Below are 115,343 nucleotides of genomic sequence, written 5' to 3' on the forward strand. Positions count from 1 at the left end.
GAACGTATGAAATTAGTTGTCATTAAACAAACTGGAAAACAGTTTAATGCTGTAAAAGCACAATTAAGTCGCAGTGATGTGAATGAAATAATTGTGGCTACTGATGCGGGAAGGGAAGGAGAATTAGTTGCACGTTGGATTATTGATAAAGCAAAAGTCAATAAGCCAATCAAGCGCCTATGGATATCTTCTGTAACAGATAAAGCGATAAAAGACGGATTTAATAACTTAAAACCTGGTAAATCGTATGAAAATTTATATGCTTCCGCAGTAGCACGCTCAGAAGCAGACTGGTATATCGGTTTAAATGCAAGTCGTGCATTAACAACTAAATTTAATGCACAATTAAATTGTGGTCGCGTCCAAACACCAACAGTTGCTATGGTAGCGGCACGTGAAGATGAAATCAAAAACTTTAAACCGCAAACTTATTATGGTATTGAAGCGCAAGCTGATGGGCTTAAATTAACATGGCAAGATGTGAATGGTAATAGCCGCAGCTTTAATAAAGAAAAAATAGATGCAATTGTTAAATCGCTTGGATATAAAGATGCGAATGTAGTTTCTATTGAACGCAAAGCAAAGAAAAACTTTTCACCTGCCTTATATGATTTAACAGAACTTCAACGTGATGCTAATAAGATCTTTGGCTATTCAGCTAAAGAAACACTGAATATTATGCAGAAACTATATGAACAACATAAAGTACTAACATATCCACGTACTGATTCACGCTATATATCATCTGATATTGTCAGCACCATTCCAGAGCGCTTAAAGGCAATCGGCGGTAATGAGTATCGTAAGTTAGTAACTAAGATTATAAATAAGCCTATTAAGGCGACGAAGGCCTTTGTTGACGACAGTAAAGTCAGCGACCACCATGCCATCATTCCAACGGAAGGCTTCGTTAATTATGCTGCCTTTAATGATAAGGAACGTAAAATTTATGATTTGGTCGTGAAGCGGTTTCTCGCTGTTCTATTTCCGGCCCATGAATTCGAGCAATTAACAGTCCATGCGAAGATTGGCCCAGAGTCCTTTATCGCCCGTGGTAAAACAGTGATTCAGCCAGGCTGGAAGGAAGTCTATAACAATCGTTTTGAGGAAGAGGAATCTGGCGATGAGGTGAAGGAACAGTTACTTCCGAAAATCAATAAGGGTGACAAATTAGCAATTACGATAATATCGCAAACTTCAGGTCAAACTAAGCCACCTGCGCGTTTTACAGAGGCTACTTTACTGTCAGCGATGGAAAACCCTACGAAGTACATGGAAACAAAAGATAAAAAGCTTGTAGATACGATAAAGATAACTGGCGGGCTTGGTACAGTTGCAACCCGTGCAGATATTATAGATAAATTATTCAATTCATTCTTAATCGAAAAACGTGGTGGAAAAGATATATATATTACTTCTAAAGGACGCCAGTTACTTAATTTAGTACCGGAAGAATTGAAGTCGCCAACTACAACAGCAGAGTGGGAACAAAAACTTGAGCTAATCGCTAAAGGGAAAATGAAAAAGGCTGTGTTCATTAATGAGATGAAAGAGCATACAAAAGAAATTGTGGCAGAAATTAAAGCCAGCAATAAAAAGTATAAGCACGACAATATCTCCACAAAATCCTGCCCAGAATGCGGGAAACCAATGTTAGAAGTAAACGGAAAGAAAGGCAAAATGCTTGTCTGCCAAGATCGCGAATGTGGTCATAGAAAGAACGTGTCACGTGTCACTAATGCACGATGCCCTCAATGCAAAAAGAAAATGGAACTCCGTGGCGAAGGTCAGGGACAAATATTTACCTGTAAATGTGGATACCGTGAAAAATTATCTGCTTTTGAAGAGAGACGTAAAAAAGAGTCTGGCGGAAAAGTGGATAAACGAACTGTACAAAAGTACCTGAAACAGCAAGAAAAGGAAACGGAGCCTATCAACAATCCATTTGCTGATTTATTAAAAGGAATGAAATTTGACTAGAGAATTAAGTTAATTTTTCAAAAACAAAAATGCCTATCCTAATTTTAGAGGATAGGCGTTTTTGTTAAAAATCAGGAGACTGATGAAGATCAAGTGGTACCAGATGAATTAACGAGCCTTTACGAAGAAGACAGTTCAAAAGTTTCATTTTGTATTGATAAAGAAGATACAAATTATATTTTTACCCTATATTGGAATAACCATCACATTTTGGATTAGTTTGATTTGTTTAAATTGTTTGTTAATTAGTAAGCTGTATGTTACAATAAAACAGCAAAAAGGTTTGAAGATCAAAAAAATTTTTACAGTCTTTAAGTACATGCTTAGACAGAAAAGGTTTTTCTGGTTTTCTACTTTTAAAATTTTCACTAAAAGTTAGGGGGCCAAAAAAATGGTCGGAAAAGTAAAATGGTTTAATGCAGAAAAAGGTTTTGGTTTTATCGAGCGTGAAGATGGTGACGATGTATTCGTACACTTCTCTGCTATTCAAGGTGAAGGATTCAAAACTCTTGAAGAAGGTCAAGAAGTTGAATTCGAAATCGTTGATGGAAATCGCGGACCACAAGCTGCTAATGTAGAGCGTATCTAATTAAATTTAAAACCATCGGGTACAATCCTTTTCGGATTGTACCCTTTTTATATTGGCAAGCAAATAAAGCATAAGTTTCGCCTGGATGGAGCAGATTAATTGAGGATACAGTCTGATATAAATCAAAGGGCGGAATAGGATATGAAAAAAGCAGCAGCGACAAAAAATCAAGAAAAGAAAAAACTGCAATGGTGGCAGCTTTCCCTTATAGGGATAGGCTGTACAATTGGAACCGGCTTTTTCTTAGGTTCCGGATTAGGAATCAGGCTTGCCGGCCCATCAATATTAATTGCGTTTATACTTGCCGCTTGTACGACATATATCGTATATGAAGCTTTAGCAAAGATGACGGAAAAAGATCCTCAAAAAGGGTCTTTTCGTACATACTCCCGTAAGGCGTTTGGACGTTCTTTTGGGTTCTTAAATGGGTGGGTTTACTGGTTTTCAGAAATGCTTATAATGGGAAGCCAATTAACAGCCCTGTCTCTATTTTCTAGGTTTTGGTTTCCTGAATTTCCTTTATGGATATTTGCAGCCATCTACGGAGCACTTGGACTGATTGTTATTATTATTGGGGCAAAGCTGTTTGAACCGATGGAGAATGTCAGTGCAATCGTTAAAGTATCCGCAATTTTAATGTTTGTCATTATCGTGATCCTTGGCTTGTGTGGTGTGATTGATGGAAAAGAAACACTTGATTTTCCTTCAACGGTTAAGGAGGTTTTTCCTACAGATTGGAAGAAAACTTGGTCATCTCTCGTTTTTGCTTTTTTTGCCTTTGGAGGTATTGAAGTTCTGGGTATTATGTCTATGCGATTAGAGAAAAAAGAGGATGCTCCAAAAGCAGGGAGAGTCATGATTCTAGCATTAACCGTCATTTACATCATATCCCTAGGCTTAGTCGTAATGCTGTTGCCATGGGATAAGGTTAATCTAAAAGAAAGCCCGTTTTTAACGGTCTTGAGTTATTATCCATTTAGGTTCATTATGCATCTTTTTAATGGAGCTTTGATAATTGCCGGTTTTTCAACAATGTCGGCTTCACTTTTTTCTGTTGCAAATATGCTGACGACCTTAGCTGAGGATCGAGATGCCCCGAAAATATTGGGAAAAAAAGGGAAGTTCGCAATCCCTCTGCCTGCTTTTGCTGTAACAGTGACTGGTTTGCTAATCTCTATCGTTCTGTCGAGAGTGATGCCGGATAAGGTCTATGAATACTTTACGACTGGTGCGAGTTTACTCATCCTTTACAATTGGATATTAATCCTGTTGACGTATTCCAAGCTTGCTGACCTAAAAACAAAGGATAAAATAAAACGAACTATAGGGCTTGGGCTTATTTTGCTGGCTATTGTTGGGACGGTCATTGAAAAGGACACGAGAATGGGCTTTTTCGTAAGTCTAGCTTTTGTTTCTTTTGTAAGCCTGATTACAATTATTATGGCTATTATTCGAAAACGAAAACGGCCTTTAACAAGGCGAAGAATCCATAACTAACGATTAAATTAGGGATTGAACCCCCATAACTCCAAAATAGATCCCAAAGCCAACTAAGGAAATTCCGGATATGATTGAAATTCCCGCTAAGAGTTTATTGGTTAAATAGCGCCTAAATATGGATGCCATCATCGCCATCGAGTAGTCCCAAATTAATATCCCCAAAAGGATGGCCAAGCTGTTAATGATGATTTGCTGAGGAGATAAGTGACTCACGGTTTTGGCGAGTACAGAGCCATAGATGCCCAACCAAAAAAGAATGGATAATGGATTCAATAACGACATAAAAAAGCCAGAGCGAAAGGAACGAGTGATATCCTTGTTCCGTATATTGCTTTGGTTTTTTTTATGATAAACAGCAACCAGACTCTCTACTCCGGAATAAGTAAGCACGAAAGCCCCGAATAACCAGAGAAAGGTTTGGATTAGAGGAACTTGCATATATTGAGCCAACCCGGTATAAACAACAAGCATATAGCAGATATCGGCTAGTATAGCGCCCAGACCGAATACCCAGGCATTTAAGAATCCATGCCTTAAACCAATTTCCATTTGTGCAGCATTAATTGGTCCGATAGGAGCCGATAAGGAAATTCCTAGATAGACATATCCCAATAATCCATACATACAATTTATACCTCCATTTTAATTGCTCAAATTATCATATGCATGTATACAGGCTTGTACGACAAAAAAGAATAGTTTAAGGAAAACATAAAAAAGAGGCATAAGCCTCAAATGGCTCATGCCCAAAAATATGTCAGAATTGATAAAAGAACGGATGTAATAACCATTGTAAGCAAGGGAAGGCTGGCTCGTTTCTTAAGCTCTTTTAAATCAATCGTTAAGCCTAGCCCAGCCATAGCCATCGAAAGTAGAAAAGTGGTCAGCATGGCAATGTAATCATATAGGTATTCAGGAAACCAGGATCCAGCAAGATAAGTTCTAAAAATACTTAAGGCCAGAAATCCTAGAAGAAACCATGGAAATGGAATGGAGGATTGGCTGCCAGCGCCTTGTTTACGTTTCATCCAGAACACTAATACAAAACAGAAAGGAATCAATAAGAAAACACGACATAATTTAGCTAATAAAGCCATTGTAACAGAAGCTTCCCCAGCAGGCTCAGACGCTAAAGCTACATGAGCCAATTCATGTAAGCTAAGTCCGGACCAAATTCCATATTCAGTAGGTGTTAGGGGGAGAATCGGAATAAGCATCGTATAGGCGACTGAAAAAATAGTACCAATCAATGCAATCATCCCGACGCTCATCGCCGTGTCCTCTTCTTTTGAATCCACTATAGGTGAAACCGCTGCTATAGCCGCTGCGCCGCATATTCCTGTCCCTGCACCAAGCAGGAAAGAAATCATTGGATCAATTTTCAGCCATTTGCCAAGCAATACCATGAGGGCTACAGAGAATACGATACAAATCAGAGCTTTACCCAAAAGGCCAAGACCTTCACTAAAAATAATCTGCATATCTAATTTCAACCCATATAAAATAATGGCAGCACGTAAGAGAATTCTTGCTGAAAAATGAACGCCCGTCCGTAAATTTGTTGGATAGCTGCGAATATTACGATACAGGATGGCGAGCAAAATACTGCATGCTAATGGTCCTATGTATTCGAAAAAGGGCAATTCAGCAAGGACAAATCCAAGCAGCGCCAATAAGGCCGTAAAGCCCAGACCTCCCCAAAATGATAAAGGAGATTGAGTTTGTTTAGTCATAGTAGTCACTCCTAATTCTTTCATCACTATATTTGAAAACAGTCATTATGTATGCGTAGAATATATGTATATACATAGCCAGGTTATTATGAGTTCTGGCAATAGCTTCCATGAAGCCACTTCCCTAGTTTAATATTCTTAGACTTAATAAAAAAGAGGTAACACTCAATTAATTAATTGTATGTTTATCCAATACAGGTTCTTTTATACAAAAAGCTGAGGCGACTGCCCAGCTCCGACAAGCATAAGGAGAGGCTCGAAGGGGTGTTCTACCCCGTAGAGGCTATCCTTATGACCTCGAGGAGCTAGGAGCCGAAGCTAGATTATACAAAAAGCTGAGGCGACTGCCCAGCTCCGACAAGCATAAGGAGAGGCTCGAAGGGGTGTTCTACCCCGTAGAGGCTATCCTTATGACCTCGAGGAGCTAGGAGCCGAAGCTAGATTATACAAAAAGCTGAGGCGACTGCCCAGCTCCGACAAGCATAAGGAGAGGCTCGAAGGGGTGTTCTACCCCGTAGAGGCTATCCTTATGACCTCGAGGAGCTAGGAGCCGAAGCTAGATTATACAAAAAGCTGAGGCGACTGCCCAGCTCCGACAAGCATAAGGAGAGGCTCGAAGGCAGGCGAATTAAGGAACAAAGACTAAGAACGCCACATCGTGTGGCAACGTCTTTGTGATCAACGTCCTGTTGACCTCCGTAGAGGCTATCCTTATGACCTCGAGGAGCTAGGAGTCGAAGCTAGATTAATCAAAAAGCTGAGGCGACTGCCCAACTCCGACAAGCACGGAGGGAGAGCGCTTTTCCTCTACTGCAGCAGCTACACTTATGACTCGAGCGGTTAGGCCCTGAAGCTGGCTTATAAGGGAAGAATAGGTGAGGTGGAAATGTGGATTATATTAATCGTTTAAAACAGTTATTTGAGAATGAAAAGAATGAAGAACAAGCAGTAGCAATGGCGCGATATATGAAGAATCAATTTCCTTTTTACGGGATTAAAACCCCGGAAAGAAGAAAATGTATGTCTGTATTCTTTAAGGAAACAGGTATTCTTGCTATGCCGCTTTCACATGAATTTTGTTTAAAGCTTTGGAATATGCCGGAGAGAGAATGGCAAAATGCTGCGCTTGATTACCTTGCTAACTATATCGACAAACTGGAAGTAAAGGATTTACCGCTACTAAAAACATTAATTACGACAAAATCTTGGTGGGATACCGTAGATATGATTGCCTCTAAGCAGGTTGGCAATTTGGTATTAAGAAATCCTGATTTAATAGATACTATCATGAATGATTGGGTAATAGATAATAATATGTGGCTACGTAGAACAGCAATCCTCTTTCAACTTTCCTATAAAGGTCAAACAAATGAGAGAATCTTATATGACTACATATTGAAAAATGCGGATAGTAAAGAATTCTTTATTCAAAAAGCGATTGGGTGGGCACTGAGAGAATATTCAAAAACGGATCCGGAGTCTGTGAAGAACTTTATAAAAAAAACAGAGCTTGCACCTCTCAGCAGAAGAGAAGGTAGTAAGCATTTTCTAAAGGGGGAGACTGTATGAAGTGTATAGCAACCGATATGGATGGAACATTACTGAATGAGCAGCAAATGGTAAGTGACGAGAACCGAAAGGCGATGGAGGCAGTAAGGGATAGCGGGGGACAAGTAATTGTTGCTACGGGCCGATCTTATAAAGAAGCAAGGTTTGCACTTGATGAGATTAACTTTCACTGTCCTATTATCAGTTTAAATGGAGCAGCTGTTTATAATCAGGAAGGCAGTTTGGTGGATTCCAATCCGATGAAGCAAGAAAGCTTAGTGGAGACAGTCAAGCTTTTGGAAGAAATGGATCTTTATTTTGAAATGTATACAAACAGGGGGACATTTTCCAAAAACCCCGAAAAGGCTATTGATTCACTTGTCGATATCTTCTTGAGTGCCAATCCTGATCAGGAAGAAGATAAAGTTCGTGAATTTGCTGAAGGCAGAATTAAATTTGGATTCTTATTTGCGACAGACGATTACTTCCAGCTAATTAATGAAGAGGATATCGAAATATACAAAATACTAGTCTTTTCCTCTGATATGAATAAACTAAAAAATACTGGCACTATTCTTGGAGAGATGGAAGGACTAACTGTCACTTCATCCGGTAAGGGGAATATTGAAATTAACCAGAGTGGTGTTTCTAAGGGAATAGCTTTGGAGAAATTGCTAGAAAAATTACGAATCCCACTTGAAGAAACAATTGCTGTGGGAGATAACTTTAATGATTTATCTATGTTCGAAAAAGCGGGGATGTCCGTTGCTATGGGTAATGCATCCGATGAGATTAAAGGGCTGTGCAAGGATCTTACCTTAACAAATGAAGAGGATGGTGTCGCCCATATCATTTATAAGTACATCGTTCAAAAATAAATTTAAAAATTAGGTATAGGTGGTCCAGAATATGGCTATCATAGTACTACAATGAAGTTTTCCAAAGTATCCCCCCCTTTTTTTGAACCGCCTTTAGTAATGAAGGCGGTTTTTTTATGAAATAAAGATGCCCGCAAAAAAAGCCGTCATTAGTATGACAGCTTTTATAAATCTAATTCTTATATTTTTTCAGGCCATTTATATGAATAAAATCTTTCAAAGCAAAGGCGGCTTTCAAGCTCTTTATTCTTTTGGGCGAGTAATTCAGGCCAACCAGCCATCATCGCCTCAGTTTGAGAGCGGTGGGCAGAGATTGCCTTTAGTTTAGTCTCGATTACATCCTGAATATTATTTATGATATCAGGCTCTCCAAGGACATCCTGATGGTTGTTGGAAAAGGCTACACAATGAAGCTTTGGCCTTTTTTCAGGATTGATTTCAGAGACTGCCTGTACGACAGCTCTTCCGCAAGCCTCATGATCCGGATGGACACTGAATCCCGGATAGAAAGTGATAATGAGGGAAGGATCAAGCTCATCAATAAGCTTAGTCATTTGATTAGCTAGCCACTCTTCATTTTCGAATTCAACAGTTTTATCGCGCAGTCCCATCATACGTAAATCCTTAATACCCATTATTTGTGCTGCGTCTATTAATTCTTTCTTGCGAATCTTCGGGAGACTCTCCCGTGTTGCAAAAGGAGGATTTCCAAGATTACGTCCCATTTCACCAAGCGTTAAGCATGCATAGGTAACGGGGATACCAGCTCTTGTATAAGAGGCGATTGTTCCGGAAACCCCAAATGCCTCATCATCAGGATGAGGGAATATGACTAATACATGTTTCTCTTTATCCATTTATCCCAACTCCTTGTTATTTATCAAATGGGGCGGTACTGATTTCAAAAGCGACAGCCAGTCTTCCGCTCTGGTCAAGTCCAGCCATTAAAAGGCGGCCGAATTCATCGATTTCGTAATGGGTAATCCCTTCAGCGTATACCCAGCCTTCCTTCATTCTTAATCCTACCCGATAAGGGCCATCTCCGATAATTTTACCTTCTTCAAAACAAATAGAAACATTACGGATAAACGCACCTGCTGAGAAGAATGATTCATCATTATGAGTGGCATAAGCGCCGTTTGTTGTCTCTAAATGCAAATAAACCTGTAAACCGGCATATGATTGCAGCGCTTTTTGTGAATCAAGCAGGTCAATTGGCTTCATTAAGATTACCTCCTATATAAAAAGGAACACATTAGTTTCCTATTAAATTAGTGTTGTATTAATTATGATACTAAAGTATCTGAAAAATTGCTAAAAATGGAGATGGAAAAAAGCTGTCCTAAATTTCGGACAGCCTGTAATAAAGAAGAAATTATTTATATGTACGGTAAGCACCATGCATAACTGGTCCAACAAATTCATTTAGCTTCCAGCTATGTTCAATAGCGGCTGAGATAAATTCCTTTGCAGTAGCCAAGGCTTCTTCAACTGTTTTTCCTTTAGCCAGCTCAGCAGTAATGGCTGCAGCAGTTGTACAACCGGCACCATGGGTATAAGTAGTCGCAAACTTTTCGGATTCAAGGATGGTATAGTCTGTTCCATCATAAATTAGGTCAATTGCTTTATCTTGCCCATCAAGTTTAGTGCCACCCTTGATAAGGACATATTTTGCCCCTTGATCATGGATAATCTTTGCAGCTTGTTTCATTTCATCAATAGTAGTGATGGGGCCAATCCCGGATAATTGCCAAGCCTCAAAAAGATTTGGTGTTACAACCGTAGCAAGAGGGAGAAGCAATTCTCTCATTGCCACTGTATTCTCAGGCATTAACACTTCATCTGTCCCTTTGCAAACCATTACAGGGTCTATGACGACTTTATCAAGGCCATACTCTTTAATTTTTCGTGCAGCCAATTCAATAATATCAACGGTCCCAAGCATCCCTGTTTTCATGGCATCAATTCCTGTAGAAAGGATTGTATCCAGTTGTGCCTCCACAGTTGAAACATCAATAGAAAATACATTATGAGACCAGTTATTTTTAGGGTCCATTGCAACAATTGAAGTAACAGCAGTCATTCCATAAACGCCAAGCTCCTGGAATGTTTTTAAATCTGCTTGAAGTCCTGCTCCGCCGCTGCTGTCTGATCCAGCTATAGTCAATGCTTTTTTTAGACTCATTGGCCTATCCTCCCTCATTATAAAACTTAATTTAGTTATACTTTATAATACATACCAAAACAATATGTATGGAAAAAAACTGATGCTGTTAATTGTATACATAATCCGTGAACAATAAATTCTGAATTACCATTTTGCGGTATTTTATCATAGGTATAAACCGGAAGTATACAGTAAGAGTTTATAAAGGTAAAAGCTCATATAGTAATGATACTATAAGTGAAAAATAGTGGATAACAATAACGCTTATATGATTTAAGACATAGTAAGCAGATGCTCATGATCATGGAGACGAGAATGAACAATGATTGATTCTAATAACATCAGATTGATATATGCAAAAAAGTTTTTTCTTATGCATTGTAACTTGATCAGAGTAGTAAAAAAGCCAGTAAAAAAAAGGGCGTTAAGGAAGGGAGAACCCATCCTTAAGCCCTTTTTATGCTGTATCGGTTACATTATTTTTGTATTATCAATATCACTTGCCTGGTTCGAAGTAACAATAACAATTTTGTGGTCATCAAGATCTTTTTCATATTGTTGTGCTTCTAACTCAGATAATCCAAGTGATTGGAGCTTGCTGCGCAATTCGTCGCCACGTTTTTTGAACAGATTTCCTACACTTTCAAAGAAACCTTGCTCACCAATACCAATGTTGCCTGTATCCGTAGCATCAGTTAAATCCTTCGAAAACTCTTTATTATGGGAAAACAGATAAACATTCTCTTTTGTAAATCCCTCAGCTGCAAGTTGTTCAACTTTCTCTTTAGCTTGAACTGAATTTTCTACTACAAAAACTTGATACATCTTGCATCCTCCTCGATTTTTGGATTTTAATTTAAAATGTAGTTACAGTGTTTATATAACCTATTAAAAAATCTATAAACATAAGTTGAGCAGGGTAAAGAGAGTGTAAGCGGAAAATATTGTTCGACAAATATAATAATTTCTGAAGTATATAGAGGAGTGGATTGGATGAGTCACCAAATTTTACAGAATGACTGGCTGGAGTATTTAGTGGATGAATTTAAACAACCATATTATGCAGCCCTGTGTGATTTTATAAAAAAGGAGTATGAAAACGAGATTGTCTATCCAAAGGCTGAAGATATCTACAACGCTTTGAACTATACTGATTTTAAATCCGTAAAAGTGGTATTGCTCGGGCAGGATCCCTACCATGGCCCCAATCAGGCTCATGGATTAAGTTTCTCTGTACAGCCTGAAGTTGCTCTCCCGCCCTCGCTACGGAATATTTTCAAGGAACTAAATGATGACTTAGGAATTCCAGTCCCTAACAATGGATACTTGAAAAGTTGGGCGGATCAGGGGGTACTTTTGTTAAATACCGTTTTGACTGTCAGACAGGGAGAAGCCCATTCACATAAGGGGAGAGGATGGGAGCGATTAACAGATAAAATAATAGAGACATTGAATGAAAAATCAGAACCGGTTGTTTTCCTATTATGGGGAAAACCAGCACAATCCAAAATTCACTTAATTGATCAGAAGAAGCATCACATCATTACCTCGGTTCACCCGAGCCCGCTATCTGCTCGGCGAGGTTTCTTTGGAAGTAAGCCATTTTCTAAAACGAATGAACTTCTCCGACAAAATGGGCTGAAGGAAATCGATTGGGCCATTCCTGATTTGTGAGGTTGTGAAAAATAGATTCCTTGGCGAAGTTAGGATAGAATTGAATAAGAAGAGATGAAGGTAAGAGGTGTGAATCTGTGGAAATAACATCAGAAAAGGTATTGGACAAAATGGATGAACTGATTCAGAAGGCTAAAATGGCGCCTGCTGAAAAAAGGAATGGATACCTAATTGCCGTTCAAAGCTTAATCGACTTGGTCATAAGTGATCATACGAAGGCGGAAGGACAAACTGTGAAGAAAACTGTTCCATATAATCCAATTCAGCAAACGAATCCGACTGTCTCTCTTCCTCAGGAGGAACCAGTTAAGATGGAGGACGCAAACGGGGATTCACTGCTTGATTTTTAAACGCAAAGGAGAGAATGGGGATGAAAACATTTATTATTATTGCAGCCATTAATGCGGCGATGTCCGTGGCATGCGGTGCATTCGGAGCTCATGGGCTGGAGGGGAAGATTTCTGAAAAGTCTCTGGCGGTCTGGAAAACAGCCGTTCAGTATCAGATGTTCCATGCAGGTGGATTATTGGCAATAGGATTGTTGTGGGATCGATTATCCTCACATCAATTGTTAAATTGGTCAGGTTGGCTCATGTTAGTTGGAATTATTCTCTTTTCTGGAAGCTTATATGTACTCAGTGTAGCAAGTATTGGTAAGCTTGGTATTATAACGCCGTTTGGCGGAGTTGCATTTATTGCTTCCTGGGTATTAATGATTGTGGCTGTTTATAAATATTCATAAGTTTGATATGTTCATAGAAGAACCGCTTATGTCTGACATAAGCGGTTCTTCTATGTACTATAGGGATTAGTTCGTCAAATATTTTTTATTCTCGGTATGCTAACCATTCTCGATTAACGAGATGGAGAACCAAAAGGATAGGAGTATTCGATTTCTTCATCAAAAGTTACATAATCGAGGTAAATCAGTGGCAATAAATAGCGCATGCCTGTTTGCGGATCACTTAAGATAAGATGATCTCGGCCGGCTGCTTCAATAATTCCTTTGAATAGTCTTGTATTACCATCCTTACTTCCCTCAAAGGTCATATATACCGAAGCGAGTTTACCGCGATTTAAACGCAGAATATTTTCGATATAGGATTGTTCTACGAATTGACCCGGAGCAGGCGACGGAGAAGTTTGGAACGGTGATCCACCACCGCCTAGAGTATACGACTGCGCCGGAAAGGGCAGTTGTTGTTGCTGTTGTTGTGGCTGAAACTGTTGCTGCTGCCCCATGCCTGTTTGTCCTGCCATATAGGGATTATAAGGGACTTGATATCCGCCTCCATACGTTTGCCCCCCGCCGTATGATTGTGAACCCGGTTGTTTCATAAAATGACTCCTCCTCTATAAACAATAGTATTCTAAAAAACAGTTGGACAATCAGATTGTGTCGGTGCAAAGAAGCAGTGTGATTTGTAACGCCCAGAATTGTATTGTCCAAACCATTGTGCCGGGCAGTCCCCTTCCGGTCTGAAGAACCAAAGAGCGTTCGTGGCCGGATTAAAACGTTCCCCGTTGACGACTCTTCTTGCCAGCCTGATTTCACTCTCTCTGGCACGTTGATAAAAGTATCCTTTCTGTGTCGCTTCGAATCCACCGGGGTTTTGGAAAACCATTTGAGGAATCGATCGGATATTTACGAAATCCAAACATTCACCACGTACCCTGTTGACACCTACATTGCCAACCATTAACATGCCCAAATTTCCTTCACCCTCAGCTTCTGCTCTCATTAATCGGGCAAGAACTTTTATATCCTCCTCAGTAGCTTTTATAACTGCCATGCTTGAAGCACCTCTTTTCGATAGGTCATTTCATGATGTGTTGTAGATACGTAAAAGGTATGCTCACTATAGAAAATTATGCAGGGGGAGACCGGCTTATGATAAAAAAGGATATTACTTCATCCATTTCAAGAAGAGCAGAAGAGATTGCTTTGTTTTTGCAGGTCGCACTATTCACATAATTTTCCTGTGTGGTGGAATTTAAAAAGGTTAACAACACAGGGGAAGTCGATACTGAAGCAAATGAAGAGACAGGCCGTTATTGGGGAAATGCTTCAACCTTTATCTGAGGGGAACAGAGTATTTTGAAATAAAGGGGATCTTGGTGCTTGGACAACAAAAAAGTGCCCTATCCACCATGTATAATGGCTTTTAAAGGCACTTCCTTTTATCCTATTTAAACATGTAAAAATTCGCTGACACAGTCCGGTGTAAGGATATTTCCAACAAAGAAGGAACCGAATTCACCGTAACGGGCACTCACTTCATCGAAACGCATTTCATAAACCAATTTTTTAAATTGGAGAACATCATCTGCGAAAAGGGTAACACCCCACTCATAGTCATCGAATCCAACGGATCCAGAAATAATTTGTTTAACCTTGCCAGCATATTGTCGGCCAATCATTCCGTGAGAATACATAAGTTTTTTACGATCCTCCATCGGAAGCATATACCAGTTATCATTGCCTTGACGACGCTTGTCCATCGGATAGAAGCAAACATGCTTAGATGTCGGCAAGATCGGGTATAGTCTGGAACGAACATGAGGATTCTGATATGGATCTTCATCTGAATCAGAAGGCAGATAATTACTTAGCTCAACAACAGATACATAAGAATGTGCCGGAATTGTGAACTCTGCTAATTTAGTTTTATTAAACTCTAATTCAAGTGCATTTAATTCTTCCATTGTTGGGCGTAAAAGCATCATCATAAAGTCTGCTTTTTGTCCGACAATTGTATAAAGAGCATGACTGCCTTGGTTATCATTCTGAGTTTTATTCCATTTTTCAACCAATCCCAGGAATTCATTGATGGCAGTGGCACGTTCGTCTTCAGGTAACATTTTCCAGGATAACCAGTCAATTGTACGGAAGTCATGTAAACAATACCAACCGTCTAATGTTTTAGCTGCTTCACTCATACTTATCATCTCCCACATAACATTTCGTTCATGCCATTTACTATATCACAATCAATGGCATATTTTCTTGAATCAAGGCTTCGATAAACTTGTCGATATTTTGACATACCGCTATAATTTTAAAAAATAAGGCAAACCTATTAAATAATTCATCATAAAGGTGTATTCTAGGTAGAGTGACATTTTGAGGAGGACATAAAAAATGAGTAATTTATTTACAACTTTAAAAGAAAAAGTTTCTGGCAATCAATTGCGAATTGTATTCCCAGAAGGAATGGATGAAAGAATTCTTGAAGCAGCAGGAAGATTGGCAGCTGAGAAAACAATCATTCCAATCTTAGTTGGAAATATTGATGAAATCACAAAAAAAGCGAAGGATATGAATATTTCTGTAGATAATATGGAAATTTACGATCCTGCTACATATATTATGATGGACGAGCTTGTGACAGCTTTCGTTGAACGTCGTAAAGGTAAAGCGACTGAAGAACAAGCACGTAAAATCTTGCTTGACGAAAACTATTTCGGAACAATGCTTGTATATCTAAATAAAGCAGATGGTTTGGTCAGCGGTGCTGCGCATTCTACAGCAGATACAGTACGTCCGGCATTGCAAATCATTAAAACAAAAGCAGGCGTTAAAAAGACGTCTGGCGTATTCATCATGGTTAAAGGTGATGAAAAATACGTATTTGCAGACTGCGCAATCAATATTGCTCCTGACAGCCAGGATCTTGCTGAAATTGCAATTGAAAGTGCTAGAACAGCGCGTATGTTTGATCTAGATCCACGTGTTGCAATGCTTAGCTTCTCCACAGTTGGTTCTGCTGTATCTGAAGAAACAACAAAAGTGGCGGATGCTGTTAAGCTTGTAACGGAGGTGGACCCACAATTAATCGTAGACGGAGAAATTCAATTCGACGCAGCGATTGTTCCATCTGTTGCTGCATCTAAAGCTCCTAACTCTCCACTTCAAGGTTCTGCAAATGTATTTGTATTCCCTAGCCTTGAAGCAGGTAATATTGGATATAAAATTGCACAACGCCTAGGCGGATTTGAAGCAGTTGGACCAATCCTGCAAGGTCTAAATGCTCCTGTGAACGACCTATCCAGAGGATGTAACGCAGAGGATGTATACAACCTTGCACTGATCACAGCTTCTCAAGCTTTGGTAAAATAAGTTTATAAGTGACCTATGGCGCCCTTTGGCGCCTATTTTTTTATAGATGGAGAGAGGTAAGATGAATTTATTACAGCAGGATCGCTGGAGAATCATTGACCATAGTCAATCAGGTATGCATACACGTGCCATTCAATCATTTGCGATTGACGATACATTATGCGCTTCGGTTGGAGCTGGGAACTCACCAGTTACCGCACGGGCTTGGGTTCATCAAAAAACAGTTGTGTTGGGTATCCAGGACGGAAGGCTCCCGATGCTGAAGCAAGCTGCTGATTTCCTGCATGAGAAGGGCTATGACTGTATTGTCCGAAATTCAGGCGGATTGGCCGTTGTATTGGATGAAGGAATTTTGAACCTGACGCTTGTTTTTCCGGAAAAAGACCGGAAAATTGAGATTAATCGCGGATATGACGCTATGTGGGAACTGATCAAGTACATGTTTCGAGACTTTGATAATGAGATTAAAGCGGGTGAAATCGTAGGCTCTTATTGTCCGGGAAGCTATGATTTAAGCATTGATGGCAAAAAATTTGCCGGTATCTCTCAAAGGAGAATCCGTCATGGTGTAGCAGTACAAATCTACTTGGATATCAATGGGGATGCTGAACAAAGAGCTGCATTAGTGAGAGATTTTTATAAAATTGCTCTAAATGGGACTGAGACGAAATTTGTTTACCCTACTGTGAATCCAAAAGTTATGGCTTCCTTATCTGATTTGCTCGGTGTCGAGCTGACTGTAAATGATGTAATGCTTCGCTTAATGAAGGCATTACAGGATCATGCCGGGCAGATTGAGATGAATTCTTTGGCGGAAGCAGAAATGCCACTGTTCGAATCCTATTTAGAAAGAATGCAAGACCGCAATGCGAAATTGGAAATCGATTAATTCTTTCCATCGTTTTAGGAGGGGCTGTTAAAAGTAGTCTCTTACATGCTCGAATGAAAGTGAGCATGGTTTGATATTACAGATGAAAGCCGGCTCCTCTGAAAAGAGCCGGCTTTTTATATTTATTCTGCGATTTTTTCTAGATTTCCATTACGATCCATCTTAAATTTAGTAGCTTGTCGGTCATCTTCATCCAATAAAGCTAATTTACGGGCACGATTCATAATATTCATGAGTGTTTCGTAGTCTTCCTGAATCGTAACGGTATTTTCTTCAACATTATCAAGCTTGTGCTGCAATTCTTTATTTGTATTTTTCAGTTCCCTGATTTCAAGGCGCAATCTTTCATTTTCAGATTGTAATGCTTGCAGTTTCAGGCTGTTTGTATCATAAGATTGTAAGAATACAATAACATCGTCCATCGTCAAAGCCGGAGTCTTGTATTCTTCCAGCACTGGAAATAGGCTTGTTTGCTCAAATGTTTCAGTATCTTTTTGTTCGGTGGAAATATCCATGTCCATCAATTCATCTTCCATTGCGGTAGTCACTGTTTCAAAGTCTCGTAAAGATGGAGTCGGTGGCTGGTACAGAATTTTCTTTTTGCCGCCCTGATCCTTTCCAAGCAATCTTTGGCGTTGTTTACGCTGTTTACGGGCAAGCTGCAATGCTTTCTCATAAGTATGTCTTACAACCGCATTCCATCTAAATCCGCAAGCAGCTGCGGTACGGTTCAATTTATCTCCAACTTCGTCAAATGCATTCAATTGGGTACTGCCTTCGCGGACGTGTCTTAAAACAGTTTCTGCTAGTAATAAATCATTTTCTTCAGTCCATGCATCTTGTCTGATTTTCATGATCTGCAACTCCCTTTTCTATAAGATTTAAAATAAATTTGCAAATTATGGTTCTAGCATGGACAAAAAGAACAAAGTTTATACAGGTTACTAGATTTTTTCATTAACCTAATAGATATTTAGCCGATTCTTGCAAATAAGGGAGCCGGAGTGATACAATACGCTTTAGTCCCAAGAGGCTCACAACTAACAAAGAGTCAAATTTTTTGGCAAGAAAGGATAGGCGGTCATGTCGAACGAATTTAGAGTATGTGACGACTGTCAGGCTACAAACCTAAAGACATTGCTACCAAAATTAAACAAGCTCGATCCCGATGCAAAAATTGAGATTGGATGCCAGTCCTACTGTGGACCTGGACGCAAAAAATCATTTGCGTTCGTCAATAATCGTCCAGTAGCTGCACCAACAGAAGATGAATTAATTGAAAAAGTAAAAGCTAAGATAAAATAAATAAAAAGTCGCTCCTCTAAAAGATCAAATTTTAGAAGAGCGACTTTTTTTCATAAAATCCTATCTAATAATCCATACTAAGGTATCAATCTTTGAATGGGGAATTGAGGATTATATATGAAAAAAATAGGTGTACTGATTCTAACTGTAGTTTGTTGTATATGGCTTAATCCCGAAATTAGCATAGCGCTTTCGAATGATCCACCAGATTTACTGATTACAGAGATTTCTCCGCAGGGGAAAACGTATGAATATATCGAAATCTATAATAATACAGACGTACCAATCGATTTACGTGATTACAATCTGCGATACCTCTCTATGAATAAATCGATGCAAGTATGGGATATAAAAGAATCAACTTTTATAGAGCCAAAATCTACGAAAATCATTTGGATTAAAAATGCTGCCAGCAAAGATGAGTTTGATTTTGAGGATTTCAAACACAACTTTCATGCCTCGGTGGATCATAAGCAACTGATTCGCCTGGAAGGTAACTTACACAATAGCAGCAAAAATACGGTCGTTCTGGCAACTGATACAGGAGCGGTTATTTCATATGTAACCTACGATAAGGGACTCATCCATTATAAGCAGGATATGGGAGCAAAAAAATTAAAACAGGATAAACAAATCAAAGAAAGTACACCAGGTCAAGTGAGTAATGAACAGGTGCCGTTAAATGCCAATAAGCAGACGGATACCACTAAGCCGATTGTTAGACCTGTGACCATGCCAAAAGAAGTACCAGAACGCTCGGATGTCTCTATCGAGATTCAAATTGAGGATGAACATCTAATTAAGCGGGCAGAAATATTTTATAAAAGAGGTCAGGATTCTGCCTTTACACAAGCAAATATGCTTATGAAAACCACGACTTCTTATCAATCAATTATATCTCGATACGATGTTTATGGTTCTGTTCCAACCTTTGAGTATTATATAGAAATATCGGATGGACAGCATGTCATTAGATACCCCGAAAAAGGGACAAAGACGATAAAAATAGGAAATCCAGATATGTACAAACCCCTAAAGCCGGGGCTTTCTGTCCAAAAAAATACGATTTTAAAAGGTACAAAAAAGATACAAGTTCAAAAGGCAACAGCTGAGGAACAGATTAAGCTTACGGTTGATGGACAAAAACTGAAGACACAGAGGATCTTGAGCCGTCCTGCTGCAATTGTATTTGAAGGCCTTGGCATTGATGAAAGAAAGAAAAGTGCAGTTTACATGGGAGACCGTTTAATATCCAAATTAAAACCTACAGCAGGGTTATATCTTCCATATGAATTGTCAATTCCAATTGATGAACTCAAACCGGGTAAAAATACGATTTCCATCCACACAGGCACGAAGAAGGAAACATTTATGCCCGGAAGTACAGTTGAAGAAAAAGATGTCGATCGCTTTTCTATCAAGAATATAAAGCTGCTGATGGGTGATGGTACGATGATTCGCCCAATCAGTGTAAATTCAATCACGGGAGATGGTGATGAGAATCGAGAAAGCACTCGGGAAGCCCAGGAATGGAAGGTGGGTAATCAGGGAGTGTTCATCCTATCCTACGAATTTATCATCCCGGCAGCTATGTTCACAGCAGAAGAGGCAGAGATTGATACGATGGCTTATCAGGATGGAGTCCATAGTATTCAATCTAAAGGCACATCCATTCACCAAGCAGATGTTGTTTTTGATAATACAGCACCAAAGCTCCATGTAAAAACACCGCTGAATGGCAGAACCTATAAGGGAACATTCACCATTGATGCAAACCCCGAGGATGAGGTGACTTCAATAGCCTCCATTAAAGGCTATCTGGATGGTCGGGAAATCACTCTGCCATATACGACCTCCTCCGGCAGACTGTCTAAAGGGAAACACAAGGTAACCTTCATGTCAGTAGATGCAGCTGGGAATCGCAAAAAGGAAACGATTCATTTTAAGATTGTGGATGAAGCACCTATTATTATGAATCAAGCCATACCGCTTGATAATGATACAAAAGTATCTGTTCATCCGAAGCTAAGCGTGAAGGTAGAAGATCCAACTAATGATCAAATAGTGGCTAAGTTTTTCTCAGGCAATCGCTATGATTTTACCTCCAAAGGGAGGAATCAATTAAAAGCATTTTCCAATATTGCAGATGAGGAACCGCCGCCCAATCAGACTTATCCGCGTGAAACAGGTATCTTAGCCAAGCAAATAAAGCAGATAGCCAAAGCGGATAAGACTTATTGGGTGACTGCCTCAAATAAAGGATTTCCGTATCAGCGATTCGAAATTTCACTGGATGAAACACCCGCGGAAATGAAAGAGGTTGAAGTAAAGTGGATCGGGCATTCCTTACAGGGAAGAAAGGTCACTCTATATGCCTGGAACATACAAAAATCTAGATGGGATGCATTAGCGTATGGCTACGGCAATAAGGATTTTTTGTTGAAAGCAAAGGTTGAGACAGAGGCCTATTTGAAAAATCAAAAGCTGCAGGTCCTTGTGCAGGACCAGGTTATTGGAGAAGTGAATCGTCCATTTAATTTGATCTGGATGTCAGATACCCAATATTATTCTGAATCATTCCCACATATTTTCCCAGTGATGACGAACTGGATTAGAATCCAAAATCAGCTTGGAAATGCGGAATATGTTATTCATACAGGGGATATTATTAATGTCAGATGGGATTTGGAGCAATGGGATACCGCAGATAAGAGTATGGGCATTTTGGACGAACATCATGTTCCTTATGGGGTAGTGTCCGGAAATCATGATGTGGGAAACTTGGTACTGGATTATCGCAATTATGGTAAATACTTTGGAGAAAAAAGATTTAAGCATACATCTCATTACGGAGGTGGGATGGAAAATAACACAAATCACTATGATTTAGCATCCTTTGGCGGGCACGATTTCCTCTTCCTGTATCTGGGCTGGGGTAAAGAAACCACGACTGCAACCCTGGATTGGGTTAATAAGGTATTAAACCAATACTCAGAGAGAAATGTGGTGCTTGCGGTCCATAATTATCTCGACCATCAAGGAAAACGGACGTATAACGGTAATCAGGTCTTTAAAGAAATTGTCCGGAAATACGAGAATATTAAATTGGTTCTTGCAGGGCATATTTCAGGGGCAAGCCGTAATGTAGCGACCATTCCTCTGAAGGGAAAACCGTCGAAATTCCGTAAAGTGTATGAAATGCTGGCCGATTATCAGAGTGGTCCGGAAGGCGGGGAGGGGTATATGCGGATGCTCCATTTCAATCCGGAGGCAAAGCAGTTATCAGTCAAAACGTACTCGCCTTACTTGGATGATTATAATTATTTTGAGCCGGAAGTCGATGAATTTACAATTGACCAACTGGAGCTGAACCCGATTCAGAAACAGGTGGCAACAGACTATATTGGCGTAAATGTGTACTCGAATACCTTATTGGGTGAAGATAAGGACGGAAAGAATCGGGAAAAAGTACAAATCCGCCTAAAGGATCTAAAAAACAAGCAGGATTATTTCTGGTATGTAGAAGTGAGCGACAGCTATGGAGGGCGATCACGTTCTCCGGTCTGGAAATTTACGACTAAATAAAGATAAAGTGCCCTTTGAACAGAATCGATTTCTATTCAAAGGGTTTTTGTTGTGTATTATTGTGGAAGAAGATGATTATGTTTTTTTAGATTAAACAAGCTATAATAAAACCATGACCGATTAGGAAGAGGGAATAGAATGATAGAATATTCTCTGGAAAAATTAAACGAAGAAAAAGTATTTAAGGATCCGGTGCATCGCTATGTGCATGTGAATGACCGGGTCATTTGGGATTTAATTGATACAAAGGAATTCCAGCGTTTAAGGCGAATTAAACAGCTTGGAACGACCTATTTAACATTTCATGGGGCTGAACACAGCCGTTTTAATCACTCTCTTGGAGTATATGAGATTGTGAGAAGAATTGTGGATGGGGTATTTGCTAATAGGCCGGAATGGAACCCGAAAGATCGTCTTCTTTCTTTATGTGCAGCTTTGCTCCATGACCTCGGGCATGGTCCTTTTTCACATGCCTTCGAAAAAGTCTTTGATTTGGACCATGAGGAATTCACAAGGAAGATTATTTTAGGGGATACTGAGGTTAATGCAATTTTAAAAAAGGTAGATGCCAGCTTTCCGAAAGAGGTAGCTGAAGTCATTGCCAAAACACATGCCAATAAATTGGTTGTCAGCTTAATCTCGAGTCAGCTTGATGCAGACCGGATGGACTACTTGTTACGGGATGCTTATTTTACTGGGGTGAGCTACGGCCAGTTTGATATGGAGCGGATTCTCCGAGTGATGAGACCGACGGAGGATCAGGTAGTTTTCAAGCAAAGCGGTATGCATGCTGTAGAAGATTACATTATGAGCCGCTATCAAATGTACTGGCAGGTTTATTTCCATCCAGTATCTCGAAGCGCAGAAGTGATTTTGACAAAAATCTTGCACCGCGCTAAAGATTTATATAAGAAGAATTATCAATTTAAACAGGAACCTCATCATTTTTCGTCTTTATTTACCCAGTCTGTTACCCTATATGATTATTTGAAATTAGACGATAGTATAATGCTGTACTATTTTCAGTTATGGGGAGAAGAAGAGGATAGCATACTGAGTGATTTATGCACGAGGTTCATGAACCGGAATTTGTTCCAGTATGTAGAATTCCTTCCGTCATCCAGTGCGGAAATGAAAAAAGTGATGGAGCTCACTCAATTGTTCGCAGCAGCCGGTCTCGATCCGGAGTATTATTTGGTGCTAGATTCTTCATCGGATTTACCGTATGATTTTTATCGGCCTGGAGAAGAAGGAGAAAGGGTACCGATTTATCTGTTATCCAAAACGAGAGAACTTAAAGAGCTTTCCAGACAATCGGATATCGTAGACGCGATTTCCGGTAAACGACGCACGGATCATAAACTGTACTTTCCTGCTGATATTTTAGAAGATGAAGCGAATCATAAAGAAATAAAGGAAAAAATAAAAGAATTGCTTGATTGGGATTAATTGATATTGAAGGAGTGAAGAATGGTGTTGAAGGAGCATGCCAGAATTCTTTCAGCCATAGATGCGGCCGGGCATATTGGGGGAAGAAAAAAGCTTCAAAAGATGGTGTTTATCTCAAAAAAACTCGAATATCCTTTTCAGGAGAGATTTGAATTTCATTTTTATGGACCCTATTCAGAGGAATTAACGTTAAAGATAGAAGAGCTTTGCAATTTAGGGCTTTTATCTGAAATAAAGGATAAGGAAAATGGCTATGTTCATTATGACTACTCTTTAACAGAGGCAGGCAAAGAATTTCTTTCTTTATACAGCAAAGACAATGAAAACGACGAGCTGTCTGCATGTGTGAAGGGATTGAACAATCATAATGCACGTTTTCTTGAATTGGTTTCTACGGTTTTTTATTTCGACCATTTATCCAAGGATGAGATTATTAAGAAAATCCAGGAACTAAAGGCGGAGCAACAGTATTTGCCTGAGGAAATAGAGGAAGCCTTCAATTATGCAGCACAGCTTATTAAGGAAAATAAACCAATGTACGCGAATTAGTTCTTTTTAATACTGGAGAAATAAAAAGAATGGAGCATATTTGCTCCATTCGGCTCCCACTTAAAAACGAAAGTCGGGTCCAATAATATGTAATTGGATCAATAATGTTCGGTGTGGATGAAAGACACGCAATCCGAACAAAGTTTATTGATCGCTGGCGCGTACACCGCCAACCGCATAATGAGATTTAGTCATTTCTTCAATGAACACCGTAATTCTTTCTTTTGGTGCTCCTGTTGTTTCAGAAACTGCTTCAGTGACTTTTTCACATAAGGCCTTTTTTTGTTCTTCAGTGCGGCCCTCCAACATTTTAACGGTTACATACGGCATATAATGTCCTCCTCATTTGTAAAACAAGTGATTATGTTGATAGTTTTTCATAATCGCCGGCGGAAAGCAAGTGGTGAAAAGCAGAATGGAAAGTTGAACCTAACTGAAAGGTTTTATATTAAGGAAAAAGGGGATGTTTTGATGTTTGATTTTCAAAGCATATTGGTCAATTTACCATATACACTTGTAACTCTCGCCATTGCGTTTACTGTTCATGAATATGCACATGCCTATGCGGCCTATAAATTTGGAGATATGACTGCAAAAAATCAGGGACGGCTGACATTAAATCCGCTTCGGCACATTGATCCATTAGGTGCGATATTTATTATATTGGTCGGGTTTGGCTGGGCGAAACCTGTACCGGTCAATCGCTTCTTCTTTAAAAATCCACGGATGAACAGTATTGTTGTTTCAGTGGTAGGCCCTTTGAGTAATCTTGTGCTGGCTTTTATTGGTGTCCTATTGATATATATTATAAGCATCGCAGGATTTAATTTACCTGAGTTTATCTACACGTTTTTTAATATTTTTATCCGCTTGAATGTTGTACTGTTTGTATTTAATTTATTGCCATTTCCTCCACTTGATGGGTATCGTATTATTGAGGACCTCGTTCCGGCTGATATACGTCCAAAAATGACACAGTATGAACAATATGGAGCGTTGATTTTCCTTATCCTGGTGATTACACCGCTTGGTAATTACACAATCGATCCAATCATTTATAAGTTAGTACCAGCGATTGAGCGATTCTTAGTTTCAATATTTATTTAAAGGGAGGCTTGTACATATCCATGAGTCAAGAGAAGAAAAAACCAACTTTTAATATCATCAAAAACGACCCTACTGATGGCCATAAAGGCTTTGGAATGGGGGCGTTGAGCCTGGAAAATGTTTCACCTGTCATTATTGATGTGGAAGCAGGTGAAGCGTTTGTCGATATTGGTGCTATGCATGCAAGAAGTGCTATCGAAAGACGAATTAAATTTTTACCGAATAAAGATGAAGTACCAAACGGAAAGCCATACTGGCTTGTTTGGGTTACAATTGAACAGACGAAACAGGGAGCCTATTATGCTGGTGTGACGGCATGCGAAATGACGGTTGATGAAGAGATTCGCCGCGGCTATAAATCATTGCCAGAGCATGTGAATCGCATGGATAAATCATTGAAAAGACATATTATCGTTGAGCATATGGATGAACCTTCAAAAATCATCTTAGCTAACTTCCTGAAAAAACATAATGAAGAGCTTTGGAAAAACTCCCCTGATGAATTGAAGGAAAAGCTAAACGCTAACTAATATTGACAAAAACGTGAAAATTATGGATTTTTTTGTAAAGTAATTCAGCATATTACTTGTCGGTTTTCAGTAAAAAAAGTACACTAAAAACAGTGTGCAAGCACGTAGAGCTAGGACGCAAAAATCCCCAAACCGTTAATGGTTTGGGGATTTTTGTTTTCTTATGCTCATGGGTCGGATTGTTTAAAGCTTTCCAAATGGCCATACTCTCTTGTACCACGGATCATGTGACTTTTCTTTATTCTTTTCATCAGAAGGGCTTAGATCGTTTCCCTTGTTTATATGATTATGGCAATACTGTTTCGGCTCGGTTCCTTTTTTATAGTAAGTAAGGCGTTTAACCGGGCAGGCTCCGTGTGCAAGCAAGCCGCTTTCGGGGTCAATTTCTACCGCAACAATATTTTTCGGCTGTTTAAACTCTTTAACAGGCTCATCCTCTAGGGATTGCTCCATAAAGCTCGCCCAAATTTCTTTGGCTGCAATTTTATCTTGTTTAGTTTCGATTTTCTGAGAGCGATCATATCCGGTCCAAACACCTGTCGTAAGCTGAGGAGTATAGCCAATCATCCAGCTATCATACTCAGTTGAGCCTGACTTTCCAGCATAGGGCCTTGAAAGCTTAGGTGCGATTGAGGCGCCTGTCACAGATGCGTAACCATTTAGCTTTTTATCGAACACACCTGTCAGCATTTGTGTCATGACATAGGCATCCGCTTGCTTCAGTACGGCTGTCCGTTCTAATTTTTTCTGATATAAAACCTCTCCGTCACGCCCTGTAACCTTAGTGATAAAGTAAGGTTTAACCTTTTTTCCTCCGTTGGCAAATAAGTTATAGGCATTTGTCATTTCCAAAGGCTTAACTCCGGACGTTCCAAGCGCCAGTGAGGGAACCTTGGTCATAGGAGTGGTTAATCCAAATCGCTTTACAGCCTTAACCAGTTCATCCTCTCCAAGGAACAGATGTGTTTTGACGGCAAATATATTGTCTGATACAGCCAGGGCCTGAGCCAGTGTAATCGATTCATTGGCATATCGGTTATTAAAATTATGGGGTGTATATTTTTCTTTTCCTCCTTCAAATGAAAAGGTGGTCACTTCACTTCGCAAGGTCGTCGATGGTGTGAACCCTTTTTCTAAAGCTGTGTAATATAGCAGCGGCTTAATCGTGGAACCGGGCTGTCTAAGTGCCTGGGTCGCACGATTGAATGAGCTATGCTCATAATTGGTTCCGCCAATCAATGCTTTAACCATACCGTTATGGGGATTCATCGCAATTAAAGCAGCCTGAAAATCACCTTCCGGCTGCACATGCTTGGCAATAGCCTCTTCAGCAATGGCCTGCTGCTTGGAACTGAAGGTTGTATACACCTTTAATCCCCCTTGCCTGATCAGCTCCTCATTCCCCTTTAAGACCTGACGTAACTCATGATTGACTGCATCCAGAAAATAGGGTGCCTCCTGTTTTTTCTCTGTAATCAGGGAACCGTATATGGGCAAGCGGTCGGCTAATGCCAATGTTTCTTTTGCCTGTTCTGCACTCAGCTGACTGGTTTCCTTTAAAGAGTTGAGGACAATAGCCTGCCGTTCCTTTGCGTTCTTTTTCGAAACAAGTGGTGAATAAATGCCTGGTCCCTTTGGAATGCCAGCAAGCAGGCTTGCTTCAGCCAAGGATAGATCTTTGGCATCCTTATGAAAATAATAGTGGCTCGCAGCCTGTATACCATACATTCCATGCCCGTAATAAATCGTATTTAAATAACCTTCGAGAATCTCATCCTTACTGAAATGGTCTTCAATCCGAAGAGTGTAGAGAGCTTCCTTAGCCTTTCGTGACCAGGTTTTTTCTGAATCAAGGAAGAGGTTCTTGGCATACTGCTGAGTGATTGTACTGGCTCCCTGCACCTTGGCCATGGCAATCGTGTCAGATACAATTGCTCCTATAATTCTCTTTGTATCAAACCCGTTATGATGATAAAAATTTCGATCCTCAACTGCAAGAGTAGATTGTATTAAATAAGGCGATATCTCACTGAGAGGTACCCAATACCGCCTCTCGGCCCCGTGGCTTTCCGTAAATGTACTTAAATCATCAGCTAAATATTGAGTGGTTTGCGGGACGGATATGGCTGGAGGTCCGGCAAGCTTTACAATAAGTAGGACGGTAACAAATCCAATCACTCCAAATGTAGCAATCAGTGATCCGAAAAGTATAAGGGATCTCTTATAGGCAAGTAATTTCCTTCTTCTAAGTCTGCTTGGAGACACATGTCTTCCCCCTGATCTGTTGTGAAATTATTCATATTAGTAGTATGAAAATAAACCAACATTTTTAAACGTAAAACAGACATAGAAACGATAATATTGGAAATATCGGAAAATCTTTACTTTTTTATAAGAATGCACTATACTCTTCTAAGTTTAATAGATAGTGAATGATAATTGGGCCGCTGAAACTGAAACAAGAAAAGAGGTTCATCATGGGTATTTGGTTCACGGAGAAGCAAACAAATCATTTTGGAATCACCATGAAGATAAGTCGTACCTTGCATACGGAACAAACAGACTTTCAAAAGCTGGATATTGTAGAGACAGTAGAGTGGGGTAAGATGCTGCTGCTGGATGATATGGTGATGACATCTGTGAAAGATGAATTTGTCTATCATGAGATGGTAGCCCACGTTCCCCTACATACGCACCCTTGTCCAGAGCATGTCCTCGTTGTAGGAGGCGGGGATGGTGGCGTAATCCGTGAAGTGCTTAAGCATGAGAATGTAAAAAAAGCTACTTTGGTAGAGATTGATGGCAGAGTCATTGAGTACTCAAAACAGTTTTTACCAGAAGTTGCAGGAAGCCTGACCGACCATCGGGTTGAAGTACTGGTTGATGACGGATTTATGCATATTGCCAAAAGCGAAAATAAATATGATGTAATTATCGTAGATTCTACAGAGCCGGTTGGACCGGCCGTAAATTTGTTTACGAAGGGCTTCTATGCAGGAATCTATCAGGCATTAAAGGAAGAGGGCATCTTTGTTGCACAAACGGATAACCCTTGGTTTAAAGCGGACTTAATTCAATCGGTCTTTAAAGATGTAAAAGAGATTTTTCCGATTACCGGCCTATATACGGCTAATATCCCAACCTATCCGAGCGGTTTATGGACCTTTACAATTGGTTCAAAAAAACACCATCCTTTAGAGATTTGTGATGATAGATTCATTGAAATGGAAACAAAGTATTATACAAAGGAGCTTCATAAGGCTGCCTTTGTGCTGCCTAAATTTGTAGCTGATCTTTTAAAATAAACAGAAATGAACAATATAGACGAGGATTAAAGGAGTGCAGATTATGAGATTTGATGAAGCCTATTCCGGTAATGTTTTTATAGGAAGTCATCCCAATTTTAAAGATTCAGAGGCGGTTCTCTACGGAATGCCAATGGATTGGACAGTTAGCTTCCGTCCTGGATCCAGGTTTGGTCCAGCGCGTATACGAGAAGTATCCCTTGGTTTGGAAGAATACAGCCCTTATATCGAACGACATTTAGAGGCTGTTAAATTTTTTGATGCGGGTGATATTCCGCTCCCTTTTGGAAATCCGCAAAAAAGCATTGATATGATAGAGGCGTACATTGAAACCCTTTTGGCAGAAGGGAAATTCCCGCTTGGTATAGGCGGCGAGCATCTCGTTACATGGCCGATTATAAAAGCAATTCATAAGAAGTATGAGGATTTGGCTATTATCCATTTTGATGCTCATGCAGATTTGAGAGAAGAATATGAAGGCGAGCCGCTTTCCCATTCAACTCCGATTCGGAAGATTTGTAATTTGATTGGTGCAGAGAATGTCTATTCTTTCGGCATTCGTTCAGGTATGAGGGAAGAGTTTCAATTTGCCAAGGATTCCGGAATGCATATGTATAAATTTGATGTGGCGGAGCCATTAAAAAAAGTACTGCCCACCCTTGCCGGCCGAAATGTGTATGTCACCATTGATATTGATGTACTTGACCCAGCACATGCACCGGGTACGGGAACTGCTGAAGCAGGCGGTATTACATCTAAAGAAATGCTTGAGGCTATAACTGCTATATCAAACTCTGGCGTAAATGTGGTGGGAGCAGATCTTGTAGAAGTTGCTCCTGCTTATGATTCCTCTGAACAAACACAAATTGCTGCAGCTAAATTTATTCGCGAAATTCTTTTAGGTTGGGTAAATAAACGCCTGTAATTGAATAAGACTAGCAATCCCCTGTCTATGATAGTAGAGCAAGGGGATTTTTTTTAGAAAAAAAGATTCGGACAAGTTGCCAGAGAGTTTTTCTTTACCTTATACTTGTATGATTGAGTAAAATAATCAATTCCAGGGGGAATTCATTAAATGACCGAGGAAAAAAGCAACGCACCCATAGAGGTCATGGTACGGCTAAAGACGCATATCCAATATGTTGACGATGAAGAGAACATCGAGCTAATTACATTTGGCACGTTGCATCACATGCCAAATGCCACATATATCCGCTATATTGAGCACGTTGAAAACAATGGGAAAATCAATACAACTGTTAAATATGACGGGGATGAAATGCTAATTATTAGAAGCGGCGCGGTTAAAATGAGACAGCTTTACAAAATTGGCACAGAAACCAGCGGCTCTTATGAAAGCATTCATGGTACACTGGATTTAACGACACGTACAAATAAGCTGGAGCATACCGTCCATCCGGAAACGAAGGAAGAGATTTTCCATGTTTCCTACAACCTATTTTTACAACAAGAGAATGTGGGCAACTACTCACTTACATTGACGGTCAAGGAGGAAAAGACAAGATGAACATCGTAACAGAGATTCAGGATCAGATTAAAGAAGAGATTAAGCAGGCAGTAATTAAGGCTGGATTAGCGGAAGAAGCGGTGATTCCAGGTGTAATTCTTGAATTGCCAAAGGATAAAACACATGGAGATTATTCTACTAATATGGCTATGCAGCTTGCCCGTATTGCTAAGAAGGCACCTCGGACAATAGCAGAGGAAATCATTAATCATTTTGATACTTCAAAGGCATCAATTGAAAAAATTGAAATTGCCGGACCGGGATTTATCAATTTTTATTTAAACAATGGATACCTAACAAATCTGATTCCTGCTATTTTGGAGTCAGGTGAAGCTTATGGGGAATCAAATGTAGGCGGAGGAGAAAAAATTCAGGTTGAGTTTGTTTCTGCGAATCCAACAGGAGATCTTCACTTGGGTCATGCCCGCGGTGCGGCAGTTGGGGATTCTTTATCCAATATCCTGGCTAAAGCTGGCTGGGATGTATCTCGTGAATACTATATTAATGATGCGGGTAACCAAATCAATAATCTGGCATATTCCGTTGAAGCTCGCTATTTACAGGCGCTTGGAATGGAGAAAGAAATGCCTGCAGATGGCTATCATGGAGAAGACATTATCAATATCGGTAAACGTATGGCTGAAGAATTTGGCGATAAATATGTAAATGCCGATGAAGAAGAGCGCTTTAAATTTTTCCGTGAGTACGGGTTAAAATATGAAATGGAAAAATTGAAAAAAGACCTTGAGAGCTTCCGTGTCCCATTTGATGTATGGTTCTCTGAAACATCTCTTTATGAGGATGGCAAAATTATGCCTGCATTGGAGCTGTTAAGAGAAAAAGGATATATCTATGAGATGGATGGAGCTACCTGGTTCAAATCTACTGATTTTGGCGATGATAAAGACCGTGTATTAATTAAGAATGATGGTTCATACACTTATCTCCTACCAGACATCGCATACCATAAAAATAAGCTGGAACGCGGATTTGAAAAATTAATCAACATTTGGGGAGCAGACCATCATGGGTATATTCCTCGTATGCAAGCTGCGATTCAGGCGATGGGTTACGGAAAAGACACGTTGGAGGTAGAAATCATTCAGCTTGTTCACCTGTTTAAAAATGGTGAGAAAATGAAAATGTCCAAGCGTACAGGAAAAGCTGTCACAATGAGAGACTTGATGGAGGAAGTTGGTTTAGATGCCGTGCGTTATTTCTTTGCGATGAGAAGTGCGGACACGCATATGGACTTTGACCTTGATCTTGCTGTATCCGAATCCAATGATAATCCAGTGTACTACGCTCAATATGCACATGCTCGTATTTGCAGTATCCTTCGTCAGGGAGCTGAAGTGGGTATTATATTGGAAGGGGACGCAGAGCTTAGCCGATTAGGTTCTGAAAAAGAAATTGACCTTCTGAAGAAACTTGGTGAATTCCCACAAGCGGTTGCAGAAGCGGCTCAAAAACGTATGCCGCACAGAATCACGAATTATATCTTTGATCTGGCTTCCACATTCCATAGCTTCTATAATGCTGATAAAGTATTAGATCAGGAAGAGCCTGAAAGAAGTAAAGCTAGACTTGCTCTTGTTCAGGCAACAAAAATTACACTGGCAAATGCATTAAAACTAATTGGTGTATCTGCTCCAGAAAAAATGTAATCTCATATTAATAAAATGCCCACACCTTAAGAGAGGTGTGGGTTGTTTTTTTAAGCTAGTAACAGAATGTTATCAAATATTATCTAATCCTGATGCTTCCGCCGCTTATTCGATTGATTCCTCTTAATGAAGCCAAATCCTCAATCAGCTTCATCATCGCAATATCCTTATTTTTTGCCTCGATTATGAAATCAATTTCAGGAATCCCTATTTGTTTCAGCATTTGGATAAATGGCATGATAAAGTCAACGTCGACGTTGGCTGCGTGTGCGCGAATTTCATTTTCCGAACGGGGAGAAGATATATGGATTTTAGGCTTCCAGCCTCTCAATTCCCATGTCAGAAGAATACGGGGCAACAATTTTTCCAATGGAGTCATAGAAGGATTTGCCACGTGATGATGGTAATCAAATAAAAGCGGGATATCCTCATGCTCACAAACCTGCAGAGTCTCTTCAGTTGTATAAGTCTTATCATCATTTTCGAGTGTCATGAGCTGCTTAATGGATTCAGGGATTTTTTGGCTATTGGCATAAAACCGTTGAATAGCCGTTTGTTTATTTCCATATGATCCGCCGACATGGATATTAATGAGTGCTTGGTCTGGCATTCCCATAGCCTCCAGCATTTTATAATGGTAAACCATATCTTCAACCGCTTTATCTGTCACATCATGATTAGGAGAGGTAAAAAGTGTAAAGGCATTCGGGTGGAAGCTGACACGAAGCTTGTGTTTCCGTACCAGTTTGCCAATTTCAGCCCAATCTTTTTTGAAAGGTGTAATAAAATCCCACTTAACATCAGGGTGAGTTGCAAGCGGTACAATCGAGCTTGAGAAACGATAGATCGGTATTTCATGTGCAATATTATAATGGAGAATTCGTTTGGTGGTTTCGATATTTTGTTTAGTAATTGCGAGTAATCGTTCGATTTGCTCTTCTTGAGATAGTCCGCTCCATCGTGTATAGGTGATGGTTTTGGAGGGGGTTGAATTCCAAAGATTTAAAGCAGTGGATACATATCCAAATCGAATATCCATAAATAAAGGCCTCTCCTTTCCATGTTTTTAAGTAGTAGCCGTTTATTAAGCTATGCGGCAGGGTATTGGTATTAAACTGTAAAATACTTCCTGTATATGGATTGAAACTGAACAATGTATACCTCAAAGTAGTTCCTCTAACCAATATCTACTCATCTTAGTATGACTAAAAATATAAAAATAAATCTCAAATGATCTATTCGACAAACTAGATTATATTTACCATGTTTTAATAATTAATCTAAAATATGTAAGTTATTGATTGACTGAATGCTCATTCATTATATAAAATATAGTTATACTATATTGGGTTTAGTGTCGTTTTATGTTGTAGGTAACTTTTAAATCATGCTTTCGGTAGCAAAAGGGGGAAGACGGGGATGGAGATGAATGGTCTTCTATGGATCAACTTAGTTGCAGCTGTTCTTGTAACCGCTTACGCAGTTTGGCTGTTCACGTATCTGATCAGAACAAGGATTGCCTATATTAAACTTGGCAAGAAAACTGAGTTTGATAATGACGTAAAGATGAGGCTGGAAAAGATTTGGGTATTTGTATTTGGGCAGAAAAAGTTACTGAAGGATAAGAAAAGCGGAACGATGCATGTGCTCTTCTTTTACGGGTTTATCCTTGTCCAATTTGGAGCGATTGATCTAATTTGGAAAGGGATTAAACCGGGATCTCATTTGCCATTGGGACCTATATATCCGATTTTTACTTTTTTCCAGGAGATAGTTGTACTCCTGGTACTGGTGGCTGTTGTTTGGGCATTCTATCGCCGTTATATTGAGAAGCTTGTTCGGCTAAAGAGGGGATTTAAAGCCGGTCTAGTTCTGATCTTTATCGGAGGATTAATGCTAGCAACGCTTGTAGCGAACGGGGCTGCTATTGTATGGCATGGCGGTGAGCTTCATTGGTCAGAGCCTGTTGCTTCTACGATTGCGATGGCGCTTGGCTGGATGAATGAGACAGCTGCCATAGCTGTATTCTATGTGGCCTGGTGGATACATTTACTATTCATTTTGACGTTCTTGGTATATATTCCGCAATCGAAGCACGCACATTTAATTGCCGGACCAGCCAATGTTTATTTGCACAGATTAACTCCGCCAAAATTAAAGAAAATTGATTTTGAGGATGAAACACAGGAAACGTATGGAGCAGGTAAGATTCAGGACTTTACGGATCTGCAGCTCGTCGATTTATACGCATGCGTGGAGTGCGGCCGTTGCACCAATATGTGTCCGGCAACCGGGACAGGAAAAATGCTGTCACCAATGGACGTTCTAATTAAAATGCGTGACCATTTAACGTTTACGGGAGCTGCAGTTACAAGGAAAGAGCCATGGGTTCCGGGATTTGTATTCAGTAATACGAAAGGCAATCAAATCGCGGTGGCTGCACAGGGTGCGGGTGCTGCGGAGTCTGCGGCAGCAGCTGAATTGTACAATCCAGCTTTGGTGGGTGAGGTTATTACAGAGGAAGAGCTTTGGGCATGTACTACATGCCGCAACTGTGAGGATCAGTGTCCGGTTATGAATGAGCATGTTGGAACCATTATTGATATGCGTCGCTTTCTTGTATTAACGGAAGGTAAAGTACCTGCTGATGCTCAGCGTGCGATGCAAAATATCGAACGTCAGGGAAACCCTTGGGGATTAAACCGTAAAGAGCGTGAAGATTGGCGTGAAGCTCGTGAGGATGTAGTTGTACCGACTGTGAAGGAAATGAAGAAGTCTGGTGAAGAGTTTGAATACTTATTCTGGGTCGGCTCAATGGGATCCTATGACAACCGTTCACAAAAAATTGCTTTATCATTTGCGAAACTTTTAAATGAAGCCGGCGTTAAATTTGCGATTCTCGGTAATAAGGAGAAAAACTCCGGAGATACACCGCGACGTCTTGGGAACGAATTCCTGTTCCAGGAGCTGGCTACAAAGAATATTGAAGAGTTCGAAAAAAATGAGGTCAAAAAGATTGTTACAATCGATCCGCATGCTTTCAATATCTTCAAAAATGAATATCCGGACTTCGGCTTACAGGCAGAGGTTTATCACCATACACAGGTGCTGGCTGATCTAGTGAAGGAAGGCAGATTAAAACCAACTTATGCCGTTAATGAAAAAATTACGTTCCATGATTCTTGTTACTTGGGAAGGTACAACGATGTCTATGATGCACCGAGGGATATTTTAGAAGCAATTCCGGGAGCCTCATTTGTAGAAATAGAAAGAAATCGCGAAAATGGAATGTGCTGTGGAGCGGGTGGGGGCTTGATGTGGATGGAAGAGGAAACAGGCCACCGTATCAATGTTGCCCGTACGGAACAAGCTCTTGAGGTCAATCCGACAGTTATCAGCTCAGGCTGTCCATATTGCTTAACTATGTTAAGTGACGGCACAAAGGCGAAGGAAGTTGAAGAAGAAGTTAAAACATACGATGTGGCAGAACTGCTTGAAAAAGCGGTATTTGGGGAACATAGGGAGCTTGCATCTTAATTTTCACCGATATATGAAGGGGTTCATATAGTAATAGATGAGACAGAAACGGAAATTTACACAACTATTTGTTTTCGAAATATTGTGTAAATATTTCCGTTTCTTTCTTATTTACAGTAAAATACAAATATACCAAATTAAAGCGCTTACATATTTTCTGCCAACGACGAGCGAGCGTTCAGTCAATTAACCAAAGTATGAAATTTGAAAGCGGAGGGATAACGATGGGGAAAACCGTAATTATTGATGGAGCTAGGACGCCTTTTGGAAAATTTGGAGGAGCATTAAGCAGTTTAACAGCTTCGGAGTTAGGCGGAATAGCAATCAAAGAGGCTATAGAACGTGCAGGTGTAAATGCGGCAGATGTGAATGAAGTCATTATGGGATGTGTATTACAGGGTGGCCAAGGGCAAATCGTTTCTCGTCAGGCCTCAAGACATGCAGGGCTTCCATGGTCAGTAAAGACAGAGACGATTAATAAAGTATGTGCATCGGGTTTACGAAGCGTCACGCTCGGAGACCAGATCATTCGGCTTGGTGAAGAAGAAGTTATCGTGGCCGGCGGGATGGAATCAATGAGCAATGCTCCATATATTCTTCCGAAAGCAAGGTGGGGAGCTCGTATGGGAGATACGCCGCTGGTCGATATGATGGTCCATGATGGTTTGACATGCAGCTTTACCGGTGTACATATGGGGTCTTACGGTAACAGCACATCTGAGGACCTGGAATTATCAAGAAGTGATCAGGATAACTGGGCTTATCAGAGCCATCAAAAGGCAATTCGAGCCATTGAATCCGGCCTTCTGCAGGAAGAAATCGTTCCAGTATCGGTCAAACAGCGTAAAGGTGAGCCGGTTGTTGTGGAAATCGATGAAGCGCCGCGAAAAGATACGACAGTGGAGAAGCTGAGTTCCTTGAAACCGGCATTTGACCGGGATGGAACAATAACGGCTGGAAACGCACCGGGGATTAATGACGGGGCTGGAGCACTTGTTTTAATGAGTGAGGATAAAGCAATTGATGAAGGATACAAGATTGGTGCAAGAATTATCGGCCATGCCGAAATTGCTGTGGAAGCAAAGGATTTCCCAAAAACTCCCGGCTTAGTCATTAATGAGCTGCTTAAGAAAACAGAAAAATCACTGGATGATATTGATTTATTTGAAGTGAATGAGGCATTTGCAGCGGTTGCCCTTGCGAGTGGCAAGCTTGCCAATCTTGATGCTGAAAAAGTGAATGTAAATGGTGGAGCGGTTGCCCTTGGCCATCCAATCGGAGCTAGTGGGGCGCGAATCATTCTCACCCTCATGTATGAACTGAAGAGACGTGGCGGCGGTATAGGGATCGCGTCTATCTGCAGCGGCGGCGGACAGGGAGATGCCATTATGATCGAAGTGCCAAAGGCAAAAGAATAAAAAAACGGGGTGAAGTGGGATGGAGATTAAAAAAATAATGGTCATCGGTGCAGGGCAAATGGGGTCTGGAATTGCACAGGTTTGTGCGGTATCAGGGTTCGAGGTGTTTCTGCACGATTTAACTGAAGAGTTTGTAAAAAAGGGTCTGGTTACCATCGAAAATAATTTGTTAAGGCAAGTGGAGAAGGGGCGTTTAAGTGAACAGGAAAAAGTAGAGATCCTGGAAAGATTAACACCCTCAACTGAAATGAAAAATGCAGGTCATGTCGACCTCATAATTGAAGCAGCTACAGAAAATATGGATATCAAAAAGAAACTATTTAAAGAGCTTGATGAGGTTGCGTCGGTTCACACAATTCTCGCTACGAATACCTCTTCCTTACCAATTACGGAAATTGCAGCAGCAACAAAACGTCCGGAGCAGGTAATCGGTATGCATTTTATGAATCCTGTGCCTGTCATGAAGCTTGTGGAGATCATTCGCGGTCTCGCAACTTCTGAAGAAGTATATAAAAAAATTGAAGAGACCGCTAAAGAGCTCGGAAAGATTCCGGTAGAAGTAAATGATTTTCCTGGCTTTGTTTCAAACCGCATACTCATGCCGATGATCAACGAAGCCATATTCACCCTATATGAAGGGGTTGCTTCCAAGGAAGCCATTGATGAAGTGATGAAGCTGGGGATGAATCATCCAATGGGTCCGCTGCAGCTCGCTGATTTTATTGGGCTTGATACATGTTTGTACATTATGGAAACCTTGCATGAAGGTCTTGGAGATGACAAATATCGGCCATGTCCGCTGCTACGTAAATATGTAAGTGCCGGTTGGCTCGGCAAGAAATCCGGCAGAGGATTTTACCAATACAACTAAGTTTGTCAAAAAGGAGGCTGGCTGCAATGGAATTCACGTTTACGGATGAGCAGCAAATGATGAGAAAAATGGTTCGTGAATTTGCCGTCAAGGAAATCGAGCCATTTGTACCAAAGATGGAAGCTGGATTGTTTCCGAGGGAGATTGTATCCAAAATGGCGGAGCTTGGACTGATGGGGATTCCGATACCGGAGTCATATGGCGGGGCCGGAATGGATTATATCTCCTACATTACAGCGATACATGAAATATCGAAAATAAGTCCGACAGTCGGCGTGATTTTATCCGTCCATACATCTGTTGGAACCTACCCGATTTTGAATTTTGGTAATGAAGAACAAAAAAAGGCGTATATACCGAAGCTTGCAAGTGGCGAATATCTGGGTGCTTTCTGTCTAACTGAACCAAGTGCCGGATCAGATGCAGGCTCCCTGAAATCAAGAGCTGTAAGAAAAAATGGGGAGTATATCGTCAATGGTTCAAAAATATTTATCACGAATGGCGGTGAGGCAGATGTCTATATTGTTTTTGCCTCTACGGATCCTTCTAAGAGAAATAAGGGAATCAGCGCTTTTATTGTAGACAAAGACACGCCCGGACTTATCATCGGCAAGGATGAAAATAAAATGGGCTTGCATGGATCAAGAACAGTTCAGCTCATCTTTGAGGATATGAGAGTACCGGCCGAGAATCTGCTAGGGGAAGAAGGACAGGGAATGTCCATCGCGCTGAATAACCTGAATACAGGGCGGATTGGGATTGCAGCACAGGCACTTGGAATAGCGGAAGGGGCTTTTCAGCATGCTGTCCAATATGCAAAGAATCGCAGCCAATTTGGGAAACCAATCTCTGCTCAGCAGGGAATAGGCTTTAAGCTCGCCGATATGGGGACAATGGTTGAGGCTTCAAAATTACTGGTTTATCAGGCAGCTGCTTTAAAAAGTTCGAATCAGCCTTGTACAAAGGAGGCATCCATGGCAAAGCTGTTTGCCTCGCGTACGGCAGTTGAAGTGGCGACCGAAGCAATCCAGGTTTTTGGAGGCTATGGCTATACCGAGGAATACCCAGTAGAACGTTATTTCAGGGATGCAAAGGTGACAGAAATATACGAAGGTACAAGCGAAATCCAACGAATAGTAATCAGTAAGCATTTGATGGGCTAATAGAACAGGGGGAAATAGGAATGAATTTTAAATTATCAGAGGAACATGAAATGATTCGCAAAATGGTTAGGGACTTTGCCCGGAATGAAGTCGCACCGACTGCGGCCGAACGGGATGAGGAAGAGCGTTTTGACAGGGAAATCTTTAACAAAATGGCGGAGCTCGGGCTTACAGGTATTCCTTGGCCAGAGGAGTATGGTGGAATCGGCAGTGATTATGTAGCCTATTGCATTGCCATTGAAGAACTTTCGCGTGTCTGTGCTTCAACAGGTGTTACGCTATCTGCTCATACATCATTGGCTGGCTGGCCAATTTATAAATTTGGCAATGAAGAACAAAAGCAAAAATATTTAAGACCTATGGCGCAGGGAGAGAAAATTGGAGCGTATGGGCTGACGGAGCCGGGATCGGGCTCGGATTCGGGAGCTATGAAAACAACTGCCCGTCTGGAAGAAGATCATTATGTTTTAAATGGCTCTAAAATATTCATTACAAATGGGGGCGTGGCGGATACATATGTGGTCTTTGCATTGACAGATCCGTCCTCTAAACATAAAGGTACAAGCGCATTCATTGTGGAGAAAGATTTCCCTGGCTTTAGTGTTGGAAAAAAGGAAAAGAAACTCGGGATTCGTTCATCTCCAACAACAGAGATTATTTTTGAAGAGTGTAAAGTACCGAAGGAGAATCTATTAGGTACAGAGGGAGAAGGATTTAAAATCGCCATGATGACCCTTGATGGAGGAAGAAATGGCATTGCTGCGCAGGCAGTTGGAATCGCTCAGGGAGCGCTCGACGCTGCAGTGGATTATGCGAAGGAGCGAGTTCAGTTCGGTAAACCAATTTCTGCCCAGCAGGGAGTTGGCTTTAAGCTTGCAGATATGGCAACCAGTATAGAGGCTTCAAGACTTTTAACCTATCAGGCTGCTTGGCTGGAATCCGAGGGACTTCCATATGGAAAAGAGTCGGCTATGTCCAAATTATTTGCCGGCGATACAGCAATGAAGGTCACAACAGAAGCGGTACAGGTATTTGGCGGGTATGGATATACAAAGGATTATCCGGTTGAGCGCTATATGCGCGATGCGAAAATAACACAGATTTATGAAGGAACACAGGAAATCCAAAGACTTGTTATCTCAAGAATGCTCACCAAAAACTAATTTCAAATTTTTATAGGGTTCTTCCCGGCTATCTTTATCCGGGGAGAATTGATTTTTAAAAGAAATACTTGTAGGTAGGTGGGTGAAAGGGTGAAGAGAATCGTAGTCCATGCCTCGGTAAAGGATGAGAGGCTTGTGAAAAAACGCCGGGACGAGATGATTAAAGGGGCGGTCTCTTTATTCATAGAGAAGGGCTACCACCGAACAACAACAAGGGAAATAGCAAAGGCAGCAGGATTCAGTATTGGAACGCTCTATGAATATATCAGATCAAAGGATGATATTTTATATCTGGTTTGTGACAATATTTACGATGAGGTGAAGGACCGGCTTCAAAAGGCGCTTGAAGAAAGCGAGGGAACATTTGCCGGGCTGCGCTTAGGTATCGCCTATTATTTTAAAATTTGTGATGAAATGCAGGATGAAGTATTGGTGATGTACCAGGAAGCAAAATCATTGAGCAGGGCAGCATTGCCATATGTATTAAATAAAGAAAATGAAATGACGAAAATGTTTGAGGAACTTATTCAGACATGTGTACAGCATGAGGAAATTGATTTAAGCCCGATACAAATTCACCTGCTTGCACATAACATTATTGTTCATGGACAAATGTGGGCATTCAGGAGATGGGGACTTAGAAAAAGCTATACAATCGATCAATATATTGAAATGCAATCGCATCTTCTTTTAAGCGGTTTAGCCAATGGGGAAAACAGATAAGCAAAGGGGAATGAAAAAAGATGAATAAAGGATATAAACCGAAACACCCTATTCGTTTTGTGACGGCTTCGAGTTTATTTGATGGGCACGATGTCAGTGTCAATATTATGAGAAGAATTCTTCAGGCAAAAGGAGCGGAGGTGATTCACCTCGGTCATAATCGTTCTGTTGAGGAAATTGTTAATGCAGCTATTCAGGAGGATGTTCAGGGGATTGCTGTTTCTTCCTATCAGGGTGGTCACGTAGAATTTTTTAAGTATATGTACGATTTGCTCAAGGAAAGAGGAGCCGGCCATATTCGTATTTATGGGGGCGGCGGAGGAGTCATCATACCAAGGGAGATTAAAGAGCTACATGAATATGGGATTGCAAAGATTTTTTCACCGGATGATGGAAGAGAAATGGGCCTTGAGGGCATGATGGAATTGCTAATACGTGAATGTGATTATCCACTGCCCCCGCTTGAAGAGTTGAATGAGGGGAATCTATCCGTATCGGCCCCATTAACTGTAGCACGCGCGATTACGATGGTGGAAAATCGCTTGCTGGCTGGGCAGGAAGCCGTTGCTTTGTCAGATGAACTGCAAAAAATAGATGATAAACAGGTTAACCATATTCCGGTAATTGGGATAACCGGTACTGGGGGAGCGGGAAAGAGCTCGCTTACAGATGAATTAATAAGGCGATTCATTAATGAAATCCCTGAACAAAACATAGCAATTCTTTCGATTGACCCAACGAAGCAAAAAACAGGCGGAGCGTTGCTTGGAGACAGAATACGAATGAATGCCATTTTTCATCCGCGTGTGTATATGAGGAGCTTGGCGACGCGGAACTCACACTCTGAGCTTTCCAATTCGATAAAAGATGCAATAGCTGTCGTAAAAGCAGCCGGATTTGATGCTGTAATTATTGAAACAAGCGGAATTGGCCAGGGAGATGCGGCAATAACGGAAGTATGTGATATATCCATGTATGTCATGACAAGTGAGTTTGGAGCCCCTTCACAGCTTGAGAAAATAGATATGATTGATTTTGCTGATTTAATTGTTATTAATAAATTTGAAAGAAAAGGATCAGAGGATGCATTGCGCCAGGTTCAAAAACAATACCAGCGCAGCCGCAATCTATTTGATAAGGATCTGGCTGAAATGCCGGTGTACGGAACGATTGCGAGCCAGTTTAATGATGTGGGTACAAACGCACTTTTTGCTGCGTTGCTTGAAGTCATTGAGAAGAAAACAGGTCAGGAATACAAAAGCCGTTTTAATACATCTATGCGTTCAGAAAAGCAAAATGTCATCATCCCTCCCGACCGTCAATATTACTTACGGGAAATCGCTGAAACAGTAAAGCAATATCATACCGCCTCACTTGAGCAACAACAGATTGCCAGGCGAGTATTTCAAATAGAAGGTACCATACAGGCGTTAGAGGAAGAGGGATATTCAGCGGATGGAACAGAGCCGCTGAGCGAGCTTCAAAAGGGATACAGGCAAAATCTAACCAATGAGTCAAAAGCCATTCTTGATGGCTGGAATAATCAGAAGGAATTATATTCAAAAACAGAACTGATTACGAAAGTACGAAATAAGGAAATTAAGACAGAATTGAGGACTAGTACATTAAGTGGTCTGACCATACCGAAAGTAGCTTTACCTAAGTTTCAGGATTATGGAGAAATCCTGCGCTGGGTACAGAAAGAGAATGTTCCCGGGAAATTTCCGTTCACTGCAGGTGTGTTTCCGTTTAAAAGACAGGAAGAGGATCCGAAGCGGCAATTTGCCGGAGAAGGATCACCGGAGAGAACGAACCGCCGTTTTCATTATTTATCAAAGGATGATACGGCCAAACGGCTGAGCACGGCTTTTGATTCGGTCACACTATATGGCGAGGATCCGCATATACGCCCAGATATTTATGGGAAGGTTGGGGAAAGCGGTGTAAGTGTCTGTACCCTTGAGGATATGAAAAAACTCTATGATGGGTTTGATTTATGTTCACCAAGTACTTCCGTTTCTATGACAATCAATGGCCCTGCTCCCATCATTCTTGCTATGTTTATGAATACCGCCATTGATCAACAAATAGAGAAAAAGCAAGCAGAGCTTAAAAGAACTCTTACTTCTGAGGAAAAGGAAACTGTAAAAAAAGAGACCCTGGAGATTGTCAGAGGAACCGTTCAGGCAGATATTTTAAAGGAAGATCAGGGACAGAATACATGTATCTTTTCTACTGAGTTCGCATTAAAACTGATGGGCGATATCCAGGAGTACTTCGTAAAAAATCGGGTGAGAAATTATTATTCTGTCTCCATATCCGGTTATCACATCGCTGAGGCAGGAGCAAATCCCATTTCACAATTAGCATTTACACTGTCGAATGGCTTTACGTATGTAGAATATTATTTAAGCCGAGGTATGGACATTGATTCGTTTGCACCGAATCTCTCGTTCTTTTTCTCAAATGGACTGGACCCAGAATATACTGTTCTCGGACGTGTGGCAAGGCGAATATGGGCAATTGTTATGAGAGATAAATACGGTGCGAATGAACGAAGCCAAAAGCTGAAATATCATATCCAAACCTCGGGACGTTCCCTGCATGCTCAGGAAATTGATTTTAATGATATCCGTACGACTCTGCAGGCTTTGCTTGCTTTGCAGGATAATTGTAACTCCCTGCATACCAATGCCTATGACGAAGCAATCACTACACCAACGGAGGAATCCGTACGAAGGGCCATGGCCATTCAGATGATTGTTACGAAAGAATTTGGCTGGATGAAGAATGAAAATTCTCTTCAGGGTTCCTTCATTGTTGAGGAATTAACGGATTTAGTAGAAGAAGCGGTTCTCCGCGAATTTGAACGAATCAACGACAGAGGTGGAGTCCTTGGAGCAATGGAAATGCAGTATCAACGTGGCAAAATTCAGGATGAATCTCTTGTTTATGAAATGAAAAAGCATTCGGGTGAGCTTCCGATTATTGGTGTGAACACCTATTTAAATCCTAATCCGCCGAGTGAAGATGAAGTAAACAATATGGAATTGGCCCGTGCCACAAAGGATGAAAAGGATTTACAAATTGCTAATCTAGATAAATTTAAGGAGATTCATGGAATGGCTGCAGAAAATGCTCTAACTCAACTCAAAGAGGCTGCCATTAATGGAGAGAACATATTTGAACAGCTGATGGAAACTGTTAAAACAGCCAGTCTTGGCCAAATCACCCATGCATTATATGAAGTTGGAGGGCAATATCGCAGAAATATGTAAGTTTCTGTGCTACCAGAGTACAGACTAATTAATGTCTGTACTCTGATTTTTTAGGATGACATTCAAAGGATTGATCATTTGCTCAATATTTGTGTATGGGATTGAACATTAATAGCTGGTTGTATGGTAGGATAAAAAAGTAGAAGCTTTTTATTATAAGATACATAAAAGCAGGTTATAATGGAGAAACGAGAGGATACTGGAAACGGGTTGAACAAAGACCGATCAGTGCCCCTTTAAGTCCTTGTGATGGCTTTTTATTTATATTCTTATAAAGCCGCAAGAGGAAAAAGGATAGAACGGATAAAATAAAGTGGCAAAAAGATGAATCGTTTGGTTATAATGGGATATGCATAATTGGGCATTCATGTTGATTTGATAGAAAGGAAGTGCGAACAATGAAACTAGCCAACCTGTCTAAGGAAGAAGTAAGTGAAATGGCTTACATTGAAATTGCGAACGTGTTACTTATAGAAAAGAAAGAAGCAATAGATTTTAAGGTAATGATGGATAAAATCCAAAAATTACTTGGTTTGACAGATGAAGAAGTTAGTGCAAAAATGGGCCAATTCTATACAGATCTAAATGTAGACGGCCGTTTTATCAGTATTGGAGACAATCGCTGGGGACTAAAAGGATGGTACCCTGTTGAACAAGTTGAAGAAGAAACAGTTCCAGCTTCTAAAGTGAAGAAGAAGAAAAAAGGCAAAAAAGCACTCGTTGATGACTTTGATGATGAGGATGAAGTTCTTGATTTTGATGATCTTGATGACTTCGATGACGACGATGATGAGGATGATTCTTTAATTGATGATTTCGACGATATCGATGACATCGATGATGATGAGGATGATGATGACGAGGATCTAATCGAGGACGAAGTTATCGTTGAGGATGATTATGATCTTGACGAAGAAGAAGAGGAAGAAGATCTTGTGATTGACGAAGAAGAAGAGGACGACAATCGCTAATCCTTTAACCTTGACTTAAAGTGTCAATCTTTGTAGAATATTCATTGGGCTCCTTTAAAATAAAGGAAACACTATTAAGCGATTTTAAGCTCCCTTGCTTGCAAGGGGGCTTTTTTATTTTTTTTAGGGGATAGGCCCGATGAAAAAACAAAAACTAATCACTATTAATAGATTTGTGCTTACCAAATGAAATCAATACGATCTTTTAGGAGGTTTTTATAGATGACAAAATATATTTTTGTTACAGGCGGAGTTGTATCTTCTTTAGGAAAAGGGATTACAGCTGCTTCACTTGGCCGCTTATTGAAAAACAGAGGCTTGAAAGTGACAATCCAAAAATTTGACCCATACATCAATGTGGACCCGGGAACGATGAGTCCTTATCAACATGGTGAAGTTTTCGTAACAGATGATGGTGCAGAAACAGATTTAGACTTAGGCCATTATGAGCGTTTTATTGATATCAATTTATCTAAGCTTTCCAATGTAACAACAGGTAAAGTTTACTCTCACGTGTTAAAGAAAGAGCGCCGCGGAGACTATTTAGGCGGAACGGTGCAAGTAATCCCGCATATTACGAATGAGATTAAAGAGCGGATTTTGAAAGCTGGCCATGATACAAATGCGGATGTCGTTATTACCGAAATTGGCGGAACAGTAGGGGATATTGAATCCTTGCCATTCCTGGAAGCGATTCGTCAAATTAAGAGTGATATTGGCAGCGATAACGTTCTATACATTCACTGTACATTGATTCCTTACCTTAAAGCTGCTGGTGAAATGAAAACAAAGCCTACACAGCACAGTGTTAAAGAATTGCGCAGCTTAGGTATTCAGCCAAATATTATCGTCGTGCGTACAGAATTACCAATCTCTCAGGATATGAAAGACAAACTTGCTCTGTTCTGTGACATTGATAAAAATTCTGTCATCGAGTGCCGTGATGCAGAAACTTTATATTCCATTCCATTGGATCTTCAGGCACAAGGAATGGACGAAATTGTTTGTAACCATTTGAAATTGCAAACAAACGATGCAGATATGACAGAATGGAAAGAGTTGCTACATAAAGTAACGAATCTGACCAAAGAAGTGAAAATCGGTCTTGTTGGAAAATATGTAGAGCTTCAAGATGCCTATATTTCTGTAGTAGAAGCATTAAAACATGCCGGCTATGCATTTGATGCAGATGTGAAGATTAAATGGATTAACGCAGAGCATGTAAATAAAGAGAATGTAAATGAAATGCTTGATGATGTGGATGGTATTTTGGTGCCGGGCGGATTTGGAGACCGTGGTGTTGAAGGAAAAATCCTGGCAACCGAATATGCCCGCACTAACAAAAAGCCGTTCTTTGGAATCTGTCTTGGTATGCAGTTAGCATCCATTGAATTTGCACGTAACGTTCTTGGGTTAAAAGATGCTCATTCTTCTGAGCTTAATCCGGAAACGACAAACCCAATCATTGACTTACTTCCTGAACAAATTGATATCGAGGACCTTGGCGGGACTCTTAGACTTGGTTTATATCCATGTAAAATTGTTCCTGGAACGAAAACATTTGAAGCTTATCAAGATGAAGTGGTATATGAGCGCCACCGCCATCGTTATGAGTTCAACAACCATTACCGCGAAGATATGGAGAAACAAGGCTTTATCTTCTCAGGTACCAGCCCGGATGGACGTCTGGTAGAAATTATTGAATTGAAGGATCATCCTTGGTTCATTGCTTCTCAATTCCATCCAGAATTCAAATCAAGACCACAGCGTCCGCAGCCATTGTTCCGTGAATTCATTCATGCATCACTAGGCGAAAAATAATAAAAATAAAGGTGTACAGAAAATCAGTTACTACTGATAGCTCTGTACACCTTTTTTATTTTCGAGTGATTTTTTACTCAAAAGTGATATTTGTACTCATAAGGGCGATTAAATATACAATTCGTCCTATAAAGGTTCAATAAATTGGAAAACGCTCATCTGAAAAGGCTATTCAATTAGTTGAAATTATAAAATTTCAACTAACCTCAATCGTCCAAACTTACAACTTTATATAGTAAACGAAATCATTATCAGAAAACTTTTATCAAACAAAAACAGACAAGAAACTTGCTGGTATGCGCTTACGTAATGTAAAGTTATTTTTTGGCCAAGCAGGATAATTATTCTTCTTCATATTCCTTAATGATTTCATCGATTGACAGAGTGATTCCCTGATAAACGAAGAGGGCGGCTGCAAGGGTGGGAATCCCGCTTCTTGTTCCATCCTCATTTGGAATAAGACCTCGTGTTGCTTTTAAATCAATATGGATATCTGCCAGATTGGCAAGGTTCGGCGTATTGATATCATCTGCAGCAGGAGCCAGGGAAACGGCAACAAAAGGGATACGCTGTCCGTTTAAGGATTCAGCTAAAGCAACTGCTTCCGGTTCGGTTGCAGTTCGTGCAAAAATGATGGCGCGGTCTCGTTGCTCGATTTGAGCCATATATTGGCCGTTATACAATCGCTTCACGCCTTTGATCGGTTCAGGTCCATCGATTGCCTGGCTGATAATCCCATCCATTTCTTTAAAACCATGAAGATAAACAATACCATGGCTGACTAAAGCCTGAGCTAATAATCTCGCTGCGTCCTCCATATTTTCCTGTTCATCTTGTTCAATTTTTTTATAAATACCAGTTAATTGAGTTAAATATATTTTCAGCATTTGGGTCAACTCCTGATTTTAATAGTAATAGATGCTTTCATTTTTACTGTTTTTACAGCATTAAAATGATAAGTTCCTGTCAAAGTATAAATGCTTGAACGTAAATTGTCGAAAGACAATTTCGTTTGAATAAAGGTATTATTTACCTATTAGTAGAACTTATAGATTTAAGTGTCTTATTTATACAGGCTAACGGAAAGAAGGAGCTGTGTAAAATGAATGAAAAAATTTTAATTGTTGATGATCAATTTGGCATCCGTATTTTGCTGAATGAAGTACTGCAGCAGGAAGGATATCAAACATTTCTGGCGGCAAATGGAGAGCAGGCATTGGCGCTCCAGAAAAGTGAATCACCAGATTTAGTGTTGCTGGATATGAAAATTCCCGGTATGGACGGAATTGAGATTTTAAAAAGAATGAAAGAAGAAGATCAGGGCATTCGTGTATTAATTATGACAGCGTATGGAGAATTAGATATGATTCAGGAAGCGATGAACCTGGGAGCCTTGACTCATTTTGCAAAACCATTTGATATTGATGATATTAGGAAAGCGGTAAAGGATCATTTACCGGTTGCTAAAATTGACAGTTAAATGTACATTTTGCACACTTGTTGATAGTTTGAGGACAAGTTGATATGCTAGAGATAACTTCCCTCTGACGCTTTTTGCAGAAGGGGGAATACATATCGATCCATTAGGGAAAATGATAAGGGAAGCCGTTTGGCTCGAGCTTATTATTAACAAGGAGGAAGAAAAATGCCTTTAGTATCAATGACTGAAATGCTGAACAAAGCAAAAGAAGAAGGATATGCAGTTGGACAATTTAATATCAATAATCTAGAGTATACCCAAGCTATTCTTCAAGCTGCTGAGGAAGAAAAATCTCCAGTAATCTTAGGGGTTTCTGAAGGGGCAGCTCGTTACATGGGCGGTTTTAAAGTGTGTGTAGCAATGACAAAAGCCTTAATGGAAGAATACAAGACAACAGTTCCAGTTGCTATTCACTTAGACCACGGTTCCAGCTTTGAAAAATGTAAAGAAGCTGTTGATGCAGGATTCACTTCCGTTATGATTGATGCTTCTCATCACCCATACGAAGAGAATATTGAAATTACTTCTAAAGTGGTTGAATATGCTCATGCAAATGGTGTTTCTGTTGAAGCAGAACTTGGAACAGTTGGCGGACAAGAAGATGACGTAGTAGCTGATGGCGTTATCTATGCTGACGTTGAAGAGTGTAAAGATCTTGTAAAACGTACAAATATCGACTGTCTTGCTCCAGCGTTAGGCTCTGTTCACGGACCTTACAAAGGTGAACCGAAATTAGGTTTCAAAGAGATGGAAGAAATCGGAAAAGAAACTGGTATGCCATTAGTACTTCACGGTGGATCCGGTATTCCTTTACACGATATCCAAAAAGCTATTTCTCTTGGAACAGCTAAAATTAATGTAAATACTGAAAACCAAATCACTTCTGCTAAAGCGGTACGTGAAGTATTGGCTGCGGACAAAGAAGTATACGATCCACGTAAATACCTTGGACCAGCTCGTGAAGCAATTAAAGAAACGGTTATCGGTAAAATTCGTGAATTCGGTTCTAATAACAAAGCATAAAAGATATCTTTACGAGAGGATGCCACTCATCATGGGATCCTCTTTTTTACTATACATAATTTTGGTTAAATCATACGTTTTTAAAGGTGAAATTATTTGCTCAAAATGGAGAACAATGACACAATATAAAAGACATAGAAATTCATTCAAGGAGGAATTTAAATGAAGTTTTTTATAGATACAGCAAACTTAAATGAAATTAAAGAGGCCCATGCACTTGGTATTTTGGCAGGTGTAACAACGAACCCATCATTAGTTGCGAAGGAAAAAGATGTTTCTTTCCATGATCGTCTGCGTGAAATAACAGCGTTGGTACCTGGTTCTGTAAGTGCAGAGGTTATTGCACTGGATGCGGAAGGTATGATTCGTGAGGGTAAAGAATTAGCTGAGATTGCTCCGAACATCACAGTAAAAGTACCAATGACTCCAGACGGATTAAAAGCAGTTCATGCATTGACTGAAGCAGGAATCAAAACAAACGTAACTTTAATTTTTAATGCCAATCAGGCTTTATTAGCTGCTAGAGCAGGTGCAACATATGTTTCTCCTTTTATCGGAAGATTAGATGATATTGGACAAAATGGACTTGATTTAATAGCTGAAATTGCAGAAATCTTTGCAATCCATGATATCGATTCAGAGATTATTGCAGCAAGTATCCGTCATCCACAGCATGTGACGCAAGCAGCACTTCGCGGCGCACATATTGCAACGGTTCCTTATAACGTAATTCTTCAAATTTGTAAGCATCCGCTAACAGACAAAGGAATTGAAGCATTCCTTAAGGATTGGGAAACAAGAACAGAAAAATAATCGTGGTAAAATATGTATGAATGATCCGAGCTTGTGAAACAATTTGACAGACTAGCTTTAATTCAGGTGATTTTTGTGGTAATATTTACCTTATTCTCGCCGGACGGATAAAATCACATCAAGGGCGCAGAAGGGAGTTATTATGGAAAAGCTTAAAATAGCGGGTGGGTATCCGCTAAAAGGGGAAGTTCGCATAAGTGGTGCAAAGAATAGTGCAGTTGCTTTAATACCAGCAACTATTCTTGCTGACTCATCTGTAACAATTGAGGGGCTTCCAAATATCTCTGACGTAGAAATGCTTAAAGGATTACTTGAAGAAATCGGCGGTCAGGTAACACTTGACTCAACTGAAATGACTGTTGATCCGAGTAAGATGATATCAATGCCTCTTCCAAACGGAAGGGTCAAACAATTACGTGCCTCCTATTATTTAATGGGAGCGATGCTCGGTAAATTTAAGAAAGCAGTTATTGGCTTGCCGGGGGGATGCTATTTGGGACCTCGCCCAATTGATCAGCATATCAAAGGATTTGAAGCTCTCGGTGCTCAGGTAACAAATGAGCAGGGGGCAATCTATTTGCGTGCTGAAGAATTACGTGGAGCCCGAATCTACCTGGATGTTGTCAGCGTAGGAGCAACGATTAATATCATGCTCGCAGCTGTATTAGCTAAAGGCAAAACCATTATTGAAAATGCTGCGAAAGAGCCGGAAATTATCGATGTTGCAACATTGTTAACGAATATGGGAGCCCGTATCAAAGGTGCAGGTACGGATGTCATTCGTATCGAGGGTGTCGAAAAACTTCATGGTTGCAGACATACCATTATTCCTGACCGTATCGAGGCAGGAACCTATATGATTGTTGCCGCAGCAGTTGGAGAAGGTATATTGATTGATAATGTAATACCGCAGCATCTTGAATCCCTGATTGCAAAGCTAAGAGAAATGGGAATTGATATTGAAGAGCGGGACGACCAGATTTATATACCGAAGGCTGAAAAATTAAAAGCAGTAGATATAAAAACCCTTGTATATCCTGGTTTCCCTACGGATTTACAGCAGCCCTTAACAGCATTATTGACGAAGGCTACTGGATCTTCCGTTGTTACGGATACCATATATGGATCTCGATTTAAACATATAGATGAATTAAGCAGGATGAACGCCGATATTAAGGTAGAAGGCCGTTCTGCAATTATTAATGGACCTGTTCAGCTTAATGGAGCAAAAGTGAAGGCAAGTGATTTGCGCGCCGGAGCTGCTTTAATTATTGCTGGTCTATTAGCAGAGGGAGTTACCGAAATAACCGGTGTCGAGCATATCGATCGGGGATACAGCTTTATAGTGGACAAGCTTTCAGGACTGGGAGCGACCATATGGAGAGAACAATTATCGCCGAGAGAGATTGAGCAGCTTAAGAATTCTTAATGTAACAATCTAAATAAGAAACCAAATTTGGTTATGAAAACGTAATTTAGATAAAAATAGTAGTTCCTCCAGGTGAAAATCTGGAGGACTTTATTATAAAAATTATGAAATTGTGATATATTGAGAATGTTGCAATAGTTTTAAAAACCTCTATGTGATGTTAATAGTTGAAGTCTGAATCAAAAGCGAGTAAAATGGATTTGTTTTTGAGAAAAAAATAGAATAGAATATAATTGCTAATGAAAGCAACAAATGGTTTACGTGGATTTAAACCGCAACTCATCCTTTTACCTTCCTAAATATTTTCTTCTTGATAACCCTATCCATGTAGTAATAAACAAATCACTAAAATCAATCTAATTAATTTACTGAAGTGTGGTGTCATAATGGAATTAACAATTTCCGATTTAGAGAATTTAAAGCTAAAAGAGCTTTATGAACAAGCTAAAAAGTATAAAGTGTCCTATTATAGTAAGCTGACAAAGAAAGAATTGATCTTTGCCATCTTAAAAGCTCAGGCGGAGCGAGATGGGTACCTATTCATGGAAGGTGTTTTAGAAATCATTCCATCTGAAGGGTTTGGATTCCTAAGACCGATCAATTACTCACCAAGTTCAGAGGATATTTATATTTCGGCATCTCAGATTCGCCGATTTGATCTAAGAAACGGTGATAAAGTATCCGGTAAGGTACGTCCTCCAAAAGAAAATGAACGGTATTATGGATTATTGCATGTTGAAGCAGTGAATGGGGATAATCCTGAATCAGCTAAGGAGAGGGTGCATTTCCCTGCATTAACTCCGCTGTATCCTGATCGTCAGGTTGTACTTGAAACAACTCCCCGCAATGTATCTACACGTGTAATGGATATCGTAGCACCTGTTGGTTTTGGGCAACGTGGATTGATTGTCGCACCTCCAAAGGCTGGTAAAACGATGCTTCTTAAAGAAATCGCCAATGCCATTACAACGAATCACCCGGATGCGGAATTAATCGTCCTTTTAATTGACGAGCGTCCTGAGGAAGTAACAGATATCGAGCGATCTGTACAGGCAGATGTAGTCAGCTCAACATTTGATGAGGTTCCTGAAAACCATATCAAAGTAGCAGAGCTTGTATTAGAGCGTGCTATGCGTCTGGTTGAGCATAAACGAGATGTTATTATTTTAATGGATAGTATAACAAGATTGGCACGTGCTTATAACCTAGTAATCCCTCCAAGCGGCAGAACATTGTCAGGTGGGATTGACCCGGCGGCATTTCACCGTCCGAAGCGTTTCTTTGGAGCTGCCCGTAATATTGAAGAAGGCGGTAGCTTAACCATTTTAGCAACAGCTCTTGTGGATACAGGTTCAAGAATGGATGACGTTATTTACGAAGAATTTAAAGGAACGGGTAATATGGAGCTTCACCTGGATCGCTCACTAGCAGAAAGAAGAATATTCCCTGCTATTGATATTCGCCGATCTGGGACAAGGAAAGAGGAGCTTATTATTCCGAAAGACCATTTGGAAAAATTATGGGCTATTCGCAAAACGATGTCAGATATGCCTGATTTTGCTGAGCGTCTGTTACGAAAACTTAAACAAACTAAAACCAACCAAGAATTCTTTCAATACCTCGATGACGAGATGAAAAAGTCAACGGGCGGATCGAAAAGAATCTTGTAATAGTAGCAGTAGCTGTTGATTTAAAATAACACGTCTGTTATAATATCTTGAGTGTGCTTATACTAAAAAGAGCACGCTTGATAACTCTGTTTCGAAAGACTCAGGGCGGAAGGAGTGGAAAAGATGAAAACAGGAATTCACCCTAATTACAAAACAGCAACTGTTAAATGTGCTTGTGGTAATGAATTTGTAACTGGCTCTGTTAAAGAAGAGGTGCGCGTAGAGGTTTGCAATGAATGCCACCCATTCTACACTGGACGTCAAAAGTTTGCTTCTGCTGATGGACGTGTTGAGCGTTTCAACAAGAAGTATGGTTTCAAATCCCAACAACAAGAACAATAATTTGATTTTCGGAAACAGGCAGCGGGTAAGCCGCTTGCCTGTTTTTTTGCTTTAAGGCAGACACAGGCTAATGTACTGAGAAAAACATGTTGGTCTGTGTTTGTATGTTTTTAGAGGAGTTATATCAATTTTTTAACAACAAAGGTCTCTATTAACAAATGATAAAAAATCTTTTCTTGAGCAGTTTATGATGTATAATTATCTATTGGTATAGTAAATGCAGGAATGTTACAAGCAAAATCCTAATGAACCTAGTAAAGACAGGAAGGGAGACCCCAACACATGTACGAAACGAAACAATTTGGCTGGATAGAATTAATTTGTGGCAGCATGTTTTCCGGAAAATCTGAAGAACTGATTCGCAGGGTAAGGAGAGCGGTCTTTGCTAAGCAATCCATTGCTGTTTTCAAACCGGCTATTGATAATCGATACAGTGAGGAAGCGGTGGTTTCCCACAATGGAACTTCTGTTATTGCCAAAGGCATTACGCATTCATCCCATATCTTCGATCATATAGATTTAGATACAGATTTAATTGCCATTGATGAAGTGCAGTTTTTTGACGAAGAAATTGTACAGGTTGCTCAGCATTTGGCAGACAGCGGCTATCGAGTAATCCTGGCTGGCCTTGATCAGGATTTTAGAGGAGAGCCATTCGGGCCGATGCCGGAGTTAATGTGCCTGGCAGAACAGGTAACAAAACTACAGGCAGTTTGTTCCGTATGCGGATCCCCTGCAAGCCGGACGCAGCGTTTGATTGATAAGAAGCCTGCAGGCTATGAGGACCCTGTTATTTTAGTGGGTGCATCGGAATCCTATGAGCCAAGATGCCGTCATCATCATGAAGTACCAGGCAAACAAGAAACGGTACATACACCGATTAACGGTGGTATCGAAAACATAAAAACAAACAGGCTTTAAAAGGAATGAACACCTCCGGAGGAATAAGTGGAATTTGGGGGTGTTTTTGTATGTCAGAAATAAAAGGGTATGGCAGATTAAAGGATGTATGTTCATCTTTGCCGTCTCTTTTTTTCGTTTCCGTCTGATTGTGGTACAATAAACAAATCAAATACTGAGGTAAAAACCTCTTTTAAAAACCTGTTAATGAGGTGAAGAAATTGATCGATCGTTTACAAGCGGTAGAAGACCGATATGACAAATTAAATGAGCTTTTGAGTGACCCGGAAATCGTAAATGACACTAAGAAGCTTCGCGAATATTCCAAGGAACAATCAGATATTCAGGAGACTGTCTTTGCGTATCGAGAATATAAAGATGTACGTTCCCAATTTGTTGATGCGAAAGCAATGCTTGAAGAGAAGCTGGATGCTGAAATGCGTGAAATGGTGAAGGAAGAAGTAGATGAACTTTCCGGACAAATGAAAGAGTTGGAAGAAAAGCTTAAAGTATTGCTAATTCCCAAAGATCCTAATGATGATAAAAACGTTATTATGGAAATTCGCGGAGCAGCCGGCGGTGATGAAGCGGCCCTATTCGCAGGAAGTCTTTATAGAATGTACAGCCGTTATGCTGAGGCACAAGGATGGAAGATTGATGTAATGGATTCAAATCCAACGGGGCTTGGCGGTTATAAAGAAATCATCTTTATGATTAATGGAAATGGCGCATACTCCAAGATGAAATTCGAAAACGGTGCCCATCGTGTACAACGTGTCCCTGAAACAGAATCAGGCGGTCGTATTCACACATCAACAGCGACTGTGGCTTGCTTACCGGAGGCAGAAGAGGTTGAGGTTGAAGTTCATGACAAAGATATCCGTGTAGATACGTTTGCATCCAGCGGACCGGGCGGACAAAGTGTTAACACTACCATGTCAGCTGTACGTCTTACTCACGTTCCTACGGGGATTGTTGTATCCTGCCAGGATGAAAAATCCCAGATTAAAAACAAAGAGAAAGCAATGAAAGTATTGCGTGCTCGTATTTATGATAAATTCCAGCAGGAAGCACAGGCTGAGTATGACAGTGCTCGTAAATCTGCAGTCGGAACAGGGGATCGCTCAGAACGTATCCGTACGTATAATTATCCGCAAAACCGTGTTACAGATCACCGCATTGGATTAACCATTCAAAAGCTGGATCAAATCATGGAAGGCAAATTGGATGAAGTGATTGATGCATTGATTGTTGAGGACCAGGCTAGCCGTCTTCAAAATGCGGAGGATTAAGAATGATGAAAGTGTATGAAGCTCTTCGATGGGCTTCTTCTTTTTTAAGGGAGAATGGCCGTGATGAAAATGCTGGAGAATGGCTGTTGATGAATCAGCTGGGTCTATCCCGTGCTCAAATGCTTGCGAATATGCATGATGAGTTAACGGAAGAGGAAGAAGCTATCTTTATAAAGGATGTAAAAAAGCATGGAATCGATGCGGTACCTGTGCAGCATATAATTGGCAGCGAGGAGTTTTATGGCAGGACATTTCTGGTGAATGGAGATGTATTGATTCCGCGTCCTGAAACGGAAGAGCTGATATTTCATGCCTTAGCTAAACTAAAAAAGCTTTTCAATCCTGAAGAGAAGCTGGACATGGCTGATATTGGGACAGGCAGCGGGATTATTGCGATTACGATGGCCTTGGAATGCCCAGGTATGAAAGTGACGGCTGTCGATTTGTCAGAGAAAGCATTGAAACAGGCAGCTGAAAATGCTCAACGCCTTCAGGCTGAGGTGGCGTTCTTGCAGGGGGATTTGCTCAAACCATTAATAGATGCTGGTAAAAGGGTGAATGTTCTTCTTTCTAATCCTCCTTATATTCCTGAATCAGATCATGCAATCCTTTCGGATGTGGTTAAAAACCATGAACCTCATCTCGCCTTGTTTGCTGGAAATGATGGCTTGGATTGTTATCGCCAAATTACATCAGATCTGCCAAGTGTACTTGCAGACAAAGCATTGGTTGGATTTGAAGTAGGCGCCGGTCAGGGAGAGCAAGTAGCAGAACTAATGCAAGCTGTTTACCCTGAAGCCCATGTAGAAGTCCTGTTCGATATCAACGGAAAAGATCGAATGGTCTTTGGCGAAATAAAAAGCTGAAACGGCTTGATCAGAAGCGAGGAGCATAAGACAGGGGCTCGGAGGGAGGTGCTCTTCCCTCCCGCAGAGGTCATGCTTATGTCCTGAGCTTCTAGCCGTTGAAGCTAGATTACATAAAAAGCTGAAGGGCCTGTATCGATGAACGAAGACTAAGACGCCACGTCCTGTGGCAACGTCTTCATGACCAACATCCTGTAGGCCCGCGACGAGCATAAGATGAATACTCGGAGGGAGGCGTTCTTCTCTCCTGTAGAGTATTTGCTTATGACTCGAGCTCCTAGGCCCAGAAGCTGGATTACATAAAAAGCTGAGGCGACTGCCCAGCTCCGACAAGCATAAGGAGAGGCATGAAGGGAGGCTATTAAGGAACAAAGACTAAGAACGCCACATCGTGTGGCAACGTCTTTGTGATCAACGTCCTGTTGACCTCCGTAGTGGCTATCCTTATGACCTCGAGGAGCTAGGAGTCGAAGCTAGATTCTCAAAAATCCGAGATACCGTGTGCCCTGAAAAGATAGATTCCCAATATCTCCTTCTGCTAACATCCCGTAGTCTTTTCCACTTAAAGTCAATTCCATTCGGTCGCCGCTTTCCATCTCAAACGTCGCATAATACCAGGTACTGGACGAATTGTCACTTCCTCTGCTCTCTGATCGTTTGGTGACAACCTTAGCAACTACATTCAGCCTGGGCTGTTTATTATTATGACTCCATTTAGATAGGCTTTTGATGATAATAAATAGAAAAGTGCCAATGACTAAAATAAAAATAATACCAAAGATGATTGGAAAGCCAGTTAAAAAAATGCCAAAGAACCCACCATCATCCATCATAAAATTATCCATTTTTATACTCTCCCTTCCCTTAATTTCAAGAATGCGGTAAATAAAACGCAGTAGAAATAAAATTCAGATAATTATAGTTTAAGATAGAAAAAAACTGTCCACACTGTTTGTAAGTGAAGGGACGGTGTTTACGATGATGGCAAAAAAATATTTGCCTTTAATATATATTGTATTACTTTGTGCGGCAACAATGACTGGAATGATTACACCGAAAAACAGTTCTTCTGCGACAGAAACAGAGGTTCAAGTAATCCCGAATGAAGCGATCCGCTTACGGATCTTAGCAAACAGTAATAAAGAAGCTGACCAGGAATTGAAACGATCCATCAGGGATGAGGTCAATAAAGAAATTAACAAATGGGTAGCAGAATTAACTTCAATTGAGGAAGCCAGAAAAGTGATTGGTTCCCGTTTGTCTGATATAGAAGCTATAGCTGAAGATGTTATGGTCAAAGAAGGTAATGTACAAAAGATACAGGTTGATTTTGGTGAAACTGTTTTTCCAACTAAGCTATATGGACAATATTTATATCCGGCAGGCAAGTATGAAGCTATTAAAATCACATTGGGTGAGGGTCAAGGTGAGAACTGGTGGTGCGTCCTTTTCCCGCCGCTATGCTTTCTGGATTTCAACAGCGGAACAGCTGTAGCAAATGATTCAGCGTATGAAGAGTCAGCTGAAGAAGTTGAGCCAGTTAATAATAGTATGAACGAGGAAACTGCAGAACAAACGCAAACGGATGATCAAAAAATACAACCGATTAAGACTGCCGCCCAAACGGATAAATCGATTGAAAAGGCAGAAGATCAAGAAACGCAAATGGATTACGAGAACCAGTCTGAAGAAGCCGGACAAGATATCGCCCCTCCTGTTTATGAAAATCAGGATGAAGAGCCGGTTAAGGTGAAATTCTTTTTAAAAGAGATCTTGAAGGATTTGTTTTGAGAAACAGAATAGTACTCGGAGCAAATCAAGTTAAAAGTACAAATAGGAAGTGTTGTGCTGGAGCCGAAGTGGTTTCAGAATAGAGCGGGAAACTGGGAAATACCAGCCGAAGTTGAACAGAATTCAGCCGAACTGGCATAGAATTCAGCTGAATTTGCCAAAATAGCAGCCAACCGGATAATCAGCCTGATCCGGTTCTATTTTCCCTATTAATTCATATCCATATAGTAGTTGTGATTTGATAGTGAAGGGAGAATAGAAGGTGTATTATTTATCTATATCAAAAAGTACCGATATTGAAGGAATTGAGCGGTTTGCGGCACCTCAAGGAGTTGAGCTGCATCATGAAGACATTAGTTCAGGAAAATTTGTTTTATTAAAAGAAGAAGGCTCTATTAAAGGAATGATTGGTCTGGAGCCATGTGGAGATTATGGGGTGCTTAGGTCTTTTCTGTTTAAAGAGGAGGCTCAGGTGCAAGTACCTGCCCTGTTTGAAACGATCTTGGCTTTAGCAAAGGAAAAAGGGTTGAAAAAGATATTTCTGATATCGAATAAACTGCAAGCGTTAGGATTTTTTGAGGCTCTTCAATTTGAAAGAGTGAAAAACGGGGAGATTCCTAAAGACGTAAGAGATTCCTCGGTTGTGGAAAAGGTGTGGACAATAAACGAAACATATATCATGGAAAGAGCCCTATAAGGATGAAATTATCCACGATTTTATTGGCTTTATTCACAGACTGTGGATAAAGCTTGTTTTATTGTATAAATTCTTTTATACTTGCAAGGTGATTTTGTGAAAAATGTCGAGGAATCCTTATTTAATAAGTAATTTATAGAGAATGTTGTAGATTGGTGGCAGGTGATAATAGTGGAAACAAAAATGTGGACAGTGGATAAAATTGTGGATAAAGAAGAGGGTTATCCACAATTGATGGATGCGGCCCAAAAATTGAAAGCCGGAGAGCTGATTGCTTTTCCGACTGAAACGGTTTATGGACTTGGAGCAAATGCTTTACTTGGAGGGTCTGTAGCAGCTATTTATGAGGCGAAGGGAAGACCGAGTGATAATCCTTTAATCGTCCATATTGGAGAAAAGGAACAGGTTCATGGATTGGTGGGAGAAATTCCTGCAGTCGCAGATAAACTAATGGAACAATTTTGGCCAGGTCCGTTGACGCTAATTTTCCAAAAGAAAGAGGGCGTGTTCCCGGATGTTGTAACAGCAGGTCTTTCATCAGTAGCGATCCGAATGCCGGATCATCCGGTGGCATTGGATTTACTGAAAAAGGCGGGCTGTCCCACAGCCGCGCCAAGTGCAAATCTGTCTGGTAAACCAAGTCCGACAACAGCAGAGCATGTTCGCGAGGATTTAGATGGTAAAATTGCTGGGATCGTGGATGGAGGTCCAACTGGGGTTGGCTTGGAATCAACAGTACTTGATGTGACTGGCAGTATTCCGCAAATACTTAGACCTGGTGGTATTACGCGTGAACAACTGGAGAAGGTAGTCGGTGAAGTGTCTGTGGACCCTGGCTTGGTGAAGGACAGTGATGCACCGAAAGCTCCCGGTATGAAATATACACATTACGCACCGAAAGCCCCTTTGACCTTGGTTGAGGGTACCCCTCAGTTTATCCAAACATTAATAAATGAAGAGCGGGACTTAGGTAAGCGAGTGGGTGTGTACACGGTTGACGAACATGCCCATTTGTATGAAGCTGATGTTATTATTACTGGCGGAAGCCGTGAGCAGCTGGACACTGTGGCTGAAAAAATGTATGGAGTGCTGCGCCAATTTGATAAAGAGCAGCCAGATCTAATTTTCGGAGAAGTGTATCCGGAGGATGGGATTGGGATTGCAATCATGAATCGCTTGAAGAAAGCGGCAGGAGGAAGAATCATCACACAAGACAAGTTCTAATTGATCCGGGACAGGCATATGTTTATTTAGGCTGGTCCCGGGAGGTTACTTGGATGGAACAAACGATGGTTGAATTTTTTGGCCTGCTTTTTATGGCTTTCGCACTCGGAATGGATGCCTTCTCAATTGGATTGGGAATGGGATCGTACAAGCTGAGGCTTAAGCAAGTACTCATCATTGGTTTTACTGTTGGTATTTTTCATGTGTGGATGCCGCTCTTGGGTATCTTTTCAGGAAAGTTATTATCCGCTCAGTTTGGATTGTTTGCCTCATACGCCGGTGCTGGTTTATTACTATTTCTTGGCTTGCAAATGCTGCTCACTGGAATTCAGGGTAAAGGTGAAACGGTTGTGGCTCCAGTTGGAACAGGATTGATTCTATTTGCGATAAGTGTCAGTTTGGATAGTTTCTCAGTTGGACTGAGCCTCGGAATGCTGGGATCCCGAGCGCTGATGACCATCCTGTGCTTTGGCTTTGCCGCCTTTTTCTTGACGGTGTCAGGGTTGTTGTTAGGGAGAAGAGTACATACATATCTCGGCAAATACAGCCTTGTTTTTGGGGGGAGCATCATGTTTGCGGTTGGGTTAAAGATCATCCTGCACCTGCATGGATAAAGATGTGTATCAGATTAATCTGATACATTTTTTTATTGTCCGTAAATATTCTATAATGGGGACAGGAGGGAAAATACGTTGAAGAATATTTTATTCGTTTGTACAGGAAATACATGTCGAAGTCCTATGGCAGAAGCTATTTTGCGAAATTATAATCTGTCTGATATAGAAGTAAAATCAGCAGGGGTTTATGCCTATGGGGGTCAAACGGCATCTGAGTATACGGTTACGGTACTTGATAAACACAAAATTGTGCAGGACCATGCCTCATCTCCATTAAAAGGAGAAGACATCGAGTGGGCAACCTATGTATTAACGATGACAGAAGGCCATAAGCAGTTAATTGCTTCGCATTACCCTCAGGCGATTGAAAAGACGTTTACATTAAAGGAATTTGTAAGTGACGATCCTGGGAACAGAGATATTTCAGATCCATTCGGGGGTAATGAACAAGTATATGAGCAAACTTTCCATGAATTATCTAAATGGATTAAAAAGCTTGTGGAAAAATTAAAAGACTAGATTTAGGATAGAAACTGTGCAGTTCAAATTGAAGGGAGCCATGTTACCATGAAAGTTATCATTGCATCAGATCACGGTGGAATAAATATAAGAAAAGAAATTATGAACCTAATGGAAGAGCTTGAGATTCAATATGAGGATTTTGGATGCGATTGTGAAACATCTGTTGATTATCCGGATTATGCGTTGCCTGTTGCTGAAAGAGTGGCAAAAGGAGAATTTGACAGAGGGATTTTGATCTGCGGTACTGGAATCGGAATGAGCATCGCGGCGAATAAAGTAAAAGGAATTCGTGCAGCATTGGTACATGATATGTTTAGTGCCCAAGCTACAAGAGCTCATAATAACAGTAACGTACTAACAATGGGAGAGCGTGTAATTGGTCCTGGTTTAGCCAGAGAAATTGCCCGCGTTTGGCTGACAACGGAATTTGAAGGCGGCCGCCATGAAACACGGATTGGAAAAATAGCTGAGGCAGAAAAATAAATCTTAGAAGGGCAGTAGAAGAATGAGTGAGATTAATTTAAAAGAAATAAAAACTCAGGTGACTGCCATTCTCGAAGATTTGGAAGCTCATTTTCCGATGAATGGCCGTTTGTTGGTAATTGGCTGCAGTACAAGTGAAGTAATCGGAAAGCGAATTGGTACAAGCGGGACGATGGAAGTGGCACAAGCAATCTTTGAGGCCATATATGATTTTTCTAAACAAAAGGGAGTCTACTTGGCTTTTCAGGGTTGTGAACATATTAATAGGGCTCTGATTATTGAACGAAAGACAGCTATTCAATATAATCTGGATGAAGTATCAGTTGTGCCTGCCCGGAATGCGGGTGGAGCATTGGCCGCTTGTGCATTTGCTAATTTCGAGAATGCAGTTGTGGTTGAGCATATTTGTGCTGATGCAGGCATCGATATTGGGGATACAATGATTGGAATGCATCTGAAGCATGTTGCAGTCCCGTTGCGTTCAGCGATTAGAGAGATTGGGAAGGCGCATGTAACATTTGCTATGACCCGGCCGAAACTGATAGGTGGGCCGAGAGCTCAATATGATAGAGTAAATATTAGAGAAATGTAAGAATTATACGTCAATGGAATAAATGACTATTGTCCTTTTTCGTGCTAGAATTGAAGGGATTAAATTGAAGATTTGTCCGTTTTGACGAAAAGGGAGGAAGCTATAAGATGAGGCATTTGCAAAAGCAAGACTCGCAAGTATTTGATGCAATTCAACAAGAATTGGACAGACAACGCGGTAAGATTGAGCTGATTGCTTCAGAAAACTTTGTCAGCGAAGCAGTAATGGAAGCTCAAGGATCCGTGCTTACGAATAAGTATGCGGAAGGATATCCAGGCAGACGCTATTACGGCGGCTGTGAATATGTGGACGTAGTTGAGGATTTGGCTAGGGAACGTGCCAAAAAGATATTTGGCGCGGAGCATGCAAACGTACAGCCACATTCAGGCGCTCAAGCAAATATGGCTGTTTACTTTACGATTTTGAATCCAGGAGATACGGTACTTGGAATGAACCTATCCCACGGAGGCCACTTAACTCACGGAAGCCCTGTAAACTTCAGCGGAATCCAATACAATTTTGTTGAATACGGTGTTGATGAAAAAACCCATCTTATAAATTACGAGGATGTTAGAGAGAAAGCAATCCAATGTAAGCCTAAATTGATTGTTGCCGGTGCGAGTGCGTATCCACGTTCAATTGATTTCAAGAAATTCCGTGAAATTGCAGATGAAGTAGGCGCCTATTTAATGGTGGACATGGCTCATATTGCAGGGCTTGTTGCAGCCGGTTTGCACCCAAGTCCAGTTCCTTATGCGGAATTCGTCACGACGACAACTCACAAGACATTGCGCGGACCACGCGGAGGAATGATCCTTTGCAGAGAAGAGTTTGCCAAGAAAATAGACAAGTCCATTTTCCCTGGTATTCAGGGAGGACCTCTAATGCATGTAATTGCTGCAAAAGCAGTGGCATTTGGCGAGGCACTTCAGGATTCCTTTACAGATTATGCAAAGGAAATTATAGAGAATGCAAAACGCCTTGGTGAAAGTCTGCAGAAGGAAGGACTTACGCTCGTTTCAGGCGGTACAGATAATCACTTATTATTAATCGATGTCCGCTCCATCAACTTAACTGGTAAAGTAGCAGAAAAGGTACTGGACGATATTGGTATTACAGTGAACAAAAATACGATTCCATTTGACCCAGAAAGCCCATTTGTAACGAGTGGGGTTCGTATTGGAACAGCGGCTGTTACAAGCCGTGGATTCAAATTGGAGGATATGGATGAAATCGCGGCAATCATCAGTCTCGCCCTCAAGAACCATGAGGACGAAGAGAAACTGAAAGAAGCTGCAGAGCGAGTGACTAAGCTATCTGGAAAATATGAATTATACCCTGAGTATTAAGGGTGAATAGAAGAGGTGTTGGTGAGTCTGATAGGACTTATTGACACCTCTTTTTATGATGTTTGGCAGTATAACATGTCGTTTTATATGGTTTGGGCAAAACGATGCTGAATGGGGATCAATGAGCCTGGAAATTTAGGAATGGCTGGAATGAGGAGTGTTTTGGCTGGTAAAATCCGTGGTTCGGCTGAATTAATATTAAAATTGGCTGGAATAATTGCCGCATTGGCTCAATTAATTCTCATTTCCGCTCAATTCACGGAAATTTCACATCCATTTACGTTTCTTTAACGATTTTAACACTTTAAAAAGTGGATAATAGAGAAGAAGGTATAGAATCGTGTTTTATTAAAAAACTAATGAAGACTAAAAAGCTGAGGCGACTGCCCAGCTCCGACAAGCATAAGAGGAGGCACGTAGGGAGGCGCTCTTTCCTCCCGTAGTGGCTACACTTATGACCTCGAGGAGCTAGGAGCCGAAGCTAGATTGAATAAAAAGCTGAAACTCATTTAGGGAACGAAGACTAAAATCGCCACGTCCTGTGGCAACGTCTTCATGACCTACATCCTGTAGGCCCGCGAGGAGTATAAGACAGGATCTCGGAAGGAGGTGTACTTCCCTCCTGCAGAGGTCATGCTTATGTCCTGAGCTTCTAGCTGTTGAAGCTAGATTAAATAAACCTTGAATGCGGTAGATTTTGGCATACAGAAACTTAATTGAACTAATGGAGAATTTTCTGTACAATAAAACGAGTGCAAAAATAGGAACATAAAAGTGAGGAGAGATCCATATGGGAAAAGTTTATGTGTTTGACCATCCGTTAATACAGCATAAGTTAACATTTATCCGTGATAAAAATACGGGTACAAAAGAATTCAGAGAATTGGTAGATGAAGTATCTACTTTAATGGCTTTTGAAATCACCCGAGATCTCCCGTTAGAAGAAGTGGAAATTGAAACGCCAGTCAGCAAATCAACATCTAAAACAATTGCGGGTAAAAAAGTAGCCATTATCCCTATTTTACGTGCTGGTCTTGGTATGGTTGACGGCATGATTAAAATTATTCCGGCAGCAAAAGTTGGACATGTAGGTTTATACAGAGATCCAGAAACATTGAAACCAGTTGAGTATTATGTAAAACTTCCTGCTGACGTAGAGGAAAGAGAATTTATTGTAGTTGATCCAATGCTTGCGACAGGTGGATCTGCTGTCGATGCCATTAGCGCAATCAAAAAGCGCGGGGCAAAAAATATTAAATTCGTTTGTCTAGTTGCTGCGCCTGAAGGCGTTAAAGCAGTGGAAGAAGTCCATCCGGATGTCGATATTTTCATCGCTGCACTTGATGAAAAATTGAATGATCACGGCTATATCGTTCCAGGTCTAGGTGACGCGGGCGACAGATTGTTCGGAACAAAATAAAGATAATTTATAGAGGTGTTCATCAGCCGTTTCTGACTGATGAATACCTCTTTTTTTTGCGGATAATTGACTCGTCTTAGATCAAGTAAGTTCTCTGGGCGATACCTCAACTACACCGCTTTAAGGATTCCAGCATATGCTATTCAGGCATAAAAATATGCTGTGATAGCAGAACTGATTTCATTAAAAGCCTAAGATTTTAAATGTTCATCGCGCTCTTTTTTGATTTCTTGAATTCTCTTTATTTCTTCCTGATATTGTTCCTCGACTTCTGATGTGGCCGGAAGGAAGGATTCATTATTATAATCAACCCTTTTTCCGTAACGGATCATTTCATAAATGATCATACCATTATTAGGTTTTCCGTTAATTGTATGCATTGGTATAACGTCAAACAGAACATAATAAATCGCATAGAAAGCAAAGCGATCCCAAAATGTCTTGAACTCCTCAATAAAATGGTTGGCAATTAAAAAGTTGATGAGGAGGGCGATGGATAGGTTCATTAAAATCGGACCTAGATAGATGCAGATGTAAGCAAACTTACTCTTGCGCTTTAATTCATCATACGAAAACCAGCTATATAAGTGGTAGTATTTGCGAATATCGATCATTCCAATTTTTTTGATACGGGGGCCGGAACCAATCGTAAGTCTCGGATTGATTACGCCAAATAACCAGCTGACTAACAGATAGCCTGTCTCCCGAAGAAAAACAACGACAGGCAAGATGATAAAGGCAGAAATCACTAATGACGTAAGATCGGCCAGACCAAACATAACTCTACACATCCTAACTTAAATTACTCATATACCTGACACTCATACCCAGACCTATTTAACATACAAACAGGAAGAATGTGGACATTCATTTTTTTGTAATCAGGAGAATCAATCCATTACCCGAAAATGGAGAACACAGAACAACCACTATTTATTTTTACATGCATAAGAGACTGCCGTTAATCCATTCTAAAAACAAGGATGTGATAATCATTGAAGCAAATTTTAATTGGAGCTTTCATATTTATTCAATTAATAGTATATGCTCCACATAGTTCTGCTGAGGATATAGAGGTGGTGATGATTGAAACAGTAAAAGACACATCAGCTCATCGAGTGGCGAAAGAGCTGATAGAAAAGTATCCAGCAATCAAACCGCGCTATTATTTCAATTTAGTGTGCAACGGCTTTTCTGCTAGCGTACCTTCTATATTAATACCGAGATTAAAAAAGGAAGAATCAGTTTCAGCTATTTTTCTATCGGGTCCAATTAAAGCTACTATTAAAAAGAATTCTCTGCCAAAAGGTCAGCCGCAACTTCAATTCAACCAGCCAATTCAGGCTACGGGCAAAGGTGTAAAGGTCGGAGTGATTGATACGGGAATTGATTATAGGCACCCTGATCTTAAAGCAAACTATAAAGGCGGCTATGATTTAGTGGATCAAGATGAGGACCCAATGGAGACGATGGGGAGCTCTAAAAAAGCAACCATTCATGGGACGCATGTGGCTGGAATTATTGCGGCTAATGGAAAAATGAAAGGGATAGCTCCTGAAGCAAGCATTTATGCATACAGAGCACTAGGGCCGGGAGGATACGGAACAACTGATCAAGTCATTGCTTCAATAGAAAGAGCGGTAAAGGACAAGATGGATATTATCAATCTGTCCTTGGGAGATACGATGAATGGTCCGGATCTTCCTACAAGTAAAGCGCTCGATAAGGTAGTTAAAAAGGGAATAGTGGCTGTTGTAGCAAATGGAAATGATGGACCGGGTATTTGGACGGTAGGTACGCCTGGGACATCAGGGGGAGCGATCAGTGTAGGGGCAAGTTCAGATGCAGGTAAATCGAAGAGGTTGAATTTTACGAAACCATGGGCGGACATTGATTTTCAATTAACAGCAGGCTCCCCCGAGTGGGATTTTTCACATTCTATGATCATGACTTATGCAGGCCTTGGTAAAAGGGAGAATTACGAAAATATCAATGCGAAAAATAAAATTGTGTTAGTGGAGCGGGGAGTAATATCATTTAAAGATAAAGTAAAAAATGCAGTGAATGCCGAAGCTCTGGGTGTAATTATTTTTAATAATGAACCTGGTGAATTAAGCGCTTCTCTCGAAATGAATTCAAAAATTCCCGTAATCACCGTTTCGCAAAAAGATGGGCGAAAAATGAAAAAGGCTCTGGAAAATGGACAACTCACCTGTAGGACAATTGATATAGAAGAAAAAGAGAAATTAGCCTCCTTTAGTTCAAGAGGTCCGGTTATTCATAGCATAGCGATAAAGCCGGATGTAGTAGCACCGGGTGTGAGAATTGAAAGTACGATACCGGGCGGAACGTATCTTTCTTTGCAAGGAACGAGTATGGCTGCTCCTTATGTGGCGGGTGTGTGTGCATTGATTAAAGAGGTTCATCCTGATTGGAGCCCAGAAAAAATCAAATCGGCTTTAATGACCAGTGCTATATCGTTGAAAAATGATAAGGATGAAATATATCATACATTTGAACAGGGAGCTGGTCGGGTAAATGTGAAGGATGCACTGCAAGAGGATACATTTTTAGCTCCGTCATCTGTAACTTTTGGCATGGCAACCAATGGTCGAATGTATAAAGCGAATATAGTAGTAGAAAATAGAAGTAGTAGAAAAAAGCGATATTATTTTTCTATTCCACGTAAGGAAAGATTTATGACATGGAAACTGCCGTTAGCTTTTGTACTTGAAGGAGGCCAAAAGAAGAAACTGGAAGTTCAGCTTGAATTGGATAATTGGAAAGAGAAAAGTGAACTAGATGATGGTTATCTATACCTCAATGAAGCGGGAAGAAATAAGGTGCGCAAGATCCCTTACATTTTTGCAATGACGAAACCTGATTACCCAATTGCTGAAGGGGTAGAGGTTGTTCAAGAGAAAGGCGATCGCAAGATGGAAATAAGTGTTTATTTACCGTTTGGTGCCGATTCTGTAAGATTTACCTTGTATAATGCAGATTCACTTCTTTACATAAAAGATCTAGTAGAAGTGAAAGGTGTTAAAAGAGGGGTACTTAAACAAAAAGTCGACTTACCGGAAAATATCCTCTCAAATTATTACGAAATTGTGACAGAAGTTGAAAAAGACCATCAAAAAGTAGTGCTTAAGAATACAAATTACTTGAAATTTCAGTTAGAATGAAATTTATACACTTATTTTTAACATAATTGATAATTTATTCTAGTATAGGTAATGGATTTCACACCTATCTGAATTGACAATCATTTTTGCCTATTGTATTCTTACATAGGGTATAAATGGTAGGGTTTTCAAATTGACAGACAATTTTCCATTTATATTGTCAATTGTGTTGATTATACACCTCTAATATACATATCTGAGTTGATTCGATACAAAATAATAATCGCAGTGTTTTTCTGCAACGATTTACAATGTCTGCCGGTTTATTATAATTGATCGGCCCAATACTATCGGAATTTTATTGGTAGGTGGCTATAATCATAATCGCTAACAATTGGAACCCCTTATTGTCTCCTGATCGGATTAGTTAGTGAAAGGTGTATATGCTATCCGTTCAAATAACTCTTAATGGAGAAACCTATTCAAATGCTAGAAGTCCACATTGTTTTCAGACGCTATCTGAGGTACACGTTCACCTTATTATCCATTTATGTTATCCTATGGGGAGTAACCCCTTATAAAACAGAAGCCTTGGGAATGACACTTGGCAGTATAATTGGTATTTATAATATTTGGCTTTTATCAAGAAAAACTGCTCAATTAGGTGAGAAAGTGCTTGAGGGAAGCAGCATGAAATCACTTGGGACAATCTCAAGAATGGCAGCTGCAGTTTTAGCTGTCGCCATTGCTATGCGATATCCTAATCAATTTAATGTATTTTTTGTCGTATTGGGATTAATGACGGGTTACCTTGTCATTATGATAGATTTAACAATCCATAACATAAGGCGGGGGGAAAAGAGGTGAATTTAGATTGAATCATGGAGCACCTACAGTCGAATTAATGGGCCTTACTTTTAATCTTGGTAACGTTCTGATGATTACGGTCGCAAGTGTGATTGTATTTTTAATCGCCGTACTGTCGACAAGAAAATTGGCAGTTAAGCCATCTGGTATGCAGAACTTTATGGAGTGGGTCATTGACTTCGTCAGAAACATTATTAATAGCAATATGGACTGGAACACTGGCGGGCGCTTTTTAGTTCTTGGAACGACGCTTATCATGTACATATTTGTTTCAAATATGCTTGGTCTTCCATTCTCAGTTACTTATAACGGAGACCTATGGTGGAAGTCGCCAACAGCCGATCCAGTAGTCGCTTTAACCCTTGCAGTAATGATCGTAGTCCTTACAAACTTCTATGGTATCAAAATGCGAGGCTTTAAAGGGTACAGTAAAAACTTTGTATCACCTATGCCGTTCTTATTTCCGCTTAAGATTATTGAGGAGTTCGCGAATACCCTCACACTGGGCTTGCGTCTATTCGGTAATATTTATGCGGGTGAAATCTTACTCAGCCTACTGGCGGGATCTCTTGCAACAGATTTCTGGAGCAGTGCCCTTGCTATTGGTCCAACCATTGTATGGCAAGGTTTCAGTATATTTATCGGAGCAATCCAGGCATTTATCTTTACGATGTTAACAATGGTTTACATGGCCCACAAAGTCAGCGAAGACCATTAATAATATAAAAAATTTAACTATAGTTATACAAATTAAAGGAGGAACTTCATAATGGATTTGGGAGTTATAGCAGCAGCAATCGCAATCGGTTTAGCAGCTCTTGGAGCAGGTATTGGTAATGGTTTGATCGTATCTCGTACAGTAGAGGGAATTGCACGTCAACCAGAAGCACGTGGTATGCTTCAAACTACAATGTTCATCGGGGTAGCTTTAGTTGAGGCGATTCCTATCATCGCGGTTGTTATCGCGTTCATGGTAATGTAATTGACAATACTGATGGCGGAGAATCTAGGGATTATCTTCGCCATTCCTTTATGTTTACTAAAATCCGGCCGTGAGTTCACGGTTTAAACGTATATGCAATAAAAAAGCAAGCCGTAAAGACTTCTGAAGGGAGTGAAATAGGGGTGTTATTTAATAATTTGGTACTTGGAGCTGCAGCGCATAGCGGTCTAAATACGGGAGATATCATCTTCCAATTAGTCGCTTTCATCATCTTGATGCTTTTACTGAAAAAATTCGCATTCGGTCCTCTTATGGGCATTATGAAACAACGTGAAGAACATGTTGCGAGTGAAATTGAAGTAGCAGAAAAGAATCGTGCAGAAGCAGCTGCTTTGTTAGAAGAACAACGTACTATGCTGAAAGAAGCTCGCCAGGAATCTTTATCTCTTATTGAAGAGGCTAAGAAACATGGTGAAAAACAACGCGAAGAAATCATCGTTGTTGCCCGTCAGGAAGCTGAACGTGTGAAAGAGTCAGCGAAACGTGAAATTGAACAGCAAAAAGAACAAGCTATGGTTCAACTTCGTGAGCAAGTTGCATCCTTGTCTGTTCTAATTGCGTCTAAAGTGATTGAAAAAGAACTTAGTGAAGCTGATCAACAAAAATTGATTAACGATTACATTCAAGAGGCAGGAGAAGAGCGATGAGTAATACAGTTGTAGCAAAACGCTATGCAGATGCTCTTTTCCAAATTGCCAAGGAAGATAATCAAATAGACCGTTTGGAAGGCGAAATGCGGACTTTGAAGGAAGTATTTCTATCAAACAAGGAGCTTACTTTATTCCTTGAGCATCCAAAGGTATCTATGGAGAGCAAAAAAGACGCCATAAGAACGGCTTTTGCTACTATGTCTCCATCTATTCAAAACCTGTTAATGATTCTTGTAGACCGTCATCGCGAGGATATTGTGGCGACTTTGGCAGATGAGTTTATTTTATTAGTAAACGAATACACAGGTGTAGTCGATGCTAAAGTTTATTCTGTCCGTCCTTTAACGAAGCAGGAACAAGAAGGCATTTCAAAGGTTTTTGCCCAAAAAATTGGAAAACAGGCACTGCGCATTGAAAATATCGTAGACAGCAGTCTTCTGGGTGGAATCAAGCTGCGAATCGGTAACCGTATTTTTGATGGTACGGTCTCAGGTAAGCTAGAACGCTTGGAACGTCGTTTGCTGGGTTAATATTAGAAGTTAGGGGTGAAATTCATGAGCATCAGAGCTGAAGAAATCAGCGCGCTGATTAAGAAACAAATTGAAGGCTATCAATCTGATATAGAAATGAGTGAAGTCGGCACCGTAATCGTTGTTGGTGACGGTATCGCGCGTGTTCATGGATTGGACAACGTCATGTCCGGAGAGCTGCTTGAGTTCTCAAACGGTGTAGTTGGTATGGCGCAAAACTTGGAAGAAAATAACGTCGGTGTTATTATCCTCGGTCCTTTCCGCGACATTAAAGAAGGAGACGAAGTACGCCGTACAGGCCGCATCATGGAAGTACCAGTAGGTGAGGCTATTATCGGACGTGTCGTTAACCCTCTTGGACAACCACTTGATGGTATGGGTCCAATCGCTACAACTGCAACATTACCGATCGAAAACAATGCACCGGGTGTAATGGATCGTAAGTCTGTACACGAGCCTTTACAAACAGGTCTTAAAGCGATCGATGCCCTTGTTCCTATCGGACGTGGACAACGTGAATTAATCATTGGTGACCGTCAAACAGGTAAAACATCTGTAGCGATTGACACCATTTTGAATCAAAAAGATGAAAACATGATTTGTATCTATGTAGCAATCGGTCAAAAAGAATCAACAGTTCGTGGAACAGTTGAAACTTTCCGTAAGCATGGTGCATTGGATTACACAATCGTTGTTTCAGCATCTGCATCTCAACCAGCTCCATTGCTATACTTGGCTCCTTACAGTGGGGTAACAATGGGTGAATATTTCATGCGCCAAGGCAAGCATGTTCTTGTTGTATATGATGATTTATCTAAGCAAGCAGCAGCATATCGTGAGCTTTCCTTGTTGCTTCGTCGTCCTCCAGGCCGTGAAGCATTCCCAGGGGATGTATTCTACTTGCACTCCCGTCTATTGGAGCGTGCTGCTAAATTGAACGACACACTTGGTGCGGGTTCAATCACAGCATTACCGTTCGTTGAAACACAAGCTGGAGATATCTCCGCTTATATCCCAACAAACGTTATCTCCATCACAGATGGACAAATCTTCTTGCAATCTGATTTATTCTTCTCCGGCGTACGTCCTGCGATTAATGCGGGTCTATCCGTATCCCGTGTAGGTGGATCAGCGCAAATTAAAGCAATGAAAAAAGTTGCCGGTACTCTACGTTTGGACTTGGCATCATTCCGTGAGCTTGAAGCATTCTCCCAATTCGGATCTGACTTGGATAAAGCAACTCAAGCGAAATTAAATCGTGGTCAACGTACAGTTGAAGTATTAAAACAAGATCTTCATAAGCCATTGCGTGTAGAACAACAAGTATTAATTCTATACTGCTTGACTCGTGGATTCTTAGATGATATTCCATTGGCTGATATCAGGCGTTTTGAAGCTGAAATCATTGAATGGACTGCACGTAACCACAACGAATTATTTGAACATATCCGCACTACTGGCGATCTGCCAAAAGAAGAGGATATGAAAGCAGCAATCGCTGAATTTAAAAAACAATTTGTTGTATCGGAATAACAGGATAGGCATTTAATAAAGGATGGTGAGAAGAAATGGCATCATTACGTGATATAGATGCGCGTATAAAATCAACGAAAAAGACGAGCCAAATCACAAAAGCCATGCAAATGGTTTCCGCCTCCAAATTGAATCGTGCCGAAGCAAACGCGAAAGCTTTTGTACCGTACATGGAGAAAATCCAAGAGGTCGTAGCGAGCATTGCGAATGGAAGCTCGGATGCATCTCATCCGATGCTGGTCACTCGTCCTGTGAAAAGAACCGGATATCTGGTTATCACTTCCGATCGCGGATTAGCTGGACCATATAATAGTAGTGTCTTAAGAAAAGTTTATCAGACAATCAATGAACGCCATAAATCCCCGGATGAATACGGTATTATCGTTCTTGGGCGGGTGGGAAGTGAATTCTTCCGTATCCGCGGTATGAACGTTATCCAGGAAATGGTCGGATTGTCTGATCAGCCAAGCTTTGATGACATTAAAGAAATAACCGCCAGTACGGTAAAGTTATTCGCAGACGAAACTGTTGACGAAATCTATATGTACTACAACCACTTTATTAGTGCTATTTCCCAAGAAGTAACGGAAACTAAACTTTTACCTCTTGGAAGTGTAGAAAGCGATGCTGTAGCTACACTTTACGAATTCGAACCAAACCAGGAAGAGATTCTTGAAGTGTTACTGCCACAATATGCTGAGAGTTTAATATATGGCGCATTGTTGGATGGTAAGGCAAGCGAACACGCATCACGGATGACAGCAATGAAGAGTGCAACTGATAATGCTTCTGAGCTTATCGGCTCTCTAACATTGACATACAACCGTGCACGCCAAGCTGCAATTACACAAGAAATTACCGAGATTGTCGGCGGAGCCGCTGCACTCGAATAGATAAAATGGAAATATAGATTCGAACATTCACACGGCATAGAGTAAATAGGAGGGAATGGAATGAACATAGGACGCGTTACTCAAGTCATGGGTCCGGTTGTCGACGTTAGATTTGAAAACGGCAAACTACCTGAGATCTATAACGCTCTGAAGATCAACATTTCCAAAGGAGCGCCTGCTGATGAGGCAGAATACCTTACTTTGGAAGTTGCTCTTCACTTAGGCGATGATACGGTTCGTACGATTGCAATGGCTTCTACAGACGGATTAGTCCGTAATGCAGAAGTAATCGATACAGGAGCACCAATTTCTGTACCGGTTGGAGACATAACACTTGGTCGTGTATTCAACGTATTGGGTGAAAAAATTGATTTAGATGCTCCTTTAGAAGGCAACTATCAAAAAGATCCAATCCACAGAGAAGCTCCAAAATTTGAAGAGTTATCTACTGAAGTTGAGATCCTTGAAACAGGTATCAAAGTAGTAGACTTACTTGCACCTTACATCAAAGGTGGAAAAATCGGATTGTTCGGTGGTGCCGGTGTAGGTAAAACTGTATTAATCCAAGAATTAATCAACAATATCGCCCAAGAACACGGTGGTATCTCCGTATTCGCAGGCGTTGGAGAACGTACTCGTGAAGGAAATGACCTTTACCACGAAATGACTGACTCCGGTGTTATCAAGAAAACAGCCATGGTCTTCGGACAAATGAATGAACCGCCTGGTGCACGTATGCGTGTTGCCTTGACAGGTTTGACAATGGCTGAGTATTTCCGTGATGCACAAGGTCAGGACGTACTTTTCTTCATCGATAACATCTTCCGTTTCACACAAGCCGGTTCAGAGGTTTCTGCCCTGCTTGGACGTATGCCATCTGCCGTTGGTTACCAACCAACATTGGCTACAGAAATGGGTCAATTACAAGAACGTATTACATCCACTAACGTGGGTTCTGTTACATCTATTCAAGCAATTTACGTACCAGCCGATGACTACACGGATCCGGCTCCGGCTACAACATTTGCCCACTTAGATGCAACAACAAACCTTGAGCGTAAACTTTCTGAAATGGGTATTTACCCAGCGGTGGATCCGTTGGCATCTACTTCCCGTGCGCTTTCTCCTGAAATCGTTGGAGAAGAACACTATGAAGTTGCCCGTAGCGTTCAATCTACATTACAACGTTACAGAGAGTTGCAAGATATTATTGCCATTCTAGGTATGGATGAATTGGGAGAAGAAGATAAATTAGTTGTTGCCCGTGCACGACGTATTCAAAACTTCTTATCTCAAAACTTCCACGTAGCTGAACAGTTTACTGGTCAAAAAGGTTCTTATGTACCAGTTAAAGAAACTGTTAGAGGCTTCAAAGAAATCCTTGATGGTAAATACGACAACCTTCCTGAAGATGCATTCCGCCTAGTTGGACGCATTGAAGATGTTGTAGAAAAAGCTAAGCAAATGGGCGTTGAGGCTTAACCGAAGGATCTTATAGGAGGGCGCATATATGAGAACGATTAAAGTTTCTGTAGTTACTCCTGGCGGTCCTGTGTTGGATGAAGAAGTAGAAATGGTCAGTACGAAAGCAAAAACGGGGGAACTTGGTATTCTTGCCGGACATATTCCAATGGTAGCTCCACTTGATATCGGTTCCGTTCGTTTAAAAACGGGTAACAATACAGAATGGGTTGCTGTATCCGGTGGATTCATGGAAGTCAACGGTGAAGAAGTAACCATACTCGCACAGTCAGCTGAACGTGCTGAAGATATTGATACTGCTCGCGCCAAACAGGCTAAAGCACGTGCTGAAAGACGACTTCAAGACAGACAAGTTGAAATTGATGCACATCGTGCTGAATTGGCACTTAAGCGTGCTTTAAACCGTCTAGATATTGCTGAACAAAGACAACGTTAAACGTTGAATAAACTCCAGGGGAGAGGGGCCCCTGGAGTTTTTTTGTACATAACTTGGCAAATGAGAAATATATATAGGATATGAGGAAGGAAGAATGGAACAAGTGGGATGAGAGGACTTTGTCTCTTGCTGTTGGGTCGGTCATAGGTCGGTGGTAGATGGGTGAAAGATCGGTGATAGGTATGCGGAAGGTGGGGGAAAGGAGCTCTGGGGTACCTATCAGGCACCTATGCCCCACCTATACTGGGGTAAAGGCCGGTCATAGGTGTGTGAAAGGTGGGGGAAAGGAGCTCTGGGGTACCTATCAGGCACCTATGCCCCACCTATACCGGGGTAAAGGTCGGTCAAAGGTATGTGAAAGGTGGGGGAAAGGAGCTCTGGGGTACCTATCAGGCACCTATACCCCACCTATACCGGGGTAAAGGTCGGTCAAAGGTGTGTGAAAGGTCGTAGAAAGCTCTGCTATCAACTACCTATGAGTCACCTATCATCCCCACCTATCCAATAAAATTGAGATAAAAGTGGTATGACCAAAATCACCATATCATATCGACACGTATATATCAGAATGTTATAATGTATACGGTTACATATTGAATATTTAGAAAATTTTAGTGGGGAAAATGGGGGGATGAGATTGGCATCACTACATTGGTATCAGAACAATTATATAATCGTTCTGGTTTTTTTATGCCTTGGAATATTGCTTCCAATTGTAGCATTGTCTTTAGGGAAGTTATTAAGACCTCACAAACCTACCGACGCAAAAGGTACAACTTACGAAAGTGGCTTGGAGCCCTTTCATGATTCAAGGGTTCAATTTAATGTACGTTATTATATCTTTGCCCTGCTGTTTGTTTTATTTGATGTAGAGACCGTATTTCTTTATCCATGGGCGGTAGCCTATGAAAAATTAGGCGTATTTGCATTAATTGAAATGCTGATTTTTGTGTTGATGCTTGTACTTGGATTACTTTATGCCTGGAAAAAGAAGGTGCTGAAATGGAATTAAAATTGGAAGAGCTCTCTCCAAGGGAGAAGGATGAACTGCAACGTACGATATTTTTGGCAACATTGGAACAGGTAAAGGGATGGGCGAGAGGAAATTCCCTATGGCCACTTACATTTGGACTGGCATGCTGTGCTATTGAAATGATGGCTGTTGGTTCCTCGCATTATGATGTTGATCGATTTGGTTCCTTTTTTCGTACATCTCCACGTCAATCAGACGTCATGATTGTTTCAGGGACTGTGACAAAGAAAATGGCTCCTATTTTAAGAAGACTGTATGACCAAATGCCTGAACCGAAGTGGGTCATCGCGATGGGTTCCTGTGCTACCGCAGGAGGTCCATATGTGCGCTCCTATAGTGTAGTGAAGGGAGTCGACCAAATAGTGCCGGTTGATGTCTATATACCAGGATGTCCTCCCAATCCTGCAGCTCTCATATATGGAATCAATAAATTGAAGGAAAAGATTAAATATGAGGCGAAAACTGGGAAGAAGGTGTTGTAGTTGAGCGAAAAAGACTTATCCCAGCAAAAGAAAGAGGCAGCAGAAAAGGCGAAGGAAGCAGCCAAACAAAAGCTTGCTGAAAAGCAATCCTCTGAGCAATCACCTAAAGCAGATCCCCATCAAGATAAAGATGATATCGCTCTCGCCAAAGCAAAAGCAGCAGCCGCAGCCAAGGCAAAAGTAGCCGCAATAGCGAAGCAAAAACGAATAGAGGGAGAAGCAAACTCCGAGAACGCCACACCGCCAGAGGAAACAGAAAAAGAAAAAGCCATCGCTCTCGCGAAAGCGAAAGCGGCAGCCGCAGCCAAGGCAAAAGCAGCCGCAATAGCGAAGCAAAAACGAATAGAGGGAGAAGCAAACTCCGAGAACGCCACACCGCCAGAGGAAACAGAAAAAGAAAAAGCCATCGCCCTCGCGAAAGCAAAAGCGGCAGCCGCAGCCAAGGCAAAGGCAGCTGCATTGGCGAAGCAAAAACGAACAGAGGGAGAAGCAAACTCTGAATCCACCACATCGCCAGAGGAAACAGAAAAAGAAAAAGCGATCGCCCTCGCGAAAGCAAAAGCGGCAGCAGCGGCCAAAGCAAAGGCGGCAGCATTGGCGAAGCAAAAACGCACAGATGGAGAAGCAAACTCTGAATCCGCCACACCGTCAGAGGAAACAGAAAAAGAAAAAGCCATCGCCCTCGCGAAAGCAAAGGCGGCAGCCGCAGCCAAGGCAAAGGCAGCTGCATTAGCGAAGCAAAAACGGACAGAGGGAGACACCGAATCCACCAAACCACTAGAAGAAACAGAAAAAGCCAAAGCAATTGCAGTAGCAAAGGCAAAAGCCGCGGCAGCAGCCAAGGCGAAATCAAAACTTGCCGAAAAAACATCCGCACCTGCATCAGAAGAAGCGCCATCTCCAAATCAATCCCTGCTTGATACCTATCGAACGATACTGGAAACCAATATTGGACCTGAAATTTTGGAAGATGCTTATATTAATAGGCTTTCTAAGGATGTACCAACGATTGTTTTAAAAAAGGAAGCATACTATCGAACTCTCGAATTTTTACGAAAAAATGAGCAACTGAAGTTTAATTATTTATCTGAGATTCACGGAACAGACTTTGTCACCCATTTCGAGGTATATTTATATTTGTATTCATTTCCATATCAGCGTGAAATTGTCATTAAGGTCAAGGTGGATCGAGAGCAGCCAGAGCTGGAATCTGTCGTGCCGTTATGGATAGGTGCAAATTGGGCAGAGTCAGAAATATATGATTTGCTGGGCATAACGTTTACAGGCCATCCGAACTTAGAGCGAATACTACTCGGGGAAGACTGGGTTGGTCATCCACTGCGCAAGGATTATGAGCAGTATGATGATGTGGAGGTGTAGGAGGGCATGATTCGAACGGAAGAAATGCTTTTGAATGTAGGACCGCAGCATCCAAGTACGCATGGGGTTTTGCGGATTGTCGTTAAAATTGATGGAGAAATCATTACCGAGGCAAAACCGGTTATTGGCTATTTACATAGAGGAACGGAAAAGCTGGCGGAGAACCTGCAATACACTCAAATTATTCCCTACACCGACCGGCTTGATTATTTATCTGCCATGACCAATAACTATGTGCTCTGCCATGCGGTCGAAACAATGATGAAGATTGAAGTGCCTGACCGGGCTGAGTATTTAAGGGTTATGGCCATGGAACTGGGGCGGATATCGAGCCATCTTGTGGCATGGGGGACATTCGTGCTGGATTTGGGAGCGACCAGTCCATTTATCTATGCATTCAGGGAAAGGGAAATGATTCTTAATTTCCTGAATGAGCTATCTGGTGCCCGACTGACATTTAATTATATGCGTGTTGGTGGTGTGAAATGGGATGCACCGGATGGATGGATTCAAAAGGTGGCTGAATTTATTCCATATATGCGTGAACAGCTGCAGGGATACCGTCAACTGGTAAGCGGAAATGAGATCTTTTTGACACGGGTGAAGGGTATAGGAATTTACTCCGCTGAAGAAGCGATTGCCTATTCATTAAGCGGTCCAAATTTAAGATGCACAGGTGTGAAACAGGACTTACGAAAAACGGCTCCTTATTCGATTTATGACCGTTTTGATTTTAAAATAGTTACACGTGAAACAGGGGATGTGTTATCCAGATATGAAATTCGTCTGGATGAAATCGAAGAATCCTTAAAGATTCTTGAACAATGTATTGAACAATTTCCTTCTGATGGGCCTGTTATGGCTAAGGTTCCAAAAATAATAAAGCCGCCAAAAGGGGAAGGGTACGTCCGAATTGAATCACCAAGAGGAGAAATCGGTTGTTACATAGCGAGCGAGGGAAAAAAAGAGCCGTACCGTCTTAAATTCAGGCGCCCGTCTTTTTACAACCTGCAAATTTTGCCGAAGTTATTAAAGGGAGAAAATATCGCCAATCTGGTTGCAATATTGGGTGCAATTGATATTGTCCTTGGGGAGGTTGATGGGTAATGATTCAAAATTTACTTACCTCAACTCCGAGCTGGAGTTCATTTGCAGTCTTTGCTGGTTCGGCAATTGTACTCATGTTCGTCATACTGGGATTCGTGACATTTGCCATTTTAGCAGAGCGAAAGGTTATGGGGTATATGCAGCTGCGCCATGGACCCAATCAGCTTGGAGGGAAATGGGGCTTACTCCAGACAGTTGCAGATGTCCTCAAATTACTACTTAAGGAAGATACGATTCCAGATCAGGCTGATAAACCATTGTTTAAATTGGCTCCCTTTATTGCGTTTGCACCTGCGATGGTTGTTGTAGCTACATTGCCATTCACAGAAGCTCTGCAATTTGCGGATTTGGGTGTAGGGTTGCTCTATTATATTGCAGTATCTGGGGTTAGTACAGTTGGGATATTGGCAGCAGGATGGGCTTCCAATAATAAATATTCCTTAATGGGCGGGATGCGTGCAGGTGCACAAATGATTTCCTATGAGGTTCCGCTCGTCATGTCTGTGATTGGGATTGTTCTCTTAACAGGCAGCTTAAATTTAAATGATATTGTAGAATCCCAGGCAGGTGTTTGGAATATTATCCGCCAGCCAATTGCGTTTGTTGTCTTTCTGATAGCGGCAGTAGCAGAATTAAATCGCGTTCCTTTTGATTTATCCGAGGCTGAATCGGAGCTGGTAGCAGGATTTCATGTTGAATATTCGGGTTTTAGATGGGCATTCTTTATGCTTTCAGAGTATGTGTACATGTTTGCGATGGCCACATTGACTGTAATCCTGTTTTTTGGAGGGTGGCAGCCTCTCCCGTTCCTTGATTGGATTCCAGGTGCCGTTTGGTTCAGCTTGAAATGGTTTGCGGTCACGTTTTTCCTAGTTTGGATTCGTGTGACGTTCCCACGTTTACGAGCAGATCATTTAATGGAGTTTGGCTGGAAGGTGTTATTGCCGGTTGCCTTACTAAATATCTTTGTAACAGCATTAGTCATAAAAATAATAGCCTAAGATAGAGAGAGTAATAGAGGGAGGGAGAAAAAAATGTTCGGTTTAGCTAAGGGTCTGAAGTACACACTGAAGAATTTATCTCGTGAAAAAGTGACCTACGATTATCCAAATGAGTCGATTATGGTACCCGATCGTTTCCGCGGCATTCAAAAATTTTATCCCGAAAAATGCATTGTATGTAATCAATGTATGAATATTTGTCCAACAGATTGTATTCATCTGACAGGTAAAAAACACCCTGACTCTACTAAAAAAGGCAAAATTATCGATACCTATGATATAAATTTTGAGATTTGTATACTATGTGATTTATGCACAGAGGTTTGTCCGACTGAAGCCATTGTGATGACGAATAATTTTGAACTGGCGGAGTATAGCCGGGATGAGTTATTTAAGAATCTGGAGTGGCTTGATGAAAATGACGAAAATATTCGAAAGGTGAATCAATAATGAGTGGAGAAATGACAGCATTCATTGTGCTGGGATTAATAGCAATCTGCGGCGCTGTGCTGATGATCCATCTAACCAAGGTCATGCATATGATGGTGTCACTTGTGTTTACCTTTATCAGCATTGCCGGAATCTATGTGTTACTGTCAGCAGAGTTTGTGGCGGTAGTCCAAATCATGATTTATTCTGGAGCGATCACAATCATTATGCTTTTTGGAATTATGCTGACCAATCACCGGGATCCAAGTGTAACAAAGGCAGGCATGTGGAGGAAAGCCTTTGTCCTAATAGGAGTTTTGGGCTTTGCAGGTGCAGTCTATGCAGGCATCTACAATTTAAACTTTGCAGAGACTGTCAATACAGCAGGTGGCGAGACAGATCTGGTCAGCCAATCGAGTACTCTGCATTTAAATAATACAGAGAAAATTGGGATTGCTATTTATACGAAATTTGTGATTCCATTTGAGCTTGTATCCGTATTGCTGCTGGTTGCCTTGGTAGGTGCCGTCGTATTGGCGAAAAAAGATGATCAGAAGGAGGGGGAGGAGAAATGACTTCAGTTCCGCTTCCTGCCTATTTAACACTAGCGTTGACACTATTCTGTATTGGGCTTTATGGTGCTCTGACAAAGCGAAATATAATTATTGTCCTCGTATCGATTGAATTAATGCTAAATGCCGTGAATATCAATCTAGTAGCTTTCAGTAAGCTTGGACCGGCCCCTGCCATAACCGGGCAGGTATTTGCTTTGTTTGCGATTGCAGTAGCAGCTGCCGAGGCTGCAGTAGGACTCGCGATTTTATTTTCACTTTATCGGAATCGAAAAACTGTCAATATAGATGAAATGGACACATTGAAAAATTAACGTCAATGGATAACACGAATTGAAGAGGGGAACTGCTGCTCTTCAATCATAAGGGGAAATGTTTATATGATGAAGCTTGTATGGGTCATTCCTCTTTTCCCGCTCCTGTCATTTGTGCTTCTGCTTGTGGTTGGAAAGAGGCTGAAGGCTTCGAGTGCATACATAGGGATTGGCTTCACGTTACTTACTTTCCTTTTCTCCCTCCTGGTTCTCATTGGCCGCCTTCAATCACCAGACTATCGCTCTGTAGTGGATTGGCTAAGAATTGGTGAGAACCAAGTGACAATGGGGGTAGAGGTAAACCAATTAAATGCGTTGATGCTGGTGATTGTTTCACTTGTAAGCTTACTGGTACATATTTATTCAATTGGGTATATGCAAGGCGATGGAAGGGTGCCTGTTTTCTTTGCTTATTTGGGGCTGTTTACATTCGCCATGCTGGGTTTGGTGGTTTCACCGAATCTCCTGCAGCTCTATATCTTTTGGGAATTGGTCGGATTGGGATCATTCCTGTTGATTGGCTTTTATTTTTACAAGGATGCTGCCAGGCGCGCAGCTAAAAAAGCGTTTATTATGACCAGAATTGGAGATATCGGACTTTTAATCGGCATTATCCTCTTATTCTGGAAAACAGGCAGCTTTGAGTATGAAGCGATTTTCTCAGCTGTAGAAAATGGAGTCCTGACTTCAGGCTGGATTACAGCCACAGCGCTGTTGATTTTTATTGGTGCTATCGGGAAATCTGGCCAGTTTCCATTACATACATGGCTTCCTGACGCGATGGAAGGCCCGACTCCCGTATCGGCATTAATCCATGCCGCTACCATGGTGGCAGCCGGCGTCTATTTAGTCGCAACGATGTTTCCTCTGTTTGCAGCGAGTGAAACAGCCATGCTGACTGTAGCGATTGTTGGTGCGTTTACAGCCATCTTTGCCGCTGCAATTGCCACAGTCCAAAAGGATATTAAACGGATCTTGGCTTACTCCACGGTCAGCCAGCTCGGCTATATGATGCTCGCACTTGGGACAGCAGGCTATGTGGCCGGTGTATTCCATTTAACGACTCATGCATTTTTTAAAGCACTATTGTTCCTGGCAGCCGGCAGTGTCATCCATGCTGTTCATACTCAAAATATCGACGAGATGGGTGGCTTGTGGAAAAAATTACGGCGAACTGGTCCATTGTTTTTAATCGGGACATTGGCCTTAACCGGATTTCCACTCCTATCAGGATTCTTTAGTAAGGATGAGATTCTTATATCTGTTTGGGAGAGCGGCCATACCGTCCTATTTATAGTTGCATTACTAACATCCATTTTGACGGCTTTTTATATGTTCCGCCTGTTCTTTATCGTATTTTGGGGACCATCATGTAATGAAACAAAGGATGTGCAGGAATCACCTGGTTCCATGACAGCTCCGATGATGATACTTGCTGTACTTTCTATCTTTGCAGGCTATGTTAACACCCCGTGGTTTGGAACTTTTCTTGGGGATTGGCTGGCTGATGGGAACCGATATCTGGACCATGCACATATAGAGGGGCCAATTTGGATACCTATTGTGGCAACTCTTGCCTTTTTAATTGGAAGCGGCACCGCCTGGCTGATTTATGGTAAAAGGAAAAGTGTCGGTGTGGAGAAGGAAGTTCCGGGACCGCTTTATCAAATACTGGAGAACAAATTTTATATCGATGAATTTTACGAGTTTACAATTGTGCGGATGGTGAAGGGCTTCGGAATGATTCTCTCCTGGGTTGAAAAATATATCCTGCAGGGAATTGTGTCATCTGTTTCTTACTTGATCAATTTTGGCGCTACTAAAGGTGCCAATGCGCATAATGGCCAAATGCAGATATATGGGACGATTGCTCTGATTGGCCTGGCTGCCGTACTTGTGATCTTTGCATGGACAGGAGGGTATGTCAGATGAACCCATATATTCTTAGTTTGCTCGTTTTCTCCCCTTTGCTAGGGATAGCTGGATTAATGTTTGTTTCGAAAAACAATGAAAACGCACTGAAACGATTAGGTATATTGGGAACCATTCCACCATTGATTCTTACAATCTACCTATATAGTGAATATCTATCTGGAACGAAATTTACGGTGTTTTCGGTTTTTCATAAGTGGTTTCAATTAGGAGGCGGGGGAGTTAGGCAAAGTCAATTATATGCCATACCCTTTGAACTGAGCCTGAACGGAATCTCCCTTGTGATGGTAATTCTTACAGCGATTTTATCAACATTGGCAGCACTAGCCTCTGTTCTTCAGATAAAAAAAGAATGGAAGGGCTATTTTATTCTTCTTCTCTTATTAGAGGTTGGTATGCTGGGTGTCTTCCTATCTCAGAATCTGATTTTATTCTTCCTCTTCTTTGAGGTTACCTTGGTGGTCATGTTCTTCTTGATTGGGAAATGGGGTTATTTCGACAAAGAAAAAGCCGCATTTAGCTTCTTGATTTATAACGGCTTAGGCTCTTGTATCCTCTTGTTTGTCATCATGGTACTTTTTGCGAGAACCGGCACAGCCAATATTGAGATATTGGGGCAAATCTTATCAGTTGGCGGGCAGACGCTTCTAGCTCCAATCAGTACAGAATTGAAATATATCCTCTTTACGGGGATTGTCATCGCTTTTGGAATCAAGCTGCCGATTTTTCCGTTCCATTCCTGGATGCTGCGAGTCCATGTACAGGCGCCTCCAGCAATTGTTATGCTGCATGCCGGAGTATTACTGAAGATTGGTGCTTATGGGTTAATCAGATTTGGAATGGGATTGTTCCCAGGTGAGTTTAAAGAGATGGCCTTTTGGATTGCTTTGCTTGGCGTCATTAATTTCCTATATGGTGCTTGGCTTGCTTTGCAACAAACGGATTTCAAGCTCGTGCTGGCCTATTCCTCAATCTCTCATATGGGAATTGTCCTTATGGGACTGGGGGCATTAAATACAGCAGGAATTCAGGGTGCTTTATTTCAGGTTGTATCTCATGGCTTGATCGCCGCCTTGCTTTTTTTACTGGTTGGCTTTCTTTATGAAAGAGTCGGAACTACAAATCTGAAAGAACTTGGTGGATTGGCTAAATCTATTCCGGTTTTCTCGGGGATTTTACTGGCAGGAGGGATGGCTTCACTCGGTTTGCCGGGGATGTCCGGTTTTATCAGTGAATTCATGGCGTTCATGGGATTGTTTAAGACCGAACCAATCCTTGCTGCCATTGGTACGTTAGGAATTGTATTGACTGCTGTTTACGTGCTGCGTGCCGTTCTAAATATGACATTTGGAGCGCCCAAGAACGAGTTATCCATCGCCGACTTAAAACCGAACGAAGCGGTACTGGCATTTGTATTACTTGGTTTTATTATTTTGATCGGCGTCTGCCCTGCCATCCTGGAAGGACCGCTTCAGGCTGAAATTGCTGACATGATGACAGGGATAGGGGGTGACTAAGATATGGATATGGAAACATTACTGTCGATGAACTGGAATTTAATGATACCTGAATTTATAATCCTTGGTGCAGCGATCATCCTCTCTATATTGGATTTATGCATGCCTAAACAATTTGGAAGAAAGGTACTTGGCTGGTTTGCTTTTGGTAGTATCGGGCTTGCCATCATTTCTTTAATTGGCTTATTCCCATTGGAGGCTGGCTCGATTTTGTATGATACATTCCGATTGGACGCCTTTGCCAAAGCATTTAAGCTTATACTTTTGATTGGATTAGCCTTTGTCATGGTGCTGGCTGTGGTACATAAACCGAGAGCTGGGATGCAGCCGTATCAGGCAGAATTTTATTATTTACTTCTAACTGCTTTATTAGGTGCCATGATCATGACATCAAGCGGAGATTTGATTACATTGTTTGTGGGGCTAGAGCTTTTGTCCGTTTCATCCTATATTCTGGCTGGAATGCAGAAAAATAACCGAAAATCAGCTGAAGCTTCAATGAAATATGTGGTCAATGGGGGAATCTCGACAGCCATCATCCTGTTTGCACTGAGTTATATGTACGGCGTGAGCGGGACGACGAATATATTCGAAATTGGAACTATATTTGCCACCCAAGAAAACTCGCAGCTTCAATATATTGCTGGACTATCCTTCTTTATTTTCGTAATCGGGATATCCTTCAAGCTGGCAACCGTGCCTTTCCATATGTGGGCACCTGATGTATATGAAGGATCGCCGACGCCGGTGACTGCCTTCTTGAGTATTGTTTCAAAAGCAGCAGGCTTTGCGCTTTTACTTCGTATCGTTGTTACCGTGTTTTTAACAGCAACAATGGATGATATCGGATTCCTATCGATTTTTACGGCCAATCAAAACTATCTGGCTGTCCTGGCTAGTATAACGATGATTGCCGGAAATCTAATTGCATTAAGGCAAAAGAATCTGAAACGAATGCTTGCTTATTCAAGCATTGCCCATGCAGGATATTTGCTTGCTGCGGTTACAGCCTTTGGAGAATATACGATTGAATCGATTTGGTACTATTTTGCTGCATACATCCTAATGATGACCGGGGCCTTTGCCGTCATCCAATTCATAGCAGAAGATAGGAAGATTGGGGACGAGGATCAATATATGATGGCCGGCCTGTATAAAAAATCACCATTTTTGGCGGTTTCCATGTGTATTTTCATTCTCTCCATGGCAGGAATTCCTGGTACGGCAGGGTTCATTGCAAAGCTGAATATTTTCATGAACCTTTTTGCGAAGGAACAAGGCCATTATATACTGGCAGCAATCATGCTGGTGACTACCGTAATTTCCTATCTCTATTACTTCAACATCATTGTCCATCTCTTTATGAGGACGGAAGAAGAAACAAAAGGTAAGATGAAAATATCAGTCATCCACTATGTAATCGGAATTTGTGCTGTGGGATCGATCCTGTTCGGATTATTCCCTCATTATTTGCTCGATTTCTTCCATCAGAACTTCACGGATATATATCAAATGTTAAAATAAATTTACATGACCAGGAGGGAAAATACCTCCTGGCTTTTTATTTGTTTTCTTTGTAAAGAAAACTTAATAATTACCATTAAATTGTGAAGAAGTGAATCTAGCTATTAACAGGTGTTATGTTGTAAAATAATATTATGCGTGCCTAAATATGTCTGTTTATTACATTATTTGATAGAATCCGTTTATTTCATACGATTTAGATTCTTTTTGTTAGAAAATGTCGATAATTTGTAGAAAAAGAGGAACGGTCCTTTTAAATATGGTACACTGAATTCGTATATCTTTAGTTTTGAAAGGAAAAAAGACCATGAATTCATTCGGAATGCAAGCTTTGCTCAGTATTGTGAGTCATTTGTTTTTTATAGCTGTTACATGGTGGGCATTACAAGCGCTGCACTTTGATAAGCTGCTGAGAGCAGGAAGAGTATTTCAGGCAAGAGTGCTGTATATATTGCTGACCATTACCATCGGTTCAGCAGTCAGCGGATTTTTTCTTGATTACTGGAGTTATGCTCAGCAATTAACGAATCTCTTTAATTAACCGAAGCTGTCAGAAAGTGACGAACGGATTTCTGTATGCATATGATTCCCTAAGGTAAAACTAAGGCAATAGGGGAGAGTGGCATACATGAAAAAAGTGATTCTTTCAATAATTGTTGGTTTGATGATTTTATATGTGGGGAATAAAACGACAGAAGCATTGGCTAAAAGCGACTTGCTAATGATTGCTGAGGGTATAAAGCGTGTCGATCCAGCAGCAGAAATAACGGATTGGATTGTTTTGGCCCGAGCAAGTGTTGATAATCAATTTTCTGAAGTGGCGGCTGACATACAGACTGAATATACCAATTATGTTTGGAGCGAAGATTCCAGCAGCAACGGAAAAACATTGGTTGGTACATATCTGAATGAAAAGTTGAATATTACCTCGAAGATTAAAATCATGTCCAGTGATTCACAAAAAACAGTTCTAATTACGAGTATAGAAGGGACTGAGTGGACACGTGGACAAGTTGATTTTATCCAAAACTGGCTAAAAAATGGGACAAAGGTCATGTTTAAGGACCCCCCTCACTATTTCTCTTGTATCAAAGGGATAACCGGTGCTAATATGGATAAGGTTCTACTAAAAAACTGGATGAATGAATATGAAGCTAAGTCAATGGAAAGTGCAATAGAAAGTAATTTTATTTCTGTTGCTGCAAAAAGCAATCAATTTAAGAATATGATGACCAATGGAATGAACCTCCAACTGGCCTTTCGAGATATCAGAGAGGATCAAAAGAACAGTGGGACACAGTTTACCATTGGCACACCGATAATAGCATTTGAATACTAATATAGAGATATTGAACGCGGAGGGGAATAACTTTGGAAAAAATCATTGTCCGCGGCGGAAACAGGTTAGAAGGTACAGTTCGTGTAGAGGGTGCAAAAAACGCCGTTTTACCTGTATTAGCTGCAACATTATTAGCAAGTGAAGGAAAAAGCGTTCTTAAAGACGTTCCGGAGCTATCCGATGTATATACAATTAATGAAGTAATCCGAAATTTAAATACAGAAGTCACTTTTAGCAATAATACTGTAACAGTGGATGCCTCAAAGCCATTAGCAGAAGAAGCGCCGTTCGAATACGTTCGTAAAATGCGTGCTTCAGTCCTTGTAATGGGATCTTTATTGGCTAGAAACGGAAAAGCTCGCGTCGCTTTACCTGGCGGCTGTGCAATTGGTTCACGTCCAATTGATCAGCATCTAAAAGGATTTGAAGCAATGGGCGCTAAAGTGAGAGTCGGCAACGGTTTTATCGAAGCTGAGGTTGATGGTCGTCTTAAAGGTGCAAAAATCTATTTGGATTTCCCAAGTGTAGGAGCTACTGAAAACATCATGATGGCTGCTGCATTGGCAGATGGTGTCACTGTATTAGATAACTGTGCAAAAGAACCTGAAATTGTGGACCTGGCTAACTATTTGAATAAAATGGGTGCAAAGGTTAAGGGTGCAGGAACAGCTACAATCCGTATTGAGGGTGTAGAAAAGCTATATGGTACTGAACATTACATTATTCCTGACCGTATTGAAGCTGGAACTTTCATGGTTGCTGCTGCAATTACAGGCGGAAATGTATTGGTGCAAGGTGCAGTAATGGAGCACTTATCCTCTCTTGTGGCTAAAATGGAAGAGATGGGTATTACAATCAAAGAAGAGAAAGATGGCCTGCGTGTAATTGGGTCAGATAGCATGAAAGCAGTAGATATTAAAACAATGCCGCATCCAGGGTTCCCGACTGATATGCAATCTCAAATGATGGCATTGTTGTTACGTGCCAATGGAATAAGCATGATTACTGAAACGGTCTTCGAAAACCGCTTTATGCATGTAGAAGAATTCCGTCGCATGAACGCTGATATTAAAATTGATGGCCGTTCTGTTATAATTTCTGGAGAAGCAAACCTTCAGGGAGCTGAAGTAGCAGCTACAGATCTGCGCGCAGCAGCAGCCTTGATTTTATCCGGACTTGTTGCTGACGGTGTCACTCGGGTAACAGAGCTTAAGCACTTGGATCGTGGATATGTGAATTTCCATGGTAAACTTGCTGCGCTTGGTGCAGATATCGAGCGTATTAATGAATCCTCTGAGCAGGAAGAATCTACAGTTATTGCGGAAAACGCGTAAATTTTAGTGCGTTGAAAGCCAGACAGAAATGTCTGGCTTTTTCGTTTTCACGAAAAACGGTGGACAATTTATTGGTTACCTTTATATAAATATCAACGTATATAGAGTTACCCACAGGTGTATAAACAAATTAACAACAAGTTATTCACAATTGTAACAGGGTTATCAACAGCCTTATCCACATAAATCGGTGTGAAAATAGCTCTCCAACATTTCAAACCTTTATTTTTCAAGTTTTTTTAAAGATTTTATTAAAAATATTGGTCGTTCACTAGTTATCCACAACTTTATACACAATTCCATCACTTCTGGGGGTAACTCACTAAATAATCTGAAATTTTAATAGACTATAATTGATAAAATAAAGGAAAGGAGATTTTTAGTTTGAAAGACATAAGCGTATCGACCATAATAAAACTTATTTTAATTGTTTGCTTAGCGGTTTTAATCTTTAAGGTAGATAAGATTTTATTTGATGTTTTATTGTTTGGAATCATTCTATATATTTTATTTAGTCTTTACAGAAACTATGAAAAGAAAAAGAAGAATCATTCCTAATAAATAGTTTGCCCCTCTTAACTATTTATAGACATATTCATATAAGAGAATTCATACATATGAAGTGTTGGACAGTTAACTGAATAGAGGGGAGACTACTATATGAAGCATTGGAAACCGATTATTTTTGCTATTAGTCTTGTTGCAGCCGTTACTATTATGATTCCCACACTCCTGGTCGCACCTTTTAATGATGATGAAGCAGAGGCTGAGCAGCGCGTGTTAAGGGAACCGAAACAGCAGCCGGAGAAAAAGGCCGAGATACAAACAACCATCCAAGTGTACAGAAACACTCAAAAGACGGTGGAGGCTGTAGATTTGGAGGAATACGTAGCTGGTGTAGTTGCCGCTGAAATGCCTGCTAATTTCGAGTTAGAGGCATTAAAGGCACAAGCCCTGACAGCCAGAACGTTTATCGTAAAGGCACTTACAGCCACAACGAAGAAGGAAATTCCAAAGGGTGCCGATATAACGGATACTGTGAATGATCAGGTCTATTTAAATGATAAAGAGTTAAAAGCTGCCTGGGGAAATAAATATCAAACGAATATGCAAAAGATTAAAGAGGCCGTTTCCGCAACGAAAGGGCAGCTTTTAACCTATAAGGAAGAATTAATTACTCCATCTTTTTTCTCAACCAGCAATGGATACACCGAGAACTCAGAAGATTACTGGCCGAATGCACTTCCATACCTGCGCAGTGTGGCCAGTCCCTGGGATGAGAAATCCCCAAAATATTTAAGCGAAACAACGATATCGTTATCAGAGTTTGAACGTCTCCTAAATGTGAAGGTTGCGAGCAAAGAGGATGTTGGCAAGATAATTAGCCGAACAGAAGGAAATCGAATTGGAGAAATCGAGATAGGCGGTAAACGTCTCACTGGTAAAAAGGTAAGAGAGCAGCTTGGCCTTAAATCAAGTGATTTCTCCTGGTACAAAAAGGGCGACCAAGTTGTAATCACGACAAAGGGCTACGGTCATGGAGTAGGAATGAGTCAGTATGGAGCGAACGGAATGGCACAGTCAGGTAAATCCTATAAGGATATCATCTCCTACTATTATAAAGACGTAAAAATATCACAGGCAACAGCCTACCTGCCTACGTATACAGCGAAGAAGTGAACTGACCAGAGCCTTTGTATAGGCTCTTTTTTATTTTCTTCTTATAAATAAATTATTTCATGCATAATTTCAGCTTGTTTTACAAAAGATATAAATTTTTTCACCGCCCATGTATATATTTTCTGAAAAGTGTTCAGAATGATGACAGAGGTGATGAAAATGAGAGAGGAAGAAAATAAACGATCTTCTCAGTCAAAAGTAAAAAGTATAATGAAAAAGCGTTGGTTTTTGCCGGCAGTTTATATTTTTAGTGCAGCGGTCCTTTTGACAGGTATTTTAGTTTATCAAGCAAGCGATAATGAATTTACGCAAGATCCATCTGAGAACAAACAAAACATTACGTCTGAAAATAATGAGCCATCTATTGAAGTGAACAATTCGCTGGAAACCTTCACAATTCCAATGAGCGAGGCAGAGTCTGCTGTCATTAAAAAGGAATTTTATGATGTGGATGGAGATACAAAGCAACAGGAAGCATCCCTTGTTGTCTATAATAATACGTATCAGCCTAACACAGGAATCGACTATGCCATGAAGGATGGAAAAGGCTTTGATGTTACGGCTTCTATGAGCGGAAAAGTGAAAAGTGTGCAGGAAGATGCATTACTCGGTAACTTAGTTGTTGTTGAGCACGATAAAGGGATAGAAACTCATTATTCCTCCATTAAGGATATTAAAGTAAAAGAGGGAGACAACCTTAAACAAGGTGAAACCTTTGCCAAAGGCGGAACAAGTGCTATTAATGAAGAAGCTGGCACCCATGTCCATTTCGAAGTGAGAAAAGATAATGTTGCTGTCAACCCGTTAGAGTATCTTGATAAACCAATCAGTTCTTTGAAAGCTGAGAAAAAGGAAGCCGATACAAAGGCTAAAGATTCAGCTGATCAAGAAAAAGAAGAAACAACTGAAAATCAAGATGATGCAGGTAATGAAACATCTGAGGACTCAAATGAGAATCAAGAGTCCGATCCAAATCAAGAACCAGGTAACGAATAAAGAAAATGCCTTCAGGCTCTATTGTCTGGAGGCATTTTTTTCGACGTATTGCCTGTTATTTCTCGGGAAATAGTGCAGGAAAAAAAGTTGTCGAATAGGCTTAAATGGCACGAAAACCAAAGAAGTCTTGTCCTTATTGCATGTTTTGTGCATAAAAGTGGAACCAAGCTAATAAACTTTTACAAACCTGACACATAGAGAATGCAAGAGGTGAAGACTCGTTAAATCTATCAGGAATCCAAGACAATGAATTACTCATTCATAAAAATACATACTAAAGGCTGCAATACAGCGAATCAACATCTCGTACTTCTCAAAAAAATAGGGAGGGCGAGGGAATTGCACGATTACATCAAAGAAAGAACTATCAAGATTGGAAAGTATATCGTGGAAACGAGAAAAACAGTTCGCGTAATCGCGAAGGAGTTTGGTGTATCCAAAAGTACTGTCCATAAAGATCTAACTGAACGACTGCCAGATATAAATCCGGAATTGGCTAATGAGGTTAAGGAAATACTTGATTATCATAAATCAATCAGGCATTTAAGAGGCGGAGAAGCAACCAAGCAGAAGTATAAAAAAACAGAGGAAGAGCCGGTTCAGTAATTGAATAACAGGAGGAAGGGGCCGGAGGAAATCAACGGCCTTTTTAATTTGAGTCATATTCCCTACACTGTTCCTGAATATGGCAGATTTTTTGGTAATATAGTTCCTTTTGTTCTACAAAATATGATAAAATTTTTAATTAGTACAGTAGAAGGAATTGTAGAGTTCCTTGAGGAGGATAATTAGGTTATGTTTTCGAGAGATATTGGAATCGATTTAGGTACTGCAAATGTACTCATTTATGTAAAGGGTAAAGGAATTGTGCTGAATGAGCCATCTGTCGTAGCCTTGGATAAGAATACTAATCGTGTATTAGCTGTTGGAGAAGAAGCACGCCGTATGGTTGGTCGTACTCCAGGACATATTGTTGCCATTCGACCGCTTAAAGATGGAGTGATTGCTGACTTTGATGTAACGGAATCCATGTTAAAATACTTCATTAACAAATTGGACGTAAAAGGATTCTTATCAAAACCACGTATCTTGATTTGCTGTCCAACTAATATTACAAGCGTTGAACAAAAAGCGATTCGTGAAGCAGCCGAGAAAAGCGGCGGCAAAAAGATTTACCTTGAGGAAGAGCCAAAGGTAGCGGCAATCGGCGCAGGTATGGACATCTTCCAACCAAGCGGTAACATGGTCATCGATATCGGCGGAGGCACAACTGATATTGCCGTATTATCAATGGGCGATATCGTTACATCAGCATCCATAAAAATGGCTGGTGACAAATTTGATGCCGAGATTCTAAATTACATCAAACGTACATACAAGCTTTTAATCGGAGAGCGTACAGCTGAAGATATAAAAGTGAAAGTTGCGACCGTTTTTAAAGGTTCCCGTAATGAAACTATTGATATTCGCGGACGTGATATGGTGACAGGGCTACCAAAAACCATCACAGTTGGTTCAGAAGAAATCGAAGAGGCATTACGTGAGTCCATTCATGTCATTGTTCATGCAGCAAAATCTGTGTTGGAGCAAACACCTCCAGAACTATCCGCTGATATTATTGATCGCGGAGTAATTCTAACAGGCGGCGGAGCTCTGCTTCACGGCATGGACATGTTATTGGCTGAAGAACTAAAGGTACCTGTATTAATCGCAGAAAATCCAATGGATTGCGTAGCAATAGGAACAGGTATGATGCTTGATAATATTGATCGAATCACTCGCCGTAAATTAGTATAATCACCAGGCAATATAAAACCAGTTCAGTTGATGAACTGGTTTTTTTGTATGGGTAAGGGATGTCCTCTTGTGGAGGGCAATGCCGTGCGTGGGAATGATTCATCTATGCTGCGACCTGTGCCTGTGTAAAGGTGGGTCATAGGTAAGTGAAAGGTAGGTGAGAGGTGTAGTAAAGCAGCTACAGTCCGCCTATGCCCTGGCTATGAGGCACCTATACCCGGGTATAGGCCGGTCAAAGGTAGGTGAAAGGCAGAGGAAAGCAGGTATGGTCCACCTATGCCCTGGCTATGAGGCACCTATACCCGGGTATAGGCCGGTCAAAGGTAGGTGAAAGGCAGAGGAAAGCAGGTATGGTCCACCTATGCCCTGGCTATGAGGCACCTATACCCGGGTATAGGTCGGTCAAAGGTAGAGGAAAGCAGGTATGGTCCACCTATGCCCTGGCTATGAGGCACCTATACCCGGGTATAGGTCGGTCAAAGGTAGGTGAAAGGTAGAGGAAAGCAGGTATGGTCCACCTATGCCCTGGCTATGAGGCACCTATACCCGGGTATAGGTCGGTCAAAGGTAGGTGAAGGGTAGAGGAAAGCAGCTATGCTCCGCCTATGCCCCGGCTATGGAGCGCCTATACCCGACCTATGCAACACCTCTACAACATCTCTCCTTCCACACAACTCCAGTTAACACTACAAAGTCCACATATACTCCCCCTATGTCGAGAGAAATCGGTTTTTAGGAAAAAAGTCCGTATCTTATAAAATTATTCCCTATATAATGGTAATATGGGTGTTTGTTAGGCCTATTTGGGGGTGGAGAAATGTTTAAAGGATTCTATACAGCGGCATCCGGTATGCTGGCTCAGCAACGCAAAACGGAGCTGCTTGCAAATAATTTAGCGAATGCCAACACGGTCGGCTATAAAGAGGATCAAGCGAGTGTACGCTCATTTCCAGAAATGCTGCTTAGCAGTTATGAAAAAGTGAATCTTCCCGTTGAGGAATCAGTATCCATCAATCACTCAAAATATGTAGGTGCATTGAACACGGGTGTTTATGTACAGGAGACTATCCCATCTTTTTCACAGGGTGATGTTAAAACAACCGACAATACTACGGACATGGCTATTGTAGATCAAGCTATGCCTATTGATCCTGAAAGGAATCAACCGGGTACGGCCCTGTTTACAGTTGAGACTCCTGATGGCTTGAGATATACACGGAACGGGAATTTTACATTAGATGGCTCAGGCTATTTAACAACTGCAAACGGTTATTATGTTCTAGATGAGAATAGGAAACGTATCCTTTTAAACTCCGAAAATTTTGCGATTAGTTCTCAGGGTGAGATATCTGAGGGAACATTGAATAGAGGACGAATTGGAATAAGCTTTAGCGCTACTCCAACGGCACAGCTCATCAAGGAAGGCGATGGATTATACCGGATCAATGAAGGAGAGCTGCCTTCTGCCTATACATTAAATAATGTTCAATTTGCTGTTCAACAAGGTTCAATTGAACAGTCCAATGTGGATTCATCCAAAACCATGACGGACATGATGGCTGCCTATCGTACATTTGAAGCCAATCAAAAGATTGTACAAGCCTATGATCAAAGCATGCAAAAAACCGTCAATGAAATAGGTAAGCTGTAATCGATAAAGAGCTGAATGAAGAGGAGGGTAAATAAGGATGAATCGAATGATGATAACCTCATCAAATACAATGGGGCAGCTGCAAAAGAAGCTAGAAACAGTTTCGAATAATATATCAAATACTTCGACGACCGGTTTTAAAAGAAAAGAAACCTATTTCTCAGACATGCTCGCTCAGGAATTCAATAATCAGGAGCGAACTAAGAAGGAAAAAGGCCGATTGACGCCAAATGGTATTCGAGTGGGTGTTGGCGCAAAAATGAGTCAGTCTCAGCTTAATTTGGCACAGGGTAATCTGCAAAAAACGGAACGTGACTTGGATGTCGCCCTTACTAATGAGAATTTATTTTTTGCTATACGTACGGCAGATGGCACTAGCAGTGAGCTTGGTTACACAAGGGATGGGGCTTTTTATCTTAGTCCAGCTTCAGATGGATCTAATCAAGTGCAATTGGTAACATCAAATGGCAGTGCAGTATTGGATGAAAATAATCAGGAAATTAGGATAAATGGTAACCCTAGTGACATAACATTTATAGATAACGGCCAGCTAAATGTCACTACTGAAAATGGGACTCAATCATTTAATCTGGGGATTATCTCCGTCAAGAAGCCACAATTTATGGAAATGATAAATAATAATACTTTCACTCTTCCGAAAAATATGGCACAATTGGATGTATCAGAAAACGACATATATACCCAACTAACCGGTGCTTTTAGAGAAGAAATTTCTATGGTTCAAGGAAACTTGGAGCAATCTAATGTCGATATTAGTACTGAGATGACAGAAATGATGCAAACTCAGAGGTTATATCAATTTCAATCACGAACGGTTAGTATGGCCGATCAAATGATGGGGTTGGTCAACGGTATTCGTTAAAGGAGTAAAAGAATGCAAGCGTTGGTTAATAATAAAAGTGAGCAGACTGAGTCTGAACCAAACAGTCGAATAGATAGAAAAAAACTGGGTAATGATCAAAAAATCAAAATCCGGTTAGTGCCACTTTGGGCTCGTATTATAATTGTCCTTGTGTTGACGATGATGGCCCTTGTTGGTGGAGCCATGGTTGGCTATTCCGTTATGGGTGATGGAAAAGCAATGGATGTATTTAAGAAATCTACATGGACTCATATCGTTGATCTGGTCAATAAGGACACGACGGAGAATAAAGACAAATAATACGGGCAGGAAGGCAAGATACAGCCCTTCCTGTTTTTTATTGGATGGGAGAAGTTTGATGAAAAGTGGTCTTACCACTTTCGCGTCTCATTACATTTGTCGCGGGCTACAGGATGTAGGTCATGAAGACGTGGCCAAAGGACGTGGCGCATTTAGTCTTCGTTCATTGAATAAGGCCCTTCAGCTTTATAGTGTAATCCAGCTTCGACGGCTAGAAGCTCAGGACATAAGCATGACCTCGGCAGGAGGAAGAACACCTCCTTCCGATGTCCTGTCTTATGCTCCTCGCGAGCCTACAGGATGTAGGTCATGAAGACGTTGCCACAGGACGTAGCGCATTTAGTCTTCGTTCATTGATTAAGTCGTCTCAGCTTTTTAGTCAATCCAGCTTCAGGGCCTAGCCGCTCGAGGTTGTAAGGATAGCCACTGCGGGAGAAGAGCCTCCCTACGTGCCTCTCCTTACACTTGTCGCGGCTGACCAAGGCCCTTCAGCTTTATAAATAAGGGGGAAATTATATGTTAGATGTTCAGCAAATTAAGGAGATTATTCCGCATCGGTATCCGTTTTTGTTGGTTGATCAGATTTTGGAGGTTGATGAGGGGAAGCGGGCAGTTGGTGTTAAGAATGTGACGGCGAATGAGGAGTTTTTTAATGGTCATTTTCCGGATTATCCGGTTATGCCGGGGGTGCTGATTGTGGAGGCGCTGGCACAGGTGGGAGCGGTGGCTGTTCTGATTAAAGAGGAAAATAAGGGCAGGCTTGCTTTTTTTGCCGGTATCGATAAATGCCGCTTTAAGAGACAGGTGCGTCCTGGTGACCAACTGCGTTTGGAAGTAGAATTGACGAGAGTACGCGGTCCGATTGGAAAAGGAATTGGCAGGGCAACTGTGAATGGTGAGCTGGCTTGTGAAGCTGAAATAACGTTTGCTTTAGGCGATCAGAAATCCTAAAATCCTTAATACTCATATTCAAAAAATGAAAAAGCAGAAGGGCCAAAATGTACTGGCCTTAAAAGTTAGACAACAAACAACTTTTAAGGGGCAGTTCACATAAATAGCCTTTCTGCTTTTTTTTAATATCGCCTACTTATTTTGCATGAAGGTAGCCAATAGGCAAGCACCGATCCCGGCTGCCAGTACGGAAGTTAGGACTGGGTGTTTGGATGCTTTTACATAATAGCTTGTTTCGCGGATCCAGCCTTTATTGGTGCCGCGTTCATGCAATCCATATCCAGCTTTATACAAGGCGCTTTCCTCCGGTGGGTTGGAGGGACGGTCATCATGCTGTGTATGATACATAGTCTTTTCCATAAATTTATCAGTAAGCCTTGGGGCAAACCGGCCAAGCATAGCCAGGAGTTTAGCCTGAGATCCAACATACATATCGCGTTTTGGATGCTCTGCGGCAAAAAGGATGGCCTCGGCTACTGTTTCAGGTGCATAAATCATCCCTATATGGGTCGGCTGCTTTTCCAGATAACTACGAGCGTGCTCATTGTAAGGTGTGTCAATTCTTCCGGGATGAATGAGTGTCACAGAAATCGGCGCATTTTCCTTCTCGAGCTCCATCCGCAGGTTCTCCGTCCAGCCGTGTAAAGCAAATTTTGCGGAAGAATAGGTTGACTGAACAACAGTTCCCCTATCGCCGAAGAAGCTGCCGATATTAATAATGGCACCTGGGCCACCACGTGTTTTATAATGCTCGACCGCGATTCTGGATCCGTATACGACACCCCAAAAAACAGTATCAAACATGCGGCGCATATCTTTTATGCTGACTTCGGTTGTTTTTCCATAAATCGAAACACCCGCATTGTTCACCCATGTATCAAAGCCGCCAAAATTCAAGATGGCTGTTTCAGCAATTTTAAGGACATCCTCTTCAACACCAACATCTGCATCAACCCAGACTGCTTCATGCCCCTTGCTTTTCAATTCGTAGACTAATTTCTGGAGGGCATCTTTATTCCGGGCTGCCACAACAACCTTGGCTCCTTTTTCAGCTGCCATACGTGCCGTAACAAGCCCAATCCCACTAGAAGCACCAGTAATAACAATTACCTGGTCTTTCAGCTCCTTTAAATGGAGTCTCTCCATAGATTGATCTTTCATCTGTTCGACTTTTTTTATATCCATAAAGTATTCCTCACTTATGATGTATGCCTTTTACCTTGAGGCCTTTATGCAAAATGCTTTCAGGAACTCCGGCTGTATTAGTATGAACCATCCATACAATAAAAATTAGGGTAAGCATCAGCTGAAATAAGGAGCGAACACATTTACGGTGAAGGGAATTTTCACAAATACGTTTAGAATTTACCTGTTTGTGTTATTAAAGGAATATAGGCTAGTGTAAAAGCACTGGCACGTGGATAACCATATCACTTCTCCCTATTTGAAGGCCCAAATGTTTGGGCCTGCTTTTTTTTGCTCCATCATAATCTGCCCTCTTCTGGGTAATCTAAAAACAGACCTGATCAGGTCATAAAAGTTTGAAAGGAGCATGCCGAATGCAGAAGTTTTATAAAGCGATTATGGGGGTTGCGTTGGCATCTGTGTTAATGGTGGGGTGTAATAATAACGATGACAATAACCCGCCTCCAGAAGGTAACAACAACCATGAGCAAAATAACGGTACGAACGATAATAATGGGATAGATACGAACGAAAGTACAAAAGATAATAATGGTACAAATGGTAACAACGGAACGAATGGTAACAATGGTATCAATCGTAACAATGATAATAATGGTATGAATGATATCAATGATAATGGTTCCGATCTAGATAGTGGCAATTTAGATACAGATGTAAGAGAAGATGGGGATAGAATCAGGAACGATGCAGATCGAGGCGCAGACGATATCCTTGATAACAACAATAACAATGGTAAAGATAAAAATAAGTAACAAGTTTAAGCTGGCGAGGTAATCTCGCCAGCTGTTATTTATTACTACCCAGGCCTTCTTTAAAGGCGTTTTTTAAATCCTCACCATTATATCCTTCATCTACTAGTGTATCCAATAGGAATTCAACGGCTTCTCTTCTGCGATTGCGAATCTTTGCCCGAAACAGGATGCTGGCGAATTGATCCATCTTGCGGACATCAGCGATAGTTGCATCGAAGTAGGCAGGGATATTATCCTTCTTTGTGATGATACAGCTAACGGTAAGCTTGTCAGTATCAGCAGTGATTTCCTTGAAAAGATTGAAATGTTCATAATCAACGACTGCCTCAATAAGCCAAGTGTTAGCCTCATTTTCTTTATTAATAATTAATCCGTCTAGGATATGTAATTCGGTTGGATGCTGATTGTCTGGAAGTAACTGCAAGGAAACTAACTTAAAGGTTTTCATCAACTTACCTCCAATTTTAAATTATTATATGTTCATTATAGCATGGTAAAAAAAAGAAAAAATATTTATATTGTTTGTCGAAGAGTTTGTTAAATAATTCACAGATTATAAATATTGATTACAAACACCATATTTATATATTCAAAAAGGAAATTTGAGTGAAAATCTCCCTCTAAAGTCCCAAATCGCCTCTTTTACTTTTAACCATAACTCTTTTATGATACCTCTGTAAGCTATAAAAAAGAGAGGTGAAGGTAGTATGTTAAATCAGGTTGCGCTTGTTGGAAGGTTGACGAAGGATCCTGATCTGCGTTATACACCGGAGGGAAAAGCTGTATCAAACATTACTTTGGCCGTTACGAGAAATTTTAAGAATGCTGATGGCGAGTATGGGACGGACTTTGTAAACTGTACACTTTGGAATCGGGCAGCTGAAAATACCGCATCCTATTGTCAAAAAGGTTCTGTAGTCAGTATCGTTGGAAGAATTCATACACGTAATTATGAAAATCCAGAAGGAAAGCGTACGTATGTAACAGAAGTTATAGTGGAAAGTGTTAACTTTTTAGATCGAAAACGGGTGAATAACCTTCATGAAGGCAGTCTGGAAACGAACGCAGTGCCTATTTTATGAACGAGCGGGAAGTAGTCGCTGATTTAATCCGAATCGTTGGCAGTGTAAATAGCCGTGTATCCAAAAGTGAGTCAGATTTGAGAAAAATCGAACAGACCCTGCAAATCCTCATAAAAGAATTGTCTAACATGAAGGAGCTTCAATATCAATTATGTGAACAAACGTATCAACTCCACGAACATTAATCCCTCACAAACATAATCTGCACACAAAATGCCTCCAATACACTTATAAAAGTTATACCCCCTCTTGATAGCCGCCAATGCGCGGCTTTTTTTCAGTTTTGGGATAATTATTTTGCTAAAAGGTAAATTTCTATTAGAAATAGAATTGAAATTATTGGTAAGATAACGGTAGATACATATTTTCTTATTACAGCCAGGAGGGATTTAAGGTGAAAGCAAAGGATTTCATGATTAAGGATGTAATCAGTTTAAATGAAGATGCAAGTATTAAAACATTGCTGGAAGTATTGATGAAACATAAAATCGGAGGACTTCCTCTGGTCGATCCAAACAATAAACTGTTAGGGATTGTAACAGATGGGGATGTCCTGAGATATATGAACCCAAAAGCCTTCATTTCCTCTTATGTCACTTATATAGAAGAGTTGGATGAAACCTTAAAATCAAAAAGTGAATCTCCGGTTAAAGCAATTATGAAGAAAAAAGTAGTCTTTGTTCGAGAAGAGGATGAGCTTGAAGATGTACTCAAGCTGCTGGCAACACATCACTTCAAAAAGATACCTGTAGTCAATGGAAATCGTGAGGTTGTAGGTGTAATTAGCCGTGGGGATATGATTCGTAAATTAGGCGAGTTACTACTTGAAAAATTGTAAGAGAAAGGAGGCTCATTTCTGAGTCTCCTATTTATTTCTATTGGCGTACTATTGTTACGTAAAAACGTCCCCAGCAGCTTTTCCATATGAAATCGATATTTAAAATGGTGTTGATAGAGTTGCGATGCTTCTCAATCATCCTTTGGGCAAACATGTTAGCATCCCGTTCGACCCATTGTGATTGATAGCCATTTCTGCCTGTGTTGACATAAGGCGTATTATACTGCCTCTTCATATGGACACGCTGGTAGGCATGGCGAATTTCATGAAAGAGATCCTGTAGTAAAAATAGCTGCATAAGCCCGCGCTCGTATTTTTTGTTTTTTACCTTATGGTTAAAGGGAAATAATGCAATCTTACCAAGCTTATGATACCCGCCCAATGTGCCATTTAAAGAATCCTCATAACACCAATCATCAATAAATTCCTTTCCAAAATCGGTTCGGTCTGCGATGACTTGATCTGGATGATCGTATATGGAAATGGTCATTCCTAAGTATTTATAATCGTCATAAAGTAAATTGAGTATTTGTTTAAGCTGGAAATCGGATAGGATATTTGAATGATTACGTAAAACTGTTTTCGCTAATCTGGAGGGGCGATTTAAGGTACTTTCAAGAGAGATGTTTTCTTCTACGATCATTAATGTAAGCAACTCCTGTTAATTAATCTGGCTGTTTTAATTGGGCATATAACATGATATGCCAGGACCGTGACTATACATTCGCAACAAATTACTACATAAATCGATATAGAAAATGTGGAAAAAGAAGGAATAATGTAGAAAAGTATACAACGAAGAACAAATTTCGTCAAATAAGTGGTTTGGCTTTATTTAAAAGAGGGTAAGTAAATAAATTGCTTAAAAAAGGAAAGAGGAGAGCCCCTTTCCTTACTTATACAAATTGCTATCTTGATTGATATATAGAGTCGTTTCATAGTACATATCATCTCTATATTGATTGGATAACTCATCTTTAATAGACTTATAGGTGAGATATGGAGCGGTATCTGCCTGTACGTGTTTAATCTTTACTTGAGTCGAAATCTCCTGTTTCTTGCCATTCTTTCCGATAGTTAAAAATTTCACGTGTACGGTAGGTGATCCCTTTTTTAGATGCATTGAAGGAATTGCCTTGTCACTATCTGTATTCGTTGCCTCTACCTGTTCAATGGCCAGCCTCTCCTCAGGCTGTGAATCCAAGTAAGCAAGTAAATATTCTTGTTTCCATTTTTCCTCATCTAGTGAATAATCATATTCAGAGATATTCGTATATAAGTGAAACGCAATGAAGCCAACTGCGGCCAAGGAAATCACTCTTATACCAACCGCAACACTGGATAAAGATCTCCGATCACGTATGACATGATAGAAAATAGCTATTCCAATGATTGTCCAACAGATCACCGCAATATACGTGAGCGGTGCATCAGCTAACTCTTGTGTCTTCTCAAAAGTTTGTACAACCTCTTTAAAACTCAGTTTCCTCACCTCTGTTTCCATTTCCTTTTACTAATAACTGTAAATTATTTTATTTATATAATCAATTTTTATTATTTCGACTCTAATAAGTACAAAAAAACCATCCCCTATTTTTAAAAAGGGAATGGCCAAAAAAGTTATCTTTCAAGCACCAGCAAATCCTTTAATTCGTCTGAGGATAGCTCGGTGATCCAATTGTCGCTTTGGACGATTTCATCGTTAAGCGATTGTTTTTTCTCTAGCATGACATCAATTTTCTCCTCGAGTGTACCGGAGGAAACCATCTTATGGACATGTACAAAGCGCGTTTGTCCAATACGGTAGGCACGGTCGGTCGCCTGATTTTCAACAGCTGGATTCCACCAGCGGTCATAGTGAATGACATGGTTGGCAGCCGTCAGGTTAAGCCCTGTACCGCCCGCTTTCAGGGAAAGTAGAAGAATCGGATACTTGCCATCCTGAAAATCGGCCACCATGGTATCCCGTTGTTTTTTATTGGCGCTGCCGTTCAGGAATGGAACGACATGACCATAGCGGCGCTCAGCGATTTGCTTAATCATATTACCCATTTCAATGTATTGTGTAAAAATAAGCACACTTTCATCCTGTTCATAAATGATATCGAGCAATTCAATTAGCTTTTCCATTTTCCCGGATCGATGAAGAATATGCTTTGGTGCCTCTTCCTTTAGATAAAGGGCAGGATGATTACAGATTTGCTTCAGCTTGGTTAGCATCTGCAAAATAAGCCCTTTCCGTTCGAAACCGCTTAGTTTTTCAACTTGATCAAGCGTATCTTTAACAAGCTGTTCGTATAAAGCGGCTTGCTCGGTTGTTAGGCTGATAAACTCCTTTTGCTCCAATTTATCCGGCAGATTGAGAGCAACCTCTTCATCCTTTTTCGTCCTTCTTAAAAGGAAAGGCTGAATTAGCCTTTGCAGGGTGGCAATTTTATTCTTATCACCATTGCGTTCAATCGGTCCGGCAAAGTTTTTATCAAATTGCGTTAGTGAGCCAAGATAGCCCTTATTAATAAAATCAAAAATGGACCAAAGCTCACTCAGTCTATTTTCCATTGGAGTACCGGTTAAGGCGATATGATGAATGCCTTCAAGCTTACGGGCAGAACGGGATTGCTTCGTATGGGAATTCTTGATATTCTGCGCTTCGTCGAGCACAACAGCATTCCATTGCATGGATAAAAAGTCTTCCTCATCCTGATGAAGCAACCCAAAGGTTGTCAGAATCACATCGGCATTGCCAAACCCATCCCTAAACTGTTCACCCTTCATACGACTTGGACCATAGTGAAGATGGACGTTCATGGATGGAGCGAACTTTTCAAACTCCTTCTGCCAGTTTCCGAGCACAGAAGTCGGACAGACAATCAAGGATGGAGATTTTGCTGGACCATTCATCGCCTCCACCGCTAACAGATAGCTGATGAGCTGAATCGTTTTCCCTAGACCCATATCATCGGCCAGACAGGCACCGAATCCATATTCACGTAAGAACATCAGCCAGCTCATTCCCTGTTGCTGATACGGCCGCAATTCGCCCTGGAAGGCATCGGGTACCTGGACAGTCGGGATATCCTGAAGTGAGTTGATGCGAGTCATAAAGCGTCTCAGGTCACTATTCAGCTCAAATTGAATTCGTGCGTAATCCCCTTCATTCTCATCCTCAAGCTCCTCATCCTGTGCGAACTCCTGCTGAAGTAGATCATTGATACGCAATCCTCGCTCATCTGCTTCCTTCTTCAATTCCTGCATGCGCCTCATTAAGGCAGGATCCAGTTTCACCCAGCGTCCTCTAATATAGACAAGCTTCCGTTTTTCCTCAACAAGCTTGTTAAATTCCTCCTCGGAAACCTCAGCGCCATTGACGGAGAAACGCCAATTATAATCGAGCAAGGCATTCATACCCACAAATGATTTTCGGCGACTTGGTGAATTTTTCACTTTAGCCTTCATGGCGATTTTCGCATCCTTAATTGCCTGCCACCATGATGGCAATAGAATTTCTACGCCAAGCATATGCAGGACCTCGGATGCATCCGTCAAGAAATCCCAGGCCTGATCCTCAGTGACAATATCATCAATCCAAGGGAAAATATCCTTCCAGCGAGCGATTTCCTTCTCAGCCATCTCTATATGCTTTTTCCAGGCAAAAGGAATCCTATGACGATCATCCCAAACGAAAAATTGCTCCTCATTTCGCTTGCCGCGCATAAACGGTTCTAGCTTCCATTGGTCAACCTCATCACCCGCTGCAAAATCAGGCTCGCTCAGGCGCATTCCCATAGAAAAAGGCAATTCATCTTCTTTGGCACCGGTCCAAATTTCCCAACGGTCTCCGTCAAAGAAGCGGCTGAGTACCTTGGTGGAGATATTTTTTTCAGCAAACAAATCAAGCAAATCACCTACGCGATGATTGCCGGGATGGTCTTTAATCGCTTCATTTAACCATTCCTCCGCAAAACGCCGAACCGTAATGGTTTGGATTCCGTCATGCTCGTGTCTGGCCATTTCCTGTTCCCAAAAGGAGTCCTGAAAGTCTTCGAGAATTTCCTGTGGGAGCGGGAAGGTAATGCCGTCTTGATTCCGATCGTTAAAATCAGGCATAACCGTTCCGTTTTCAACGGTTTCATATAAGGATTGGGCCAAAGCTAAACTAATGGATGCCCAATTGGACCAGGACCAATTAATAAAGCTATTGAAAGGCTCTTCTGCCAGCACCTTCATCCATTTATGGGCGCTCATGAGGACACCGCTTTTACCATCCAGTGTTTGGATATCCAATTTGGTCCCAAAGAAACTATCCGCGTCCCAAAGAAAGAAGCTTGTTGCCCACAATTCGGCAGGAACGGGCTCACCCTCGTCCGTTCCATAAATAAAGACACGTCCGCCTTCAAGTAATTCAATTTGAATATGAAGAGTTTCAATCAGCTGCATCAATTAACTTTCCTTTCTTAAGTTCTTCCTGAAAAGCGCGTAATCGCTTATTATCATCGCTGATATATTCAATATAAGATTCCCAAACGTTTACGCGCTTAAGTTTTTTATAAATAGTTCTCAGCTTTTTTAAATAACGGACCGCTTCCCGGTAGGATGAACGATTTTTAGCCGCAATCAAATTAACTACCTGCAGATGCAGAATAGGAAGGAGGACTTCAGGCTGTTCCTTTTGAATTTCCTTCGTTTGATTGGACCATTCATAAAGGACATCAACACGCTCAGCAACCTGGAGCTCGACCCATTTTTTATACTCCTTCTTCTCATACAAATAGTGTGAATATGGAATAAGGGAGTAAGGAATGGTTTCCCTTAGAATACGTTCGAGCAAGTCGAATCGTTTGGCGGCTGAGCAAAAAGGACGAATAATTTGCAGGGCATTATATAAAAATCGAGTTCTCTTATACTCCTGAGTCTGATAATCATGCAAATAAGCTTTAATATTTTTTGAGAAGAATTCAACAAAGGGAACCATTCGTGCATGTTCCTTTGCATTATGCAGTTCCTCTAACACAAAGGTAAGGAAGAAGCAGGATATCGGACCAAGCTTATTTAAACATTCTAACGCCTGCTCATCCTTGCCATCGACCATATATATGTGAATCATCATCCAAAAGACCAACTCAATTTGCAAGGAGTCGGCGAGAGCCGGGAGCTGGTTTGACAAACGATCTATTTCAGCCCCGCGTTCTTCTTTTGTTGTAATGATATTTGTCCAAATCGTTCGATAGATATCCCAGCGATAATAGCCGCTTCCCATTTCACCGGTTGGCAAATTCTTTGTTTCATCAATCCAGGAATGGATAAACTCCTCTGAATCAAATGGACGGATAGAGGATTCAAACCGATGAACTTCATCCTTAAAGGCAAGGAACAGTTCGTGAATCATAGATTCCAGCAGTTCCTCCTGAAAGTGATCCTTCGTACTACTCTGCAGATCAAATAAATGTACCAAGCCCATATAATAGGCAATGCTGCGGTATAAAGGCACCCATTGCTGATTGGAGGGCTCGCTGCGCTGGATTGCACGCTGAAAATTAGAAGCAGAGCGGTTTATCCCGGCCATAAAGTAAGGAGGGATGGCTAACTCTTCCCGTGCGGAACGGATGAAAAATTCCTTCCAGGCACTGTATGTATGCTCCGGTTTAGAAGGCTTGCTTTTTTCTTTATATACGGGGCCATTTTTTAGTGATTCCTTTAAACGGAACATGGGGTCCTCTTTATTCTTCCAATGATCCACCCATTCCGTAACGCTGGCTTCCTTACTGTAGGCAGCAAAGAATACAGCCAGCTGATGCCGGCATAAATCAATCGCTGGACAGGAACAAGAGCTATTGCTTGGAAAACTTAAATCCAAAGTGACGTTCACCTTTGTCACGTCCTGTACGACACCTTGAATAAGATCAGATTCGATCGATAGCTTTACCACTGTCCCTTGACGATAAAGAACAAGACCCTTCGAAACTAAATTGACATCATTAGTTGATTTAGGAGAGAGAATATCCGAAATTCGCTCCCCGTAGAATTTAAGTGCATCGTGCATATATCATTCTCCTTACGAGACAGTTTAACCAAGTTTAATCTTAATTGTAACAAAACTGATCAAAAAAACGTATGAAAAGGGGGAGGAAAGTAGAAGACTAAAGATAAAAACTAAAAAGAAGAGAATGCGATGAATGTAAATCGAGGTGCAGATAAACGAAAGAAATATAGATGGTTATGGATTTCCGGGTTTGTAATTGTGATTGTCCTGGTTGTCGGATATCCTATTTATCAGGCCTTTCAAGCAATAAAGGATCCACTGCGGGAACGCCAATCACCCTATAGAGAAGAACAGCTTGATTTAACTAAAAAAGAGCCATTTTCATTATTGCTGCTAGGTATAGATACAAACGGCAGACCGGATACAACAATGGTCATAACGGTCAATCCGGAACACAATAACATTAAAATGCTTGGTATTCCACAGGATACAAGAGTAAAAATTGCTAGAAGCAAGAATTGGGATAAAATCAGCGATGCCTATCAAGAAGGCGGAGCGGAACTGTCGATGGAGACAGTTGAACAGTTTTTCGGAATCCCGATTGATTATTATGTGAGCATCAATACGGATGGGGTGGAGGAGCTGGTGGACGCCATCGGAGGTATTACCGTTGAAAACCAGTTAGACTTCTCTTATGATGGCCAACATTTTGCTAAAGGTAAAATCCAGTTAAATGGTGAAGAGGCATTGGCCTATATGCGCATGCGCCAGCTGGAGCCAAATGGTGAAGAAGGGCGGCAACAACGCCGGTACGAGGTCATTGGAGAGGTAATTCGAACAGGTGCCAATATCCGAAGCTTAACTCACTATGATCAAATCGCTACTACCTTAATGAATAATGTGAAAACAAATATCACAATTTCAGAGATGATAAAAATAAAAAATAACTATAAGGAGGCAGTTCAGCATATTGATCATATCAGTATGGAAGGCACAGCTGAAAAAATAAATGGAATCTATTATGAGGTAATTCGCGCGGAAGAGGTCAAAAGAATTAAAGGAATTTTACAAAAACATATGGAATATTTTAGGGATTAAAGGTAGAATAAAGAATATAAAATATTCGTCTAGGAATATTCCTGGAGTTATAAAAATATGCGCCAGAGCGAGCATTTTTGAATAAACATGTAAGAATATTGGTGTTTTACTCATATGTGGTCAGGCCACCTTCATAGGCACTCCTGTTATACTAGGAACAAATAACCAATGAAGGAGGCTGGGCATAGTGGAGTTAAACGTAAAAGTACAACCAAAGTTTATTGACGGTGAGTGTTCAATTGAATTTTCGTTCTCTTTTGATTGGGAAAACATGAAAATTGGTGAAGCGGTTATTCTGACATGTGAAGAGGAAATGGACGCTCAACTTATTGAAGAAAAGCCGATGCTAAACCCTAAGAAACGTGAAACAAAATACCCGAAAATTGCCTTTGTCACGGACCTAGCAGTCATAGACGGACATAAAACAGCCGCTATTAATGAAATCAAAAAATTTCTAAACGTCATTGGAATCCAAAATATTCGTTACCAAGATAATCGACTAGCCAGTATGGCATAAATCATATAAGGTAAGACCAAATTTTGCTCTTAGGAGGCGGGATTTGGTCTTTTTGCATTTATAAGAGATGAAGTAGCAATTACCGGGTAAAAGTTCTCTCTGGGTGTTTTAAGGCAATACTGTTATTGGAGAGAATGCAATGACTAAAAGACTATCTTTCTTTAAATGTAGGCATAAAAAGAGATTTTTGGGAAGAATGAACAAACAGGATCTGTTCATATGTCTTAGAGACGTTAATTTATCGGCTTATATTACTAAAGTAGGGATATTAGCAAACTATTGAGCGATTTGTACTGTAAATGAGCTAATTCCCGATAACGCCTCTCTGTTTCATACCTATTTAAAAAGTAACCTCTCTAAAAGATTAGCCAAAACCGTAAAACAGCTCAGCAATAGGATTATTAGCCATGGTGTTTTAATATCTTTCATACAGGCAAGCATACATAGTACATACAAAACGAATTAATCAATCGATTAATTAAGAGAAAATCTCCATTCTGCAAGTCTTTGGCATTTACCTTGTGGATGAATTCGGCTAGGATAGGAATATGAATAATGCTAGGAAAAAGATCATATACCGTTTAATCCTTTTATTGTTGGTAGTGGGAGTAGTATTTTATTCCTCCTCACAACCTTATACCGAACAAAATATCCAACCGTTGCTGAGTGAGAACTTAAAGCTCCCCGATTCTGTAGTGGCTTTGCTTTCAAAAATAAGCTTCACCTATGGTGGTGTAGAGATTAGTGTGGAAGCGTTAGGGTTGCCGGGTTTTATTGAGTTTTTTATCCGTAAGGGTGCCCATTTTAGCGTTTACTTTGTAATGGCGTTTATATTGGCCAGTATCGTCAGAGTATGGGTACAGCGAGCGGTGAAGGTAACAGCAATCACGATGGGAATAGTCTTTCTATATGCCTGCTCAGATGAATGGCATCAGTCATTCACAGGTGACCGCACGCCACTCTTTCACGATGTGATGATTGATACAGTGGGTGGATTGACAGGGGTTTTCTTATATTTTGTATGGAGAAAATTTCGAAAGTAATATTTATTGGAGAGAGGCTGGAACATAACTAGCTTCAAATAAGAGAAAAGGCGAATTGAATACACATAAATTCGCCTTTCTTTATATTTGTATTTAAAATCTAGTTGAGCTTAGGCGCCGGTAAAAAAAATATATATACCATTCAGACAAGCTCATTTGGAAAAGTAAATATCTACGCAGCCTCTTCAACGGGTGCTAAAATTGTTAAGGTATAATAGAAAAAGCTGATCATGTTTTAGAATGATCAGCTTTTGTTATGTCTCCGTAGTGTAATTCCAAGGAACTCTTTTTTTCCTTCAGAAGGTTCATATATTTTTTATCTTCGATTAATTCGAATATCGAAATAGCCTTATTTAAATAATATATGGAATCCGAATACTTACCAAGCTTTTCAAGATTGTAGCTAACTTGATAATGTAATTCAGCCAATGGGAATAGATTGTCTTTTTCTAAGCAATATTTTATACCGTTTTTACAGTATGTAATAGATTCATCATATTGTTTCAATCGAGTATACACTCTGGCAATATTATAATACAGCCGCGGTAAAATCGAATGATCACTAATGAAAACTAAATGTGATAAATGCTCTTTAGCTTCCAAAAATATTTTTAGAGAAATCTCATTCTGATTGTCTGTAACATAGACTGCTCCCATAGACATGAGTACTTCTATTTCTCTTTCATTCCAAACTTTATCCAAAACATGTGTTAAGTCAATTGCTGACTTAAGCAATTCTATAGATTTTTCCACATTATTATTTACAGCATGCTCATAGACACCCTTGTGCCATAAGATCAGCTGTCTGTTACGCCCATTTTGCGTAAAGAGCGGATTGTCCTCTTCTAATTTTACAATTCTATTCATCTCTTCGTAGAGGAGATGGCGCCGCGTTAGCCGTAACTGTCTGCTTACCTCATTAACATAGTCTACTCTTGGAGTAGAACCGATTTCAAAGAAGTAGTTAACATCCACTCCTAACTTTTGTGAAATGAGATATAAGGTATTAGCATAAGGATATACATCGCCTTTTTCAATTTTACTTATCTGTGCTTGTGTACATATTCCTTGGGCTAGCTCACCTTGAGATAGTTTAAGTGATTTCCTCAAATCTCTTATTCGCTGACCAATTGCGGAGAAATCCATTCATGGTATCCCCTTTCCGATAGTATTCCTATAGTTATATTTATATGTAAAAAAGTATGTATGTGCTTGTTTATATTGAATAAATTGAATCTAAAGTCCCTGTATCGAATAAACCTTTAAAAGTAAATATATGGTTAAATATAAGTATAATCATAAACCAATTATACTTATAAACTTATGAATGAAAAGGGGAATATGTATGAAAAAGAAAATTATGTTAATCGGTGCTAGTGTGTTAGGTATCAGTGCTTTGACAGCGACAATTACTATTTCTAAAACGGATCTTGCAGAGCTTCCGACTATGTACAATGTAAAACCAACGCAAGTAGCGGAGCTTCCGACTATGTACAATGTAAAACCAACGCAAGTAGCAGAGCTTCCGACTATGTACAATGTAAAACCAACGCAAGTAGCGGAGCTTCCGACTATGTACAATGTAAAACCAACACAAGTAGCGGAGCTTCCGACTATGTATAATGTAAAACCAACACAAGTAGCGGAGCTTCCGACTATGTACAATGTAAAACCAACGCAAGTAGCGGAGCTTCCGACTATGTATAATGTAAAACCAACACAAGTAGCGGAGCTTCCGACTATGTACAATGTAAAACCAACACAAGTAGCGGAGCTTCCGACTATGTACAATGTAAAACCAACACAAGTAGCGGAGCTTCCGACTATGTACAATGTAAAACCAACGCAAGTAGCAGAGCTTCCGACTATGTATAATGTAAAGCCGACACAAGTGGCAGAGTTACCGACTATGTATAATGTGAAACCAACACAAGTGGCAGAATTACCGACCATGTATAATGTGAAGCCGACACAAGTAGCTGAACTACCAACCATGTATAATGTAAAACTGAGTAACGGAGTGAATACAATTGGCTAACCATATTGATGAATTTTTATATGTGAGACAGAAGGAAAAAGATGATAAGACGTCGGATGAGTTGCCAACAGTATATTAAGAAACTGTTTACATCAGAATAATTTTTCTGTACTGAGGAAATGATTTTCTCAGTACTTTTATATGGAAAAATGAATCATAAAAAGGGGCTTTCTTCTACAATATTATCGAATGTTCGTTTTCTGTGCTTGATTCAAACTTCCTATTTGTAAAAGTATACTGAGAAGTTTTAACAATATAATAAGAGAATAGACCTAAGTTTCTTTTTTGTTGCTTATGATATTTCAGTATATATTTGTAAAGAATGAAATAAAAAAAGACAAAGACCGATCTTTGTCTTTCTTATCATTATTCATTTGTATCCAAGCCGACTTCCTCATCATTTAAATTCATGTTGATTTTCTCATCACTATTCCACAAAACAACCTGCTTCTTTTCGTTGATATCCGTATCATTTGTTTTCAATTTTGCCTCGACTTTGTATTCTCCCGGTAGAAGGGGGCCGACTTTCTTTTCATAAATGGCTTCGTTGGCCTTAACGACTTGTTCACCATTCACCATTAAGGTGGCATGCTTAGAATTTGTAGTGATCGTCAGATAAACTGGATCGATTTCAATTGAATAGTTGTCCGGCAGCCAGGAATTCGTATTCTTTTTCAGTGTTAAAAATCCTTCAATCCTGGGCTGTTCCTTACCTGATTTGGATGAATCATCATCATAATATCGGGATTGTTCATGGAGAACTGTCAGAAGGCTTTGGGTGTAATCAGGATTTTTTTGAAGGTAATCCATCAAGATCTTTGTATTTTCTTCGTCAATAACCAGGTCTTCATTTGATGAGGTTAGAATCCGGGAGAGCTGATGTACATTTTGATCGGCGAGAGCGGTCTCAACTTTTTTGACAAGAGTATCCTTATCGAGAAACGGTCCCTTTATAAAATAAAAGCTAACGAATAAAAGGACAGTAAGTATAATCATTAGGGATATTTTAAATAGTGGGGATATTTTTAGATTCGCCATTTTCCTCACACCACCTTTAGGATTGGGTCATAAGTAACGGTTGCTTACTTCTACTATATCGGCATATCGAAGATAATTTCAAATAATACATATTGAATTTTTTATGACAAAAGACAGTAACCATCTATATGTATAGTATACTTTCAACCCAGAGGAGTTAGAAGACCAAATTAATCAATCGATTAATGAATAGGCCCAAATAAAATAATCACCCGTCAAGATACGGATGATTGGTTACTTGAAAGCAACAATGGAGGAAAAGTGAGAAAGAAAATAAAGCGAAGGATTGTATATTTGTCTTTTTAGAAGTGAACAGAGGAAAAGACCTTTAACCTACGTTCCTGCCCTACAAATATACTTGAGGTAAGGAACCATCCGATTGGCGATGATTAAAATGTCCGACGCTGACTGACTGCATTCAGGATAAAGATCTTTTCTTGTTTAGAAAGCATTCTCCAACTGCCTGCTCGGATTCTCATAGTTTCGCGCCTCCTTTTTTATACATAATTTGGAATAGTTGTATTCTATTTATACCGTAAAAAACACGAAGTGAAACAAAACAAATACCAACAAATAGTCATTTTAAATGAAATGGTTAGCCAGCAACTGTGGAAAAGTGATAGGGAAACCTGTATAACGGCTATCTGAATAGCAGAAGGTGTCGGTAAAAAGTTTAAGAAATATATATAAAAGAACGTTTATTAGGGGATTAGACTTATTGCCATTATGAGAATCTTCTCAAATGATACGATAGCAGCTAGTTCTTTCCGACATATTCTATAAACCAACTACCACTATCCATCAAACTTCAGGAAATCTTGTTGTCCAGAATATACTGTCGCTAATCAGCTCGTCATCTAGCGGAGGGCACAGAAAGTTGGTCCCGATAAATACCTCTATTGGATTCCCCGCTTTTCTCCCTACTATTTAAAGCTATTCCTGTATGTAAAAATGTCCTCCTCCAGAGGAGGGCATCTTATTCGTTAATACCTGGTTTATTTTCATGAGCTTCCTCGAGTTGTTGACCGATGGCGGATAGAACAGCGCCAATGGCTTGAATCCAGCTTCCCAATGCAACATAGAATTGTCCCTCCTGCTGGTCATTAACTTGAATTTTAACGCCGAATGCTTGGATGACACTGCCAATGGTTTGGAGAATATTACCTATTAAGATTTCTGTTTCTCCTAAAGTGGTATTATCGCCTAATTCATCAGCTGCACTGACTCCGCTGCCTAATGCCTGTAACAAATTACCCTGAATCGCAATATTCATATTGGTAGGTTCAGGGAAATCAACAGCAATTCCTGTAATGACTTCCAAGGCTCCGATACTAGATATAACATTCCCTGCATATTCAAGTGATGATTTATTATCTTGTCCGTCTGCAGCTAAGCCAGCACCGACTGCTTCGAGTGCATTCCCGACTAAATTAAGTTCTCTTTGTATTTTGT

Annotated in this window: 114 protein-coding genes (2 of these 114 running past the window's edge); 89 read left to right on the forward strand and 25 right to left on the reverse strand. The window is 40.6% G+C overall.

Annotated features, from left to right (window positions below; genetic code table 11):
- The 3 genes from AC4G3N_RS09960 to AC4G3N_RS09970 all read left to right on the forward strand — a co-directional run.
- A protein-coding gene (locus tag AC4G3N_RS09960) for a DNA topoisomerase III (protein WP_139892063.1) crosses the window boundary here: on the forward strand, window positions 1-1,980 show its 3' portion. 210 nt of this gene lie to the left of the window's left edge; the window shows 1,980 of its 2,190 coding nt (coding positions 211-2,190); the start codon falls outside the window, past its left edge; it ends in the stop codon at window positions 1,978-1,980.
- A gap of 391 nt (window positions 1,981-2,371) precedes the next feature.
- Window positions 2,372-2,569, forward strand: coding sequence for a cold shock domain-containing protein (locus AC4G3N_RS09965; RefSeq protein WP_066109465.1), 198 nt, complete (start codon window positions 2,372-2,374; stop codon window positions 2,567-2,569).
- A gap of 141 nt (window positions 2,570-2,710) precedes the next feature.
- Window positions 2,711-4,066 carry an amino acid permease gene (locus AC4G3N_RS09970; protein WP_139892064.1) on the forward strand — a complete coding sequence of 452 codons (1,356 nt, stop codon included), beginning with the start codon at window positions 2,711-2,713 and terminating at the stop codon, window positions 4,064-4,066.
- A gap of 3 nt (window positions 4,067-4,069) precedes the next feature.
- On the opposite strand, the gene AC4G3N_RS09975 is transcribed toward AC4G3N_RS09970, so the two are convergent.
- A complete protein-coding gene (locus AC4G3N_RS09975; protein WP_066109461.1) occupies window positions 4,070-4,693 on the reverse strand; it encodes a LysE family transporter in 624 nt (207 codons plus the stop codon).
- Window positions 4,694-4,809: 116 nt separating this feature from the next.
- Window positions 4,810-5,802 (reverse strand): YeiH family protein, encoded by a 993-nt coding sequence (locus AC4G3N_RS09980; protein ID WP_491090123.1) that lies wholly within the window; start codon window positions 5,800-5,802, stop codon window positions 4,810-4,812.
- An 888-nt stretch (window positions 5,803-6,690) separates the two neighbouring features.
- Here AC4G3N_RS09980 and AC4G3N_RS09985 point away from each other — a divergent pair.
- The gene (locus AC4G3N_RS09985; RefSeq protein ID WP_066109455.1) at window positions 6,691-7,371 is read left to right on the forward strand and encodes a DNA alkylation repair protein; all 681 of its coding nucleotides are present in this window, start codon (window positions 6,691-6,693) and stop codon (window positions 7,369-7,371) included.
- Window positions 7,368-8,228, forward strand: a complete 861-nt coding sequence (locus AC4G3N_RS09990; protein ID WP_491090124.1) for a Cof-type HAD-IIB family hydrolase — start codon at window positions 7,368-7,370, stop codon at window positions 8,226-8,228. The genes AC4G3N_RS09985 and AC4G3N_RS09990 overlap by 4 nt, the downstream gene beginning before the upstream one ends.
- Window positions 8,229-8,407: 179 nt before the next feature.
- On the opposite strand, the gene bshB2 is transcribed toward AC4G3N_RS09990, so the two are convergent.
- From bshB2 to AC4G3N_RS10010, 4 genes are all read right to left on the reverse strand, one after another.
- A complete protein-coding gene (bshB2, locus tag AC4G3N_RS09995) occupies window positions 8,408-9,085 on the reverse strand; it encodes a bacillithiol biosynthesis deacetylase BshB2 (RefSeq protein WP_066109449.1) in 678 nt (225 codons plus the stop codon).
- Between the two features lie 16 nt (window positions 9,086-9,101).
- Complete coding sequence (locus AC4G3N_RS10000) at window positions 9,102-9,452, reverse strand: YojF family protein (protein ID WP_066109446.1); 351 nt, start codon at window positions 9,450-9,452, stop codon at window positions 9,102-9,104.
- A 151-nt stretch (window positions 9,453-9,603) separates the two neighbouring features.
- Window positions 9,604-10,413 (reverse strand): pyridoxine/pyridoxal/pyridoxamine kinase, encoded by an 810-nt coding sequence (pdxK, locus tag AC4G3N_RS10005; RefSeq protein ID WP_066109443.1) that lies wholly within the window; start codon window positions 10,411-10,413, stop codon window positions 9,604-9,606.
- A gap of 453 nt (window positions 10,414-10,866) precedes the next feature.
- Window positions 10,867-11,220: a YflT domain-containing protein gene (locus tag AC4G3N_RS10010; RefSeq protein ID WP_066109441.1), complete on the reverse strand. Its 354-nt coding sequence runs from the start codon at window positions 11,218-11,220 to the stop codon at window positions 10,867-10,869.
- A gap of 168 nt (window positions 11,221-11,388) precedes the next feature.
- Between AC4G3N_RS10010 and AC4G3N_RS10015 the strand changes: the two genes are divergently transcribed.
- The 3 genes from AC4G3N_RS10015 (at window position 11,389) to AC4G3N_RS10025 (ending at window position 12,811) form a co-directional block, all read left to right on the forward strand.
- On the forward strand, window positions 11,389-12,069 hold the full coding sequence (locus AC4G3N_RS10015) for a uracil-DNA glycosylase (protein ID WP_148630367.1): 681 nt from the start codon (window positions 11,389-11,391) through the stop codon (window positions 12,067-12,069).
- A 77-nt stretch (window positions 12,070-12,146) separates the two neighbouring features.
- Window positions 12,147-12,419, forward strand: a complete 273-nt coding sequence (locus tag AC4G3N_RS10020) for a DUF5327 family protein (protein WP_140461906.1) — start codon at window positions 12,147-12,149, stop codon at window positions 12,417-12,419.
- Window positions 12,420-12,439: 20 nt separating this feature from the next.
- A complete protein-coding gene (locus AC4G3N_RS10025) occupies window positions 12,440-12,811 on the forward strand; it encodes a DUF423 domain-containing protein (protein ID WP_066109432.1) in 372 nt (123 codons plus the stop codon).
- Window positions 12,812-12,924: 113 nt separating this feature from the next.
- Here AC4G3N_RS10025 and gerQ read toward each other — a convergent pair whose 3' ends face one another.
- The 3 genes from gerQ to hemQ form a co-directional block, all read right to left on the reverse strand.
- On the reverse strand, window positions 12,925-13,407 hold the full coding sequence (gerQ, locus tag AC4G3N_RS10030; protein ID WP_077248193.1) for a spore coat protein GerQ: 483 nt from the start codon (window positions 13,405-13,407) through the stop codon (window positions 12,925-12,927).
- Window positions 13,408-13,439: 32 nt separating this feature from the next.
- Window positions 13,440-13,862, reverse strand: coding sequence for a cell wall hydrolase (locus tag AC4G3N_RS10035; RefSeq protein WP_066109429.1), 423 nt, complete (start codon window positions 13,860-13,862; stop codon window positions 13,440-13,442).
- Between the two features lie 397 nt (window positions 13,863-14,259).
- Window positions 14,260-15,027 carry a hydrogen peroxide-dependent heme synthase gene (gene hemQ, locus AC4G3N_RS10040; protein WP_491090125.1) on the reverse strand — a complete coding sequence of 256 codons (768 nt, stop codon included), beginning with the start codon at window positions 15,025-15,027 and terminating at the stop codon, window positions 14,260-14,262.
- A 184-nt stretch (window positions 15,028-15,211) separates the two neighbouring features.
- Between hemQ and pta the strand changes: the two genes are divergently transcribed.
- Complete coding sequence (gene pta / locus AC4G3N_RS10045) at window positions 15,212-16,189, forward strand: phosphate acetyltransferase (protein ID WP_491090126.1); 978 nt, start codon at window positions 15,212-15,214, stop codon at window positions 16,187-16,189.
- A 61-nt stretch (window positions 16,190-16,250) separates the two neighbouring features.
- Window positions 16,251-17,078: an octanoyl-[GcvH]:protein N-octanoyltransferase gene (lipL, locus tag AC4G3N_RS10050; protein WP_139063884.1), complete on the forward strand. Its 828-nt coding sequence runs from the start codon at window positions 16,251-16,253 to the stop codon at window positions 17,076-17,078.
- A gap of 122 nt (window positions 17,079-17,200) precedes the next feature.
- On the opposite strand, the gene AC4G3N_RS10055 is transcribed toward lipL, so the two are convergent.
- Window positions 17,201-17,932 (reverse strand): RsfA family transcriptional regulator, encoded by a 732-nt coding sequence (locus tag AC4G3N_RS10055; protein WP_066109416.1) that lies wholly within the window; start codon window positions 17,930-17,932, stop codon window positions 17,201-17,203.
- 229 nt (window positions 17,933-18,161) lie between these two features.
- Here AC4G3N_RS10055 and AC4G3N_RS10060 point away from each other — a divergent pair, with 229 nt between their 5' ends.
- The 4 genes from AC4G3N_RS10060 (at window position 18,162) to AC4G3N_RS10075 (ending at window position 23,966) form a co-directional block, all read left to right on the forward strand.
- Complete coding sequence (locus tag AC4G3N_RS10060; protein ID WP_066109413.1) at window positions 18,162-18,383, forward strand: YuzB family protein; 222 nt, start codon at window positions 18,162-18,164, stop codon at window positions 18,381-18,383.
- Between the two features lie 117 nt (window positions 18,384-18,500).
- Window positions 18,501-21,968 carry a lamin tail domain-containing metallophosphoesterase family protein gene (locus AC4G3N_RS10065; protein WP_491090127.1) on the forward strand — a complete coding sequence of 1,156 codons (3,468 nt, stop codon included), beginning with the start codon at window positions 18,501-18,503 and terminating at the stop codon, window positions 21,966-21,968.
- 138 nt (window positions 21,969-22,106) lie between these two features.
- Entirely contained in the window at window positions 22,107-23,417 is a 1,311-nt protein-coding gene (locus AC4G3N_RS10070) for an HD domain-containing protein (RefSeq protein ID WP_175354323.1), read from the forward strand.
- Window positions 23,418-23,441: 24 nt separating this feature from the next.
- Window positions 23,442-23,966 (forward strand): YwgA family protein, encoded by a 525-nt coding sequence (locus tag AC4G3N_RS10075; protein WP_066109764.1) that lies wholly within the window; start codon window positions 23,442-23,444, stop codon window positions 23,964-23,966.
- A gap of 144 nt (window positions 23,967-24,110) precedes the next feature.
- Here the strand turns inward: AC4G3N_RS10075 and thmT are convergent, their stop codons facing one another.
- The gene (gene thmT / locus AC4G3N_RS10080) at window positions 24,111-24,296 is read right to left on the reverse strand and encodes a 2-hydroxymuconate tautomerase (RefSeq protein ID WP_066109407.1); all 186 of its coding nucleotides are present in this window, start codon (window positions 24,294-24,296) and stop codon (window positions 24,111-24,113) included.
- Window positions 24,297-24,437: 141 nt separating this feature from the next.
- Here thmT and AC4G3N_RS10085 point away from each other — a divergent pair, with 141 nt between their 5' ends.
- Window positions 24,438-25,073, forward strand: a complete 636-nt coding sequence (locus AC4G3N_RS10085) for a site-2 protease family protein (protein ID WP_139892069.1) — start codon at window positions 24,438-24,440, stop codon at window positions 25,071-25,073.
- Between the two features lie 20 nt (window positions 25,074-25,093).
- Window positions 25,094-25,603, forward strand: a complete 510-nt coding sequence (locus AC4G3N_RS10090) for a YwhD family protein (protein ID WP_066109401.1) — start codon at window positions 25,094-25,096, stop codon at window positions 25,601-25,603.
- A gap of 183 nt (window positions 25,604-25,786) precedes the next feature.
- On the opposite strand, the gene AC4G3N_RS10095 is transcribed toward AC4G3N_RS10090, so the two are convergent.
- The gene (locus AC4G3N_RS10095; protein WP_491090128.1) at window positions 25,787-27,868 is read right to left on the reverse strand and encodes a transglycosylase domain-containing protein; all 2,082 of its coding nucleotides are present in this window, start codon (window positions 27,866-27,868) and stop codon (window positions 25,787-25,789) included.
- Window positions 27,869-28,080: 212 nt separating this feature from the next.
- Between AC4G3N_RS10095 and speE the strand changes: the two genes are divergently transcribed.
- The 4 genes from speE to argS all read left to right on the forward strand — a co-directional run bounded on the left by speE (window position 28,081) and on the right by argS (window position 32,103).
- Window positions 28,081-28,908, forward strand: coding sequence for a polyamine aminopropyltransferase (gene speE / locus AC4G3N_RS10100; protein ID WP_139892071.1), 828 nt, complete (start codon window positions 28,081-28,083; stop codon window positions 28,906-28,908).
- A 43-nt stretch (window positions 28,909-28,951) separates the two neighbouring features.
- A complete protein-coding gene (gene speB, locus AC4G3N_RS10105; RefSeq protein WP_491090129.1) occupies window positions 28,952-29,833 on the forward strand; it encodes an agmatinase in 882 nt (293 codons plus the stop codon).
- A 150-nt stretch (window positions 29,834-29,983) separates the two neighbouring features.
- Window positions 29,984-30,436, forward strand: a complete 453-nt coding sequence (locus AC4G3N_RS10110) for a YwiB family protein (RefSeq protein WP_066109390.1) — start codon at window positions 29,984-29,986, stop codon at window positions 30,434-30,436.
- Window positions 30,433-32,103 (forward strand): arginine--tRNA ligase, encoded by a 1,671-nt coding sequence (gene argS / locus AC4G3N_RS10115; RefSeq protein ID WP_490552841.1) that lies wholly within the window; start codon window positions 30,433-30,435, stop codon window positions 32,101-32,103. Before AC4G3N_RS10110 ends, argS begins: the two co-directional genes overlap by 4 nt.
- Before the next feature lie 79 nt (window positions 32,104-32,182).
- Here argS and uvsE read toward each other — a convergent pair whose 3' ends face one another.
- A complete protein-coding gene (gene uvsE, locus AC4G3N_RS10120; protein ID WP_139892073.1) occupies window positions 32,183-33,142 on the reverse strand; it encodes a UV DNA damage repair endonuclease UvsE in 960 nt (319 codons plus the stop codon).
- A 386-nt stretch (window positions 33,143-33,528) separates the two neighbouring features.
- Here uvsE and AC4G3N_RS10125 point away from each other — a divergent pair, with 386 nt between their 5' ends.
- The 9 genes from AC4G3N_RS10125 to pyrG all read left to right on the forward strand — a co-directional run bounded on the left by AC4G3N_RS10125 (window position 33,529) and on the right by pyrG (window position 47,048).
- Complete coding sequence (locus AC4G3N_RS10125; RefSeq protein ID WP_491090292.1) at window positions 33,529-35,640, forward strand: (Fe-S)-binding protein; 2,112 nt, start codon at window positions 33,529-33,531, stop codon at window positions 35,638-35,640.
- 224 nt (window positions 35,641-35,864) lie between these two features.
- Entirely contained in the window at window positions 35,865-37,058 is a 1,194-nt protein-coding gene (locus AC4G3N_RS10130; RefSeq protein ID WP_066109381.1) for an acetyl-CoA C-acetyltransferase, read from the forward strand.
- Between the two features lie 19 nt (window positions 37,059-37,077).
- Complete coding sequence (locus AC4G3N_RS10135; RefSeq protein ID WP_491090130.1) at window positions 37,078-37,929, forward strand: 3-hydroxybutyryl-CoA dehydrogenase; 852 nt, start codon at window positions 37,078-37,080, stop codon at window positions 37,927-37,929.
- A 26-nt stretch (window positions 37,930-37,955) separates the two neighbouring features.
- Window positions 37,956-39,092, forward strand: coding sequence for an acyl-CoA dehydrogenase (locus tag AC4G3N_RS10140; protein ID WP_140461895.1), 1,137 nt, complete (start codon window positions 37,956-37,958; stop codon window positions 39,090-39,092).
- A gap of 20 nt (window positions 39,093-39,112) precedes the next feature.
- On the forward strand, window positions 39,113-40,255 hold the full coding sequence (locus AC4G3N_RS10145) for an acyl-CoA dehydrogenase (protein ID WP_140461894.1): 1,143 nt from the start codon (window positions 39,113-39,115) through the stop codon (window positions 40,253-40,255).
- A 90-nt stretch (window positions 40,256-40,345) separates the two neighbouring features.
- Window positions 40,346-40,978 (forward strand): TetR/AcrR family transcriptional regulator, encoded by a 633-nt coding sequence (locus tag AC4G3N_RS10150; RefSeq protein WP_066109370.1) that lies wholly within the window; start codon window positions 40,346-40,348, stop codon window positions 40,976-40,978.
- Between the two features lie 20 nt (window positions 40,979-40,998).
- Entirely contained in the window at window positions 40,999-44,256 is a 3,258-nt protein-coding gene (gene icmF, locus AC4G3N_RS10155) for a fused isobutyryl-CoA mutase/GTPase IcmF (RefSeq protein WP_491090131.1), read from the forward strand.
- Between the two features lie 398 nt (window positions 44,257-44,654).
- A complete protein-coding gene (rpoE, locus tag AC4G3N_RS10160; protein ID WP_148630375.1) occupies window positions 44,655-45,227 on the forward strand; it encodes a DNA-directed RNA polymerase subunit delta in 573 nt (190 codons plus the stop codon).
- Between the two features lie 222 nt (window positions 45,228-45,449).
- Window positions 45,450-47,048 carry a CTP synthase gene (gene pyrG, locus AC4G3N_RS10165; RefSeq protein ID WP_066109361.1) on the forward strand — a complete coding sequence of 533 codons (1,599 nt, stop codon included), beginning with the start codon at window positions 45,450-45,452 and terminating at the stop codon, window positions 47,046-47,048.
- A gap of 341 nt (window positions 47,049-47,389) precedes the next feature.
- Here pyrG and AC4G3N_RS10170 read toward each other — a convergent pair whose 3' ends face one another.
- On the reverse strand, window positions 47,390-47,935 hold the full coding sequence (locus AC4G3N_RS10170) for a DUF2529 family protein (RefSeq protein WP_066109358.1): 546 nt from the start codon (window positions 47,933-47,935) through the stop codon (window positions 47,390-47,392).
- 215 nt (window positions 47,936-48,150) lie between these two features.
- On the opposite strand from AC4G3N_RS10170, the gene AC4G3N_RS10175 reads away from it, so the two are divergent.
- From AC4G3N_RS10175 to prmC, 9 genes are all read left to right on the forward strand, one after another.
- On the forward strand, window positions 48,151-48,528 hold the full coding sequence (locus AC4G3N_RS10175) for a response regulator (RefSeq protein WP_066109355.1): 378 nt from the start codon (window positions 48,151-48,153) through the stop codon (window positions 48,526-48,528).
- A gap of 165 nt (window positions 48,529-48,693) precedes the next feature.
- Entirely contained in the window at window positions 48,694-49,551 is an 858-nt protein-coding gene (locus AC4G3N_RS10180; RefSeq protein ID WP_066109352.1) for a class II fructose-bisphosphate aldolase, read from the forward strand.
- Window positions 49,552-49,713: 162 nt separating this feature from the next.
- On the forward strand, window positions 49,714-50,364 hold the full coding sequence (fsa, locus tag AC4G3N_RS10185; RefSeq protein ID WP_066109349.1) for a fructose-6-phosphate aldolase: 651 nt from the start codon (window positions 49,714-49,716) through the stop codon (window positions 50,362-50,364).
- A gap of 142 nt (window positions 50,365-50,506) precedes the next feature.
- A complete protein-coding gene (murA, locus tag AC4G3N_RS10190) occupies window positions 50,507-51,793 on the forward strand; it encodes a UDP-N-acetylglucosamine 1-carboxyvinyltransferase (protein ID WP_066109346.1) in 1,287 nt (428 codons plus the stop codon).
- Between the two features lie 386 nt (window positions 51,794-52,179).
- Window positions 52,180-53,463 carry a transcription termination factor Rho gene (gene rho, locus AC4G3N_RS10195; RefSeq protein WP_066109343.1) on the forward strand — a complete coding sequence of 428 codons (1,284 nt, stop codon included), beginning with the start codon at window positions 52,180-52,182 and terminating at the stop codon, window positions 53,461-53,463.
- Between the two features lie 123 nt (window positions 53,464-53,586).
- A complete protein-coding gene (gene rpmE, locus AC4G3N_RS10200) occupies window positions 53,587-53,805 on the forward strand; it encodes a 50S ribosomal protein L31 (RefSeq protein ID WP_066109340.1) in 219 nt (72 codons plus the stop codon).
- A 282-nt stretch (window positions 53,806-54,087) separates the two neighbouring features.
- Window positions 54,088-54,726 carry a thymidine kinase gene (locus AC4G3N_RS10205; RefSeq protein WP_066109338.1) on the forward strand — a complete coding sequence of 213 codons (639 nt, stop codon included), beginning with the start codon at window positions 54,088-54,090 and terminating at the stop codon, window positions 54,724-54,726.
- A gap of 200 nt (window positions 54,727-54,926) precedes the next feature.
- Complete coding sequence (gene prfA, locus AC4G3N_RS10210; RefSeq protein WP_066109335.1) at window positions 54,927-55,997, forward strand: peptide chain release factor 1; 1,071 nt, start codon at window positions 54,927-54,929, stop codon at window positions 55,995-55,997.
- Window positions 55,998-56,002: 5 nt separating this feature from the next.
- A complete protein-coding gene (gene prmC / locus AC4G3N_RS10215) occupies window positions 56,003-56,863 on the forward strand; it encodes a peptide chain release factor N(5)-glutamine methyltransferase (protein WP_491090293.1) in 861 nt (286 codons plus the stop codon).
- A 473-nt stretch (window positions 56,864-57,336) separates the two neighbouring features.
- Here prmC and AC4G3N_RS10220 read toward each other — a convergent pair whose 3' ends face one another.
- On the reverse strand, window positions 57,337-57,708 hold the full coding sequence (locus AC4G3N_RS10220) for a DUF2500 domain-containing protein (protein ID WP_257469086.1): 372 nt from the start codon (window positions 57,706-57,708) through the stop codon (window positions 57,337-57,339).
- 133 nt (window positions 57,709-57,841) lie between these two features.
- Between AC4G3N_RS10220 and spoIIR the strand changes: the two genes are divergently transcribed.
- From spoIIR to upp, 10 genes are all read left to right on the forward strand, one after another.
- On the forward strand, window positions 57,842-58,654 hold the full coding sequence (spoIIR, locus tag AC4G3N_RS10225) for a stage II sporulation protein R (RefSeq protein ID WP_306821554.1): 813 nt from the start codon (window positions 57,842-57,844) through the stop codon (window positions 58,652-58,654).
- A 262-nt stretch (window positions 58,655-58,916) separates the two neighbouring features.
- Window positions 58,917-59,351 carry a GNAT family N-acetyltransferase gene (locus AC4G3N_RS10230; RefSeq protein WP_066109331.1) on the forward strand — a complete coding sequence of 145 codons (435 nt, stop codon included), beginning with the start codon at window positions 58,917-58,919 and terminating at the stop codon, window positions 59,349-59,351.
- 171 nt (window positions 59,352-59,522) lie between these two features.
- Window positions 59,523-60,575, forward strand: coding sequence for an L-threonylcarbamoyladenylate synthase (locus AC4G3N_RS10235; protein WP_066109328.1), 1,053 nt, complete (start codon window positions 59,523-59,525; stop codon window positions 60,573-60,575).
- 53 nt (window positions 60,576-60,628) lie between these two features.
- Window positions 60,629-61,189 (forward strand): manganese efflux pump MntP, encoded by a 561-nt coding sequence (locus AC4G3N_RS10240; RefSeq protein WP_066109327.1) that lies wholly within the window; start codon window positions 60,629-60,631, stop codon window positions 61,187-61,189.
- 78 nt (window positions 61,190-61,267) lie between these two features.
- Window positions 61,268-61,711, forward strand: a complete 444-nt coding sequence (locus AC4G3N_RS10245; RefSeq protein WP_139892078.1) for a low molecular weight protein arginine phosphatase — start codon at window positions 61,268-61,270, stop codon at window positions 61,709-61,711.
- Window positions 61,712-61,759: 48 nt separating this feature from the next.
- On the forward strand, window positions 61,760-62,197 hold the full coding sequence (gene rpiB / locus AC4G3N_RS10250; RefSeq protein ID WP_066109324.1) for a ribose 5-phosphate isomerase B: 438 nt from the start codon (window positions 61,760-61,762) through the stop codon (window positions 62,195-62,197).
- 22 nt (window positions 62,198-62,219) lie between these two features.
- Window positions 62,220-62,789, forward strand: coding sequence for a TIGR01440 family protein (locus tag AC4G3N_RS10255; RefSeq protein WP_066109323.1), 570 nt, complete (start codon window positions 62,220-62,222; stop codon window positions 62,787-62,789).
- 107 nt (window positions 62,790-62,896) lie between these two features.
- Window positions 62,897-64,138, forward strand: a complete 1,242-nt coding sequence (glyA, locus tag AC4G3N_RS10260; protein WP_066109321.1) for a serine hydroxymethyltransferase — start codon at window positions 62,897-62,899, stop codon at window positions 64,136-64,138.
- 150 nt (window positions 64,139-64,288) lie between these two features.
- Window positions 64,289-64,429 carry a hypothetical protein gene (locus tag AC4G3N_RS10265; protein WP_175354322.1) on the forward strand — a complete coding sequence of 47 codons (141 nt, stop codon included), beginning with the start codon at window positions 64,289-64,291 and terminating at the stop codon, window positions 64,427-64,429.
- 499 nt (window positions 64,430-64,928) lie between these two features.
- Complete coding sequence (upp, locus tag AC4G3N_RS10270) at window positions 64,929-65,558, forward strand: uracil phosphoribosyltransferase (RefSeq protein ID WP_066109318.1); 630 nt, start codon at window positions 64,929-64,931, stop codon at window positions 65,556-65,558.
- A 191-nt stretch (window positions 65,559-65,749) separates the two neighbouring features.
- Here the strand turns inward: upp and AC4G3N_RS10275 are convergent, their stop codons facing one another.
- A complete protein-coding gene (locus tag AC4G3N_RS10275; protein WP_066109314.1) occupies window positions 65,750-66,337 on the reverse strand; it encodes a hypothetical protein in 588 nt (195 codons plus the stop codon).
- A gap of 216 nt (window positions 66,338-66,553) precedes the next feature.
- Between AC4G3N_RS10275 and AC4G3N_RS10280 the strand changes: the two genes are divergently transcribed.
- The 33 genes from AC4G3N_RS10280 to fabZ all read left to right on the forward strand — a co-directional run bounded on the left by AC4G3N_RS10280 (window position 66,554) and on the right by fabZ (window position 98,299).
- Complete coding sequence (locus AC4G3N_RS10280; protein WP_140461891.1) at window positions 66,554-68,743, forward strand: S8 family serine peptidase; 2,190 nt, start codon at window positions 66,554-66,556, stop codon at window positions 68,741-68,743.
- A 426-nt stretch (window positions 68,744-69,169) separates the two neighbouring features.
- The gene (locus tag AC4G3N_RS10285; protein WP_491090132.1) at window positions 69,170-69,550 is read left to right on the forward strand and encodes an ATP synthase subunit I; all 381 of its coding nucleotides are present in this window, start codon (window positions 69,170-69,172) and stop codon (window positions 69,548-69,550) included.
- A gap of 7 nt (window positions 69,551-69,557) precedes the next feature.
- Complete coding sequence (atpB, locus tag AC4G3N_RS10290; RefSeq protein ID WP_066109305.1) at window positions 69,558-70,268, forward strand: F0F1 ATP synthase subunit A; 711 nt, start codon at window positions 69,558-69,560, stop codon at window positions 70,266-70,268.
- A 57-nt stretch (window positions 70,269-70,325) separates the two neighbouring features.
- Window positions 70,326-70,532, forward strand: coding sequence for a F0F1 ATP synthase subunit C (gene atpE, locus AC4G3N_RS10295; protein ID WP_066109752.1), 207 nt, complete (start codon window positions 70,326-70,328; stop codon window positions 70,530-70,532).
- 143 nt (window positions 70,533-70,675) lie between these two features.
- Window positions 70,676-71,200, forward strand: coding sequence for a F0F1 ATP synthase subunit B (atpF, locus tag AC4G3N_RS10300; protein ID WP_066109304.1), 525 nt, complete (start codon window positions 70,676-70,678; stop codon window positions 71,198-71,200).
- On the forward strand, window positions 71,197-71,733 hold the full coding sequence (locus AC4G3N_RS10305) for a F0F1 ATP synthase subunit delta (protein ID WP_066109301.1): 537 nt from the start codon (window positions 71,197-71,199) through the stop codon (window positions 71,731-71,733). Before atpF ends, AC4G3N_RS10305 begins: the two co-directional genes overlap by 4 nt.
- Before the next feature lie 24 nt (window positions 71,734-71,757).
- Window positions 71,758-73,266 (forward strand): F0F1 ATP synthase subunit alpha, encoded by a 1,509-nt coding sequence (atpA, locus tag AC4G3N_RS10310; protein ID WP_066109298.1) that lies wholly within the window; start codon window positions 71,758-71,760, stop codon window positions 73,264-73,266.
- Between the two features lie 35 nt (window positions 73,267-73,301).
- Window positions 73,302-74,159 carry an ATP synthase F1 subunit gamma gene (gene atpG / locus AC4G3N_RS10315; protein ID WP_066109294.1) on the forward strand — a complete coding sequence of 286 codons (858 nt, stop codon included), beginning with the start codon at window positions 73,302-73,304 and terminating at the stop codon, window positions 74,157-74,159.
- A gap of 60 nt (window positions 74,160-74,219) precedes the next feature.
- Window positions 74,220-75,641 (forward strand): F0F1 ATP synthase subunit beta, encoded by a 1,422-nt coding sequence (atpD, locus tag AC4G3N_RS10320; RefSeq protein WP_066109291.1) that lies wholly within the window; start codon window positions 74,220-74,222, stop codon window positions 75,639-75,641.
- 28 nt (window positions 75,642-75,669) lie between these two features.
- A complete protein-coding gene (locus AC4G3N_RS10325; protein WP_066109289.1) occupies window positions 75,670-76,077 on the forward strand; it encodes a F0F1 ATP synthase subunit epsilon in 408 nt (135 codons plus the stop codon).
- A gap of 631 nt (window positions 76,078-76,708) precedes the next feature.
- Complete coding sequence (locus AC4G3N_RS10330; protein ID WP_066109283.1) at window positions 76,709-77,089, forward strand: NADH-quinone oxidoreductase subunit A; 381 nt, start codon at window positions 76,709-76,711, stop codon at window positions 77,087-77,089.
- Window positions 77,080-77,592 carry a NuoB/complex I 20 kDa subunit family protein gene (locus tag AC4G3N_RS10335; protein WP_066109280.1) on the forward strand — a complete coding sequence of 171 codons (513 nt, stop codon included), beginning with the start codon at window positions 77,080-77,082 and terminating at the stop codon, window positions 77,590-77,592. Before AC4G3N_RS10330 ends, AC4G3N_RS10335 begins: the two co-directional genes overlap by 10 nt.
- Window positions 77,593-78,972, forward strand: a complete 1,380-nt coding sequence (locus AC4G3N_RS10340; protein WP_491090133.1) for an NADH-quinone oxidoreductase subunit C — start codon at window positions 77,593-77,595, stop codon at window positions 78,970-78,972.
- 6 nt (window positions 78,973-78,978) lie between these two features.
- Complete coding sequence (locus AC4G3N_RS10345; RefSeq protein ID WP_066103293.1) at window positions 78,979-80,079, forward strand: NADH-quinone oxidoreductase subunit D; 1,101 nt, start codon at window positions 78,979-78,981, stop codon at window positions 80,077-80,079.
- Window positions 80,079-81,080 carry an NADH-quinone oxidoreductase subunit NuoH gene (gene nuoH, locus AC4G3N_RS10350; protein ID WP_139892084.1) on the forward strand — a complete coding sequence of 334 codons (1,002 nt, stop codon included), beginning with the start codon at window positions 80,079-80,081 and terminating at the stop codon, window positions 81,078-81,080. Before AC4G3N_RS10345 ends, nuoH begins: the two co-directional genes overlap by 1 nt.
- 33 nt (window positions 81,081-81,113) lie before the next feature.
- The gene (gene nuoI / locus AC4G3N_RS10355; protein ID WP_066103287.1) at window positions 81,114-81,530 is read left to right on the forward strand and encodes an NADH-quinone oxidoreductase subunit NuoI; all 417 of its coding nucleotides are present in this window, start codon (window positions 81,114-81,116) and stop codon (window positions 81,528-81,530) included.
- Window positions 81,530-82,084 (forward strand): NADH-quinone oxidoreductase subunit J, encoded by a 555-nt coding sequence (locus AC4G3N_RS10360; RefSeq protein ID WP_139892085.1) that lies wholly within the window; start codon window positions 81,530-81,532, stop codon window positions 82,082-82,084. Before nuoI ends, AC4G3N_RS10360 begins: the two co-directional genes overlap by 1 nt.
- Window positions 82,081-82,395: an NADH-quinone oxidoreductase subunit NuoK gene (gene nuoK, locus AC4G3N_RS10365; protein WP_066103278.1), complete on the forward strand. Its 315-nt coding sequence runs from the start codon at window positions 82,081-82,083 to the stop codon at window positions 82,393-82,395. Before AC4G3N_RS10360 ends, nuoK begins: the two co-directional genes overlap by 4 nt.
- 66 nt (window positions 82,396-82,461) lie before the next feature.
- Window positions 82,462-84,327 carry an NADH-quinone oxidoreductase subunit L gene (gene nuoL / locus AC4G3N_RS10370; protein ID WP_490552800.1) on the forward strand — a complete coding sequence of 622 codons (1,866 nt, stop codon included), beginning with the start codon at window positions 82,462-82,464 and terminating at the stop codon, window positions 84,325-84,327.
- On the forward strand, window positions 84,324-85,844 hold the full coding sequence (locus AC4G3N_RS10375; protein ID WP_491090134.1) for an NADH-quinone oxidoreductase subunit M: 1,521 nt from the start codon (window positions 84,324-84,326) through the stop codon (window positions 85,842-85,844). The genes nuoL and AC4G3N_RS10375 overlap by 4 nt, the downstream gene beginning before the upstream one ends.
- 3 nt (window positions 85,845-85,847) lie before the next feature.
- Window positions 85,848-87,368: an NADH-quinone oxidoreductase subunit NuoN gene (gene nuoN, locus AC4G3N_RS10380; protein ID WP_139892088.1), complete on the forward strand. Its 1,521-nt coding sequence runs from the start codon at window positions 85,848-85,850 to the stop codon at window positions 87,366-87,368.
- A gap of 307 nt (window positions 87,369-87,675) precedes the next feature.
- Window positions 87,676-87,909, forward strand: coding sequence for a DUF1146 family protein (locus tag AC4G3N_RS10385; protein WP_066103265.1), 234 nt, complete (start codon window positions 87,676-87,678; stop codon window positions 87,907-87,909).
- Between the two features lie 87 nt (window positions 87,910-87,996).
- On the forward strand, window positions 87,997-88,707 hold the full coding sequence (locus AC4G3N_RS10390) for a YwmB family TATA-box binding protein (protein WP_066103262.1): 711 nt from the start codon (window positions 87,997-87,999) through the stop codon (window positions 88,705-88,707).
- A gap of 32 nt (window positions 88,708-88,739) precedes the next feature.
- A complete protein-coding gene (murA, locus tag AC4G3N_RS10395) occupies window positions 88,740-90,041 on the forward strand; it encodes a UDP-N-acetylglucosamine 1-carboxyvinyltransferase (protein ID WP_066103259.1) in 1,302 nt (433 codons plus the stop codon).
- Between the two features lie 384 nt (window positions 90,042-90,425).
- Window positions 90,426-90,599, forward strand: coding sequence for a hypothetical protein (locus AC4G3N_RS10400; protein ID WP_491090135.1), 174 nt, complete (start codon window positions 90,426-90,428; stop codon window positions 90,597-90,599).
- 102 nt (window positions 90,600-90,701) lie between these two features.
- Complete coding sequence (gene spoIID, locus AC4G3N_RS10405) at window positions 90,702-91,721, forward strand: stage II sporulation protein D (RefSeq protein ID WP_491090136.1); 1,020 nt, start codon at window positions 90,702-90,704, stop codon at window positions 91,719-91,721.
- Window positions 91,722-91,880: 159 nt separating this feature from the next.
- Window positions 91,881-92,717, forward strand: coding sequence for a stage II sporulation protein SpoIIQ (spoIIQ, locus tag AC4G3N_RS10410; protein ID WP_066103298.1), 837 nt, complete (start codon window positions 91,881-91,883; stop codon window positions 92,715-92,717).
- 339 nt (window positions 92,718-93,056) lie between these two features.
- Window positions 93,057-93,323, forward strand: coding sequence for a sporulation transcriptional regulator SpoIIID (gene spoIIID / locus AC4G3N_RS10415; protein WP_139892089.1), 267 nt, complete (start codon window positions 93,057-93,059; stop codon window positions 93,321-93,323).
- 189 nt (window positions 93,324-93,512) lie between these two features.
- Window positions 93,513-94,514, forward strand: coding sequence for a rod shape-determining protein (locus AC4G3N_RS10420; protein ID WP_066103249.1), 1,002 nt, complete (start codon window positions 93,513-93,515; stop codon window positions 94,512-94,514).
- An 817-nt stretch (window positions 94,515-95,331) separates the two neighbouring features.
- Window positions 95,332-96,165 carry a flagellar hook-basal body protein gene (locus tag AC4G3N_RS10425; RefSeq protein ID WP_491090137.1) on the forward strand — a complete coding sequence of 278 codons (834 nt, stop codon included), beginning with the start codon at window positions 95,332-95,334 and terminating at the stop codon, window positions 96,163-96,165.
- Between the two features lie 37 nt (window positions 96,166-96,202).
- Window positions 96,203-97,048 carry a flagellar hook-basal body protein gene (locus AC4G3N_RS10430; RefSeq protein ID WP_491090138.1) on the forward strand — a complete coding sequence of 282 codons (846 nt, stop codon included), beginning with the start codon at window positions 96,203-96,205 and terminating at the stop codon, window positions 97,046-97,048.
- 12 nt (window positions 97,049-97,060) lie between these two features.
- Complete coding sequence (locus tag AC4G3N_RS10435) at window positions 97,061-97,348, forward strand: DNA-directed RNA polymerase subunit beta (protein WP_066105709.1); 288 nt, start codon at window positions 97,061-97,063, stop codon at window positions 97,346-97,348.
- A gap of 516 nt (window positions 97,349-97,864) precedes the next feature.
- Window positions 97,865-98,299 (forward strand): 3-hydroxyacyl-ACP dehydratase FabZ, encoded by a 435-nt coding sequence (gene fabZ / locus AC4G3N_RS10440; RefSeq protein WP_066105716.1) that lies wholly within the window; start codon window positions 97,865-97,867, stop codon window positions 98,297-98,299.
- 132 nt (window positions 98,300-98,431) lie between these two features.
- On the opposite strand, the gene AC4G3N_RS10445 is transcribed toward fabZ, so the two are convergent.
- The gene (locus tag AC4G3N_RS10445) at window positions 98,432-99,484 is read right to left on the reverse strand and encodes an SDR family oxidoreductase (RefSeq protein ID WP_491090139.1); all 1,053 of its coding nucleotides are present in this window, start codon (window positions 99,482-99,484) and stop codon (window positions 98,432-98,434) included.
- Window positions 99,485-99,858: 374 nt separating this feature from the next.
- Between AC4G3N_RS10445 and AC4G3N_RS10450 the strand changes: the two genes are divergently transcribed.
- Window positions 99,859-100,257 (forward strand): hypothetical protein, encoded by a 399-nt coding sequence (locus tag AC4G3N_RS10450; protein WP_066105720.1) that lies wholly within the window; start codon window positions 99,859-99,861, stop codon window positions 100,255-100,257.
- A 34-nt stretch (window positions 100,258-100,291) separates the two neighbouring features.
- Here the strand turns inward: AC4G3N_RS10450 and AC4G3N_RS10455 are convergent, their stop codons facing one another.
- Complete coding sequence (locus AC4G3N_RS10455) at window positions 100,292-100,705, reverse strand: YwpF family protein (protein WP_066105723.1); 414 nt, start codon at window positions 100,703-100,705, stop codon at window positions 100,292-100,294.
- A gap of 259 nt (window positions 100,706-100,964) precedes the next feature.
- On the opposite strand from AC4G3N_RS10455, the gene AC4G3N_RS10460 reads away from it, so the two are divergent.
- From AC4G3N_RS10460 to AC4G3N_RS10470, 3 genes are all read left to right on the forward strand, one after another.
- Entirely contained in the window at window positions 100,965-101,339 is a 375-nt protein-coding gene (locus AC4G3N_RS10460; protein WP_066105726.1) for a single-stranded DNA-binding protein, read from the forward strand.
- Window positions 101,336-101,524, forward strand: coding sequence for a hypothetical protein (locus tag AC4G3N_RS10465; protein ID WP_066105730.1), 189 nt, complete (start codon window positions 101,336-101,338; stop codon window positions 101,522-101,524). Before AC4G3N_RS10460 ends, AC4G3N_RS10465 begins: the two co-directional genes overlap by 4 nt.
- A 209-nt stretch (window positions 101,525-101,733) precedes the next feature.
- On the forward strand, window positions 101,734-102,177 hold the full coding sequence (locus AC4G3N_RS10470) for a CBS domain-containing protein (RefSeq protein WP_490995020.1): 444 nt from the start codon (window positions 101,734-101,736) through the stop codon (window positions 102,175-102,177).
- Between the two features lie 37 nt (window positions 102,178-102,214).
- Here AC4G3N_RS10470 and AC4G3N_RS10475 read toward each other — a convergent pair whose 3' ends face one another.
- From AC4G3N_RS10475 to AC4G3N_RS10490, 4 genes are all read right to left on the reverse strand, one after another.
- Window positions 102,215-102,820: a DUF3920 family protein gene (locus AC4G3N_RS10475; protein ID WP_491090140.1), complete on the reverse strand. Its 606-nt coding sequence runs from the start codon at window positions 102,818-102,820 to the stop codon at window positions 102,215-102,217.
- A gap of 249 nt (window positions 102,821-103,069) precedes the next feature.
- Window positions 103,070-103,669, reverse strand: a complete 600-nt coding sequence (locus AC4G3N_RS10480; protein WP_491090141.1) for a hypothetical protein — start codon at window positions 103,667-103,669, stop codon at window positions 103,070-103,072.
- Window positions 103,670-103,797: 128 nt separating this feature from the next.
- A complete protein-coding gene (locus AC4G3N_RS10485; protein WP_491090142.1) occupies window positions 103,798-106,614 on the reverse strand; it encodes a DEAD/DEAH box helicase in 2,817 nt (938 codons plus the stop codon).
- The gene (locus tag AC4G3N_RS10490; protein WP_491090143.1) at window positions 106,601-108,217 is read right to left on the reverse strand and encodes an SWIM zinc finger family protein; all 1,617 of its coding nucleotides are present in this window, start codon (window positions 108,215-108,217) and stop codon (window positions 106,601-106,603) included. Before AC4G3N_RS10490 ends, AC4G3N_RS10485 begins: the two co-directional genes overlap by 14 nt.
- 129 nt (window positions 108,218-108,346) lie before the next feature.
- Here AC4G3N_RS10490 and AC4G3N_RS10495 point away from each other — a divergent pair, with 129 nt between their 5' ends.
- From AC4G3N_RS10495 to AC4G3N_RS10505, 3 genes are all read left to right on the forward strand, one after another.
- Window positions 108,347-109,255, forward strand: coding sequence for an LCP family glycopolymer transferase (locus AC4G3N_RS10495; RefSeq protein WP_491090144.1), 909 nt, complete (start codon window positions 108,347-108,349; stop codon window positions 109,253-109,255).
- 187 nt (window positions 109,256-109,442) lie between these two features.
- Window positions 109,443-109,772: a hypothetical protein gene (locus AC4G3N_RS10500; RefSeq protein ID WP_066105755.1), complete on the forward strand. Its 330-nt coding sequence runs from the start codon at window positions 109,443-109,445 to the stop codon at window positions 109,770-109,772.
- Window positions 109,773-110,320: 548 nt separating this feature from the next.
- A complete protein-coding gene (locus AC4G3N_RS10505; RefSeq protein ID WP_491090145.1) occupies window positions 110,321-110,815 on the forward strand; it encodes a VanZ family protein in 495 nt (164 codons plus the stop codon).
- A gap of 228 nt (window positions 110,816-111,043) precedes the next feature.
- Here AC4G3N_RS10505 and AC4G3N_RS10510 read toward each other — a convergent pair whose 3' ends face one another.
- Window positions 111,044-111,961 (reverse strand): helix-turn-helix domain-containing protein, encoded by a 918-nt coding sequence (locus AC4G3N_RS10510; RefSeq protein WP_491090146.1) that lies wholly within the window; start codon window positions 111,959-111,961, stop codon window positions 111,044-111,046.
- Between the two features lie 199 nt (window positions 111,962-112,160).
- On the opposite strand from AC4G3N_RS10510, the gene AC4G3N_RS10515 reads away from it, so the two are divergent.
- Window positions 112,161-112,853 carry a hypothetical protein gene (locus tag AC4G3N_RS10515; RefSeq protein WP_491090147.1) on the forward strand — a complete coding sequence of 231 codons (693 nt, stop codon included), beginning with the start codon at window positions 112,161-112,163 and terminating at the stop codon, window positions 112,851-112,853.
- Between the two features lie 366 nt (window positions 112,854-113,219).
- Here AC4G3N_RS10515 and AC4G3N_RS10520 read toward each other — a convergent pair whose 3' ends face one another.
- Window positions 113,220-113,891, reverse strand: a complete 672-nt coding sequence (locus AC4G3N_RS10520) for a TcaA second domain-containing protein (RefSeq protein WP_491090148.1) — start codon at window positions 113,889-113,891, stop codon at window positions 113,220-113,222.
- A gap of 976 nt (window positions 113,892-114,867) precedes the next feature.
- Window positions 114,868-115,343: the 3' portion of a DUF6944 family repetitive protein gene (locus AC4G3N_RS10525; protein WP_491090149.1), read on the reverse strand. The gene runs 97 nt beyond the window's last position; 476 of the gene's 573 nt are visible here — the last part of the coding sequence; the start codon falls outside the window, past its right edge; it ends in the stop codon at window positions 114,868-114,870.

The organism is Bacillus sp. z50 (assembly GCF_058313585.1).

Coding starts and splice junctions, on each gene's coding strand:
- AC4G3N_RS10140 (WP_140461895.1), top strand. CDS start 37,956: ATGGAATTCACGTTTACGGATGAGCAGCAAATGATGAGAAAAATGGTT.
- uvsE (WP_139892073.1), bottom strand. CDS start 33,142: ATGGATATTCGATTTGGATATGTATCCACTGCTTTAAATCTTTGGAAT.
- AC4G3N_RS10275 (WP_066109314.1), bottom strand. CDS start 66,337: ATGTTTGGTCTGGCCGATCTTACGTCATTAGTGATTTCTGCCTTTATC.
- nuoI (WP_066103287.1), top strand. CDS start 81,114: ATGTTCGGTTTAGCTAAGGGTCTGAAGTACACACTGAAGAATTTATCT.
- AC4G3N_RS10110 (WP_066109390.1), top strand. CDS start 29,984: ATGACCGAGGAAAAAAGCAACGCACCCATAGAGGTCATGGTACGGCTA.
- fabZ (WP_066105716.1), top strand. CDS start 97,865: ATGTTAGATGTTCAGCAAATTAAGGAGATTATTCCGCATCGGTATCCG.
- speB (WP_491090129.1), top strand. CDS start 28,952: ATGAGATTTGATGAAGCCTATTCCGGTAATGTTTTTATAGGAAGTCAT.
- prmC (WP_491090293.1), top strand. CDS start 56,003: ATGAAAGTGTATGAAGCTCTTCGATGGGCTTCTTCTTTTTTAAGGGAG.
- AC4G3N_RS10055 (WP_066109416.1), bottom strand. CDS start 17,932: ATGAAAATCAGACAAGATGCATGGACTGAAGAAAATGATTTATTACTA.
- AC4G3N_RS10495 (WP_491090144.1), top strand. CDS start 108,347: ATGAATGTAAATCGAGGTGCAGATAAACGAAAGAAATATAGATGGTTA.
- AC4G3N_RS10135 (WP_491090130.1), top strand. CDS start 37,078: ATGGAGATTAAAAAAATAATGGTCATCGGTGCAGGGCAAATGGGGTCT.
- AC4G3N_RS10010 (WP_066109441.1), bottom strand. CDS start 11,220: ATGTATCAAGTTTTTGTAGTAGAAAATTCAGTTCAAGCTAAAGAGAAA.
- AC4G3N_RS10025 (WP_066109432.1), top strand. CDS start 12,440: ATGAAAACATTTATTATTATTGCAGCCATTAATGCGGCGATGTCCGTG.
- AC4G3N_RS10375 (WP_491090134.1), top strand. CDS start 84,324: ATGAACCCATATATTCTTAGTTTGCTCGTTTTCTCCCCTTTGCTAGGG.
- atpD (WP_066109291.1), top strand. CDS start 74,220: ATGAACATAGGACGCGTTACTCAAGTCATGGGTCCGGTTGTCGACGTT.
- AC4G3N_RS10450 (WP_066105720.1), top strand. CDS start 99,859: ATGCAGAAGTTTTATAAAGCGATTATGGGGGTTGCGTTGGCATCTGTG.
- argS (WP_490552841.1), top strand. CDS start 30,433: ATGAACATCGTAACAGAGATTCAGGATCAGATTAAAGAAGAGATTAAG.
- AC4G3N_RS09990 (WP_491090124.1), top strand. CDS start 7,368: ATGAAGTGTATAGCAACCGATATGGATGGAACATTACTGAATGAGCAG.
- glyA (WP_066109321.1), top strand. CDS start 62,897: ATGAGGCATTTGCAAAAGCAAGACTCGCAAGTATTTGATGCAATTCAA.
- AC4G3N_RS10335 (WP_066109280.1), top strand. CDS start 77,080: ATGGAATTAAAATTGGAAGAGCTCTCTCCAAGGGAGAAGGATGAACTG.
- AC4G3N_RS10505 (WP_491090145.1), top strand. CDS start 110,321: ATGAATAATGCTAGGAAAAAGATCATATACCGTTTAATCCTTTTATTG.
- AC4G3N_RS10015 (WP_148630367.1), top strand. CDS start 11,389: ATGAGTCACCAAATTTTACAGAATGACTGGCTGGAGTATTTAGTGGAT.
- AC4G3N_RS10205 (WP_066109338.1), top strand. CDS start 54,088: ATGTACGAAACGAAACAATTTGGCTGGATAGAATTAATTTGTGGCAGC.
- nuoN (WP_139892088.1), top strand. CDS start 85,848: ATGGATATGGAAACATTACTGTCGATGAACTGGAATTTAATGATACCT.
- AC4G3N_RS10360 (WP_139892085.1), top strand. CDS start 81,530: ATGAGTGGAGAAATGACAGCATTCATTGTGCTGGGATTAATAGCAATC.
- lipL (WP_139063884.1), top strand. CDS start 16,251: ATGAATTTATTACAGCAGGATCGCTGGAGAATCATTGACCATAGTCAA.
- AC4G3N_RS10240 (WP_066109327.1), top strand. CDS start 60,629: ATGGAACAAACGATGGTTGAATTTTTTGGCCTGCTTTTTATGGCTTTC.
- AC4G3N_RS10455 (WP_066105723.1), bottom strand. CDS start 100,705: ATGAAAACCTTTAAGTTAGTTTCCTTGCAGTTACTTCCAGACAATCAG.
- AC4G3N_RS10065 (WP_491090127.1), top strand. CDS start 18,501: ATGAAAAAAATAGGTGTACTGATTCTAACTGTAGTTTGTTGTATATGG.
- AC4G3N_RS10125 (WP_491090292.1), top strand. CDS start 33,529: ATGAATGGTCTTCTATGGATCAACTTAGTTGCAGCTGTTCTTGTAACC.
- hemQ (WP_491090125.1), bottom strand. CDS start 15,027: ATGTGGGAGATGATAAGTATGAGTGAAGCAGCTAAAACATTAGACGGT.
- AC4G3N_RS10255 (WP_066109323.1), top strand. CDS start 62,220: ATGAGTGAGATTAATTTAAAAGAAATAAAAACTCAGGTGACTGCCATT.
- nuoL (WP_490552800.1), top strand. CDS start 82,462: ATGATGAAGCTTGTATGGGTCATTCCTCTTTTCCCGCTCCTGTCATTT.
- spoIIQ (WP_066103298.1), top strand. CDS start 91,881: ATGAGAGAGGAAGAAAATAAACGATCTTCTCAGTCAAAAGTAAAAAGT.
- rpoE (WP_148630375.1), top strand. CDS start 44,655: ATGAAACTAGCCAACCTGTCTAAGGAAGAAGTAAGTGAAATGGCTTAC.
- AC4G3N_RS10130 (WP_066109381.1), top strand. CDS start 35,865: ATGGGGAAAACCGTAATTATTGATGGAGCTAGGACGCCTTTTGGAAAA.
- AC4G3N_RS10170 (WP_066109358.1), bottom strand. CDS start 47,935: ATGCTGAAAATATATTTAACTCAATTAACTGGTATTTATAAAAAAATT.
- AC4G3N_RS10070 (WP_175354323.1), top strand. CDS start 22,107: ATGATAGAATATTCTCTGGAAAAATTAAACGAAGAAAAAGTATTTAAG.
- AC4G3N_RS10265 (WP_175354322.1), top strand. CDS start 64,289: ATGAGGAGTGTTTTGGCTGGTAAAATCCGTGGTTCGGCTGAATTAATA.
- AC4G3N_RS10390 (WP_066103262.1), top strand. CDS start 87,997: ATGAAAAAAGTGATTCTTTCAATAATTGTTGGTTTGATGATTTTATAT.
- AC4G3N_RS10490 (WP_491090143.1), bottom strand. CDS start 108,217: ATGCACGATGCACTTAAATTCTACGGGGAGCGAATTTCGGATATTCTC.
- AC4G3N_RS10060 (WP_066109413.1), top strand. CDS start 18,162: ATGTCGAACGAATTTAGAGTATGTGACGACTGTCAGGCTACAAACCTA.
- speE (WP_139892071.1), top strand. CDS start 28,081: ATGGGTATTTGGTTCACGGAGAAGCAAACAAATCATTTTGGAATCACC.
- pdxK (WP_066109443.1), bottom strand. CDS start 10,413: ATGAGTCTAAAAAAAGCATTGACTATAGCTGGATCAGACAGCAGCGGC.
- AC4G3N_RS09965 (WP_066109465.1), top strand. CDS start 2,372: ATGGTCGGAAAAGTAAAATGGTTTAATGCAGAAAAAGGTTTTGGTTTT.
- rho (WP_066109343.1), top strand. CDS start 52,180: ATGGAATTAACAATTTCCGATTTAGAGAATTTAAAGCTAAAAGAGCTT.
- AC4G3N_RS10510 (WP_491090146.1), bottom strand. CDS start 111,961: ATGGATTTCTCCGCAATTGGTCAGCGAATAAGAGATTTGAGGAAATCA.
- bshB2 (WP_066109449.1), bottom strand. CDS start 9,085: ATGGATAAAGAGAAACATGTATTAGTCATATTCCCTCATCCTGATGAT.
- AC4G3N_RS10180 (WP_066109352.1), top strand. CDS start 48,694: ATGCCTTTAGTATCAATGACTGAAATGCTGAACAAAGCAAAAGAAGAA.
- AC4G3N_RS10220 (WP_257469086.1), bottom strand. CDS start 57,708: ATGGATAATTTTATGATGGATGATGGTGGGTTCTTTGGCATTTTTTTA.
- AC4G3N_RS10035 (WP_066109429.1), bottom strand. CDS start 13,862: ATGGCAGTTATAAAAGCTACTGAGGAGGATATAAAAGTTCTTGCCCGA.
- pyrG (WP_066109361.1), top strand. CDS start 45,450: ATGACAAAATATATTTTTGTTACAGGCGGAGTTGTATCTTCTTTAGGA.
- AC4G3N_RS10385 (WP_066103265.1), top strand. CDS start 87,676: ATGAATTCATTCGGAATGCAAGCTTTGCTCAGTATTGTGAGTCATTTG.
- AC4G3N_RS10515 (WP_491090147.1), top strand. CDS start 112,161: ATGAAAAAGAAAATTATGTTAATCGGTGCTAGTGTGTTAGGTATCAGT.
- AC4G3N_RS10425 (WP_491090137.1), top strand. CDS start 95,332: ATGTTTAAAGGATTCTATACAGCGGCATCCGGTATGCTGGCTCAGCAA.
- AC4G3N_RS10465 (WP_066105730.1), top strand. CDS start 101,336: ATGAACGAGCGGGAAGTAGTCGCTGATTTAATCCGAATCGTTGGCAGT.
- AC4G3N_RS10085 (WP_139892069.1), top strand. CDS start 24,438: ATGTTTGATTTTCAAAGCATATTGGTCAATTTACCATATACACTTGTA.
- AC4G3N_RS10145 (WP_140461894.1), top strand. CDS start 39,113: ATGAATTTTAAATTATCAGAGGAACATGAAATGATTCGCAAAATGGTT.
- nuoK (WP_066103278.1), top strand. CDS start 82,081: ATGACTTCAGTTCCGCTTCCTGCCTATTTAACACTAGCGTTGACACTA.
- atpG (WP_066109294.1), top strand. CDS start 73,302: ATGGCATCATTACGTGATATAGATGCGCGTATAAAATCAACGAAAAAG.
- AC4G3N_RS10305 (WP_066109301.1), top strand. CDS start 71,197: ATGAGTAATACAGTTGTAGCAAAACGCTATGCAGATGCTCTTTTCCAA.
- AC4G3N_RS10445 (WP_491090139.1), bottom strand. CDS start 99,484: ATGGATATAAAAAAAGTCGAACAGATGAAAGATCAATCTATGGAGAGA.
- AC4G3N_RS09975 (WP_066109461.1), bottom strand. CDS start 4,693: ATGTATGGATTATTGGGATATGTCTATCTAGGAATTTCCTTATCGGCT.
- AC4G3N_RS10345 (WP_066103293.1), top strand. CDS start 78,979: ATGATTCGAACGGAAGAAATGCTTTTGAATGTAGGACCGCAGCATCCA.
- AC4G3N_RS10430 (WP_491090138.1), top strand. CDS start 96,203: ATGAATCGAATGATGATAACCTCATCAAATACAATGGGGCAGCTGCAA.
- pta (WP_491090126.1), top strand. CDS start 15,212: ATGAGTAATTTATTTACAACTTTAAAAGAAAAAGTTTCTGGCAATCAA.
- AC4G3N_RS10175 (WP_066109355.1), top strand. CDS start 48,151: ATGAATGAAAAAATTTTAATTGTTGATGATCAATTTGGCATCCGTATT.
- AC4G3N_RS10000 (WP_066109446.1), bottom strand. CDS start 9,452: ATGAAGCCAATTGACCTGCTTGATTCACAAAAAGCGCTGCAATCATAT.
- spoIID (WP_491090136.1), top strand. CDS start 90,702: ATGAAGCATTGGAAACCGATTATTTTTGCTATTAGTCTTGTTGCAGCC.
- thmT (WP_066109407.1), bottom strand. CDS start 24,296: ATGCCGTATGTAACCGTTAAAATGTTGGAGGGCCGCACTGAAGAACAA.
- AC4G3N_RS10520 (WP_491090148.1), bottom strand. CDS start 113,891: ATGGCGAATCTAAAAATATCCCCACTATTTAAAATATCCCTAATGATT.
- AC4G3N_RS10090 (WP_066109401.1), top strand. CDS start 25,094: ATGAGTCAAGAGAAGAAAAAACCAACTTTTAATATCATCAAAAACGAC.
- AC4G3N_RS09980 (WP_491090123.1), bottom strand. CDS start 5,802: ATGACTAAACAAACTCAATCTCCTTTATCATTTTGGGGAGGTCTGGGC.
- icmF (WP_491090131.1), top strand. CDS start 40,999: ATGAATAAAGGATATAAACCGAAACACCCTATTCGTTTTGTGACGGCT.
- fsa (WP_066109349.1), top strand. CDS start 49,714: ATGAAGTTTTTTATAGATACAGCAAACTTAAATGAAATTAAAGAGGCC.
- rpmE (WP_066109340.1), top strand. CDS start 53,587: ATGAAAACAGGAATTCACCCTAATTACAAAACAGCAACTGTTAAATGT.
- spoIIR (WP_306821554.1), top strand. CDS start 57,842: ATGATGGCAAAAAAATATTTGCCTTTAATATATATTGTATTACTTTGT.
- atpA (WP_066109298.1), top strand. CDS start 71,758: ATGAGCATCAGAGCTGAAGAAATCAGCGCGCTGATTAAGAAACAAATT.
- AC4G3N_RS10325 (WP_066109289.1), top strand. CDS start 75,670: ATGAGAACGATTAAAGTTTCTGTAGTTACTCCTGGCGGTCCTGTGTTG.
- AC4G3N_RS10485 (WP_491090142.1), bottom strand. CDS start 106,614: ATGCAGCTGATTGAAACTCTTCATATTCAAATTGAATTACTTGAAGGC.
- AC4G3N_RS10475 (WP_491090140.1), bottom strand. CDS start 102,820: ATGATCGTAGAAGAAAACATCTCTCTTGAAAGTACCTTAAATCGCCCC.
- upp (WP_066109318.1), top strand. CDS start 64,929: ATGGGAAAAGTTTATGTGTTTGACCATCCGTTAATACAGCATAAGTTA.
- rpiB (WP_066109324.1), top strand. CDS start 61,760: ATGAAAGTTATCATTGCATCAGATCACGGTGGAATAAATATAAGAAAA.
- AC4G3N_RS10285 (WP_491090132.1), top strand. CDS start 69,170: ATGCTAGAAGTCCACATTGTTTTCAGACGCTATCTGAGGTACACGTTC.
- gerQ (WP_077248193.1), bottom strand. CDS start 13,407: ATGAAACAACCGGGTTCACAATCATACGGCGGGGGGCAAACGTATGGA.
- AC4G3N_RS10330 (WP_066109283.1), top strand. CDS start 76,709: ATGAGATTGGCATCACTACATTGGTATCAGAACAATTATATAATCGTT.
- murA (WP_066109346.1), top strand. CDS start 50,507: ATGGAAAAGCTTAAAATAGCGGGTGGGTATCCGCTAAAAGGGGAAGTT.
- nuoH (WP_139892084.1), top strand. CDS start 80,079: ATGATTCAAAATTTACTTACCTCAACTCCGAGCTGGAGTTCATTTGCA.
- AC4G3N_RS10460 (WP_066105726.1), top strand. CDS start 100,965: ATGTTAAATCAGGTTGCGCTTGTTGGAAGGTTGACGAAGGATCCTGAT.
- AC4G3N_RS09970 (WP_139892064.1), top strand. CDS start 2,711: ATGAAAAAAGCAGCAGCGACAAAAAATCAAGAAAAGAAAAAACTGCAA.
- AC4G3N_RS10420 (WP_066103249.1), top strand. CDS start 93,513: ATGTTTTCGAGAGATATTGGAATCGATTTAGGTACTGCAAATGTACTC.
- AC4G3N_RS10435 (WP_066105709.1), top strand. CDS start 97,061: ATGCAAGCGTTGGTTAATAATAAAAGTGAGCAGACTGAGTCTGAACCA.